The 115,343-nt window shown below is 38.3% G+C and carries 120 protein-coding genes and 1 tRNA gene (2 of these 121 only partly in view); 116 read left to right on the plus strand and 5 right to left on the minus strand.

Features of this window, described 5'->3' with window-relative positions:
- From T375_RS01495 to T375_RS01515, 5 genes are all read left to right on the plus strand, one after another.
- A protein-coding gene (locus tag T375_RS01495; RefSeq protein WP_044934069.1) for a sulfite exporter TauE/SafE family protein crosses the window boundary here: on the plus strand, positions 1-705 show its 3' portion. Its footprint begins 21 nt before the window's first position; only the last 705 of its 726 coding nucleotides appear in the window; its start codon lies off the left edge, out of view; the stop codon is at positions 703-705.
- 43 nt (positions 706-748) lie between these two features.
- Positions 749-931, plus strand: a complete 183-nt coding sequence (locus T375_RS01500; RefSeq protein WP_044934071.1) for a hypothetical protein — start codon at positions 749-751, stop codon at positions 929-931.
- Between the two features lie 431 nt (positions 932-1,362).
- The gene (locus T375_RS01505) at positions 1,363-1,959 is read left to right on the plus strand and encodes a recombinase family protein (protein ID WP_044934074.1); all 597 of its coding nucleotides are present in this window, start codon (positions 1,363-1,365) and stop codon (positions 1,957-1,959) included.
- Positions 1,960-2,166: 207 nt separating this feature from the next.
- Positions 2,167-3,459, plus strand: coding sequence for a glycosyltransferase family protein (locus tag T375_RS01510; RefSeq protein ID WP_044934077.1), 1,293 nt, complete (start codon positions 2,167-2,169; stop codon positions 3,457-3,459).
- 43 nt (positions 3,460-3,502) lie between these two features.
- Positions 3,503-4,384: an SGNH/GDSL hydrolase family protein gene (locus T375_RS01515; RefSeq protein ID WP_044934078.1), complete on the plus strand. Its 882-nt coding sequence runs from the start codon at positions 3,503-3,505 to the stop codon at positions 4,382-4,384.
- 312 nt (positions 4,385-4,696) lie between these two features.
- Here T375_RS01515 and T375_RS01520 read toward each other — a convergent pair whose 3' ends face one another.
- Positions 4,697-5,176, minus strand: a complete 480-nt coding sequence (locus tag T375_RS01520) for a chemotaxis protein CheW (RefSeq protein ID WP_044934081.1) — start codon at positions 5,174-5,176, stop codon at positions 4,697-4,699.
- A gap of 29 nt (positions 5,177-5,205) precedes the next feature.
- Positions 5,206-7,203 (minus strand): methyl-accepting chemotaxis protein, encoded by a 1,998-nt coding sequence (locus tag T375_RS01525; protein ID WP_044934083.1) that lies wholly within the window; start codon positions 7,201-7,203, stop codon positions 5,206-5,208.
- A gap of 295 nt (positions 7,204-7,498) precedes the next feature.
- Between T375_RS01525 and galT the strand changes: the two genes are divergently transcribed.
- Entirely contained in the window at positions 7,499-8,992 is a 1,494-nt protein-coding gene (gene galT, locus T375_RS01530) for a UDP-glucose--hexose-1-phosphate uridylyltransferase (RefSeq protein ID WP_044934086.1), read from the plus strand.
- Positions 8,993-9,037: 45 nt separating this feature from the next.
- On the opposite strand, the gene T375_RS13040 is transcribed toward galT, so the two are convergent.
- On the minus strand, positions 9,038-10,069 hold the full coding sequence (locus T375_RS13040) for a GGDEF domain-containing protein (RefSeq protein ID WP_177194932.1): 1,032 nt from the start codon (positions 10,067-10,069) through the stop codon (positions 9,038-9,040).
- Positions 10,070-10,253: 184 nt separating this feature from the next.
- Between T375_RS13040 and gltX the strand changes: the two genes are divergently transcribed.
- Positions 10,254-11,705: a glutamate--tRNA ligase gene (gene gltX, locus T375_RS01540; RefSeq protein ID WP_044934088.1), complete on the plus strand. Its 1,452-nt coding sequence runs from the start codon at positions 10,254-10,256 to the stop codon at positions 11,703-11,705.
- A gap of 60 nt (positions 11,706-11,765) precedes the next feature.
- Positions 11,766-13,592: an ATP-dependent helicase gene (locus tag T375_RS01545; RefSeq protein ID WP_044934090.1), complete on the plus strand. Its 1,827-nt coding sequence runs from the start codon at positions 11,766-11,768 to the stop codon at positions 13,590-13,592.
- On the opposite strand, the gene T375_RS01550 is transcribed toward T375_RS01545, so the two are convergent.
- Positions 13,565-13,876, minus strand: coding sequence for a DUF1292 domain-containing protein (locus T375_RS01550; RefSeq protein ID WP_044934092.1), 312 nt, complete (start codon positions 13,874-13,876; stop codon positions 13,565-13,567). The genes T375_RS01545 and T375_RS01550 overlap by 28 nt on opposite strands.
- A gap of 130 nt (positions 13,877-14,006) precedes the next feature.
- On the opposite strand from T375_RS01550, the gene T375_RS01555 reads away from it, so the two are divergent.
- The 67 genes from T375_RS01555 (at position 14,007) to T375_RS01885 (ending at position 80,169) form a co-directional block, all read left to right on the plus strand.
- Positions 14,007-15,854 carry an alpha-amylase family glycosyl hydrolase gene (locus T375_RS01555; protein WP_044934094.1) on the plus strand — a complete coding sequence of 616 codons (1,848 nt, stop codon included), beginning with the start codon at positions 14,007-14,009 and terminating at the stop codon, positions 15,852-15,854.
- Positions 15,855-15,857: 3 nt separating this feature from the next.
- Entirely contained in the window at positions 15,858-16,394 is a 537-nt protein-coding gene (locus T375_RS01560; protein WP_044934095.1) for a DUF5662 family protein, read from the plus strand.
- A 15-nt stretch (positions 16,395-16,409) separates the two neighbouring features.
- Complete coding sequence (gene trpS, locus T375_RS01565) at positions 16,410-17,417, plus strand: tryptophan--tRNA ligase (RefSeq protein ID WP_044934097.1); 1,008 nt, start codon at positions 16,410-16,412, stop codon at positions 17,415-17,417.
- Positions 17,418-17,501: 84 nt separating this feature from the next.
- Entirely contained in the window at positions 17,502-19,037 is a 1,536-nt protein-coding gene (locus tag T375_RS01570) for a YifB family Mg chelatase-like AAA ATPase (protein ID WP_044934099.1), read from the plus strand.
- Positions 19,037-20,134 (plus strand): DNA-processing protein DprA, encoded by a 1,098-nt coding sequence (gene dprA, locus T375_RS01575; protein ID WP_044934101.1) that lies wholly within the window; start codon positions 19,037-19,039, stop codon positions 20,132-20,134. The genes T375_RS01570 and dprA overlap by 1 nt, the downstream gene beginning before the upstream one ends.
- 124 nt (positions 20,135-20,258) lie before the next feature.
- Positions 20,259-22,331, plus strand: a complete 2,073-nt coding sequence (gene topA / locus T375_RS01580) for a type I DNA topoisomerase (protein ID WP_044934103.1) — start codon at positions 20,259-20,261, stop codon at positions 22,329-22,331.
- A gap of 137 nt (positions 22,332-22,468) precedes the next feature.
- Entirely contained in the window at positions 22,469-23,245 is a 777-nt protein-coding gene (gene codY, locus T375_RS01585) for a GTP-sensing pleiotropic transcriptional regulator CodY (RefSeq protein ID WP_044934105.1), read from the plus strand.
- Between the two features lie 289 nt (positions 23,246-23,534).
- Positions 23,535-23,930, plus strand: a complete 396-nt coding sequence (flgB, locus tag T375_RS01590; protein ID WP_033153966.1) for a flagellar basal body rod protein FlgB — start codon at positions 23,535-23,537, stop codon at positions 23,928-23,930.
- A 31-nt stretch (positions 23,931-23,961) separates the two neighbouring features.
- Positions 23,962-24,417, plus strand: coding sequence for a flagellar basal body rod protein FlgC (flgC, locus tag T375_RS01595; RefSeq protein ID WP_033153967.1), 456 nt, complete (start codon positions 23,962-23,964; stop codon positions 24,415-24,417).
- A gap of 17 nt (positions 24,418-24,434) precedes the next feature.
- Positions 24,435-24,737 carry a flagellar hook-basal body complex protein FliE gene (gene fliE / locus T375_RS01600; RefSeq protein WP_033153968.1) on the plus strand — a complete coding sequence of 101 codons (303 nt, stop codon included), beginning with the start codon at positions 24,435-24,437 and terminating at the stop codon, positions 24,735-24,737.
- Between the two features lie 26 nt (positions 24,738-24,763).
- Positions 24,764-26,374 (plus strand): flagellar M-ring protein FliF C-terminal domain-containing protein, encoded by a 1,611-nt coding sequence (locus tag T375_RS01605; protein ID WP_044934108.1) that lies wholly within the window; start codon positions 24,764-24,766, stop codon positions 26,372-26,374.
- Between the two features lie 3 nt (positions 26,375-26,377).
- Entirely contained in the window at positions 26,378-27,385 is a 1,008-nt protein-coding gene (fliG, locus tag T375_RS01610; RefSeq protein ID WP_044934111.1) for a flagellar motor switch protein FliG, read from the plus strand.
- Entirely contained in the window at positions 27,378-28,265 is an 888-nt protein-coding gene (locus tag T375_RS13045; RefSeq protein WP_049960236.1) for a FliH/SctL family protein, read from the plus strand. The genes fliG and T375_RS13045 overlap by 8 nt, the downstream gene beginning before the upstream one ends.
- A 10-nt stretch (positions 28,266-28,275) precedes the next feature.
- Positions 28,276-29,586, plus strand: a complete 1,311-nt coding sequence (gene fliI, locus T375_RS01620; protein WP_305809632.1) for a flagellar protein export ATPase FliI — start codon at positions 28,276-28,278, stop codon at positions 29,584-29,586.
- Positions 29,587-29,599: 13 nt separating this feature from the next.
- A complete protein-coding gene (gene fliJ / locus T375_RS01625; protein WP_044934116.1) occupies positions 29,600-30,055 on the plus strand; it encodes a flagellar export protein FliJ in 456 nt (151 codons plus the stop codon).
- 3 nt (positions 30,056-30,058) lie between these two features.
- The gene (locus tag T375_RS01630; protein ID WP_044934118.1) at positions 30,059-30,919 is read left to right on the plus strand and encodes a MotE family protein; all 861 of its coding nucleotides are present in this window, start codon (positions 30,059-30,061) and stop codon (positions 30,917-30,919) included.
- Between the two features lie 48 nt (positions 30,920-30,967).
- On the plus strand, positions 30,968-32,413 hold the full coding sequence (locus tag T375_RS13050) for a flagellar hook-length control protein FliK (RefSeq protein ID WP_049960237.1): 1,446 nt from the start codon (positions 30,968-30,970) through the stop codon (positions 32,411-32,413).
- Positions 32,414-32,429: 16 nt separating this feature from the next.
- A complete protein-coding gene (locus T375_RS01640; RefSeq protein ID WP_049960238.1) occupies positions 32,430-33,143 on the plus strand; it encodes a flagellar hook assembly protein FlgD in 714 nt (237 codons plus the stop codon).
- A 14-nt stretch (positions 33,144-33,157) separates the two neighbouring features.
- On the plus strand, positions 33,158-33,559 hold the full coding sequence (locus T375_RS01645; RefSeq protein ID WP_044934120.1) for a TIGR02530 family flagellar biosynthesis protein: 402 nt from the start codon (positions 33,158-33,160) through the stop codon (positions 33,557-33,559).
- 89 nt (positions 33,560-33,648) lie between these two features.
- A complete protein-coding gene (locus T375_RS01650; protein WP_044934122.1) occupies positions 33,649-35,286 on the plus strand; it encodes a flagellar hook protein FlgE in 1,638 nt (545 codons plus the stop codon).
- Positions 35,287-35,522: 236 nt separating this feature from the next.
- The gene (locus tag T375_RS01655; protein WP_442960134.1) at positions 35,523-36,329 is read left to right on the plus strand and encodes a motility protein A; all 807 of its coding nucleotides are present in this window, start codon (positions 35,523-35,525) and stop codon (positions 36,327-36,329) included.
- Positions 36,329-37,231, plus strand: coding sequence for an OmpA/MotB family protein (locus T375_RS01660; RefSeq protein WP_044934126.1), 903 nt, complete (start codon positions 36,329-36,331; stop codon positions 37,229-37,231). Before T375_RS01655 ends, T375_RS01660 begins: the two co-directional genes overlap by 1 nt.
- An 11-nt stretch (positions 37,232-37,242) precedes the next feature.
- Entirely contained in the window at positions 37,243-37,755 is a 513-nt protein-coding gene (locus tag T375_RS01665; RefSeq protein WP_044934128.1) for an SPFH domain-containing protein, read from the plus strand.
- 42 nt (positions 37,756-37,797) lie between these two features.
- A complete protein-coding gene (gene fliM, locus T375_RS01670) occupies positions 37,798-38,778 on the plus strand; it encodes a flagellar motor switch protein FliM (protein ID WP_033153980.1) in 981 nt (326 codons plus the stop codon).
- A 1-nt stretch (position 38,779) separates the two neighbouring features.
- Entirely contained in the window at positions 38,780-39,949 is a 1,170-nt protein-coding gene (fliY, locus tag T375_RS01675; RefSeq protein WP_044934131.1) for a flagellar motor switch phosphatase FliY, read from the plus strand.
- A gap of 22 nt (positions 39,950-39,971) precedes the next feature.
- The gene (locus T375_RS01680) at positions 39,972-40,334 is read left to right on the plus strand and encodes a response regulator (protein ID WP_044934133.1); all 363 of its coding nucleotides are present in this window, start codon (positions 39,972-39,974) and stop codon (positions 40,332-40,334) included.
- A 2-nt stretch (positions 40,335-40,336) separates the two neighbouring features.
- Positions 40,337-40,702 carry a flagellar biosynthetic protein FliO gene (locus tag T375_RS01685; RefSeq protein ID WP_044934134.1) on the plus strand — a complete coding sequence of 122 codons (366 nt, stop codon included), beginning with the start codon at positions 40,337-40,339 and terminating at the stop codon, positions 40,700-40,702.
- An 18-nt stretch (positions 40,703-40,720) separates the two neighbouring features.
- Complete coding sequence (fliP, locus tag T375_RS01690; protein ID WP_044934139.1) at positions 40,721-41,575, plus strand: flagellar type III secretion system pore protein FliP; 855 nt, start codon at positions 40,721-40,723, stop codon at positions 41,573-41,575.
- Positions 41,576-41,598: 23 nt separating this feature from the next.
- Positions 41,599-41,868, plus strand: a complete 270-nt coding sequence (gene fliQ, locus T375_RS01695; protein WP_044934142.1) for a flagellar biosynthesis protein FliQ — start codon at positions 41,599-41,601, stop codon at positions 41,866-41,868.
- Between the two features lie 4 nt (positions 41,869-41,872).
- The gene (locus tag T375_RS01700) at positions 41,873-42,652 is read left to right on the plus strand and encodes a flagellar biosynthetic protein FliR (protein WP_044934144.1); all 780 of its coding nucleotides are present in this window, start codon (positions 41,873-41,875) and stop codon (positions 42,650-42,652) included.
- The gene (flhB, locus tag T375_RS01705; protein WP_044934146.1) at positions 42,652-43,785 is read left to right on the plus strand and encodes a flagellar biosynthesis protein FlhB; all 1,134 of its coding nucleotides are present in this window, start codon (positions 42,652-42,654) and stop codon (positions 43,783-43,785) included. The genes T375_RS01700 and flhB overlap by 1 nt, the downstream gene beginning before the upstream one ends.
- A 28-nt stretch (positions 43,786-43,813) precedes the next feature.
- A complete protein-coding gene (gene flhA / locus T375_RS01710) occupies positions 43,814-45,865 on the plus strand; it encodes a flagellar biosynthesis protein FlhA (RefSeq protein WP_044934148.1) in 2,052 nt (683 codons plus the stop codon).
- A 5-nt stretch (positions 45,866-45,870) separates the two neighbouring features.
- Entirely contained in the window at positions 45,871-47,259 is a 1,389-nt protein-coding gene (flhF, locus tag T375_RS01715) for a flagellar biosynthesis protein FlhF (RefSeq protein WP_044934151.1), read from the plus strand.
- A complete protein-coding gene (locus T375_RS01720; RefSeq protein WP_044934154.1) occupies positions 47,260-48,135 on the plus strand; it encodes a MinD/ParA family protein in 876 nt (291 codons plus the stop codon).
- Positions 48,136-48,138: 3 nt separating this feature from the next.
- Entirely contained in the window at positions 48,139-48,882 is a 744-nt protein-coding gene (locus tag T375_RS01725) for a flagellar brake protein (protein WP_044934157.1), read from the plus strand.
- 3 nt (positions 48,883-48,885) lie between these two features.
- Positions 48,886-50,094 carry a chemotaxis-specific protein-glutamate methyltransferase CheB gene (gene cheB, locus T375_RS01730; RefSeq protein ID WP_044934160.1) on the plus strand — a complete coding sequence of 403 codons (1,209 nt, stop codon included), beginning with the start codon at positions 48,886-48,888 and terminating at the stop codon, positions 50,092-50,094.
- Between the two features lies 1 nt (position 50,095).
- The gene (locus T375_RS01735; protein WP_044934163.1) at positions 50,096-52,195 is read left to right on the plus strand and encodes a chemotaxis protein CheA; all 2,100 of its coding nucleotides are present in this window, start codon (positions 50,096-50,098) and stop codon (positions 52,193-52,195) included.
- Positions 52,196-52,209: 14 nt separating this feature from the next.
- Entirely contained in the window at positions 52,210-52,677 is a 468-nt protein-coding gene (locus T375_RS01740) for a chemotaxis protein CheW (RefSeq protein ID WP_044934166.1), read from the plus strand.
- Positions 52,678-52,689: 12 nt separating this feature from the next.
- Positions 52,690-53,304 (plus strand): chemotaxis protein CheC, encoded by a 615-nt coding sequence (locus T375_RS01745; RefSeq protein ID WP_044934169.1) that lies wholly within the window; start codon positions 52,690-52,692, stop codon positions 53,302-53,304.
- A 13-nt stretch (positions 53,305-53,317) separates the two neighbouring features.
- Positions 53,318-53,806, plus strand: a complete 489-nt coding sequence (locus T375_RS01750; RefSeq protein WP_044934172.1) for a chemotaxis protein CheD — start codon at positions 53,318-53,320, stop codon at positions 53,804-53,806.
- Positions 53,807-53,834: 28 nt separating this feature from the next.
- Positions 53,835-54,137, plus strand: a complete 303-nt coding sequence (locus T375_RS01755; protein WP_044934175.1) for a hypothetical protein — start codon at positions 53,835-53,837, stop codon at positions 54,135-54,137.
- Positions 54,138-54,172: 35 nt separating this feature from the next.
- The gene (locus tag T375_RS01760; RefSeq protein WP_044934177.1) at positions 54,173-54,937 is read left to right on the plus strand and encodes a FliA/WhiG family RNA polymerase sigma factor; all 765 of its coding nucleotides are present in this window, start codon (positions 54,173-54,175) and stop codon (positions 54,935-54,937) included.
- A 44-nt stretch (positions 54,938-54,981) separates the two neighbouring features.
- Entirely contained in the window at positions 54,982-55,308 is a 327-nt protein-coding gene (locus T375_RS01765) for a hypothetical protein (protein WP_044934180.1), read from the plus strand.
- A 76-nt stretch (positions 55,309-55,384) separates the two neighbouring features.
- Positions 55,385-56,047: a DUF6115 domain-containing protein gene (locus tag T375_RS13055; RefSeq protein WP_143064493.1), complete on the plus strand. Its 663-nt coding sequence runs from the start codon at positions 55,385-55,387 to the stop codon at positions 56,045-56,047.
- The gene (locus tag T375_RS01775; protein ID WP_044934183.1) at positions 56,047-56,607 is read left to right on the plus strand and encodes an endolytic transglycosylase MltG; all 561 of its coding nucleotides are present in this window, start codon (positions 56,047-56,049) and stop codon (positions 56,605-56,607) included. The genes T375_RS13055 and T375_RS01775 overlap by 1 nt, the downstream gene beginning before the upstream one ends.
- A 158-nt stretch (positions 56,608-56,765) precedes the next feature.
- Positions 56,766-57,497 (plus strand): 30S ribosomal protein S2, encoded by a 732-nt coding sequence (gene rpsB, locus T375_RS01780; RefSeq protein ID WP_033154000.1) that lies wholly within the window; start codon positions 56,766-56,768, stop codon positions 57,495-57,497.
- Between the two features lie 2 nt (positions 57,498-57,499).
- Entirely contained in the window at positions 57,500-58,423 is a 924-nt protein-coding gene (gene tsf, locus T375_RS01785) for a translation elongation factor Ts (RefSeq protein WP_044934186.1), read from the plus strand.
- A 120-nt stretch (positions 58,424-58,543) separates the two neighbouring features.
- On the plus strand, positions 58,544-59,458 hold the full coding sequence (locus T375_RS01790) for a polysaccharide deacetylase family protein (protein WP_044934189.1): 915 nt from the start codon (positions 58,544-58,546) through the stop codon (positions 59,456-59,458).
- 20 nt (positions 59,459-59,478) lie between these two features.
- Positions 59,479-60,255 carry a polymer-forming cytoskeletal protein gene (locus T375_RS01795; RefSeq protein WP_044934191.1) on the plus strand — a complete coding sequence of 259 codons (777 nt, stop codon included), beginning with the start codon at positions 59,479-59,481 and terminating at the stop codon, positions 60,253-60,255.
- 20 nt (positions 60,256-60,275) lie between these two features.
- Complete coding sequence (pyrH, locus tag T375_RS01800; protein WP_044934193.1) at positions 60,276-60,980, plus strand: UMP kinase; 705 nt, start codon at positions 60,276-60,278, stop codon at positions 60,978-60,980.
- Positions 60,980-61,534, plus strand: a complete 555-nt coding sequence (gene frr, locus T375_RS01805; protein ID WP_044934197.1) for a ribosome recycling factor — start codon at positions 60,980-60,982, stop codon at positions 61,532-61,534. The genes pyrH and frr overlap by 1 nt, the downstream gene beginning before the upstream one ends.
- A 64-nt stretch (positions 61,535-61,598) precedes the next feature.
- Complete coding sequence (locus T375_RS01810; protein WP_044934200.1) at positions 61,599-62,297, plus strand: isoprenyl transferase; 699 nt, start codon at positions 61,599-61,601, stop codon at positions 62,295-62,297.
- A 12-nt stretch (positions 62,298-62,309) separates the two neighbouring features.
- Positions 62,310-63,113 (plus strand): phosphatidate cytidylyltransferase, encoded by an 804-nt coding sequence (locus T375_RS01815; RefSeq protein ID WP_044934204.1) that lies wholly within the window; start codon positions 62,310-62,312, stop codon positions 63,111-63,113.
- A gap of 12 nt (positions 63,114-63,125) precedes the next feature.
- Complete coding sequence (locus tag T375_RS01820; RefSeq protein WP_044934206.1) at positions 63,126-64,274, plus strand: 1-deoxy-D-xylulose-5-phosphate reductoisomerase; 1,149 nt, start codon at positions 63,126-63,128, stop codon at positions 64,272-64,274.
- Between the two features lie 2 nt (positions 64,275-64,276).
- A complete protein-coding gene (gene rseP / locus T375_RS01825) occupies positions 64,277-65,311 on the plus strand; it encodes an RIP metalloprotease RseP (RefSeq protein ID WP_044934208.1) in 1,035 nt (344 codons plus the stop codon).
- Positions 65,312-65,321: 10 nt separating this feature from the next.
- Complete coding sequence (gene ispG, locus T375_RS01830) at positions 65,322-66,374, plus strand: flavodoxin-dependent (E)-4-hydroxy-3-methylbut-2-enyl-diphosphate synthase (protein ID WP_044934210.1); 1,053 nt, start codon at positions 65,322-65,324, stop codon at positions 66,372-66,374.
- A 4-nt stretch (positions 66,375-66,378) separates the two neighbouring features.
- A complete protein-coding gene (locus T375_RS01835; RefSeq protein WP_044934213.1) occupies positions 66,379-70,824 on the plus strand; it encodes a PolC-type DNA polymerase III in 4,446 nt (1,481 codons plus the stop codon).
- A gap of 19 nt (positions 70,825-70,843) precedes the next feature.
- On the plus strand, positions 70,844-71,857 hold the full coding sequence (locus T375_RS01840) for a DUF5050 domain-containing protein (RefSeq protein WP_044934216.1): 1,014 nt from the start codon (positions 70,844-70,846) through the stop codon (positions 71,855-71,857).
- 15 nt (positions 71,858-71,872) lie between these two features.
- Complete coding sequence (pheA, locus tag T375_RS01845) at positions 71,873-73,009, plus strand: prephenate dehydratase (RefSeq protein WP_044934219.1); 1,137 nt, start codon at positions 71,873-71,875, stop codon at positions 73,007-73,009.
- Between the two features lie 18 nt (positions 73,010-73,027).
- A complete protein-coding gene (locus tag T375_RS01850; protein ID WP_044934222.1) occupies positions 73,028-74,542 on the plus strand; it encodes a Ppx/GppA phosphatase family protein in 1,515 nt (504 codons plus the stop codon).
- Between the two features lie 16 nt (positions 74,543-74,558).
- Positions 74,559-76,715, plus strand: a complete 2,157-nt coding sequence (locus T375_RS01855) for an RNA degradosome polyphosphate kinase (RefSeq protein WP_044934224.1) — start codon at positions 74,559-74,561, stop codon at positions 76,713-76,715.
- A gap of 1 nt (position 76,716) precedes the next feature.
- Positions 76,717-77,538, plus strand: a complete 822-nt coding sequence (locus T375_RS01860) for a Cof-type HAD-IIB family hydrolase (RefSeq protein WP_044934227.1) — start codon at positions 76,717-76,719, stop codon at positions 77,536-77,538.
- A 203-nt stretch (positions 77,539-77,741) separates the two neighbouring features.
- Positions 77,742-78,239 carry a translation initiation factor IF-3 gene (gene infC / locus T375_RS01865; RefSeq protein WP_033154017.1) on the plus strand — a complete coding sequence of 166 codons (498 nt, stop codon included), beginning with the start codon at positions 77,742-77,744 and terminating at the stop codon, positions 78,237-78,239.
- 18 nt (positions 78,240-78,257) lie between these two features.
- Positions 78,258-78,455, plus strand: coding sequence for a 50S ribosomal protein L35 (gene rpmI / locus T375_RS01870; RefSeq protein ID WP_028236330.1), 198 nt, complete (start codon positions 78,258-78,260; stop codon positions 78,453-78,455).
- A gap of 44 nt (positions 78,456-78,499) precedes the next feature.
- The gene (gene rplT / locus T375_RS01875) at positions 78,500-78,856 is read left to right on the plus strand and encodes a 50S ribosomal protein L20 (protein WP_033154018.1); all 357 of its coding nucleotides are present in this window, start codon (positions 78,500-78,502) and stop codon (positions 78,854-78,856) included.
- Positions 78,857-79,011: 155 nt separating this feature from the next.
- A complete protein-coding gene (galE, locus tag T375_RS01880) occupies positions 79,012-80,028 on the plus strand; it encodes a UDP-glucose 4-epimerase GalE (protein WP_044934231.1) in 1,017 nt (338 codons plus the stop codon).
- Between the two features lie 69 nt (positions 80,029-80,097).
- A tRNA-Glu gene (locus T375_RS01885) sits at positions 80,098-80,169 on the plus strand.
- Between the two features lie 40 nt (positions 80,170-80,209).
- Here T375_RS01885 and T375_RS01890 read toward each other — a convergent pair.
- Positions 80,210-81,379: a tRNA(Met) cytidine acetate ligase gene (locus T375_RS01890; protein ID WP_049960240.1), complete on the minus strand. Its 1,170-nt coding sequence runs from the start codon at positions 81,377-81,379 to the stop codon at positions 80,210-80,212.
- A gap of 144 nt (positions 81,380-81,523) precedes the next feature.
- Between T375_RS01890 and T375_RS01895 the strand changes: the two genes are divergently transcribed.
- The 41 genes from T375_RS01895 to plsY all read left to right on the plus strand — a co-directional run.
- Complete coding sequence (locus T375_RS01895; protein ID WP_044934233.1) at positions 81,524-82,720, plus strand: acetate/propionate family kinase; 1,197 nt, start codon at positions 81,524-81,526, stop codon at positions 82,718-82,720.
- A gap of 103 nt (positions 82,721-82,823) precedes the next feature.
- Positions 82,824-83,354, plus strand: a complete 531-nt coding sequence (locus T375_RS01900; RefSeq protein WP_049960241.1) for a YceD family protein — start codon at positions 82,824-82,826, stop codon at positions 83,352-83,354.
- Position 83,355: 1 nt separating this feature from the next.
- Positions 83,356-83,535, plus strand: a complete 180-nt coding sequence (rpmF, locus tag T375_RS01905) for a 50S ribosomal protein L32 (protein WP_033154022.1) — start codon at positions 83,356-83,358, stop codon at positions 83,533-83,535.
- A 98-nt stretch (positions 83,536-83,633) separates the two neighbouring features.
- Positions 83,634-84,656, plus strand: a complete 1,023-nt coding sequence (gene plsX / locus T375_RS01910) for a phosphate acyltransferase PlsX (RefSeq protein ID WP_044934235.1) — start codon at positions 83,634-83,636, stop codon at positions 84,654-84,656.
- A 2-nt stretch (positions 84,657-84,658) separates the two neighbouring features.
- Complete coding sequence (gene acpP / locus T375_RS01915) at positions 84,659-84,895, plus strand: acyl carrier protein (protein WP_033154024.1); 237 nt, start codon at positions 84,659-84,661, stop codon at positions 84,893-84,895.
- Positions 84,896-84,991: 96 nt separating this feature from the next.
- Positions 84,992-85,693 (plus strand): ribonuclease III, encoded by a 702-nt coding sequence (rnc, locus tag T375_RS01920; RefSeq protein WP_044934237.1) that lies wholly within the window; start codon positions 84,992-84,994, stop codon positions 85,691-85,693.
- Between the two features lie 18 nt (positions 85,694-85,711).
- Positions 85,712-89,272, plus strand: coding sequence for a chromosome segregation protein SMC (gene smc, locus T375_RS01925; protein WP_044934240.1), 3,561 nt, complete (start codon positions 85,712-85,714; stop codon positions 89,270-89,272).
- Positions 89,273-89,290: 18 nt separating this feature from the next.
- Positions 89,291-90,220, plus strand: coding sequence for a signal recognition particle-docking protein FtsY (gene ftsY, locus T375_RS01930; protein WP_033154027.1), 930 nt, complete (start codon positions 89,291-89,293; stop codon positions 90,218-90,220).
- A 26-nt stretch (positions 90,221-90,246) separates the two neighbouring features.
- The gene (ilvA, locus tag T375_RS01935) at positions 90,247-91,458 is read left to right on the plus strand and encodes a threonine ammonia-lyase (RefSeq protein WP_044934243.1); all 1,212 of its coding nucleotides are present in this window, start codon (positions 90,247-90,249) and stop codon (positions 91,456-91,458) included.
- An 82-nt stretch (positions 91,459-91,540) separates the two neighbouring features.
- The gene (ylxM, locus tag T375_RS01940; RefSeq protein WP_033154029.1) at positions 91,541-91,876 is read left to right on the plus strand and encodes a YlxM family DNA-binding protein; all 336 of its coding nucleotides are present in this window, start codon (positions 91,541-91,543) and stop codon (positions 91,874-91,876) included.
- A 3-nt stretch (positions 91,877-91,879) separates the two neighbouring features.
- The gene (gene ffh, locus T375_RS01945; RefSeq protein WP_033154030.1) at positions 91,880-93,220 is read left to right on the plus strand and encodes a signal recognition particle protein; all 1,341 of its coding nucleotides are present in this window, start codon (positions 91,880-91,882) and stop codon (positions 93,218-93,220) included.
- A 39-nt stretch (positions 93,221-93,259) separates the two neighbouring features.
- Positions 93,260-93,502, plus strand: coding sequence for a 30S ribosomal protein S16 (gene rpsP, locus T375_RS01950; RefSeq protein ID WP_033154031.1), 243 nt, complete (start codon positions 93,260-93,262; stop codon positions 93,500-93,502).
- Positions 93,503-93,525: 23 nt separating this feature from the next.
- A complete protein-coding gene (locus T375_RS01955) occupies positions 93,526-93,762 on the plus strand; it encodes a KH domain-containing protein (RefSeq protein WP_033154032.1) in 237 nt (78 codons plus the stop codon).
- Between the two features lie 172 nt (positions 93,763-93,934).
- A complete protein-coding gene (locus T375_RS01960) occupies positions 93,935-94,564 on the plus strand; it encodes a hypothetical protein (RefSeq protein WP_044934246.1) in 630 nt (209 codons plus the stop codon).
- A 30-nt stretch (positions 94,565-94,594) separates the two neighbouring features.
- Positions 94,595-94,885 carry a zinc-ribbon domain-containing protein gene (locus T375_RS01965; protein ID WP_044934250.1) on the plus strand — a complete coding sequence of 97 codons (291 nt, stop codon included), beginning with the start codon at positions 94,595-94,597 and terminating at the stop codon, positions 94,883-94,885.
- A gap of 3 nt (positions 94,886-94,888) precedes the next feature.
- Complete coding sequence (locus tag T375_RS01970; protein WP_044934253.1) at positions 94,889-95,326, plus strand: hypothetical protein; 438 nt, start codon at positions 94,889-94,891, stop codon at positions 95,324-95,326.
- A 75-nt stretch (positions 95,327-95,401) separates the two neighbouring features.
- Positions 95,402-95,914 carry an SMI1/KNR4 family protein gene (locus T375_RS13060; RefSeq protein WP_155952394.1) on the plus strand — a complete coding sequence of 171 codons (513 nt, stop codon included), beginning with the start codon at positions 95,402-95,404 and terminating at the stop codon, positions 95,912-95,914.
- Between the two features lie 49 nt (positions 95,915-95,963).
- A complete protein-coding gene (locus T375_RS01980; RefSeq protein ID WP_044934256.1) occupies positions 95,964-96,398 on the plus strand; it encodes a hypothetical protein in 435 nt (144 codons plus the stop codon).
- 143 nt (positions 96,399-96,541) lie between these two features.
- Positions 96,542-97,216 carry a hypothetical protein gene (locus tag T375_RS01985; protein ID WP_044934259.1) on the plus strand — a complete coding sequence of 225 codons (675 nt, stop codon included), beginning with the start codon at positions 96,542-96,544 and terminating at the stop codon, positions 97,214-97,216.
- Between the two features lie 158 nt (positions 97,217-97,374).
- Complete coding sequence (locus T375_RS01990; protein WP_044934262.1) at positions 97,375-97,938, plus strand: hypothetical protein; 564 nt, start codon at positions 97,375-97,377, stop codon at positions 97,936-97,938.
- Between the two features lie 222 nt (positions 97,939-98,160).
- The gene (locus T375_RS01995) at positions 98,161-98,715 is read left to right on the plus strand and encodes a hypothetical protein (RefSeq protein WP_044934264.1); all 555 of its coding nucleotides are present in this window, start codon (positions 98,161-98,163) and stop codon (positions 98,713-98,715) included.
- Between the two features lie 82 nt (positions 98,716-98,797).
- Positions 98,798-99,028 (plus strand): hypothetical protein, encoded by a 231-nt coding sequence (locus T375_RS02000; RefSeq protein ID WP_044934267.1) that lies wholly within the window; start codon positions 98,798-98,800, stop codon positions 99,026-99,028.
- Positions 99,029-99,101: 73 nt separating this feature from the next.
- A complete protein-coding gene (locus tag T375_RS13065; RefSeq protein ID WP_049960243.1) occupies positions 99,102-99,824 on the plus strand; it encodes a DUF4272 domain-containing protein in 723 nt (240 codons plus the stop codon).
- Positions 99,825-99,967: 143 nt separating this feature from the next.
- Positions 99,968-100,354, plus strand: a complete 387-nt coding sequence (locus tag T375_RS02015) for an Imm44 family immunity protein (RefSeq protein WP_044934270.1) — start codon at positions 99,968-99,970, stop codon at positions 100,352-100,354.
- Positions 100,355-100,481: 127 nt separating this feature from the next.
- A complete protein-coding gene (locus T375_RS02020; RefSeq protein WP_044934273.1) occupies positions 100,482-100,916 on the plus strand; it encodes a hypothetical protein in 435 nt (144 codons plus the stop codon).
- 332 nt (positions 100,917-101,248) lie between these two features.
- The gene (locus T375_RS13865) at positions 101,249-101,794 is read left to right on the plus strand and encodes an acylphosphatase (protein WP_330371723.1); all 546 of its coding nucleotides are present in this window, start codon (positions 101,249-101,251) and stop codon (positions 101,792-101,794) included.
- Positions 101,795-101,974: 180 nt separating this feature from the next.
- Positions 101,975-102,682: an ABC transporter ATP-binding protein gene (locus T375_RS02030; protein WP_044934276.1), complete on the plus strand. Its 708-nt coding sequence runs from the start codon at positions 101,975-101,977 to the stop codon at positions 102,680-102,682.
- A gap of 1 nt (position 102,683) precedes the next feature.
- A complete protein-coding gene (locus T375_RS02035; protein ID WP_044934278.1) occupies positions 102,684-105,110 on the plus strand; it encodes an FtsX-like permease family protein in 2,427 nt (808 codons plus the stop codon).
- A 78-nt stretch (positions 105,111-105,188) separates the two neighbouring features.
- Positions 105,189-105,707, plus strand: a complete 519-nt coding sequence (gene rimM / locus T375_RS02040; RefSeq protein ID WP_044934282.1) for a ribosome maturation factor RimM — start codon at positions 105,189-105,191, stop codon at positions 105,705-105,707.
- A 1-nt stretch (position 105,708) separates the two neighbouring features.
- The gene (gene trmD / locus T375_RS02045) at positions 105,709-106,407 is read left to right on the plus strand and encodes a tRNA (guanosine(37)-N1)-methyltransferase TrmD (protein ID WP_033154037.1); all 699 of its coding nucleotides are present in this window, start codon (positions 105,709-105,711) and stop codon (positions 106,405-106,407) included.
- A 105-nt stretch (positions 106,408-106,512) separates the two neighbouring features.
- Positions 106,513-106,863, plus strand: a complete 351-nt coding sequence (gene rplS, locus T375_RS02050; RefSeq protein WP_033154038.1) for a 50S ribosomal protein L19 — start codon at positions 106,513-106,515, stop codon at positions 106,861-106,863.
- 98 nt (positions 106,864-106,961) lie between these two features.
- Positions 106,962-107,558 carry a signal peptidase I gene (gene lepB / locus T375_RS02055; protein WP_044934285.1) on the plus strand — a complete coding sequence of 199 codons (597 nt, stop codon included), beginning with the start codon at positions 106,962-106,964 and terminating at the stop codon, positions 107,556-107,558.
- Positions 107,559-107,570: 12 nt separating this feature from the next.
- Positions 107,571-108,410: a ribosome biogenesis GTPase YlqF gene (ylqF, locus tag T375_RS02060; protein ID WP_044934288.1), complete on the plus strand. Its 840-nt coding sequence runs from the start codon at positions 107,571-107,573 to the stop codon at positions 108,408-108,410.
- A gap of 185 nt (positions 108,411-108,595) precedes the next feature.
- The gene (lepB, locus tag T375_RS02065) at positions 108,596-109,114 is read left to right on the plus strand and encodes a signal peptidase I (protein WP_044934971.1); all 519 of its coding nucleotides are present in this window, start codon (positions 108,596-108,598) and stop codon (positions 109,112-109,114) included.
- A 2-nt stretch (positions 109,115-109,116) separates the two neighbouring features.
- Positions 109,117-109,881 (plus strand): ribonuclease HII, encoded by a 765-nt coding sequence (locus tag T375_RS02070; RefSeq protein WP_044934291.1) that lies wholly within the window; start codon positions 109,117-109,119, stop codon positions 109,879-109,881.
- 11 nt (positions 109,882-109,892) lie between these two features.
- A complete protein-coding gene (locus T375_RS02075; RefSeq protein ID WP_044934293.1) occupies positions 109,893-111,740 on the plus strand; it encodes a flagellar hook-length control protein FliK in 1,848 nt (615 codons plus the stop codon).
- A gap of 2 nt (positions 111,741-111,742) precedes the next feature.
- Positions 111,743-112,030, plus strand: coding sequence for an EscU/YscU/HrcU family type III secretion system export apparatus switch protein (locus T375_RS02080; RefSeq protein WP_033154042.1), 288 nt, complete (start codon positions 111,743-111,745; stop codon positions 112,028-112,030).
- Positions 112,031-112,043: 13 nt separating this feature from the next.
- The gene (locus T375_RS02085) at positions 112,044-112,403 is read left to right on the plus strand and encodes a YraN family protein (protein ID WP_033154043.1); all 360 of its coding nucleotides are present in this window, start codon (positions 112,044-112,046) and stop codon (positions 112,401-112,403) included.
- Positions 112,397-113,716: a radical SAM protein gene (locus T375_RS02090; protein ID WP_044934296.1), complete on the plus strand. Its 1,320-nt coding sequence runs from the start codon at positions 112,397-112,399 to the stop codon at positions 113,714-113,716. Before T375_RS02085 ends, T375_RS02090 begins: the two co-directional genes overlap by 7 nt.
- Positions 113,717-113,729: 13 nt before the next feature.
- Positions 113,730-115,055 carry a ribosome biogenesis GTPase Der gene (gene der / locus T375_RS02095; protein WP_044934299.1) on the plus strand — a complete coding sequence of 442 codons (1,326 nt, stop codon included), beginning with the start codon at positions 113,730-113,732 and terminating at the stop codon, positions 115,053-115,055.
- Positions 115,055-115,343, plus strand: the 5' end (the start) of a protein-coding gene (gene plsY / locus T375_RS02100) for a glycerol-3-phosphate 1-O-acyltransferase PlsY (RefSeq protein ID WP_049960244.1). The gene runs 371 nt beyond the window's last position; the window shows 289 of its 660 coding nt (coding positions 1-289); its start codon is at positions 115,055-115,057; its stop codon lies beyond the right edge, outside the window. Before der ends, plsY begins: the two co-directional genes overlap by 1 nt.

The raw sequence follows: 115,343 nt of genomic DNA on the forward strand, positions 1-115,343 counted from the left end.
GCGCTTTGCGCTTTTTTTGTTAAGGGACTATGTGGTTTCGCAAATACGTTAGTGTTTGATACAATACTGGGATTTGGAGTAAATAATGTAAATATTTCTCCAGTGGAGCTGGTACTGGGGTATCCAACAAATGTAATATTGACTTTCAAAAACAGGGAAAAAATAGATAAAAATATCGTTATTCCTTTGATTATTGTGGTTATAGTAGGAAGTCTTCCCGGGGCATTTGTACTTCGATACGTAAATGCGAATATAGTTAAAATGATTTTTGGTGTTATGGTTACTCTTGTTGGCATAGATATGATGTATCGAGAGTATAAGCCCTCCGCTGGAAAGAGTCATAAATTATTTGACATAGTAATTGGAATACTTGCAGGCGCTATGTGTGGAATGTTCGGTGTAGGTGTGCTTTTGGCAGCATTTGTGAGCAAAGTTACAAAGACTAGCACAGAGTTTAAAGCTAATCTAAGCCTCGTATTCATAGCTGAAAACACCTTTAGGCTTGTTACATATATCGTACTTGGGGTAATGACATTTGAAAGTATTAAGAAGGCGTTGTACCTTGCGCCAGTAATGCTTTTCAGCCTTTGGCTTGGCATGAAGTGTGGGGATATCTTGGATGAAAAATTAGTAAAGAAGCTGGTTATACTATTCCTGATTATCTCTGGTGTTACTATGATAGTAAATAATATGAACATAATATAAGGTAGAGTTTGTCCATAGACCATCGGACGATAGCATCTTTATAATGGAAGATGAGTACTTAGAAAATATTCTGTATGCGTCAATAGAAAAGGAACCTTGGGCTCCAGATTCAGAAGTATTTTCATTCACCAAGAATTATTCAGGTGATAAATATTTAGTAATAAATCTTAATGAGGATAAGCCACAGCTTTATTACAAAGTTTATAATGCTAAAGTGCTTCATTAAATAAATTATGAAGCGAATGAATCATTACAATTAAATGAAGCTTTAAATAAAAAGTCAGCATCAAAAAAAGTTATATTGATGCTGACTATAAGTTAAATTCGGAATAAATGCAACACCATCTCCTACGAATACTATACTTCTAGATATGAAGGATCTTCCGTTTTATGAGGTGGTAATGGAAAAAAGAGGCGATAATTCGTATCTAGTAACTGGTAAAAAGAAGCACTTTCCATCAGAACCTTTTATTCTCACACCACGAGAGCTCTTGGAAATAATTCAATAATATGAAAACGTAAGGATTCAGTGGCTATCCAAGGATAGCAGCTGAATCTTTTTTATTCCTGTAAGTGAAGACCGGCAGTCAAAAGACTACCGGTTTTATTATGCTTATTTTGATAGAAATTTAAGAGAAAAGTAGGAGGTAATCGAATATGAGTAAAGAAAGGATTTATGGTTATGCAAGGGTGTCCACAAGGGAACAGAATGAGGATAGGCAGATTATTGCGCTTATGAAAATGGGTGTGCCCAAACAGAATATTTATTTAGACAAATTGTCAGGTAAGAATTTTGAGCGTCCGCAATACAAGAAGCTTCTTGGGAGATTGGATTGTAATTCTGTCTTGTATATCAAATCTATTGATAGATTGGGCCGTAGTTACAGAGATTTAAGCGAACAATGGCGAATTATCACGAAGGAAATAGGAGCTGATGTTGTGGTTATTGATATGCCTATTTTAGATACTAGGAGAGATAAAAATCTTTTAGGAACATTTATAAGTGACTTAATACTTGCACTTTTATCTTATGTTGCTGAAACAGAGTACCTTACAATTCATCAACGTCAAGCTGAAGGAATAGCCATTGCTAAAGCAAATGGGTGTAAATTTGGAAGACCGCCCAAGCAATTGCCAGAAAACTTTTATGAAGTGTATCAGGAATGGAAAAGCAAGAAAATATCTTTGTCTCAGGCTGCTAAAGAATGTGGAATGCCAAGATCAACTTTTTATTATAAAGCAAAATGCTTGTAAAAATGCCAATTATAAAGATGTTTGATGAAATCCAAGAAGGTGTACTTTTTGGGATTTATTTTTACTTGGGAATAAACCAGTAAGATTATAACACAAATATTAGTATAATTACGACTTTTCAAAAAAAATCCTTAAGTTAAAGTCGCTATTTCATACTGTTTTAAAAAGTACACATTATAAAACAAGTAGGAGATTTTTCAGAAGGATATGAAAAGTGAGAGACTTTCAGCCTTTCAGATAGGAATGGTAGCAACGGTATTTTTGATTTGCCTTGTTGGAGCAAGATACATAACCACGCAATATACACCTGATGAAATAGCAAGAAGGCTATTGTCAGATTGGATATATGTTCATGGAAAGCTTCCTGTAGGAGATGAACAGGAAATTATTATTCCTAAGTGGGGTTTTTCATACGCCTATCGGCCATATCTTTCTTCGATTTTAGCGGCTTTTTTTCAAAAGATGTTTTCTCTTTTTACTGAATCTAATGAATTACTTCTCATGGGCTCACGAATGGGGAGCGTTTTTTCTGTTACAGCCTGTTGTTATTTTTGTTTGAAGGTAGGAAATTTGATATTTAAGAAAACTTATCTATCTATTTTATTTACTTCTATTGTCTGTTTCACTCCTCAAATGCTGTTTCTAGGGATGTATCAGAACTGTGATTCACTTGGGGCAGCAGGAGTGTCTGTTCTTATCTATTGTTTGATAAAGGGATGGAAAACGGGACTTAGTTTTAGGGGCTGTGTTGGATTTGGTATAGCTATTTCTTTTTGTCTTTTGAGCTATTATTCCATTTATGGTTGGCTGCTTGCAGGAACTGTGGTGTTTCTGTTTGCTTTGTTTATTGATAAGGAAATTAAGACGTCAGAGGCCTTTGCTAAGCTTGGAGTTATTGCATTAACGGTATTGGTGCTAGCTGGGTGGTTCTTTTTTAGAAATATTGTGCTACATAATGGTGACATCTTTGGTATGGCATCAGAAGAAATTAGTCGGCACCAACAGGCAGCACTTGGCGCATATCTTACTGAATACAACAATCCATATGAAAAGGGACAGAAATTTTTTGAGACATTCTTTAATAGGGAATATAACTGGGTTTGGTATACCTATAAGTCGATGATAGGAGCCTTTGGCTATCTTTCAATCTGGCTAGATACCTGGCTTTACGTAGTATATGTATTGATTATTATAACGATCATTTTGGGATATTTAATTTTTGTATTGTTCACCAAGAAGGACAGAATAAGAAGAGAGATTTCTGTATTTATCTTTTCATCTGCTGTAATTACTGTTGGACTCTCGATTATTCAATCTTTTTTCAGAGATTTCCAGGCTCAGGGAAGGTACATTATCACAGTAATGTTTGCAATTGCATACATGGCAGCATGTACGTTGGAAAGATTTTCATCAAAGAAGGGAGCTGTTGTATTGACATTTATATGGATTGTTCTAGCAATCTTCGTATTTACGGTATATATGACAAGGATGTTTTATTAGCCATTAGATTTCAAGTTATCAAAACAGGAAGGAAACAGAGAGCATGAGAAAAAGCATACTAACATCTATTATTTCACTTATTTCAGTAATGATTATGTCACTGACAAGTACATTAACAGCAAATGCACAGGAGGTTTTGGCACCATTTGAGCCATCGGGATTTGATGCCCAGTATTATGCTCAGTCTAATCCTGACGTTTACGCAATATATGGTAATGATAACGACAAACTTTTAAACCACTATGTTACATGTGGCAAGTTTGAAGGAAGAAAACCTTATGAAAATGCTCCTGAATATACCAATACAAAAACAGCAGATTACAATGTTTTATTCATTGGTAATTCCATTACACTTCATCCACAATGCAATTATTGGTGGGGAGCTTATGGCATGGCGGCTTCATCACCAGAAAAAGATTATGTTCATAAGGTAATCGCGGGGCTTTATGAAAGGTATGAAACAGTAGATTATGATATCGTATCCTTTTCAGCTTGGGAACGTAAGGGGGTTGGTAAAAAATTGCTTCCAAGTCTGGATCCGCTTCTCGGAAATAACTATGACTTGATAGTTATTCAGCTTGGTGAGAATGCACATGATTTAAAATCCTTCGAATCTGAATACGACACACTTGTTAATTATGTTTCTAGGTCAGTTCCAGCAGCGAGAATAGAACTTGTTGGAGACTTCTGGGCTGAAGGGAATCGTGATGAAATGAAACTTAACGTAGTTAACAAATACAATACAGACTATGTTGATTTATCAAATGTCAGAAGCAATAAAAAATACCGTTCTTATATAGGTGCTAAAGTAGTTGGTAGTGATGGACAGATGCATGCAGTTGATTTCGGTCCAGTATCTTCACATCCAAATGATTTAACAATGGCAGAGATTGCAAAAGGGATTCTAAAGAACCTTGAAAACTAATTCAAAACAAAATGCTAAAGAAGATGATTACCTTGGAGAAGAGAAGGCTTTATTACTTACACCTATGAAAAAGAAGAATTTGTATATCGAGTTTTTGAGGTTTGGTATGGTTCATACCTCCTATTCTTCACTTCTTTATGATAAAGGAATGTGGCGGTGTGTATGAGGTGCAATTTACATTGGGATATCAAGATATGAATTATCATGAAACATCCAACGATTTATGATAATTAAAAAAATTAAAAGGCTCAGTAAATATATATTTCATTATAAATTACGCCTAGAGCATTTGCTCTAGGCGTTTTCCTTATATTATGCTACACATTCCTCAATAGCCTTTTCATCAACAAGTGAGTTGATATCAAGAATAGATATAAGCATATCTGTCTTTTTACCTACACCTGAGATGAATGATTCATCAGACTTAATAAAAGGAGATGGGTAATCGATTTCTTCACCAGAAATAACCATTACTTCCTTAACGGAATCAACTACGATGCCAACCTGCTCGTTTTCGTTGATGTTGAATACGATAACACGTGTATCCTTTGTGATGATTTCTTCGCCGTAATTCATACGCTTATGCAAATCAATTACAGGAATTACGTGTCCACGTAAGCTAATCATTCCCTTAATATAATCAGGAGCGAGAGGTACATCAGTAATCTCTGGCATCATAATAATAGTGTTGATATTGATGATGTCGATACCGTAAAACTCGTTATTTAAAGTGAAAATAATATATTGCTTTTCGTCAACATTATTATCTGTTTTAGTAATTAAATTAGACATTTCTAATCCTCCAAATGACTATAATTACCTTACTTGAAGAACTTCATCTCTTCATTTAACTGCTCAGCGATGTCTCTAAGATTAGTTGCAGATTCTGCAAGGTTTGTAACTGTAGCTGAAAGCTCTTCAACTGAAGCACCTGTTGTTTCTGATGATGCTGCGTTTTCCTCTGAAATAGCAGAGAGTGATGACATAGCGTTTGCTACTACTGTGTTTGAGTTTACACAATTATTTGCTTCACCAGAAATCTTTGAAACGCTAGCTACAGTTTCTTCGATATCCTGAAGCATTCCCTCTACAGCGAAAAGTGTCTCGCCAAGGGCCTTCTGTTGTTCTTCATTTCCGTTCATAACAAGAGCAGCAGCTGTAACAGCCTGCTCAGCCTCAGCTAAAAGCTGATCCATAAGAATTCTAATTTCTGATGCAAGGTTTTCTGAATCATCAGCAAGCTTTCTGATTTCCTCAGCAACTACTGCGAAGCCCTTACCAGCCTCACCAGCTCTAGCAGCCTCGATAGAAGCGTTAAGTGAAAGAAGGTTAGTCTGAGCAGCGATGCCAGAAATACCCTCAACACGCTCGTTGATGTTTGCAACAGCGTTCTGTGTTGAAGAAATCTTAGAAGAAATCTCTTCAATCTTAGATGTCATTTCAGAGCTTGTAGCCTGAAGTGTAGCAAGAGAGTTGCTTGATGCTTCTGATGCTGACTTCATACGATCTGCAAGGTTAGACATATCGTTTGTAGAAGACTGTACGTTGTCTACAGCTGTTGTAATCTGGTTTGTGCTATCTGCAGCTGACTGGATTTCCTCAGCCTGCTCTACAGCGCCACTTGCAATCTGCTGAACTGCAACAGCAACTGATTCTGTTGTAGCTGCAATCTGGTTTGCCATCTCTGATAACTCGTCTGATGACTCACCTACAGTGTTTGTAGAATCCTTAATATGACCTACGATAGCTGAAAGCTTATCAATAAGAGAGTTTGCGTTGTTGATCATCTGACCAAATTCGTCTGTACGCTTTGTAAATTTATCTGTTTTCTTAAACTCACCGTTAGCTAATGCTGATAATAACTTGTTTACCTCGAGCATTGGCTTTGTAAAGTTGTTTGCAATAATGATAGAAAGAACTAATACAGCTATAACCATAGCGATACCAGTCATAATAATTATCATTGCACCCTGTCTAGCTTCAGCGACAATGTCCTTCTGAGCTTCAGCTGCGCAGATTACGTATCCTGATGAAGCATTTCTTACATAGCTTACATATACAGGGTAACCCTTAGATGTACTGATATAAAAGCCTGTTTCGTCTTCTGATGTCATATATGGTGAAGAAGAGAAGTTCTGAGCCTCGTCTGTTGCTGCGATTTCGAAATCTGAGTGAGCAACCATATCTGCGTTTTTATCTACAACGAATGCTTCATCAGCTTCTTCTGCTAATAATGTATGAATATCATCTGGGTTTAATGTTTTATGTACAACACCGAGAACTGTAGTACCGTTTGTATCATAGATAGGTACGGCTACACAAATGTTTCTTGAGTTTGTAACTGAGCTTACGAATACATTTGATACGTAAGTTTCACCCTTGATTGCAGCCTGGAAGTAATCTCTTTCGCCGATGTTCTTTAATTCGCCATCATCACTACGAAGTACCATATCACCGTTTGCATTTGACATAACGATAGTATTGTCATCGTTGAATGACTCATTAATCTGTACCATCTGAGCCTTTACTACTGATGAATCTTCAAGCTCGCCCTTTAAGAAAGCGATTGTCTCTGGAGAAGAAGCGAAGCTTCCTAGTGAAGTCTCAGCTTTGATTAACATCTTGTCTACTTCAGACTCAATGTATTTTGCCTGCCAGTTCAAATTCTGCTTTGCTGTTTCCTCTGCACTGTTAGTTGAGCTGTTATAGCTGATTGCTACGGCAACTAACAAAGGAACAATTGATACTAAGAGCATAACAGAGATAAGTTTTGTTCTTACGCTCTGTTGTTTTGTTTTCTGTGTTGTTGTTTTTTTCATTTTATTCCTCCGTGAATAATGAACATGTTATTGCTATCAGTGTTTTAAGTTATACTTGAAACACGAGTCGCAATATTAACATGGTTTTATAACTATGTATAGTGTTTTTGCACAATTTTTTATCTCCAATTTGTTTATGTTGCTCAACTGCGAGTTGATGAGTGGATTTTTTGAATGGTCGTTTTTGCAATTTTTCCCTGCAAGAATACTTGAAGTAGAAAACCGAAAAGGTGTAAAATAGTTTCCAGATGGACAATCTTCATAGTTATTATTTCATTAGATTCGGAGGGGAAATATGTTGCAGGAAAGTATAAAGAAATTAGTTCAGTATGGAATTGATACAGGACTTACACCAGAGAGTGAAAGAATCTACACAACAAATCTTTTGCTAGAGTGCATGAAGGAAGATGAGTACACGGATCCTGATTGTGATTTATCTAATATAGTATTAGAAGATGTTTTAAAGGATTTGCTTGATGAGGCAGTTAATAGGGGAATCATCGAAGATTCTATTACATACAGAGATTTATTTGATACAAAGCTTATGAATCAGCTTTGCCCAAGGCCATCACAGGTTATTGATAAATTCAATGATATATATAAGAACGAAGGGCCAGAGGCTGCTACAGATTTCTTCTATAATATGAGTCGTAATTCTGACTATATTCGTACATATAGAGTAAAGAAGGATTTAAAGTGGACCACAGAGACAGACTACGGAACACTTGATATCACTATCAACCTTTCAAAGCCAGAAAAGGATCCAAAGGCTATTGCGGCTGCAAAGAATGCAAAACAATCAGCATATCCTAAGTGTCAGCTTTGCATGGAAAATGAGGGATATGCAGGACGTACAAATCATCCTGCTAGAGAAAATCATCGTATTATTCCTATCACTATTAATGACAGCAAGTGGGGATTCCAGTACAGCCCTTATGTTTACTACAATGAGCACTGCATCGTATTCAACGGTGAACACACACCAATGAAAATCGAACGTGCTACATTTGTAAAGCTTTTTGATTTTGTAAAGCTTTTCCCACATTATTTCCTTGGAAGTAATGCAGACCTTCCTATCGTAGGTGGTTCGATCCTTAGCCATGATCATTTCCAGGGTGGTCATTATACATTTGCAATGGAGAAAGCTCCTATTATTAAGGAGTTCTCTGTAAAGGGATATGAGGATGTGAAAGCAGGCATCGTTAAGTGGCCTCTTTCAGTTATTCGTCTTCAGTGCAAGGATGAAAAGAGAATCATTGATTTTGCTGAACATATCTTAAATGCATGGAGAGGATATACAGACGAATCAGCATTTATATTTGCAGAAACAGATGGAGAAAAGCACAATACAATTACTCCTATTGCTAGAAAAAGAGGAGATTTGTTTGAGCTTGATTTAGCTCTTAGAAACAATATTACAACAGAGGAACATCCTCTTGGAGTTTATCATCCACATGCTCACTTACATCATATTAAGAAGGAAAACATTGGTCTAATCGAGGTAATGGGACTTGCAGTTCTTCCTAGCCGTCTTAAAGGTGAAATGGAGCAGCTTGCTGATTATATTGTTAATGGCAAGGATTTAAGAGCTGATGAAGCACTTGAAAAACATGCTGATTGGGTTGAAAGCTTTTCAAAGAATTACGATAAGATTGATGAAAGCAATGTAAATGAAATCCTTCAGCAGGAGATTGGTAAGGTCTTCTGTGAAGTTCTTGAATGTGCTGGTGTTTACAAATGCACAGAAGAGGGAATGGAAGCATTTATGAGATTTGTAAATACTTTATAATGATAATAATAAAGCCATCTAGTTAGTAGCTAGATGGCTTTAGTTTTATAAGTCATTATAGTTAATAATTTGATTACGACCGTGATTCTTTGCGTAGTATAAAGCCTTGTCGGCTTTGTCCACACATTGATGATATGTTTCGTTTTTATTGTATTTGCAAAGGCCCATAGAGATTGTTACAGGGCAAATACCGTTATCTGATTGTTCAACATCAGAACGAAGTTTTTCAGCTAGCTCTAGGGCTTTATCCGTTGAGTAATCTACAAGGATTATTATGAATTCTTCGCCTCCCCAACGAATAATATAATCATCTTTTGAAAGTTGATTTTTAATTTTTGCTGATACATATTTTAATATTTCATCGCCAGCTTCATGACCGTAGGTATCGTTGACATTTTTGAAGAAATCTATATCAAACATAAGAATTACGATGTCTTTGTTGAGTATAATTCTGTCTGTTTTATTATCGATTATTTCATTGATAATGTAACGGTTATTTACACCTGTGAGCTCATCTGATACAGAGCTTATTTCCAATTGCTTTTTAACAAGGTATTGATCAGCGTAGGAGTTTTCTAAAATCCAAAGCATAATAACAACACCTATATAAAGCGGAATCGCAAGCGCTAACATGATAGTGTAATACTCATAATGATTCCACATATTTGAGACGATGATGTTGGCCATCAAAAGAGCGTGCAAAACTATATGGTACTTCAGAGGTGTAGCAAAACCGATGGCCAGGAAAGCAAAGTGCATAATGATGAAGCCTTCACGAGCATAGTCTCGGTTTTCAAGATGATAAATGGCCCATATTGTACACCACATAGCTGCATGTGGCATCAAATAATATAGGAGAGTTCCCCATTTGTAATCAACTATCCTTGGATACAAAATCAGAAATAGGATAAGAGGGATTACAATTGAAAATCGAGGGATGACGGTTTCTGTTGCAAACCTTCCATATAAAATGCAATCGGAGATGAAATAGGTCATCTCTAAAAGACCAATTAAGATAGCGGAATAGCCACTGACAACCCTGAAATAATCAAATTTGGATTGGTAGAAATTATTCAATTCATCTTTTCTAATTTTACGAGTCACCATAAATCTGATTATACGACAGGATATTATTATACACAACGTTACATTATATAACGTAACGGTATATACTTGAAAATTTACAAAATTAGTATAGAATAGTTTAGGACTGCAATTTTATGTAAGTCTTAAATTAATTTGATTTTATGCGAGGTATAAAATGAGTAAGGTTAGAACACGTTTCGCACCATCGCCTACAGGAAGAATGCATGTAGGTAATCTTCGTACAGCTCTTTATGCTTACTTAGTAGCAAAGCACGAGGGAGGAGATTTTCTTCTTAGAATCGAAGATACAGACCAGGAGCGTCTTGTTGAAGGTGCTGTAGATATTATTTATAGAACACTTGCTGCTACAGGTCTTATCCATGATGAGGGACCAGATAAGGATAAAGGCTTTGGTCCTTACGTTCAGTCTGAGCGTCAGGCACAGGGCATCTATCTTGAATATGCAAAGCAGCTTGTTGAAAAAGGGGAGGCATATTATTGCTTCTGTGATGATAAGCGCCTTGAAGAGTGCAAGCAGGTTATTGGTGGTAAGGAAATCCACATTTATGACAAGCATTGCTTAAACCTTTCAAAGGAAGAGGTAGAAGCAAATCTTGCTGCTGGAAAGCCTTATGTTATTCGTCAGAACAATCCTCGTACAGGTACAACTACATTTGTAGATGAGTTGTACGGAGATATTACAGTAGATAATGCAGAGCTTGATGATATGATTCTTATCAAGTCTGATGGATATCCTACTTACAATTTTGCAAACGTTGTTGATGATCACCTTATGGGTATTACACACGTTGTTCGTGGTAATGAATATATTTCTTCTTCACCAAAGTATAATCGTCTTTACGAAGCATTTGGTTGGGAAGTTCCAAAGTATATTCACTGCCCACTTATCACAAATGAGGAGCACCAGAAGCTTTCAAAGCGTTCAGGCCACTCATCTTATGAAGATTTGATTGAGCAGGGATTCTTGACAGAAGCAGTTGTCAACTTTGTTGCTCTACTTGGTTGGTCTCCAGAAAATGATAACGAAATCTTCTCATTAGAAGAGCTTGTTAAGGAGTTTGATTATCATCGTATTTCAAAGTCACCAGCAGTCTTTGATATTACAAAGCTTAAGTGGATGAATGGCGAATACATGAAGGCTATGGACTTTGATAAGTTCTATGAGATGGCTGAGCCTTATCTCAAGGAATACATCAAGGGTGATTATGATTTAAAGAAGATTGCAAAGATGGTTCAGACTAGAATCGAAATCTTCCCTGATATCAAGGATCATGTTGATTTCTTCGATGCAGTACCTGAGTATGATAGCTCAATGTATACTCATAAAAAGATGAAGACAAACGAAGAGTCTTCACTTGCAGTTTTGAAAGAGCTTCTTCCTGTACTTGAGGCACAGGATGATTACTCAAATGATGCTTTATATGCACTTCTTTCTGGATTTGCTACACAGCATGAATACAAGAATGGATATGTGCTTTGGCCAGTACGTACAGCTGTTTCAGGTAAGCAGATGACTCCTGGTGGTGCAACTGAGCTCATGGAGATTCTTGGAAAAGAAGAGTCAATTAAACGAATTAAAGCAGCTATCGAGAAGCTGTCTAAATAATTAAATACTTGCAGATAGAGTTGGGAAACCTCTATATAGAAACACGGTTATAAATAAATTATGAATCTTAATGATAGCCAGCAAAAAGCAGTTTTACACAGGGATGGACCTTGTCTTGTATTGGCAGGTCCAGGTAGTGGCAAGACTGCTGTGCTTACAAAGCGCGTTTGTGCTCTTATAGAATCTGGTGTACCGGCTCGAGAAATCCTGGTGATTACATTTACCAAGGCTGCAGCTTTAGAAATGAAGGAACGTTTCGAAAGGTTATCAGATGATATTCATCCTGTGACTTTTGGAACGTTCCATTCTTTATTTTGGGGAATTCTACAAAAAGAAATTGGCTTTAAATCTACAGATATTATCCTTGGAAATACCAGAACGAAAATTATCAGAGAGGCAATGGCAAAGGTTAACTTGGACCATGATGATAGTTTGCTTGTAAAAAGCTTTTCGTCGGAACTATCGGTGATAAATAATCGAGTGGGAGGAATGGATAGTTATCTGCCAAAGGCTGTTGATAAGAAAGAACTTAGAGATTTTGTTTTAGCCTATGAAAATCTCAAGGCTAAATATCATGTCATAGATTTTGATGACATGCTAAAGAAGGCTTACGAGCTTTTTATGGAAAAGCCAGAAATTCTTAAAAAATGGCAGAATCGGTTTTCATATTTTCTTGTAGATGAAATGCAGGATATGAATGATTTGCAGTTTCAATTAATTGAGATGCTATCTGCTAGGACTAATAATATTTTTTGTGTTGGAGATGATGACCAGTCTATATATGGCTTCAGAGGAGCAAATCCTAAATTAATGGAGGATTTTAGAAATCATTATCCGGATTCTAAGGTTGTGGTTCTTGATTACAACTACAGAAATCCTACCAATATTGTGGAAAAGGCTGGCAATTTAATATCAAAAAATACAATGCGATTTCCAAAGGAAATTATGGCTACTGCTGATGAGGGGAATTTGTGTATTAAAGAACTTAAATCCGAGGGTGATGAAGCAGAATACATTATTTCAAAGATTAATGAGCTTTCTGCTGATGGAACATCCTTTGATGAAATATCAATTCTGTATCGTAATCATTCTGACGCAAGGTATATAGTTGATAAACTACTGGAGTCAAAAATACCATTTTATCTAAAAGAGAAAATGCCTAATATTTATTCTCATTTCATCATTTCAGACTTGGAAGCATATTTTCAAATTGCTATTGGAAATGAAACGAGAGCCAGGCTTTTATCTATCCTTAATCGCCCAAATCGCTTCCTGCACAGAAGAAGTGTAGAGTACAGAGGAAATTTACAGGGGATGAAATCCTTCTATAAAGATAATCCAGGCTGCCTAAGGGCTACAGAAGCGTTGATCGCGGACGTAAATTTGATAAGTAAAATGTCTCCATGCGCGGCTATTAATTACATAAAGAATGTGATGGGCTATGACAGCTTCTTAAGAGAAGAAGCAGTAAAACAGAATGCTGATGTTAACGAATACTATGATGTTTTGGATTTTTTCATTGAAATGACAAAGGATTGTAAGACTATTAAGCAGGCGATTGATAAGCTAAATATTATGAGGCTTAAAGTGGATTATGAAAACAAGACAAAGGTGATAGATAAAAAGAATAAAATCGGACTTTATACGTTGCATTCTAGCAAGGGATTGGAATTCGAAAATGTCTTTATAATAGGCGTAAATGATGGAATAATCCCTAGTAATAAAGCTGATTCTAAGGAGGAGATGGAGGCAGAGCGTCGATTGTTCTATGTTGGAATTACAAGGACAAAAAGGAATCTGTATTTGACTTATACAAATAAAAAGAATCGGGATAAATCCCGATTCTTAGATGAGCTGAATTATTCTTCTTCTAATGATTCGCCGTAAAGCTCATCGAACTTTTTAGCTACAGCATCGTATTCTTCATCAGACTCGATGTTGTCAAGAGAAGGAGCGCCTGTTTCATCCTCAAAATAACGATAGATGTAAACCTGTCCCTCAGAATTTTCCTCGCCGTTTTCATCGAGAGGAAGAAGTACAATATAGTCCTGATCGCCTATGTCGAAGATTGTGAGAATTTCACATGTTACTTCTGAGCCATCATCCAAACTTAAAGTGACAACAACATCATCATCTTCATTGTCAACTGGAAATACCTGATTTTCGTCCATTCTATACTCCTTTTGTTTATTTTATTTGTTTAAGGCATGTCCTTATGATATAATTCATCAGGAATATTGTCTAGTAAAATTAATTATTTATTGAGTTTAATATACAGCTTTTTGGAATCGAGGCATAGTTATGAAGGTATTGAGGGGCGATTTTAGGGAATATGGTCCAAGGATAAGTTCAAAGGATGGTGTTATTTTCACAGTAGCTATCAAATCTACTACGGAAAAAGCATCCATTCTTTTATTTGATATTAAGACTAAAAAACAGCTACATGAAATAGAGCTTTTACCAGAGTTTGCTGTGGGAAGAGTATATTCTGTTGAGGTTACTGGTATAGAGATTGACAAGATTTGTTATCTCATAAAAGAAGATGATAAAACTGCACTTGATCCATATTGCACAGCAGTTGTAGGCCGTGATAAGTGGGGAGATGTAAAAGAACGTCAGATAAAAGAGTTTGCGGTATATTCTGGAATCTCTCATGTGGAGAAGAAGTGGAAGGATACAAAGGTGGAGGTTGCACCATCGGATATGATTCTTTATAAGCTTCATATGCGCGGATTTACTGCTGGATTTAATATGGCAGCATCCAAGGTAGGCAATTTCAATGGGCTCCTTTCGAAAAAATCCTATCTGAAAAGTATGGGCGTAACCAGTATTGAGCTTATGCCTCTTTACGATTTCGAAGAGCTATTTTTAGATAATAAAATGCTGATATCCTCAAAGGGGATGATTACCGAGACAAAAGAATTCTCTGGTAAGAAGAACTATTGGGGATTCGGAATTGCTAATTATTTTGCACCAAAGGCATCTTATTTTGGTGGGGCTTCCAATGCATGCGAAGGCCTGCGCAACATGGTGAGCAATCTTCATAACAGTGGTTTTGAAGTCATTATGGAGATGGCTTTTGCTGCTGAAACATCAGATGATCTTATCTTAGAATGTTTAAAATATTATGTTAAGTATTTCCACATAGATGGATTTCATATAGTAGGATGTAATGCTCCAATAGGTCGTATTGCATCTGAGCCTTATTTAGCAGATACAAAGATATTCTACGAATTTATTCCAGAAGAAATTCTTTGTAATGAAAAAGGCAAAAAGCATTTGTTTGTATACAACGATTCATTTATGAATGTGACTCGTCAGATAGAAAACCATATGAACGGAAGTATGGTTCAGTTTGCAAATCATATGCGCAGACAAAACAGTGCCTATGGATTTGTTAATTACATGGCGAATGTTAACGGATTCTCATTGTGGGATTCATATTCATACGGTGAAAAACACAACTGGGATAATGGCGAAGATAACAGAGATGGTACTAACAACAATTATTCTTTCAACTATGGAGTTGAAGGAAAGACTACAAACAAGACCATCAATGCTAATAGATTCAGAGAGATGCGAAATGCTTTTGCAGCGTTGATGCTTTCTCAAAGTGTTCCATTGTTTGTGGCAGCAGATGAAGCTGCAGCTACACATCTTGGAAATAACAATCCATATTGCCAGGATAATAAGGTTGGATACACTTGTTTTACAAAGACAAAGAGCAAGGATTCACTTACAAGCTTTGTCAAAAACTTAATTGAGTTTAGAAAGAACCATAAATGTCTTAGAGTTGAAAGTCCATTTTTAATGAACGACTACAGACATTTAGGTCTTCCAGATATGTCATTTCATGGTACTGAGCCATGGATGATGTCTATCGGCGAGGAGCAAAAGGCTTTAGGCGTCCTTTATAATGGCGCTTATGTTGATGAAGAAGAGGAAGTATTTGTTTGCTATAACTTCCACTATGATGCTGTAGATATGGCACTTCCGCTTTTGGCTCCAGGAAAACGATGGCGTTTGTGCTTTAACACGGCTAAATATACTGATGATTTTGAACCAAAGCCTATACATGACCAACAGTCAATCAATGTTCCAGGCAATTCCATCAGCGTGCTTGTTGGGGTAAAGCCAGGAAAGAGGTAATTAATGAAGGCTTGGGAGCATTTTAAAACAATCACTCATCATCGTCGTTTAGTTAGAAAAGGATGCTTTGCTGTAGGTTTATATATGCAAGGGCTTCTACATGATTTATCTAAGTATTCATGGGTTGAATTCAGAGTGGGAGCTAAGTACTATCAGGGGACACAAAGCCCTAATAATGCTGAAAGATTAGAGACAGGAGTTTCTATGGCATGGCTCCATCACAAGGGACGAAACAAACATCATTTTGAATATTGGATAGATTATAGCTTGGATGAGCATCATCACATGACTGGCATGGAAATGCCTGTTAAATACGTGGTTGAAATGTATTGTGATAGAGTGGCAGCCTGCAAAACTTATCAAAAGGAAAAGTATAATGATGCCAGTGCCCTGGAATACTACAATAGGGGCAAGGGCCGATACATGATGCATCCTAAAACAGCGGCTTTATTGGAAGATATGCTTACATATCTTGCTGAACACGGTGAGAGTGCGACAAACGAATACATTCGTAAAAATATACTAAAGAATAAAAAGTAATTTGGAGATAACATTATGGAAAAAGAGAAGAAAGTATTATATTCAGGTATGCAGGCAACAGGAAAGCTTACCATTGGCAATTATATAGGAGCATTAAAGAACTGGGTAAATCTTCATGAGGATTATGATTGCTTCTTTGGTGTTATGGATTTACATTCCCTTACAGTTAGACAGAATCCTACAGAATTTAGACAAAATGCAAGAAGAATCTATACACAGTATGTGGCTGCAGGACTTGATCCTCAGAAAAACTGCATTTATTTTCAGTCACATGTGCCAGCACATGCTCAGTTAGGTTGGATTCTTGACTGCTACACATACATGGGCGAGCTCAACCGTATGACTCAGTTCAAGGATAAGTCTGCAAAGCATGCAGATAATATCAACGCTGGTCTATTTACATATCCTGCATTAATGGCTGCGGATATTCTTTTATATCAGGCTGATTTAGTTCCAATCGGGGCAGATCAGAAGCAGCATTTGGAAATCTGTAGAGACGTGGCAGAGCGCTTCAACAACATCTATGGTGATGTATTTACTATTCCTGAGGGATACTTCCCTAAGGCAGGTGCAAGAATCATGTCTCTTGCTGAGCCAACAAAGAAAATGTCTAAGTCAGACGAGAATGTTAATGCTACAATCTATCTTATTGATGACAAGGATACTATTATCCGTAAGTTTAAGAAAGCAGTTACAGATTCAGATGCTGAAGTAAGATATGATGTTGAAAATAAGCCAGGCGTATCAAATCTTATGGAAATCTACGGCGTTGTTACTGGCAAGTCTATGGACGAAGTTGCCAAGGAGTTTGAGGGCAAAGGATATGGTGATTTCAAGCTTGCTGTTGGTGAAGCAGTAGCAGATATGCTTGAACCATTCCATGTTCGTTGTGCAGAGCTTGAGAAGGATAAGGCATATATCGACGGTTGCATAAAGGAGAACGCTGAAAAGGCATCTTATTTTGCAAATAAAACTCTTCGCAAGGTTCACAAGAAGCTTGGTTTGACAGAGATGATTAGATAATAATGATATTGTTTTTAAGACAGGAGTGTGCTATGATAGCTCCTGTCTTTTTCTATTTTCAATTTTAATTCCAGAGGAGTTTAATTGTATAGTATTGTAAATACCGCTACTATTTTCGGTATTGATTCTAAACTTATATCTGTGGAAGCAGATATATCTGAAGGTATGCCCATTTTTGAGATGGTGGGTTATCTTTCATCAGAAGTGAAGGAAGCGAAGGAAAGGGTGAGAGCCGCATTAAAGAATGCAGGCTATGCACTTCCTATAAAGCGAATCACGGTCAATTTATCACCAGCAAGTATTAGAAAAACAGGAGCAGGCTTTGATTTGCCTATTGCTGTGGCTATTTTATCTGCTATTGGAATAATTAATTGCGAGAAGCTTCCATCTATATGTCTGTGTGGTGAAATAGGCTTAGATGGCAAAATTCAGCCTGTAAATGGCGTATTATCCATGGCTATGGAGGCTAGAAGGAATAATTTGCAGATAATGATTGTTCCTAAAGATAACTTAGTGGAAGCTAGGCTGGTAAACGATTTGACAACAATTGGCGTAAGCCAGATTTCAGAGGTAATCGAGCTACTAAATGAAGGTGTCTTCGAAGCTAAAGAAGAAGCACTTGAAATAGAAGAAACATCTCAGGAAGACATGGAGTACGATTTTTCCATGATTAATGGACAGCAGGCCTTAAGAAGAGCCTGCGAGGTAGCTATTTCAGGCATGCATAATATGCTTATGGTTGGACCACCAGGAGCAGGGAAGTCCATGATAGCGAAATGTATTCCTTCTATATTACCTGCTATGGATTCAGATGAGCAGTTAGAATTATCAAAGATTTATTCGGTTTGTGGAATGTTTGATGAACGAGGTGGTCTTATGAAGAAAAGACCTTTTAGAAGCCCGCATCATACAGTGTCCCCTCAAGGATTAGTTGGTGGAGGACAGAATCCAAAACCAGGGGAAATATCCTTGGCTCATGGAGGCGTCCTGTTCTTAGACGAGCTTACTGAGTTTACAAAGTCCACCATAGAAATGCTTAGACAGCCTCTTGAGGATAAAAAGGTCAATATTTCTAGGGCATCAGGAAGCTTTACCTTCCCGGCAGATTTTGTAATGGTGGCTGCAATGAATCCTTGTTCTTGCGGATATTATCCGGATTTGAACAGATGTCATTGTAGCAGGATGTCAATTCAAAGATATTTGGCCAAGATATCTCAACCGCTACTTGATAGAATAGATATTTGTGTAGAAGCGCCTACTTTGAATTTTGCACAGATTGCCTTACGTCAGAAAAACGAATCATCTGCTGATATAAGACTCAGAGTTGAGCGTGTTCACGAAATTCAACGTAAGCGATACAAGAATTATGACTTTAAGTTTAACAGTCAGATTCCTAGTAGCCATATAGATATGTTTTGTCCACTGAAGGCTGAAGAAGCTAAATATATGGAAGAGATGTATGAAAAGTACTCCCTTACAGCCAGAACCTATCACAAGGTACTGAGAGTGGCTAGAACTATAGCGGATATGGATGGCTGCGAGGACATTAGTCTTTTACATCTTCAAGAGGCTATCTGTTATCGAGGGCTAGATAAGCATTACTGGGAGGAGGGAATCTGATGGATAAACACCTTTACCAGTATTGGTTTATGCGAAACGAAGATATAACGTATTCAAAGAAGCATAAACTTATTGATTATTTCTACGATAGTTATAATATCTATTTTGCAACGAAAAAGGATTTGGTGGATTCAGGACTCGTGGATAATAAAACAGCCGATGTTTTTATAAACAATCGAGCAAAGTTTGACTTATCTAAGGAGTATGAGGAATTTTCACATTCACCTTTTTCTTTTGTAACGATGGAGGATGTGACATATCCAGATAAGCTAAGAAACATATATGACAAGCCTTATGGCCTTTATTATGTTGGAAAAATGCCTTCTTTTGAAAGAGCGATTTCCATTGTAGGGGCTAGGCAATGTAGCGCTTACGGCAAAAGACTTGCTCTCCAAATTGGAGAGAAGCTTGGACAAAATGGATACACTGTTATCAGTGGAATGGCCAGAGGAATTGATGCTTATGGCCATAAAGGATGCATAGATGCAGGGGGTAAAACTATAGCAGTTTTAGGAAGTGGCTGTGATGTGATTTATCCTACTGCTAATAGATTATTATATGAAGAGATTGTTTCATCTGGTGGAGCAATTATTTCTGAATATCAGATGGGAACAAGTCCGGTAGCAATGAATTTTCCTAGACGAAATAGGATAGTTTCAGCTCTTTCAGATATTGTTGTTGTAATTGAAGCAAGAGAGAAATCTGGTTCTTTAATTACGGCAGATTTTGCATTAGAGCAAGGCAAAGATATTTTTGTTACTCCTGGAAGAATAGGGGATTCATTAAGCGCTGGAACCAACAAACTTATTGCCCAAGGGGCAGGAATCATATACGACACAGATCAGTTTATAGCTGATATAACAAATTTTTATGGACTAAATCCGAAGAAAATTAACACCGAAAAGAAGCCTAAAATTATTCTATCGGAGGAGCAGAAAAGGGTATATAAATTGTTTGATGATTATCCTAAAAGCATTTCCACAGTTATAGAGGAAAGTGGCATGGATTATCTGAATTTACTGTCTGTTGTGCTTTCGTTAGAGCGGCTTGAATTGCTTTCTGAAGTGTTCAAAAATAATTACGTAAAAACAGCGTGATTTGTTGATGGATTTTATATGAAAATTATTAAATTGTTTTGTCAATAGGTAAAATTTTCCTTGAAAAGAAAAAAATAATGTTGTATAGTGATTTTCGATTTCTTTGTGAATAGGAGCAAAAAACATGGCAAAAAATCTAGTCATTGTGGAGTCACCAGCAAAGGTGCATACAATCAAAAAGTTTTTAGGTAGCAATTACGAGGTAATGGCATCCCAGGGCCACGTTCGTGATATGCCTAAAAGCCAGCTTGGCTTTGACCCTGAGAATGATTTTGAACCTAAATATATAACAATTCGTGGAAAGGGCGAGCTTCTTGCTGCACTTCGTAAAGAAGTGAAGAAAGCAGATAAGATTTATCTCGCAACTGATCCCGACCGTGAGGGAGAGGCTATTTCATGGCATCTTACTCACGCACTCAACTTACAAGATAAAAAGGTATATCGAATTACCTTTAATGAGATTACAAAGACTGCTGTTAAGAATTCACTTAAGAATCCTAGAGAAATTGATATGGATTTAGTTGATGCACAGCAGGCGAGACGTATGCTTGATAGAATGGTTGGATACAAGATTTCACCACTTCTTTGGGCAAAGGTTAAACGTGGCCTTTCAGCAGGTCGTGTACAGTCTGTTGCTCTTCGCATTATTTGCGACAGAGAAAAGGAAATTGAACAATTTATTCCACAGGAATATTACACTCTTGATGTATTGCTTGATGCAAAGGATGCAAAAAAGCCTATCGTTGCTAAGTATTATGGTGATACATCGGGCAAGAAGGATATTTCTGACAAGGAAAGTCTTGATAAAATCATGTCTGATTTAAAGGGCGCTGATTTTAATATTGCTTCAATCAAGCGTGGAACAAGGGAAAAGAAAGCTCCATTACCTTTTACTACATCTACAATGCAGCAAGAGGCATCAAAAGCTTTGAATTTCTCAATTCAAAAGACTATGAGCGTTGCTCAGCAGCTTTATGAAGGTGTTAGCGTTAAGGGACATGGAACAATCGGTCTTATCACTTATCTTCGTACTGATTCAACAAGAGTATCAGATGAAGCAAGAGCAGCAGCAGAACAGTTTATTACTGGCAATTACGGTCAGGAATATTTATCAGCCCCTGTAAATACAGGTAAGAAAAATAATGGCAAGGTTCAGGATGCTCATGAAGCAATCCGTCCTGCTAATATCGAATTGATTCCATCTGAGATTAAAGAAAGTCTTACTAGAGATCAGTTTAGATTGTATCAGCTTGTATGGAAGAGATTTGTGGCAAGCCAGATGGCTAATGCTGTTTATGATACAGTTTCATTAAATGTTCAAGCAAAGAATCATGTATTTACAGCATCTGATTCTTCAATTAAGTTTGATGGATTTATGATGATTTATGTTTCAGCAGATGATGAGGCAGAGTCAAAGACACATCCATTATCAAAGCTTACAGAAGATACAAAGCTTGGATTTAATTCTTTTGAGGAAAAGCAGCATTTTACACAGCCAGCGCCTCATTTTACAGAAGCATCTCTTGTAAAGACATTGGAAGAGCTTGGAATTGGTAGACCATCTACCTATTCACCTACCATTACAACTCTTTTAAAGCGTCATTATATTACCAAAGAGGCTAAAAACCTTTTTGTTACAGAGCTTGGCGAAGTAGTCAATTCAATTATGGAGGCTTCATTCCCTATAATTGTTGATGATAAATTTACTGCAAACTTGGAATTACTGCTTGACGGTGTTGAAGAGGGAACAGTTGAATGGAAATCAGTTGTAAGAAACTTCTACCCAGACCTTGAAAAGGCAGTTGAAGTGGCAGAAGAGGAACTTGCAAAAGTTGAGATTCATGATGAAGTTACTGATGTTATCTGCGAAGAGTGCGGAAGAAACATGGTAATTAAGTTTGGGCCTCATGGAAAATTCTTAGCTTGTCCAGGATTTCCAGAATGTAGAAATACAAAACCATTCCTTGAAAAGATAGGAGTGCCATGCCCTAAGTGCGGCGGCGATGTAGTTATTAGAAAGTCTCAAAAGGGAAGAAAATTCTTCGGATGTGCAAATCATCCTGAGTGTGACTTTATTAGCTGGTCAAAGCCAACCACTGAGAAGTGTCCAAAGTGTGGAACTTATATGGTGGAAAAGGGTAATAAACTTGTTTGTGCAAATGATGATTGCAGATTTGTAGAAAATCAGAATAAATAGTAGTAAATTTTCTGAAATTTATTGCGATTTGTTCTAATCGGTGCTATAATTGGTACAAATTTCACATTAGTTCGGGGACGTCAGTTAGATTGATTTGGCACAATACAGTGTTTAGATTCAGGAGGAATACATTTTAAATGAGCGTACAGTTATTAGACAAGACAAGAAAGATTGGAAAACTTCTTCACAATAACAATTCATCAAAGGTTGTTTTCAACGACATTTGCTCTGTACTTACAGAGATTTTGGATTCTTCAGTACTTGTTATTTCTAAGAAGGGTAAGGTCCTTGGACTTTCACACTTACCAAACACAACAGAAATCGGTGAGTTAATCGTTGACGAGGTTGGCGGATTTATTGATCCACTTTTAAACGAGAGATTACTTTCAATTCTTTCAACAAAGGAAAATGTTAACTTAAAGACATTAGGTTTTGAAAAGTCTGATATTGATATGTACTCAGCAATCATCGCACCAATTGATATAGCTGGTGAAAGACTTGGAACACTTTTTGTATACAGATTCGATAAGCAGTACGATATCGATGACATCATCCTTACAGAGTACGGTACAACAGTAGTAGGACTTGAGATGATGCGTTCAGTAAACGAAGAGTCTGCAGAAGAGAACAGAAAGCTCCAGGTTGTTAAGAGTGCTATTTCTACACTTTCATACTCAGAGCTTGAAGCTATCATCCATATCTTTGATGAGCTTGATGGAAACGAAGGCGTTCTCGTTGCTTCAAAGATTGCTGACAGAGTTGGTATAACAAGATCAGTTATCGTAAATGCTCTTCGTAAGTTTGAGTCAGCTGGTGTAATTGAATCTCGTTCATCTGGTATGAAGGGTACATACATCAAGGTTCTCAACGATGTAGTATTTGACGAGCTTAACGAAATCAAGAAAAATAAATAATTAGGATTTTATTTTTAAAGGGACTTACATTTGTAGGTCCCTTTTTTGTTATAATTCATAACTTAAACACAAAATTATTTTATGATGAAAGTGATTATAAGATGGAGATTTGTATTCTATATTTCCACAATATTCGCGAAATACAACACTATTAATGGCAATTGAGTAAATGAATGAAGGACACTATTTCTTGTGTTTAGATTTTATAAAATATACTACATGATGTAAAAAAGCCTTGTGTTTTTTTACATATAATTTATAATTAAATTAGTCTAGGAGGATTGTATATATGATTAGTTCAGATGCATTTGGATATATCAACTTACTTGATAATACAGCAGATGTGAGCTGGCAGCGCCAGACACTTATTATGAATAACATTGCAAACGCTACAACTCCTGGTTATAAGAGACAGGATATAGAGTTTGAGAGTGTTCTTAGAAAAGAACTTATCAATACTCATGAGCGTTCCTTGGAAAGAGCGGTTAATGTCTTAGACGATGATGGAAATCATGTTGATGGCATTGAATATACAGATTACGAGAATTATTCTTACAGACTTGATGGCAACAATGTTGACATGGACACAGAAAACGTAGAGCTTGCTTCTGAACAAATCAGATATCAAACTCTTACAACTAGTGTCAACAACGAAGTTGGACGTTTCAAGTCAGTTATTTCATAAGCATGATTGTTAAATAAACGGAGGAAAGGCTATGGGATTATTTCAACCTTTTGACATTGCTGCATCAGGTATGACAGCACAGCGTTTCAGAATGGATGTTATCGCTGAAAATATTGCAAATGTCAACACCACTCGTACAGAGAATGGTGGCCCTTACACACGTAAAATAGTTACATTTCAGGAAAAACAGTTAAAGGCAGGCACTCCTTCTTTTAGAAATATTCTCAAAGAGAGTACAGCTGCATACAATGGAAATGGTGTAAAGGTTTCGAAGGTATCTGAGGATACAGAGACAGACTACATCATGGAGTACGATCCATCTCATCCAGATGCTGACGAAAATGGATACGTTCGCTATCCAAATGTAAACACTGTTACAGAGATGACTAACCTTATCGATGCCAGCCGTGCATACGAAGCAAATACCACTGCATTCCAGGCTATTAAGTCAATGGCGACAAGCGGTATTTCAATTGGACAGGGATGATATTAAAGGAGAATTAAATGGACGTTAGTTCTATTCAGAGTTTATATGGCGCAACGCCAGTTACATCAAGCGAAACAAAAGTAAACGCAGATACAGGATTTCAAAGCATGCTTAATTCTGTTATGAGCTTATTAGAGGATACAAACTCACAGATTCAACAGGCTCATAAAGAAGAAGTTGCGTTTCAGCTTGGTGAGACAGACAACACTCATGATTTGATGATTGCAGAGCAGAAGGCAAACATTGCATTACAGTATACTGTAGCAGTTCGTGATAGAGTGCTTGAGGCTTATCAGCAGATTATGCAGATGCAGGTCTAATTAGGTATTATTAAAGGGAGAACAATATGCCAGAACAAATTCAAGCTATCATTAATCGAATACTTGAATGGTGGAGAAAGTTTACTAGAAGACAGCAGGTGTTGATAGTATCAATTACTGCTGTTGTTATTGTGTCATTTATAATATTAGGAGTGATTATTTCTCGTCCTACTATGGTTCAGTTAATCCAGTGTGAGGACGGAGTGCAGGCAGCATCGGTTAAGCAACTCCTTGACGACGAAGGAATCGCATACGAGACAAGTGAGGATGGCTTTACTTTCTATATTGAGGACAAGGATAAAGCTAATGCCAATGTTTTACTTGGATCTAATGACATTCCTAGTTCAGGATACTCTATCAACGATGTTGTAGACGGAAGCTTTTCTACAACCGAGGCTGACAAACAAAAGAAATATAAGCTTTATCTTGAAAATCAGTTTGAGGAAATGTTGGAGTCTCAGACTGCTGTTAATTCTGCAACAGTTATTCTTACTATTCCTGAGCAGGATGGAACAATTCTTGCTAGAGAAGCAGATTCATACGCCAATGTTACACTTGATTTAAATTCACAGATTTCAGGAGATACAGCTGCTGGCTTAGCTAGAGCGCTTGCTGTCAATCTTGGAAATGATGATACAGAGAATATCTTTATCATGGATACAAATGGTAATGTTTTATTCTCCGGTGGTGACGCAGTTTCAGCTGCAGGAAATGCTAGCGCAAATCAGGATGTTCGAGAGAGAGCTAGCAATGAAATCGTAGATAGAGTGCACACTGTTTTGGAAGGTACAAACCTTTATGATGATATTTCTGTAGGCGTTAATCTTTCAATGAATTTCGATGAAAACAGTTATGTTACTTACGATTATTCTGTAGATGAAGGTCGTACAGAAGGCTATTTAGATAGTGAGTCAGGTTCAAACTCAACTAACACATCAGGTGCTGGTGGCGTGCCTGGTACAGATTCAAATGACGACGATACTACTTATGTAATCGAGGATGGTACTGAGTCTGAAAGCACAACAGAAGAATTTTACAAGGATTATCTTCCAGATGAAACCATCACAAATCACACAGATGAAATGGGTAAGAGAGAGCTTGATAATTCTTCAATTTCTGTTACCTGTAAAACATATGCAATCTACAATCAGGACAAGATGGAAGACGACGGTACTCTCGAGGAATTGGGACAGACATTTGACGAATTTGTAAAAGAAAATTCTGATCCAGTTCAGCTTGAGGTTACAGATGATATTGTGGAAGTAGTTGCACAGGCTACAGGATTCCCTACATCAAGCGTTAAAATCGTAGCTTACGAGATTCCAATGTTCCAGTATTCTGAGGGTTCAGGAATTGGTCTTACAGATATCCTTCAGATTGTACTTGCAGCACTTATCTTCTTAATGCTTGGCTTCGTTGTATTCAGAAGCATTCGTACAGAAGAAGAGGAGCCTGTGGAGCAGGAGCTTACAATTGATGATTTGATTGCTTCTACACAGGAAGAGGAAGAAGAGCTTGAGGATATCGGTTATACAGAGAAGTCCGAAGCTCGAATATTAATAGAAAAATTCGTAGACGAAAAACCAGAGGCTGTAGCACAGCTTTTGAGAAATTGGCTAAACGAGGATTGGGGATAAGCTATGGCTACTGAAGATTTAAATGGCGTACAAAAAGCGGCTATACTTCTCATCGCTCTTGGTCCGGAGAAGTCTGCTCAGATATTTAAACATCTCAAGGAAGAGGAAATCGAAGAATTAACACTTGAGATTGCTAATACCAGGAGCATTTCTCCTGCCTTGAAGGAAGAAGTTATAGAAGAGTTCTATCAGGTTTGTCTTGCACAGCAATATATCGCAGAAGGTGGTATTGGCTACGCAAAAGAGCTTTTGGAAAAGGCTCTTGGCGACGACAGGGCTCAGGACGTTATCACAAAGCTTACTGCATCTTTGCAGGTTCGACCATTCGAGTTCATTCGAAAGACCGAGCCTTCTCAGGTGTTGAACTTCATACAGGACGAACATCCACAGACAATTGCTATGATTTTGTCATATCTGTCTGCTGGTCAGGCATCCCTTATTATCGGTGCTTTGCCTCCAGAAAAGCAGGCTGATGTTGCAAAGCGTATTGCTATGATGGATAGAACTAGTCCTGAAGTTATTAAAGAGGTTGAGCGAGTGCTTGAAAGAAAGCTTTCTTCACTTATCAATCAGGATTACACTATCGCCGGCGGTGTAGATGCGGTAGTAAACATTTTGAATACAGTAGACCGTGGTACAGAAAAGCGTATCATGGAGTCTCTGGAAATCGAAGAGCCAGAGCTTGCTGAAGAAATCAGAAAGAAGATGTTCGTATTCGAGGATATCTTGCTTCTTGATGATAGAGCTATTCAGCGTGTTCTTAGAGATGTTGATAACTCTGATCTTGGTGTGGCTCTTAAGGGAGCAAATGATGAGGTTCAGGCGGCTATATTCAAGAACCTTTCTTCTCGTCTTGCTGCAATGATTAGGGAAGATATGGAATTCATGGGTCCTGTACGTATGAAAGATGTAGAGGAAGCGCAGCAGAAGATTGTAGGTATAATCAGAAAGCTGGAGGATTCCGCAGAAATTGTAATTTCAAGAGGTGGAGGAGACGAGCTTGTTGTCTAGTAACAATGTCATTTACGGCTTCCAGGTTGCGCCTAATCTTCCAGATGAGGAAGGCGAAACTGATCAGCTTGTTATTGACTCAAATGAATTGGCTAAGCAGCTGATTCTTAAACAAGAAAGAGAATACAAAGCGAAGCTTCTCGAAGAAGAGCGAGAGCGTCGTTTAGCAGCTATGCGTGAAGCTGGCGAGGAAATTCCTGATGGAATGGATGCTGATGAGTTCTTAGGTTTAGCTGATACTATCATGCAAAAGGATGAGCCGGATGTATCTGCTCAGGTAGAAGAGCTTTTAGAAGACGCCAGAAATCAAGCGCAGGCTATTATTGATGATGCTAACGCCCAGGCACAGGAGATTCTCAATGCAGCTCAGCTTAATGCTGATGCTATGAAAAATCTTGCTCGTCAGGATGGCGAGAAAGAAGGATACAACGAAGGTACTCAAAGAGCAGCGTTGGAGCTTCAGGATGCTCAGCAACAAATGAGAGCAGAGGTTGAACGTGTACAAAATGAATATATGGAGCGTCAGCTTCAAATGGAGCGCGAAATCGTTGAAATGTGCCTTCCAGTATTTGAGCATGTGTTTGCTGCAGAGTTATCAGGTCGAAAGGATGTAATATATCATCTTTTAGATCATTGTATTATGAAAATTGAGCGTACTGGCCAGATGCAAATCAAGGTCAGTGATGCAAATGCAGAATATATAAAGAGCAAAAAAGATGAGATTCAAGGAAAGGTAGGAGCTGAGGTAGGACTTGATATTATCGCAGATCCCCTTTTGAATGATGACCAGTGTATTATCGAGACTGATGGTGGAATATTTGACTGCAGTATCGATACCGAACTGGAAAATCTTATTAGAGAGATAAAAGCCTTGAACTAAGGAGAATGATTTGGACCAAAATTCACTAATGCAGCTTGTTGAAAAGGATTATTTTAAATCTCTCGGCAAGGTGGTTAAAGTAGTTGGACTTACAATTGAATCAGTTGGACCTGAGGCCAAGCTACGTGATTTATGTGAAATCATTGTAGAAGGCTCTGAGGAAAGAATAAAAGCAGAGGTTGTCGGTTTTAAAGATAAACGTCTGCTTTTGATGCCTTATGAGAATGTAGAGGGAATCGGTGTAGGATGTATGGTTGAAAATACCGGGCATCCTCTGGAGGTTGCTGTTGGAAATGAGTTATTAGGCCATTTGGTTGATGGACTTGGAGTGCCATCGGATGTGGATGATTTAACTCAGTTTGACAACATGGTTAATTATCCTGCAGAAGCTGATCCACCAGATCCAATGTCTCGTGTAATTATAAAGGAGCCTTTGTCTTTAGGGGTCAAGGCTGTTGATGGCCTGATTACTGTAGGTAAGGGACAGAGAATTGGCATTTTTGCTGGCTCAGGTGTTGGTAAATCTACACTTATGGGTATGTTCGCTAGAAATACAAAGGCTGAAATAAATGTTATCGCTCTTATTGGAGAGCGTGGACGAGAGGTTAGAGAATTCGTAGAAAATGATTTGGGCCCAGAAGGCATGGCTCGTTCCGTAGTAGTTTGTGCTACCTCTGATAAGCCAGCCCTAATCAGAAAGAAGGCTGCATTGACAGCTACAGCAATTGCTGAATACTTTAGAGACCAGGGAAAAGACGTCCTTCTTATGATGGATTCACTGACTCGTTTTTCTATGGCGCAAAGAGAAATCGGCCTTGCATCAGGTGAGCCTCCTGTTACACGAGGATATCCACCTTCAGTATATTCGGAAATGCCTCGTCTTTTGGAGAGAGCAGGCAATTCTGCTGTTGGTTCAATTACAGGTCTTTATACCGTACTTGTTGATGGTGATGATTTCAACGAACCTATCACTGATACAGCCCGTTCAATTTTGGATGGACATATTATGCTTAACAGAAAGTTGGCTCAAAAGAATCATTACCCAGCTATTGATGTGCTGCAGTCTATTTCCAGAGTTATGTCTGCTGTAGCTACACCAGAGCATAAGGCTGTGGCAGGTAAGCTTAAAAATGTTCTTGCTACCTATCAGGAAGCAGAAGATTTGATAAATATTGGCGCTTACAAAAATGGTTCAAACAAATCTATTGATTATGCTATTAAAAAGATTGATGCTGTTAACGAATTCTTGTTACAGCAGACACACGATAGATTTGAGTATGATGATATTATTGAGCAAATGACAGCTATATTCCAGGATTAATAAGGAGTGAATTATGGCGAAGTTTGTTTACAGAATGCAAAACATTCTAGAGCTAAAACAGAAAATCGAAGAACAAGAGAAAGCTAATTTTGGAATGGCTACTGCCAGGTTCAACGAAGAGCAGCAAAAGCTGCGAGAGTTGATGATTAAGCAGGCAGGCTATGAAAGACAGCTAAAAGAGCTTTCTATTGGTGATATTGATATTAGTAAAATCAAAACCTGCAAAAATGCAATTTCTTCGATGAAGGTTGCCCTTCGTGATCAAATGATAGAGCTTTCAAAGGCCCAAAAAGCAATGGAAGTTGCTAGAAAAAAGCTTAATGAAGTTATGATGGAGCGAAAGATGCATGAAAAGCTTAGAGAGCATGCGTTTGAGGAGTTCCTGGATGAGCTTGATTATGAAGAGAGCAAGATTACAGATGAGTTGGTTAGTTATTCATATTTTAATGCAGAGAAAGAGGAAGAGTAAGTTATGGCAGATGTAACAGAAGAAGTAGGAAGCACTACTGAAGAAGATCCAAAGGCTGCAAAGAAAGCTGAAAAAGAAGCAAAAAAGGCTGAGAAACAGGCTAAAAAAGATGCTAAGAATAACGGCGAAGAGGGAGCTGATGATGAGGAAAGCTTAGGTATTGGCGGAAAACTTATCATGGGCTTTGTTGTGCTGTTGATTATTCTAATTTGGCTTGTTATTTTTGCGTTCCTTGTAAAGATGGACGTTGGTGGATTTGGTTCGACAGTGCTATTTCCTGTTTTAAAGGACGTACCATATGTTAATCGAATCTTGCCTGGTATCGAGGAATACATTCCAGCAGAAGAAGATGAATATGCAGCTTATACTACAGTTGAAGAGGCTGTAGATCGAATCAAAGAGCTTGAGGTGGAAATCGAAGAACTCAAAGAAACAGGCACACAAAATAGTGATTATATTGCAGAATTAGAGGCGGCTTCAGCAGAACTTGCTGAATACAAGGCTAACGAGGCAGCATTCGAAGAAACTAAAGAAAAATTTTATGAAGAGGTTGTTTTTTCGGATAATGCACCCGATATAAATGAATATAAGACTTACTATGAGTCTATAGAGCCTGAGAATGCTGAAGCTATCTATAAACAGGTGGTTTCTCAAATCCAAACGGATGAAGAAATCGAAGATTATGTTAAGGCATATTCAAGCATGAAAGCCAAAGATGCAGCTGCCATATTTGATACTATGACAGATGATTTTGACCTTGTATGCGAGATTCTCTCAGCTATGGACGCTAGTACAAGGGCAGATATTTTAGCTGCTATGTCCGAAGAAAATGCAGCTATTATAACCAAGATGATGGAGCCTTAGTCTTATATTTGCAATTTGAAAAGAGAATATAAGAAAGGAGGACAACACATGACAAGTAGCAATGTTTCTAACTTGCTGGTTCAAGTGGGAAATGTCAATGTGGATCTTGTGGATGCTAAAGCAGAGCTTCCAAAATCAGGATTTGGATTTGACAAAACATTGCAGAATGCCATCAAGCCTAGTGATGTACCTGCACCTGCGGATAATTCTAGTCAAGCAGATGTAAGCAACAAATCCTTCAGTGTATCAAAGGAACCAAAGGTTATCAAAGCCGAAGAAAAGCCTGATACAGTAAATGAAGAAGTTGTTGAGAAGGTAAATGAAGCGGTAGACAAAGTTAAGGCGGTCATTGAGGAAGAACTGGATGTTACTGAAGAAGACATTGAAAAAGCAATGGAAACTTTAGGACTTACAGTTATCGATTTATTAAATCCTCAGGATTTAGCTCAGCTTGTGGCTACACTTACAGGCGAGAATGATTCTATCGCTTTAGTAATGAGTGATGAATTTAAAGGTATTCTTGATGTAGTTAATGAACTCACAAATCAGCTATTTGAAGAAACAGGTATTTCCTTTGTTGAGGTAAAAGATATTGTTATTTCTTATGCATCACAGGAAATGATTGATGTGGATGTGCCTAAGGACGAAAGCCTTACCCCGGTTAATCCTGAAGAAGTTCTTGAGGTTGCTGAAGAGATGCCAGAGGAACCAGTGGCAGTCCAGGTTGAAACAACTATTGTTAAGCCTGAGGATAGCTCTGAAAGTACAGATTTTGTATCAGAAGATACAGAACCAAGTCAGCAAATCACATTAAAAGAAAATGTTGATGCAAAGCAGTCTGATTCAGAAGATTCATCTTTTGAACAGCCTAATGCTAAAACTCAAGAAAACGTAGTTTTAAAACAGACTACAAAGCCTTCAGAACCAATTATTCGAAATGATGGAATGATTTTTGGAGAGCCAAGAATCGATATTCAATTCTCACCAGAAGAACAGTTGGTATCACTTCCTACAGGTCAGACAGTTTCATCTGAGGAAATTGTTAACCAGTTAGTTGAACAGGCTAGAATTCTTAATGAGGCAGAATCTACAACAATGGAAATGACTCTTAACCCAGAGGGATTAGGAAAGATTTTCATGGAGGTCACTCAAAAGGGTGATGAAATAACTGCAAGAATTTTCACTGAGAACGATGCAGTTAAACAGGCGCTAGAGTCTCAAATGGCAAATCTTCGTGTAGAGATGACTCAGAATAGTTCCGCTAAGGTTACTTCCATTGAGGTTTCGGTTGGAACACATGAGTTTGAAAAGAATCTTGAAGAAGATGCTAGAAATGAGCAAAGACGTGATGAACAGGCAAATCAGTCAGAAAAACGAAGCAGCAGAATTAATCTTAACAGCATGGATGATTTGACAGGGCTCATGTCAGAAGAAGACATTCTTATAGCTCAGATGATGAAAGATAATGGTAATACATTAGATTTCCAAGCATAACGGGAGGAGGAAATAAATGGCGGAAGATTTATTAGTTGGTGCGCTTACTAATGGGCAGTACAAAAAGACAACTGCTTCAACAGAAGCAACTAAAAGCGAAACTACAAATTCTACTTCAAAAACAGCATCTAAAAACAACGGTACTGAATATAATCAGGAAATGTTTTTAAAGCTTTTGACAGCAGAAATGCAGTATCAGGATCCATTGGAGCCAACAGACAACAGTCAGTACGTTACACAGCTTGCATCATTTACACAGATTGAAACACTCCAGACAGTTAAATCTAGTATGGAAAGCCTTCAGGCCAACAGTATGGTTGGAAAGGTTGTTTCACTTACATCTGATGGTAAAACTGTTGAAGGCAAGGTTGATTTCGTCACAAAAGATGACGATGATGTCATGAAGGTTTCTGTTAATGGAAATTTGTATGACATGTCTAAAATCGATTCTGTTGTTGATGAGGAGTACTACACTGCTAAGTATCTTTCAAGTCTTTTGACAGATGCTATCAATGCGCTTCCAAAGGTAGAGGAAGTTACTCTTAAGGACGAAGAGAAGATTGCTACAGCAACTGGTTACGTCAACGCAATGGATGCATATAGCCTTTCATTTGTTAACGAAGACTTAATCAAAAAATACAACGAAGTAGTTTCACAGTTTGAAAAACTAAAATCTGCAAAAGAAGCTGCCGATAAAGAAAGTGAAGAGGCGGCAGTAGAAGAAGCTTAATTAGGAGGGATAAAATGAGCAATTTAAATATTAATCCAAATTTCACCTCCATTGAGCAGGTAGCTGGAACATATCTTAATCCAGCTCAAGAGTCCAGACCACTGGGCAACCTTAACGGTGCATCCTTTGAGGATATTTTTAAGCAGAAGCTTGAAAGCGCTTCAGAGCTTAAGTTTTCAAAGCATGCCACTCAGAGACTTGATGATAGAAATATTAAGCTTTCTGAGGAACAATCCCTTAGACTTGAAGAAGGCGTACAGAAAGCCTCAGAAAAGGGAATTACTGATTCTTTAGTATTAGTTGATACATTGGCATTTATCGTTAATGTACCTAATCAAACCGTAGTTACAGCTATGGATCAGACTGAATCAGACGAAAACATTTTTACAAATATTGACGGTGCTGTTATAGTTTAGCTGGACCTTATGGAAGCTAATTGTTCCCGACTGACAGAAGGAACAAACAGTCACCTCAATAGCATTATGCTTTGAGGAGGTCATTCATTATGATGAGATCACTTTTCTCTGGTGTTGCAGGTCTTAAGACACACCAGACAAAGATGGATGTTATTGGTAATAACATCTCCAACGTAAACACAGTTGCGTTCAAATCATCTTCAACCACTTTTTCTGATATTATGTATCAGACAACTTCACAGGCATCAGGCGCCACAGAAAACCGTGGTGGTACAAATGCTAAGCAGATAGGTCTTGGTGTTACTAATGGAGCTACAAAGATTTCCATTACTTCATCAGGTGCTGCTCAGTCTACTGGTGATGCTCTTGATATCAGACTTTCTGATACAAACTCAACAAATTTCTTTATCGTTAATAACGGTTCTGAAAACGTATTTACAAGAGCTGGCTCATTCTATATCGATGGTAATGGTAACCTTGCTATGACAACAACAGGTTATCTTGTAATGGGATGGCAGACAGATACTTCTAGTGGAACTCCTGTTGTTATTCAGGATACAGTTTCTCCACTTAGGGTTATGGCTGCTGAGAATCTTACAAGTGCACCAGAAGCAACAACACAGGCTAACTTCAGCGGTGTAATCGATAAGAATGATACACAGTTTAGCTCTACAAATGGTTATGTTCGTTCATTTACTATCTATGATAACCTTGGTTATTCTTACACAGCTAAGTTCTCATTTAAGCTTGTAAATGGAACAACAGGCGAATACACTGTAGAGCTTACTAACTTATACGATCAGGATAATAACGATTTGCTTGCAAAATATGTAGCTGGTGGCGGAAACAAGTCAGATATTTTTGGTACTACAAACCCTGTAGATCATACATATTCAGCTGCAGATGGTAGTAATTACACATTCGGTAATACAACTACTGGTGATTTAGCTCTTTATGTAAATGGAGATACAACTGTTCCATATCTTTACGATGCAGCTTCTCAGACATTTAGCAATGGAACAACATCAATTCCTTTGGCATCTGCAGTAGCAGGTTTGTCAGCTGATGACACTGTTACAGGAGTTGCTTATGCAAGTGATTCTACACTTACTATTACAACAACTACTATAAGCTATGACCTTAAGTTTGATACAAGCAAAGGTAATCTTACATTTGCAGGAGAAGATGGACAGACACAGCTTGTGATGAATACTTCATTATTGGGCCCTAATACAGATGATGCTGCATTGTCTAACATCACAATTGATTTTTCGTTACTTACAATGTATGACAATGGCGGAACATCCACAGCGGTAGGTAATAGAGGCACAACAACAGATGCTTCTAATGGAGCAGGTAAGAAGCTTGGTACAATGACAGGTCTTTCTGTTTCAAGCAATGGTGAAATTTATGGTTCATATAGCAATGGTAATACAGTTCTTTTAGGACAGATTCCAGTAGCACAGTTTGCTAATGCATCTGGTCTTGAGGAAATGGGAGATAACTGCTATAAGACAACACTTAACTCAGGCGAGTTCGATGGTATTGGACTTGTAGTTTCAGCTGATGGTTCTGCAATGAACACAGGACAGCTTGAAATGTCTAACGTTGATTTGTCTGCAGAGTTTACTGATATGATTACTACACAGCGTGGTTTCCAGGCAAACTCACGTATTATCACAGTATCAGACACAATGCTTGAGGAACTTATTAATCTTAAGCGTTAATAATTTATAGTCTCTAAAAGCCAAGTCGTTAAGGCTTGGCTTTTTTTGCTGAAAATCTAAAAATTCTGTGAAGAAACTATATTTTGTGGTTTGGACATGGAAAAAACACAATAATATGAGACGATTTTACTGATAAAAGTAGACAATAATTTATAAATCTAGTAAAATAATCACAAAAGTGTATACCGTGTATTTCTATACATTTTACTAGTTTTTACTCAATTTTTTATAGGATGGTGATTGCTTTGGATATAGCTTCTTTAGCTGGTTTAGTACTCGGTGTCGTAATGGTTATCTTCGGTATCGTGTCTTCTGGTGGTGTCGCAGCCATGGCAAACTTCATAGATGTTCCATCAGTTATTATTACTATCGGTGGTTCTTTGTCCTCTTGTATGGCATGTAACAAAATGCCAGACTTTATCGGAGGACTTAAAGGTATCACACTAGCTATCAACGAACCAAAGGTTGGTAGCCCAGCTGATAGCATATCTCAGATTATAAATCTTGCGAATATTTCCAGAAAAGAAGGTATATTGGCACTTGAAGAAGCTGCCAATGGAATAGAAGATGAATTCCTTAAAAAGGGAATTAATCTGGTTGTAGATGGTACTGATCCTGAATTGGTTCGTGCTATTCTTGAAACTGATTTGGACTGTATGGAGGATAGACATAAAGTAACTATTAACTTCTGGTCTAAATGGGGTGAAATGGGACCTGCCTGGGGAATGATTGGTACACTGGTTGGTCTGGTAAACATGTTAAAGAACCTTGAGGATGCATCAACAATCGGTCCTAACATGGCGGTTGCGTTGCTTACAACTTTGTACGGTTCGCTGATTGCAAACTGGCTTACAGGCCCAGTTGGTACAAAGCTTGGTGTTAATCATTCTCTCGAGGTTATGACAAAGAGTATTACTGTGGAAGGCTTACTTTCAATTCAAGCCGGTGAAAACCCACGTGTAATAGAAGAAAAGCTTAAATCCTTCTTGCCACCTGCATCTCGTGGTGCTATCGGCGAAGGCGAAGGAGGAGGTGAGGGCTAATGGCAAAGAAGCAAAAGCAAGAGGAAGCTCCTGCTGGTTCTCCTGCCTGGATGGCCACCTTCTCAGACTTGATGAACTTGCTACTATGTTTCTTCGTATTACTTTTCTCTATGTCTAGTACAGATACAGAAAAGTTTCAGGAAGTTATTGCAAGTATTCAGTCTAGCTTTAGTATTTTTTCTCAGGGCGGCACCTCAATTGGTGAGGGCCAGATGATATCATCAGGTATCAGTCAGCTTGAGATGTTTGACGACTATTTCAATAGTGTTCATGATGGTGATGATGAACAGTATGAAAAAGAAGGCGCAAGTGAAAATGAAAACGAGGGAGAACAATCAGAGGACGGCTCCGCTACAAATGAAGGGGATGTTAGTTCTAATGGAGTTTCTGTAGAGGAAGCTCAGGAAGCCCTTGAACAAGCTGGTGCAGGCGAAAGCGAATCGATCGCAGAAGAAATCGAGTCTCAGCTTAGTGAATATGGTCTTCAAGACCAGGTAGAAGTAGATTTTAATGCAAACTATGTAATGATTACCATCAATGGTGCGTTACTGTTTGATTCAGGTAAGGCAGTTCTTACAGATGATGCCCTTACTATTGTAGATAATCTTTCAAAGATACTCGCTCAGTATGATAACAATATCATCGAGGTAGAAGGTCATACAGATAATGTTCCAATGTCATCTGGAACTTATGAAAACAATGATGTGCTTTCAATGTATCGTGCACTTTATGTTGCAGATAGAATCAGAGAAGTCACAGATTTGAATCCAGCATACATCAAATCAGCTGGACGAGGAGAGTATGTACCTATTGCTGACAACAGTACAGCAGAAGGACGCGCTAGAAATAGACGCGTTGAAATCAAAATATATAATTCATACTCGTCAGATATAGCCGAGTAGAAAGGCAAATCATGAAAAAGAATTTGATTACAGTAATTATACTGGCACTTGTTGTTGTGAATCTTGTTCTTACAGCGGTTCTTACAATTACTATTATTCCTGAGACACAAAAGGCCAATGAGCTGATCACAAAGGTGTGCTCTGCAATCGATTTGGATTTGCAAGCAGGAGATACAGCTGGATCTCTTAGTATTGATGTGGCTGATATGGTAGATTATCCTGTTAATGGTGGTGAGACACTTACAATCAACCTTGTTGATGGATATGCAGTGCTTGGTATATCATTATCACTTGACAGCACAAACGAAGATTACGCTACTTATGCAGCTGATGGAACTTTAACAGCCCAGGATAATATCATTAGTGATAAAATAAATTCAGTTATCAAAAAGCATACAGTTCAGGAAATGATAGATAATGAAGATGAAATCAAAGAAGAGATTCTTGAAGAGCTTCAGACTCTATTTAAATCTTCATTTATCGTTAGAGTGAACTTCTCTAGTGCTACTTATCAGAAACAGTAATCTGTAAGTAGAAATTATTGGGACGAATGGTGGTGAGAAAGCTTGGGAGACGTTCTTTCACAAAACGAAATAGATAATCTGCTTAATGCGTTGACCAGCGGTGAGCTTGACGCCGAGGAGATTAAAAATAATAAAGAAAAACCGGTAAAGAACTACGATTTTGCTAGACCTTCTAAGTTTTCTAAGGAACACCTTAGAACAATGGAAATTATTTTTGAGCATTATGGCAGATTGTTATCTACAAACTTGCCTATATTCCTCAGAAAGAATATACAGGTAGAGGTTATGAACTCGGAAGCTGTTACATACATGGAGTTTTCAAATTCTCTATCAAATCCAGTTCTTTTAGGTATTGTAGATTTTTCTCCCCTTGAGGGAAATATTATCGTAGAAATGGCTTCTAATCTTGGCTTTGCCATGGTAGACAGAATGCTTGGCGGAGAGGGCGAACCTCTTGATAAGATTAGAGACTTTTCAGAAATAGAGCTTCTCATTATTGAGAGAGTAATGACATCATGCGTAGACTTGCTTAGGGAACCATGGGAAAACGTTTTGGATGTACATCCAAGACTTGAGCGAATTGAAACAAACTCACAGTTTGCTCAGATTATATCCCCTTCAGAGATGATTGCTATTGTTACAGTCAATATTAAAATTGGCGATGTAGAAGGTCTTATGAATATTTGTTTACCTTTTATTACATTAGAGCCAGTTATGGACAAATTGAACACAAAGTTCTGGTATAGTAGTCAGAAGGAGAAAACAGGTGAAAGCTATTCAGATGCTGTGGAAGCTTTAATTAATCACGCTAAGATACCTGTAAAGGCAGTTCTTGGCAACAGCACAATTACCGTTGCGGATTTTTCACAGCTTCAGGTTGGAGATATAGTCAGACTTGATACAAAAGTCGACGATGAGTTGGATGTTTTCGTGGGAGATATTAAGAAGTTCCAAGCCCTTCCGGGAGCATCAGGCAAAGATTATGCGGTTAGAGTGACACAAATTATAAGGGAGGAACAGTAGAATGGGCGATGGTGTATTATCACAGGATGAGATAAATGCACTACTTAGTGGCGGAATCCCCGATGCCCCTGCTGGCGAGCCATCATCTGGTGGCGGAGAGCTTTCAGAGCAGGAAATTGATACAATCGGTGAAGTTGCCAACATAAGCATGGGAAGTGCGGCCACAACTTTATTTTCTCTTGTTAATCAAAAGGTTGAGATTTCAACACCAGTTGTTAGCGAAACAAACTGGCAGGAATTAGCATCTGGTTACGACAACTCTTGTGTAGTTGTTCGTATTGGATATACAAAGGGTATTGATGGTAGCAACGTTCTTGTATTAAAAGAAAATGATGTTAAAGTCATTACCGACCTGATGATGGGCGGAGATGGAACCAATACAGATGGTGAAATTTCTGATCTTCATTTATCAGCTATTTCAGAGGCGATGAATCAGATGATGGGAGCTAGTGCAACCTCACTTTCATCAATGCTGAACAAAATGGTAGATATTTCACCACCAACAGCGCAGCTTACAGATTTAGCTACGATAGACGGTGGAGAGATAGACGAATTCTTGAAACACAATTTCGTAAGAATTGCGTTCAAGATGGAAATTGGAACATTGGTAGACAGTGAGATGATGCAGTTGTATCCAATCTCACTTGCCAAGGAAATGTGTGGTTCTGTTCTGAACAATATGGAATCTGATTCCAATTCGACAGTTGATGACGGTGTTGCAGAAGCTGCACCAGCACCTGCTCCAGAACCAGCACCTGCTCCACAGGCTGCACCTCAAATGCAGGCACCACCTCAGATGGACCCAAATATGATGCAGGGACAGCCAATGCAGGGACAACCTATGATGCCATATATGTACGCTCCTGGACCTCAGGTAAATGTACAACCGGCACAGTTTACTCCGTTTGGACCAGGCTTTGCAGCTCAGTTCGCACAGGAGAATATCGACTTGATTCTTGACGTTCCTTTGGAAGTTACAGTAGAATTAGGTCGTACAAACAAAACAATCCAAGATATTTTGGATTTTGCACCAGGTACCATCATCGAGCTTAATAAAATAGCCGGTGAACCAATAGATGTACTTGTTAATGGCAAGTATGTGGCAAAAGGCGAGGTAGTAGTTATCGAAGAGTCTTTTGGCGTACGAATAACAGAAATTATCAAAGAATAAATATATTTAAGGAGATGAAGACATGGCAAAAAACATTTTAATCTGTGATGACGCTGCTTTCATGAGAATGATGATTAAGGACATTCTCACAAAGAATGGCTACAACGTAGTCGGAGAGGCTGAGAACGGAAAGATTGCTGTTGAAAAGTATTCAGAGCTTTCTCCAGATCTCGTTCTTCTTGACATCACAATGCCAGAAATGGATGGCATCGGGGCTCTTAAGGCTATCAAGGAAAAGGATCCTAATGCATGCGTTATCATGTGCTCTGCAATGGGACAGCAGGCAATGGTTATCGAGGCTATTCAGTCTGGTGCCAAGGATTTCATCGTTAAGCCATTCCAGGCTGAGCGTGTTCTTGAGGCTGTTAAGAAGGTTATCGGTTAATCATGCTATTTCTTTCAGCGGTTGGAGAGAGCATCTTTCAATTGATTTTTGCTTTAGTGGTATTCGTAGGAGTGCTTGCACTTACTGCGTTTGTCACTAAGTGGATTGCAGGTTATCAAAAGTCCCAGGGGCTCAATAGAAATCTTGAGATTGTAGAGGGCATCAGACTTGCAACCAATAAATATGTTCAGATTATTAGGGCAGGTGAGGATAGATATTTCGTAGTTGCAGTTGGCAAAGACGAAGTTACCCTTTTAGGGGAATTATCCTCATCTGAACTTAAAGAACTGGATACTACTGATACATCTGTACAGATGCCGGTAGATTTTAAATCGATTTTAGATAATCTTTCAAGAAAGAAAAATTAACTGATTGGGCAGAATGTTATGAGTAAATTCAAGAAGGCGTACGTAATCTTTAGCTTGGTCATCACAGCTATGGTTGGTTGTTACGCCCTTTTTATGAGTAGTACAACTGTACATGCAACTGAATATAGTGCAGAATATGGGGCAGACAATGAGGATTACGGTGCAACAGATAATGCACCAAATGCTTCAGACGAGGTTGTTGGAGGCGGAGGATTTACGCTTAGCTTTGATGGCGAAGATGGAAACTTTACGGCTACTCTTAGAATGCTGTTAGTTCTTACAATCATTACGTTATCCCCTTCGATTCTGATAATGCTAACATCCTTTACCAGATGCGTAATTGTTTTACATTTTGTCCGCGCTGCTATTGGAACCAATACAGCGCCTCCAAATCAGATATTGATTGGGTTGGCGTTGTTTTTAACTTTGTTCATTATGTCGCCAGTGCTTACACAGATTAAGACAGAAGCGATTGATCCATTTGATGCAGGCGAAATCACTCAGGACGAAGCAATAGACAATGCAATTGCACCTGTTAGGGAGTTCATGTATGGTCAGACACAGACAAAGGATTTGGATTTGTTCTGTGATATTGCTGGCATTTCGTATGAAGTAGATGACTACGATTCTGTACCATTTACTGTCGTTGTTCCAGCTTTTATTTTATCTGAGCTTAGAACAGCTTTTATTATTGGATTTCTAATTTATGTTCCATTCATTGTTATAGATATGGTTGTTGCATCTGTACTTATGTCAATGGGTATGATGATGCTTCCACCTACCACAATATCGCTACCTTTCAAGATATTGTTGTTTATATTGGTAGATGGATGGAATCTTGTTATTGGCGGGTTAGTCAAGACATTCTATTAGAATTATTAAGGAGAGAATAGGTTATGACTGAAGGACAGGTCTTGGACATTATCAGGAATGCTATATACATTCTTCTGATTACATCATTACCACTTTTACTAGTGTCTCTAGTAATCGGTCTTATAATCAGTATTTTTCAAACGGTCACATCTATTCAAGAGCAGACTCTCACCTTTATTCCGAAGATAGTAGGAGTATTTGCTGCGCTTATGTTTTTCGGCCCATGGATGCTTACAGTTTTGACGGAGTATATCACACAATTATGGGCTAATTTTAGTATTTACTTAGGCTAGATGGATGTTTAGTATTGATTTTACATTACAAAATTTTGAATACTTTTTATTGCTCCTTACCCGCATATCCATGTTTGTAGTAGTGGCGCCTTTTTTCAACACAAGTAATACGCCGGCCAGAGTAAAAATTGGTTTTTCGGCACTTGTTTCACTGCTTCTTTATTTCGTAGTTGATTTTAGCGCCTTGGATTATTCTACTGTTACAGGATATGCTTTTTTAGTTGTTCAAGAAGCAATAACAGGGCTATTAATTGGATTCAGTACATATTGCTGCAATTTCATTATCCTGTTGGCTGGTAACATGATAGACATGAATATAGGTCTATCTATGGCTCAGGAGTATGATCCAACACTTCAGACAGAGGTTTCTGTTACAGGTACCTTATACAACAATTTCATTATGATTTTTCTTGTATTGTCTGGAATGCATAGATATATCTTTAAGACATTTTGTGATGCGTACACACTGATTCCAATTGGTGGAACAATTTTTAGATGGGATTCCCTTCTTAGTTCTACCATTATGTTTATTACAGAAATATTTGTAATAGCATTTAGAATTATTCTTCCAGTATTTGCTGTAATTATGATACTTAATGCAATACTTGGAATTATGGTTAAGGTTGCTCCACAGATTCATATGTTTTCTGTTGGTGCACAGCTTAAAATTATCGTTGGTTTTGTAGTATTATTCTTAACAATTTTCCTATTACCAGACGTTGCTGCATTTATTTTCAAAGAAATGAAAAAGATGCAAACTCTATTTATTCAGGGGCTTTATTGATGAGGGATAATTATCAGGTTTTAATTCCATATAATCTTCAATTCTTTGCTCCAGATGGTGAAGGCGGAGAGAAGACTGAACAACCTACCAGTAAAAAGCTTTCTGATGCTAGAAAAGAAGGCAAGGTTGCAAAAAGTAAGGAAATTGTTAATGGTATTGCGTTGCTGGGATTCTTTTTAGGACTAAGGTTGTTCCTTGGATTTGCTGGAACACGTATAGAAGATATATTTGCTTGGATATATGCTATAATACCAGATATAGTAGCTATGAATGGTGATGGTATGACTATTGGCACAATAAGTGGAATATTTAGAATCCTTGTAGCGAAGACTTTTATTGTTCTTTTACCATTTTTAGCTATAGGTTTTGTGACAGGATTTGTTGCTAATCTTGTGCAGGTAGGATGGAAGCCTACTATGAAACCATTGGAACCAAAGCTTAATAAATTTAATCCAGTCAGTGGATTTAAACGTATTTTTTCAAAGCAATCAATTGTTAACCTTTTGATGGCATTGGCAAAGATATTTTTGATAGTTTACATTGCTTATACCAGTATTAAGGATCAGGCTAATAACTTATTTATTTTATATGATGTTGCTTTAAAACAAGCCCTTAGCCTTATTTTCCAGATTATCGTGGATACTGGTATGAAGATTAGTATAGTGTATATAGTTCTTGGCTTTGCTGATTATGCATATCAACGCTGGAAATTCAATGATGATATGAAAATGACCAAGCAAGAAGTCAAAGATGAGTATAAGAATTCCGAGGGAGATCCTCAGATTAAAGGACAGCAGAGACGTAGGATGATGGAAAGCTCGCAAAGGCGTATGATGCAAAATGTGCCTCAGGCTGATGTAGTTATTACAAACCCTACACACTTGGCTGTTGCAATTTTATATGACAATGAAAAGGATGAAGCTCCGAAAGTTGTTGCTAAAGGTGAAGATTATTTAGCAAAACGAATCAAAGAGGTGGCAGCAGAAAATGATGTCCCAATCATGGAAAATAAGCCGCTTGCCAGAGCGCTATATGCAACGGTAGATGTGGATGAGGTTATTCCTCCAGAGCTATATCAGGCTGTTGCTGAAATCCTTGCAATTGTATATACACAGCGAAATAAAGCTGTTTAGAAATAATTATTGAGAAAGGGGGATGCTTATGGATTTAACTGCTTCAGTTAAAAAGGCTGACGTTGGTATTGCATTGTATTTGCTAGCTGCAGTTACATTCTTTGTAATTCCTATCCCCAATTTTATCCTTGATATAATGATTGCTTTCAACATTTCAATAGCACTCATTATATTGATGAATGTATTGTTTGTGCAGGAAGTTTTGGATATGTCATTCTTCCCTACACTTTTGCTTTTTACTACTATTTTTAGAATTTCACTTAACGTTTCATCAACCAGATTGATTCTTTCAACAGGTGATCCAGGAAACGTTGTATCAACATTCGGTAGTTTCGTTGGTGGTAATAACCTTGTCATTGGTGCCATCATTTTCCTTATTTTGATTATCATCCAGTTTATGGTTATCAATAAAGGTTCTGAGCGTGTAGCTGAAGTATCAGCACGATTCACTTTGGACGCTATGCCTGGTAAGCAGATGGCTATCGATGCGGATTTGAACACCGGAGCCATTGATGATGCAGAGGCCAAAAGACGAAGAGACAAGATTCAAGAGGAATCAGCATTCTTCGGAGCTATGGACGGTGCTACAAAGTACGTAAAGGGAGATGCTACAGCAGGTCTTATTATTACAGTTATCAACCTTGCCGGAGGTACAGTACTTGGAATTATGAACCAGGGCCTTCCATTTGCTGAGGCGATTCAGCAATTTGGTATTCTTACAATCGGTGATGGCCTTGTATCGCAGATCCCTTCACTTTTGATATCTCTTTCAACAGGTATTCTTGTTACAAAGGGCTCAAAGGCAGCAGATTTCTCTGGCACTTTGGTAAAGCAGTTATTTGGAATACCAAAGGTTTTATATATTGTCGGTGGAGCTATGGTATTCCTTGGAATAGCTACACCACTTAACTGGGTATTGTTCCTTGCCTTTGGTGCAGCATTTATTATCACAGGATATTCTATTTCAAAGACTCTTGGCGAGGAGGAGATAGAGCAGGAGGTTGCTGCAGAAGAAACAGAGGCAGAGGAAATTCGAAAGCCGGAAAATGTTGTTTCATTGCTTCAGGTTGATCCGATTGAGCTAGAGTTTGGTTACGGTATTATCCCACTTGCGGATGTTAATCAAGGCGGCGATTTGTTGGACCGAGTTGTTATGATTAGGCGACAGATTGCACTTGAATTAGGTACTGTAGTTCCAATTATTCGATTGCGAGATAATATTCAGCTTAATCCAAATCAATACATTATTAAGATTAAGGGTATACAGGTAACAGAAGGAGAAATCCTTTTTGATCATTACATGGCCATGAATCCAGGTTACGTTGAAGAGGAAATCACAGGTATTCCTACTTTTGAGCCTTCATTCCATCTTCCAGCTATTTGGATTACAGAAAGTCAGCGTGAAAGGGCAGAATCACTTGGATACACAGTAGTAGATCCACCATCAATTATTGCTACACACCTGACCGAAGTTATTAGAAGTCATATAGCAGAATTGCTTACTCGCCAGGATGTCCAAAATCTTATTGATAATCTTAAAGAGAGCAATCCAGTTATTGTTGAAGAGCTTATTCCTAAGCTGCTTGGACTTGGTGATGTTCAGAAGGTATTGCAGAATCTTCTTTCAGAAGGAGTTTCAATCAGAGATTTGCTTTCTATTTTCGAAGTATTGGCAGATCATGCAACAACTACTCATGACACAGACGTACTTACTGAGTATGTTCGTCAGGGATTGAAGCGAGCAATATCAGGCAGATATTTTGCACCTAATGAGGTCACTCAAGTAATTACTGTTGATCCTAAGGTTGAGCAGGATATTATGGCATCAATTAAACAGACGGAACAAGGAGCATATCTTACACTTGATCCAGAACGTATTAAAGCAATTATTGCTTCCCTTGAGGAAGAAATCAAAAAACTTGAGGATATGGGAAAAACACCTATTGTTGTTACATCTCCAATAGTTCGAATGTATTTCAAAGGTTTAACACAAGATTATGTAAAGGATCTTATCGTTGTTTCCTACAATGAAATTGATTCAAATGTTGAACTTTCATCTGTAGGCATGGTAACAGGGTAGAATAAATGACTATTAATAAGTATACGGGAAAAACTGAAGAAGAAGCTATGGAAAAGGTCCGCAAGGAGCTTGGAAGTGCGGCTGTCATAATGAATGTAAAAGTGGTAAAGCCTAAAGGACTTGGTGGTCTTTTTAAGGGAAACACATATGAGGTTACAGCGGCTGTAGAAGACGATGGATTCTCTAATGATGCAAAAGCTTTTGCAGTTCCTACTCAGCAAGAACCACAGGTGGAGGCTGCTGCGGAGCCTAAGACAAGCACGTTTGAGGCTGTTGCAGATGATGCAATCAAACTTAAGGACGCTTTTTCTGCTGTAAATGAAGTACTTGAGAAACAGGAAGCTGCAAGTAAAGATTTTGAGCCACTTTTTGATACTGCACCTAGAGCTCAGGTTTTTGAACCTACTTACTCAAAGCCAGTAGGAGCTCGCCCAGTGCAGCCACAGCCAAAGCCAGCAGCACCTACATACAGTGAGCCGGTTCCAAAGCCTACCGTAAAAAGAGAAATGCCACAGAGAACTGCGGTTAATGACTTTGATGATAGCATTCAGGTAAAGCATGGAAATTCAAAGCCATCTATTGACGGCGATAATCATGTATTTGTTAAGATGCTTTACAACGTTCTTCTTGAAAATGAAGTTCAAGAAAAATACATCAATCAAGTCCTTGAGGATATGGATAAGGTACTTCAAACAAGCCATTCTTTAGATAATTTGCTTTCAAATGTATATCAAAAAATGGTTCTGAAGCTTGGCACTCCAACAAAGATTGAGCCAGGAGAGAGAAGACCAAAGGTTGTATTCTTTATTGGACCAACAGGCGTTGGCAAGACTACAACAATCGCTAAAATAGCCTCAAAGTTTAAAGTTGAAGAAGGCAAAAAAGTTGGACTTATCACAGCTGATACATATCGTATGGCTGCGGCAAATCAACTTCAAACTTATGCAAATATTCTCGGTGTTCCTTTAAATGTTATTTACTCTGCTGATGAGCTTCTTGATACAGTAAAAAAGCAGAGCAGAGAATACGAGGACTTGGACGTTATTCTTGTTGATACCATTGGTTTTTCACATAAAAACGAAGAGCAGCGACAGGATACAAAGAAGCTTATAAATGCACTTGATGGTTTCTATGATACAGAAGTATATCTTGTGCTTTCAGCTACAACAAAGCATAGAGATTTAATTGATATTGCCGATTCCTACATGGAATTTGCTGATTTTAACTTGATTTTTACTAAGCTTGACGAAACAAAGTGCCTTGGCAATATTTTCAACATGAAACAATATACAAAGGCTCAGTTATCTTATATTACTGTAGGACAAAATGTACCAGACGACATTGAAATCCTTAACACCCAGAAGCTGGTAAAACAGTTATTGGGAGGAAATTAAATGGATCAAGCTGAAAATTTACGAAATGTTATAAAAGCTCAAAACATACGAAGTGTTGAGAGAACTAAGGTTATTACCATCACATCTGGAAAAGGTGGCGTTGGCAAGTCCAATATGGCAGTTAATCTGGCAGTTCACTTTACACGTATGGGCAAGAGAGTAATCATTCTTGATGCAGACTTTGGCCTTGCAAATGTGGAGGTTATGTTTGGAACCTTGCCTAATTACAATCTGTCAGATGTAATTTTCAAGGGAATGAGCATCCGAGACATTATAACTACAGGCCCAATGGGGATTGGCTTTGTATCAGGAGGTTCAGGAGTTGTGGGTCTAAACAACCTAAATCGTGAACAAATTGCGTTTTTAGTCCACAACCTATCACTTTTAAATGATTTATGTGATATTCTTATAATAGATACAGGTGCGGGGGTTTCAGATCAAGTTCTAGAATTTGTTCTTGCATCCCCAGAAGTGGTTTTAGTATCTACACCAGAACCAAGCTCACTTACAGATTCTTATTCTTTGATGAAGGCGCTATACAAGAGCCCTAAATATTCAAAGGAAGGCACCAATGTTCATTTGGTTGCCAATAAGGTTGAGAGTGAAGCCGAGGCAAATGCGGTCTATACCAAATTGCGTTCAGTGGTTCAAAAGTTCCTGGGGGGAGATTTGGATTATCTAGGATATGTGCCTTACGATAATCAGCTGGAGAAGGCTGTAAGAAATCAAAAGGTAGTATCTCTTGAATATCCATCTTCAAGAGCTGCGAAGAATTTTGAATCATTGGCTGCGAAGCTATTGAAAAAGGATGATAACACCCACTTTAGATGGGGTGTTTCTCATATATTTAACTCATTGTTGAAGGATAGGGCATAGCTTATGGAAATTATAGATCTAAGACCTGGCACACCTATTGAATTTTCAATTGCCAGCACAAATTCTGACATTGAAAACAATATCGAAGAGGATCGAAGTATTTATATCTCTAGTGTTTTTGGCGTAACTAAAAAAGGAGAAATAATATTTCACATTCCTACTCGAAAGGGACACACTGTAACAATACCAATGAATGTCCCATTTAATGCAGTTTTCAATACAAAAAAAGGATTATTTCAGCTTTCCGGTGAAATTACAAAACGTGGAAGGCTTGAAAACTTTCCAGTATATGTTTTTGTTCCTAGCACTAAGCTTTCAAAGGTTCAAAGGCGTGACTACTTTAGATTTCAGTGTCTAATTCCTGTAAAGGTTTTACCAATACCACAGGATGTGGCAATTCTTCCAAACATGGATTTAGTAGAAGATGATTTGGAAAAATATGGTAATACATATGGAGCTCCAGTATCAGGAAATATTCTTGATTTAAGCGGCGGTGGAGCGAAAATCAGTGCAAAGACCGATATAAATACTGATAGATATATGTATGTGTCTTTTAAACTTAAAACTCGCACGATAGACCAAACAATTAATGTTATAGCAAGACGCATCAAAACCGAAATAAAAAGCGATTCTGGTATGTACGAACATCGTATAGAATTTTTGTTCAAAGAGCCGGAAGATAGGGAGACTATAATAAAGTACATTTTTGACGAGGACCGACGTTTAAGAAAAAAAGATCAGGGGTAAAGAATGTATAAGATTTTAGTTGTTGATGACTCTGCACTCATGAGAAGGATTATCTGTGATATTATAAACGCGGATAATGATTTTCGTGTAATCGACGTTAGTGCAGACGGCGAGGACGCTTACAACAAAATAAAGAACAATTCTTACGATTTGGTTGTGTTGGATATGGTATTGCCAAAGCTTCCGGGTGTTGCACTCCTTGAGAAGCTCTACAATGAAAAAGTAGCATGCAATGCTGTACTTATCAGCTCATCCTTGAAAGAGGATGCTGACAGCACGATGAAAGCTATGGAATATGGTGCTTTAGATTTTGTAGTTAAGCCTATTCGTTCTAGTGGTGAAACAAGAGAAATCTTTGGCAAACAATTAGTAGACTCTCTACATAATGTTATTAAATCTAGAGCTTTCAGACCATCAGCTTCAAAGACCGGGTTTGCATCAGCTACCCAGGCAGTTGGAGAATCAAGAAGGAATACTGTTGAAAGGCTTGCAGGAGTTCGTAGTAGACTAGCAGAGGCAAAAGGAGTTGGTAGTGCGCAAACCAATCCACCAGAGCCTAAAGCTCAGCCTATAGCAAAGCCATTAGTATCTAATGATAGACCAACAGTACCAAAGGGCACCGGAGTTAGAACCAAAAAGATTATAGCTTTGGCTTGCTCAACAGGAGGTCCACAGGCACTACATACTTTTGTGCCAATGCTTCCTGCAAACCTATCTGTGCCGCTTGTTCTGGTTCAGCATATGCCAGAAGGCTTTACAGCTTCACTAGCTGCGAGACTTGACCAAATCTCCGGCATCAAAGTGAAAGAAGCGGAAGATGGAGAATTCTTTAAACCAGGTGTTGTTTATATCACTCCTGGAGGTAAGCACATGAAAATCTGCGAAGACGGAAGTCGCGCAGCCTATTGTCAGCTTGATGACAGTCCACCTGTAAATAGCTTGAAGCCATGTGCAGATGTAATGTATCAGTCATTGGCTAAATCAAGCTTTGATGAGATTATTTGTGTTGTGCTTACGGGTATGGGCGCAGATGGTTCAGAGGGTATTAGATATTTGAACCAGTACAAAAAGACTTACGTTATTTCGCAAGAAGCTTCCACATGTGTTGTGTATGGAATGCCGAAGGCGGTGGAACAGGGCGGATTATCAAATGAAGTTGTTCCACTTAAATCAGTAGCAAATTCAATAGTAAAGAAACTTGGAGGTTTGTAAGATGGATGTAAGTCAGTATTTAGATATCTTTATCGACGAGACAAGTGGTCATATTCAGAGCCTTTCCGACAATATTATGGAGTTGGAAAAGGAGCCAGATAACAAGGATGTTGTTAATGAAATCTTCCGTGCAGCTCACTCTTTAAAGGGTATGGCTGGTACAATGGGATTCAAGAGAATGCAGCATCTTACCCACGATATGGAAAACGTTTTCCAGGAAGTAAGAAACGATAATGTAAAGGTTAATTCTTCACTTATCGATATTCTTTTCAAGTGCTTGGATGCTATCGAAGCATACTTGGATACTGTTAAAGCGACATCTAATGAGGGTACAGAAGAAAATGAAGCCCTTATTAAGCTTTTAAATGATTACCTTACACAGGCTGAAGGTGGTGAAGCACCAGCAGATGCAGCTCCTGCAGAATCAGCAGAGCCAGCAGCTGAAGCATCATCAGACGCAGCAGATGGCCCATTATTCAAGCAAATTAAGCTTGATCCTGAGGCTATTGAAAAGTTAAAGGGTGAAAAGCAGTTATATGGATTCACAATCCATATCAACAAAGAATGTTTGCTTAAGGCAGCTAGAGCTTTCCTTGTATTCAAAGCAGTTGAAGACTTTGGTACAATTATGGCCTTTGATCCTAGCTCTTCAGATATTGAAGATGAGAAATTCGAATTTGATTTCTCATTTATCTTATCTACAGAAGCAGAATTAGATCCAATTCTCGAAGCAGTTAAGGCTGTTTCTGAAATTGAATCTGTAGAGGCAGAAAAAGTAACACCTGAAATGTACGAAAAGAAGGAAGAGGAATCAGCACCAGCAGAAGCGGCTCCAGCAGAGGCAGCAGCACCTGCAGCTCCAGCAGCACCTGCACCAGCACCAGCTGCTAAGCCAGCAGCACCTGCAGCTAAGGCAGGTGGCAAGAATCAGCCTGCTAACAAGCCAGTTACTTCTCGTACAATTCGTGTAGATATTGAAAAGCTTGACGCTTTGATGAACCAGGTATCTGAGCTTATTATTGCAAAGAACTCACTTGCTTCTCAAAGCAATGCATCTGGCGAGATTGATGGCCAGACATTACATGAAAATATCGAATACCTCGAGAGAATTACAACAAACCTTCACGAGTCAGTTATGAAGGTTCGAATGGTTCCAATCGAATCTGTAGTTGCTAAATTCCCTCGTATGATTCGTGACCTTGATAGAAAGCTCAATAAGCCAATGGAGCTTGTTATGACTGGTGAGGACACAGAGCTTGATAGAACTGTTGTTGATCAGCTTGGTGATCCACTTCAGCATTTACTTCGTAACTCTGCTGACCATGGTATTGAGTCTCCAGAGGATAGACGCGCAGCTGGCAAGCCAGAAAAAGGAACAATTTTCCTTAACGCTTTCCAGGAAGGCAACAACGTTATCATCGAAGTTGGTGATGATGGTGGCGGAATTAACACAGATAAGGTTCGTGATAAGGCTGTTGAGCGTGGATTAGTTACACCAGAAGAAGCAGAGAACCTTTCACAGAAAGAGATTATCGACTTCCTGTTTATGCCTTCATTCTCTATGGCAAAGCAGATTACAGATATCTCTGGTCGAGGCGTTGGTCTTGACGTTGTTAAGAGTAATATAGAAGCACTTGGCGGTGATGTAACTGTTAAATCAGTTATGGGTGAGGGATCTACATTTACAGTTAGACTTCCACTTACACTTGCTATTATTCAGGCTCTTATGGTTGAAATCAGAGATGAAAAATATGCAATCGCACTTGCTTCAATTATGAACATTGAAAATATACCTAAGTCTGAAATCAAGTACGTTGAATCTAAGGAGGTTATCCACCTTAGAGGACAGGTTATTCCTCTTATTCACTTGGATAATATTCTTGATTTGGAGCCAAAGGAAAGCGACGAAGATACAATGACAGTTGTTATTTGTAAGAAGGGTGATACTCTTGGTGGTATTATCGTTGACAACCTTATTGGCCAGTTAGAAATCGTTATTAAGTCACTTGGTAAGCTTGACAACAACAAACTCATCAGCGGTGCTACAATCCTTGGTGATGGTGAAATCGCTATGATTCTTGATGTCAATGCAGTTATTTAATAGGAGGTGAGACCATGTCAGATTTAGCTATGTATGATGTAGTTGAAAAAGAAAAAAAGCAATACATTGTAGTAAAAATAGGCGGCGAGCATTATGGTATCGACATTTCCTATATTGATAACATTGTTCGTATGAGTAAAATCACAAGAGTTCCAAAGGCTCCTTCTTACTACAGAGGAGTTATCAATCTTCGAGGCGAAGTTGTTCCAGTTATGAGTCTTCGTAGAAGAATGAATCTTGATGATGATGAGTTTACAGATGCATCTAGAATTATTATTCTTAAGCTTGATGGCGGCGGATTAATGGGTGTTATCGTAGACGAGGTTAAGGAAGTTCTTTCATTATCAGAAGATGATATTGAGGCTCCTTCATCTACACTTAAGAGCAAGAATTCATTCATTAACGGTGTAGGAAAGAATGGAGATGAGCTTATTTCTATTTTCGAAATTAGCTCAATTATTGGGGAGAACGATGCTTCTTAAAGGGAGGTAAGTATGCTCACATTAGATGAGGTTAATTCAAAATATTTTGACGTTCTCAAGGAAATAGGTAATATTGGCGCTGGCAATGCAACAACTGCCATCGCCAATATGCTTGGCCTAAGAATCGATATGAGCGTTCCAGAGGTGGCTTTTTTGCCAGTTGAGGATTTAGGCTCAGCGATTGGAGCAGAGGACGAAATTATAGTAGGCATTATGCTTGGTGTTGAACAGGACATCGATGGTTCCATGATGTTCCTTATGGATATGGCATCAGCTCATCATATTGTTAACAAGCTTATGATGAGAGATGATAGCTATGCTGAGCCATTCGACGAGATGGATTTATCAGCAATTAAGGAAATCGGAAACATTATTGCAGGATCTTATTTGTCCGCACTTTCAGGACTTACAAATCTTACAATAGTTCCTTCAGTACCTTTTGTAGCAGTTGATATGGCAGCAGCTATTCTTTCTGTGCCTGCAGTACAATTCGGTATATTCGGAGATAATGCACTGATGATCAATACAGAATTCTCTGATGATTTGGGAATCAAGGGGCATTTTATTTTGATGCCAGAAGAAGATTCTTATGCGAAAATATTAACGGCACTTGGTGTACCAATCTAAGGAGAGTGAGAGTATGGGGCAGATGATTAAAGTCGGCATGGCCGATCTAAAAATATGTAAAGCTCCGGATGCACTGACTACAATTGGTCTCGGTTCGTGTATTGGAATTGCATTATATGATCCATCTACAAAAATTACTGGCTTGGCACATATAATGTTGCCTGATAGCACAGCTATTCGCAATAATTCAAATATTGCGAAGTTTGCAGATACAGGCATACAGAAGCTTTATGATGATATGCTTAAAGCTGGGGCAAATAAAATGAAGCTAGTAGCAAAAATAGCAGGGGGCGCTAAGATGTTTGAAATGCCTGGCGCGTCCGCTGCTGGCATTAATGTCGGGGAGAGAAATGCAGAGGCTTCAAAAGCGAAGCTAAAGGAGCTTGGAGTTAGGCTTATTGCTGAAGATTGCGGCTTGAATTATGGTCGTACAGTTGAGATTTATAGCGAAACTGGAGAGTACTATATAAAAGCAGTTGGCAAAGAGCTTAAGATTATTTAAAATATATAATAAGTGGTTGGAGGAACAAATGAATACTAAGCCTATTCCTATAATAATTACGCTAGCAGCAGCGCTTATATCTTGTGTTGTTTCAATTGTACAAAGGGCTGGCTTTTCAGTTTTCCTCAGCCGTCTAGTTATTGTAGTTGCCATTTTTTTAGTAATGGGAACTATCATTAAAATGGTGCTTGATTATTCCTTCCGTACATTAGAACCACCAGCTTCCATTGATGATCAATTGGACGGCGTAGTTCCGGATGCAGGGGATATTGAGCAAACAGAAGAAATCGACACCACAGAGGACAACTCGTTAGAATCAGAGGAAGGCTAAATATTTCTGATTAAACGTTACTAAAGGGGGCATAAATGAAGGCAACTGACAAGGAAAAGCTTTGGGACAAATATAAGGTTAGCCCATCCCCAGAGCTTAGAGAGCAGTTAATACTTGAATATGCATCGCTTGTTAAAATTGTTGCAGGACGTCTTTGTATGTACTTGGGTAACACCGTTGAATACGAGGATTTATGCAGCTATGGTATCTTTGGCCTCATTGATGCGATTGATAAGTTTGACTTGGCAAAGGATGTTAAATTCGAAACATATGCAAGTCTTCGTATCAGAGGATCCATTTTAGATCAGATTCGTAAAATGGATTGGATTCCACGTACAATCAGACAGCGTCAGCGTATGATTGATGATGCAATCAAGACAATTGAAGCTCGCACTGGACACAGTGCTTCGGACGAGGAAGTCGCAGCAGAATTAAATATATCTTCTGATGAATTTTTGAAATGGCAATCACAGCTTAATGTTACTAATGTTGTTTCATTGAATGAATTTGTTGAAGCTGGAAATGAACCGGTTATGGAAGCAGAACACAATTCTCATTTCATTCAGCCAGAAGACAACATTTCTAAGCAGGAGCTTACTCAAAAGTTACAAGAGGCATTAGATAAACTTACAGAAAAAGAAAAACAAGTCATTCTTTTGTATTATTACGAAGATATGACTTTAAAAGAAATAAGTGCAGCTCTTGAGGTTTCAGAATCAAGAGTATCACAACTCCATACCAAGGCCCTTCAAAAGATGAGAGGATCACTTGGAGAATACATGGGGATACTAATAAAATAGTGTTGGCAGTTTAATTGTGTGGTATTCCATAGGGAGGGAATGTTATGTCAATTAGTCCTATTAATTTTAACGGAATGATCCAAAACACCAACGAGATTAGCCATACAAAGGCTACTGAGGATCAAAAGCCAATGCTTCAGCAGGAAGTTTTGACGCAGACCGTCGAAAAGAAGCAGGAGCAGCAAGCCAAACAGGTCAATGATCTTTACAACGCAAAGCGTACTGAAGACAAATATGACCGTGAAGGCAATGGCAAAGGTTATGAAGGAAATAAAAAACGTAAACCCTCTAAGATTAAACAAGAAGAAAAGCTAGAAGGTGATGGAAAGGTATCTGAGAAGCCTACACCTTCATTTGATATGAGAGTTTAATAGGGGGACTGAAATGACCGTTCTTGAAATTACACTCCTAATCATAGGCTTAGCCTTTTGTATTGGGAGTTTTTTTGTGTCTGAAAAGTTATCAAGCAAAGACAAAGAAAATCTTCAAAAGCTTACAAAAGAGCAAATAGAAGAAATTATAAAAGACAAAATGGCTGATGCAAAGGTAGAAATGGAAGATAAGCTTTCTGCTACAATTGATGAGGCCATTGAAGAAATGGATCGAAAAACAGATAAAGAAACAAACGAGAAGATTATGCAAATCTCTCAGTATTCAGATACAGTTTTGGAATCTGTTGACAAGTCCCATAAAGAAGTTACATTCATGTATTCAATGCTTAATGAAAAGCAGCAGGATACAGTTGATATGACTAAAAAGCTTTCAGATTTAGAAGATACACTTGTTGCTTTGGATTCATCTATTGCTAAGAAGCTTGATTTACTTCGCGATAGAGAAATCGAAATATCCGAAGAAAAGCAAAAGCTAGAGCAGGCCAAAATCGAATTTGAGGCTCAATCTACTGAAAGCAAGGCAGCTGAGCCAGTATCATTTACTGAGGCTTTGGCTGAAAAATTTGCAGATGAAACAGTTCGACCAAAGCAAAATGATAATCTTGAAATCCTAACACTTCACGATGAAGGTCTTAGCGAAGTTGAGATAGCTAAGAAGCTTGGTAGAGGTTTAGGCGAAGTTAAATTTGTTCTCGGATTATATCAGGAGGGCAAATAATGAGACTTAAATATTACATGAGAGGTATAGGCATAGGTGTTATTTTTGCAACACTTGTGCTTTCCATTAGTTTTTATTTCGGTAGAACTGATTTTTCTTCAAAGGAAATGACTAATGAAGAAATAATTGAAAAAGCAACAGAGCTTGGAATGGTTATGCCGGAAGACGAGGCATCTGAAGAGGAAACTCAGGATGAAACATCTGAAGACGATGCAGCCGCTTCTGAGGAACAACCAACAGAAGAAGCAGCGCCTGAAGAGACAGAAGAGACTGAAACTGAAAATGAAAATGAACCTGTTGTAGAAAGCTCTGAGTCTACAGTTAAATACATTCCGTTTACAGTGAACAGCGGAGAGTCATCAGATACAGTTGCAGCTAATCTTTATAAGGCAGGTTTGGTTGATTCTGCATCGGAATTCAACGACTACATGAATACGCTAGGGGTTGATAACAGAATTCAGTCCGGCACATTCTATGTAAGAGCAGATAGTACATACGATGATATTATTGTTTTACTTGTTAACAAAGATCATAGAACAACAACACCACCCACTGAGTAACACCTAATAATAGGTGTTGCATGGTGGGTTTTTTTATGGTAAACTTTTAGAGCTGTTGAAAATACACGCATAAGGACTGACATTGGTTCCCAACCTACAGTAGGCGGGGTGGTTGTCAGGAGGAATTATGCGGAAGAAACAAACCAGGAGGTATTAAAATGAGTGTTATTTCAATGAAGCAGTTACTCGAGGCAGGTGTTCACTTTGGACATCAGACACGTAGATGGAACCCTAAGATGGCTCCATACATCTACACAGAGCGTAATGGTATCCACATTATCGACCTTCAGAAGTCTGTAGGTATGGTAGACGATGCTTACGATGTTATCTTCGACATCGCACAGCAGGGTGGTACAATCCTTTTCGTAGGTACAAAGAAGCAGGCTCAGGATGCTATCGCTACAGAGGCAGAGCGTTGCGGTATGTTCTATGTAAACGAGAGATGGCTCGGTGGTATGCTTACAAACTTTAAGACAGTTCAGACAAGAATCGCTCGTCTTAAGGAAATCGAGAAGATGGAAGCAGACGGAACATTTGACCTTCTTCCAAAGAAGGAAGTTACTCAGCTCAAGAAGGAGCAGGAGAAGCTTACAAAGGTTCTCGGCGGTATCAAGGAAATGAACCGTATTCCAGATGCTATTTTTGTTATTGATCCTAAGAAGGAGCACATTTGTATCCAGGAAGCACACGCACTTGGTATTCCACTTGTAGGTGTTTGTGATACTAACTGTGATCCAGATGAGCTTGATTACGTTATCCCAGGTAACGATGATGCTATCCGTGCAGTTAAGCTTATCGTTGCTAAGATGGCAGACGCTGTTATCGAAGCAAAGCAGGGTGAAATGAATGAGGTTGCTGAGGAGTCAGCAGAAGCAGAAGAGGAGGCATAATTATGGCAGCTATTACAGCAGCAATGGTAAAAGACCTTCGCGAGCAGTCTGGCGCAGGTATGATGGATTGTAAGAAAGCACTCGCTGAGTGTGATGGTGATATGGATGCAGCTTTCGAGCTCCTTCGTAAGAACGGTGCTGCAAAGGCTGAAAAGAAAGCATCTCGTATCGCTGCAGAGGGTATTTGCAAAGTTGTAGTTGAAGGCAATACAGCTGTTGTTCTTGAGGTTAACTCAGAGACAGATTTCGTTGCTAAGAACGAGAAGTTCCAGGCATATGTTGAGAAGGTTGCAAACCAGATCCTTAAGTCTGATGTTACTACAATCGATGAGTTACTTGCTCAGCCATGGGCAGAGGATTCATCAAAGACAGTTAATGACGTACACGTTGAGATGGTAGCTACAATCGGCGAGAAGCTTTCACTTCGTCGTTTCGAGAAGGTAGTATCTGACGGATTCGTTGTTTCTTACACACACGGTGGTGGACGTATCGGCGTTATCGTTGATATGGCTGGCGCTGAGAGTGATGCAGCTAAGGAAGCAGCTACAAATCTTGCTATGCAGATTGCAGCTCTTAATCCTAAGTATGTTAGCCGTGATGAAGTATCAGCTGATTATATTGCTCACGAGAAGGAAATCCTTCTTGCTCAGATTATGAACGATCCTAAGGAGTCACAGAAGCCTGAGAAGGTTATCAATGGCATGATCGAAGGTCGTGTATCTAAGGAGCTTAAGGAAATCTGCTTACTTGATCAGGTTTATGTTAAGGCAGAGGATGGAAAGCAGACAGTTGCTAAGTACTTAGAGCAGGTTTCTAAGGAGACAGGTTCTGAGCTCAACGTCAAGAGATTCGTTCGTTTTGAGACAGGCGAAGGTCTTGAGAAGAAGGTTGAGGATTTCGCAGCAGAGGTTGCAGCTCAGCTTTAATTTCAAATTTGTTTTCTTTAAAGAGTCCACATTTAGTGGGCTCTTTATTTTTTACCCCCTTTATATTGAGAAATCGTTGTGATAAAATAAAAGAGAAATTTTTATGGGGAGGATTTTGTTTTGGAGAGTTCATTTGAGGGGCTTGAGAGACAAAGGGCAAAGCGCAGACGCGTTGCCAGAATGAAAAAATTTATTGTCACTACTGTTTTAGTATTTATGCTTCTTACAATTTCTGTAATGAGCTTCCTTTTGTTTGAGGTTTTCTCTTTGCAGAGGCAGTTGGATAACCTTGCTAAGCAGGTTTATGTTACTACTGATGTAGAGAATGAAGATGAAATGGTGGATGACAGTATATTGGATGATGTCTACCAAGTTGATAACGTTGATAATATTGCTGAAGAGGGTGATATACCTATGGTATATCTCACATTCGATGATGGACCTAGCAGCAACACAGATGAAATATTAGATATTTTAGACGATTATAATGTAAAGGCTACATTCTTTGTTTGTGGCAAGGATTTAGAGCTTTACGGTGAACAATACAAACGCATCGTGGACGAAGGTCATACTATTGGTATGCACTCATATAGCCATAATTTTGGCGAGATATATGCGTCAGAGGATGCTTTTGCACAAGATTATAACAAAATTCATAATTTAATATTAGAAACTACTGGTGTTGACACTAAATATTATCGTTTTCCAGGAGGAAGTAGTAATAAGGTCAGCACTACAAGCATGTCTACATTCATTAATTACTTAAATAATCAGGGCGTTGTATACTACGATTGGAATGTTGCTTCGGGAGATGCTACATCTTCTGCGTTTACAACAGAACAGCTTATTGATAATGTAATGAAGGATGTGGTAAAATACAAAACGTCTGTAGTATTGTTGCATGACGCTTCAAATAAAAATGCGACAGTTGAGGCTTTACCTGGATTGATTGAATCTTTACAAGAGCAGGGGGCCATGATTTTACCAATCACAGATGAAACAACCGTTATACAGCACGTAAACGTTGTACAATAAAATGTTATGGAGGAATTGTAATGGGCTTTTTTAAGGATTTCAAAGAGGATTTTAATGACGCTTTAGACGAAATGGCTGGCGCAGAAGAGACATCTACAGAAGAAGTTATGGTTAATACCTTAGATGGCGATATTGACGTTGAGTCAGAGCTTAACAAGCTTGATGGTCTTTTAGAGCAGGTCACTAAAAAGGTTGAAACACCAGCTGAAAAGCAGGCAGAGGCTCCTGTTACTACAGAGCCAGTTGAGGAGAAAAAGTCTTTCTTCTCAGAGACAAAGAAAGAAACTAAGATGGAGGCACCAAGAACAATGGATGTTATGGGAAATGCTGCTGATACTAACAGAGCAGTTGCAGATGAGAATGCAGTTATTACAGCAGGAATGAAGGTTACAGGTAATGTAGAATCAATCGGTTCTATCGAAGTACAGGGAGAAATTGTAGGAGATGTTGCATGTAATGGCAAGCTTGTTGTTACAGGTAAGGTTAATGGTAACTCATCATCTTCAGAGTTCTTCGCTGACGCTGCAAAGATCGAAGGCGAAGTAGTTACAACAGGTACAGCAAAGGTTGGCGTTGGTTCAGTTATCATCGGTAACATTACAGCTACATCAGCAGTTATCGCAGGTGCTGTAAAGGGTGATATCGATGTTAATGGTCCAGTAGTTGTTGATACATCAGCAGTTGTTATGGGCAACATTAAGTCTCGTTCAGTACAGATTAACAATGGTGCTGTTATCGAAGGCTTCTGCTCACAGAGCTACTCAGATGTTGATGTAAACAGCGTATTCGCAATCTAATAGATAAAGGATTATTACAAATGAAGAGAGTATTACTTAAGCTTAGTGGAGAAGCACTTTCAGGTGATAAGGGGTTTGGATTTGACGAAGCTACATGTATGATGGTAGCAAAGCAGGTTAAGAAGCTTGTAGATGATGGTGTTCAGGTTGGTGTCGTTATCGGCGGCGGCAATTTCTGGAGAGGCCGTTCATCAGAAAACATTGATCGTACAAAGGCAGACCAGATTGGAATGCTTGCTACAGTTATGAACTGTATCTATGTATCTGAAATCTTCAGAACAGCAGGCATGCGTACAGCAGTACTTACACCTTTTGAGTGTGGCAATTGCTCAAAGCTTTATTCTAAGGATAGAGCAAACAAGTATTTCGAAAGAGGAATGGTTGTATTCTTTGCAGGTGGTACAGGTCATCCATATTTTTCAACAGATACAGCTACAGTACTTCGTGCAGTAGAAATCGAAGCAGATGTTATTCTTCTTGCTAAGTCAATTGATGGTGTATATGACAGTGACCCAGCTAAGAATCCTGATGCAAAGCGTTATGATAAGGTTAGCATACAGGAAGTTATCGATAAAAAGCTTCAGGTTGTTGATATGACTGCTTCTGTTATTGCAATGGAGCAGCAGATGCCAATGTACGTATTCTCTCTTAATGAAGAGGATTCTATAGTAAAAGCAATTTCAGGCAAATTTAATGGCACAGTTGTGTGTGTTAAGGAGGATTAATGGATAATATACTTTCAACTTACGAGGAGAAAATGACAAAGAGCTACAATAATCTCGAAAGCGAGTTTACAACTATTCGAGCAGGTAGAGCTAATCCACATATTCTTGACAAGATTACTGTTGATTATTATGGAGCACCAACTCCACTTCAGCAGGTTGCTAATATTTCTGTTCCTGAGCCAAGACTTATTCAGATTCAGCCTTGGGAGCCATCATTGGTAAAGGAGATTGAAAAGGCAATTAATATGTCTGATATTGGTATCAATCCTACAAACGATGGTAAGCTTATTCGTTTGGTTTTCCCAGAGCTTACAGAAGAGCGTCGTAAGGAAATTGCCAAAGATGTTAAAAAGCATGGCGAAGATGCAAAGGTTGCTATTCGTAACATCCGTAGAGATGCTATCGATCAGTTAAAGAAGCATTCAAAGGATGAAGGCGTTTCTGAGGATGAGATAAAGGACCTTGAGGATAAGTGCCAAAAGATGACTGACAAGTTCATCGCTGAGGTAGATAAAGCTGTTGAGGCTAAGACAAAAGAGATTATGACAGTTTAAACTAGTCTATTTATGGGGCACAGTTATTGTGCCCTTTTTCATTATATTTTATTTTGGAGGTGCTATGAACGTACCAGAGCATATAGCTATAATACTTGATGGAAATGGCAGATGGGCCAAATCAAAAGGAATGCCTCGTACATACGGACACACTGTAGGGGCAAAAAATGTCGAAACCATTTGTAGAGCAGCACATGATTTAGGAGTAAAATATGTTACTATGTACGCTTTCTCTACCGAAAACTGGTCTAGACCTGACGATGAAGTTAAAGCTCTTATGAAGCTTTTAGGGGAATATATAAAGACTTGTATGAAGACCGCCAAAAAGGATAACTTACGGGTTAGATTTATTGGTGATTTGACAAAGCTGGATGACAAACTTAGAGCAGCTATTGCTGAGCTTACAGAGTATTCATCACAGTTTACAGGTCTTACACTTACTATTGCTATAAATTATGGTAGTAGAGACGAAATGACTAGAGCAATTCGAAAGGTTGCTGAGGATGTTAAAGCTGGCAATATCAATTCAGAAGATATTACAGAGGATGTTTTTTCAAGCTACTTAGACACTAGGGATATCCCTGATCCAGATTTTATGATTAGAACATCTGGCGAGCAGCGTCTTTCAAACTATCTATTGTGGCAATTAGCATATTCCGAGTTCTACTTTACACCTGTTCCATGGCCAGAGTTCACACCAGAGGAGCTTAAAAAGGCAGTAGAGGAATATGATAAGAGAAACCGTAGATTCGGTGGTATATAGGAAGGATTATATATGTTTATTACTAGATTAATTAGTGGAATTATTCTTGTAGCTCTTGCACTTTTATTTATTTGCACAGGTGGAGATGTTCTTTTAGCAGTAATGCTAGTTTTGTCTCTCATCGGCATGTTCGAGCTATACAGAATCTTTAAAGTTGAAAAGAGTCTACCTGGAATACTAGGATATCTCGCTTGTATTACATACTATTTAGATTTAAGATTTCAATTTTGCCAGGATGTTATGGTGATTGTCCTTGCATTTTTGATTCTGCTTTTAGCTGTATTCGTGTTTAGCTATCCAAAGTTCCATAGTCATCAGATTATGGCAGCATTCTTTGGCTTATTCTACGTAGGAGTGATGCTTTCATTCCTCTACCAGACACGAATGCTTACAAATGGACAGTTTATTGTATGGCTTATTTTCCTTTGTTCTTGGGGATGCGATACATCTGCATACTGTGTAGGCGTATTGTTTGGAAAGCACAAGATGTCTCCAATTCTTTCTCCTAAGAAATCTATCGAAGGAGCAGTTGGTGGAGTAGTTGGTGCAATGTTATTTACAGCGATTTACTGCTACGTTATTTCAGCAGTATTCAAGATGGATGACTTTGCAATCCTTCCACTTGTAATTATTTCAGGAGTTGGCGCTTTAATTTCCATGGTAGGTGATTTAGCTGCTTCAGCCATTAAGCGCAATTTCGAAATAAAAGATTATGGAAAATTGATTCCAGGACATGGTGGAGTGCTGGATAGATTTGATAGCGTAATTATCACAGCACCTATTATTTTCTTCTTAGCTTATTATTTTTACGTATAAAGAGGTAGTAAAATGTCACAGAAGTTAGCTTTACTTGGTTCAACAGGTTCTATTGGAACCCAGACATTGGACATAGTTTCACAAAATCCAGAGGATTTGCAGGTAGTTGCAATGTCCTGCGGAAAGAATCTAGATTTGTTTGAAAAGCAAATCAGAAAGTATCATCCTACACTTGTTTCTGTGGGAACAGAGGAGCTTGCAAAGGATTTAAAGACAAGACTTTCTGATATGGATATAGATATTCATTTTGGAATGGAAGGACTTATTGCTGTTGCCACTTGTGAAGAGGCTGACACTGTAGTTACTGCCGTAGTTGGAATGATTGGAGTTCAGCCTACTATTGCGGCTATCAATGCCAAAAAGACAATTGCTTTAGCAAACAAAGAGACACTTGTTACTGCAGGTCATATCATTATGCCTCTTGCAAAGGAAAAGGGTGTTTCTATTCTACCGGTTGATAGCGAACACAGTGCTATTTTCCAATCATTAAATGGAGAAAGACACAATAAAATTTCAAAGATTCTTCTTACTGCTTCAGGCGGTCCTTTTAGAGGAAAGACTCTTGAGCAGTTAGAGAATGTTAGAGTAGAAGATGCATTGAAGCATCCAAACTGGTCTATGGGCGCAAAAATCACTATCGATTCTGCCACAATGATCAACAAGGGTTTGGAAGTTATGGAAGCTAAGTGGCTATTCGATGTAAATCTTAGCCAGGTTGAGGTTGTGGTGCATCCACAGAGCGTGCTTCATTCTGCTGTTGAATTTATGGATGGAGCGGTAATTGGCCAGATGGGCACACCAGATATGAGATTGCCAATCCTTTATGCTCTATTTTATCCAAACCGTAAGACTCTTTACGCAGAGCCTTTAGATTTATTCAAAGTAGGTTCACTTACATTTGAAAAGCCGGATATGGAAACTTTCTATGGCCTTTCTTTGGCTTATGATGCAATGGATGCAGGTGGAAATGTTCCTACTGTTTTCAATGCTGCCAATGAAAGAGCAGTTGCAAAGTTTTTAAATAATAAAATCAAGTTTTTGGAGATACCAGAAATCGTATCAGAAGCAATGATTAATGTAGATTTCATTGAGAATCCTACAATCGAACAGGTTCTTGAAACTGAAAAGATGACTTACGATTTCATTGAGAGCAGGTGGTAAAAATGAAGATTATTCTAGCTATACTAATTTTTAGTTTCATTATTATTTTTCATGAGCTAGGACATTTTCTTTTTGCAAAGAAGTGCGGGGTTAAGGTTAATGAATTTACTTTGGGTCTTGGCCCAACTCTGATTTCTTGGGGAAAAGGCGAAACAAAATATTGTTTAAAGCTTCTTCCATTCGGTGGTTCTTGCGTTATGGAAGGAGAGGATGAAGAAAGCGATAGTGATAGAGCATTTAATAAAAAATCCCTATGGGAGAGATTCCAAATCGTTTTCGCTGGTCCTTTATTTAACTTTATTTTGGCTTATATACTTTCTGTTGTTTACATAGCAGCTTTAGGTGTAAATGACGCTACCATATCTGATGTTATGGAAGGCTATGCAGCTGAAGAAGCAGGCATGGAGGCTGGAGATACAATCATTAGTATTAATGGCTATAATGTTCATTTTTACAATGAAATAAGCATCTACACATTCCTTCATGCTGATGCGGATAGTTACGATATTGTTTATTCACGTGATGGTGAAAAGTATGAGACTGAGTTAGTGCCTACTTATTCTGAAGAAACCGGCAGAAAAATGATTGGCATTATCAAGAATGCGGATTACAAAAAGGTATCACCAATTGGTGTTTTAAAATACGCAGCTTACGAAATCAAATATCAGATTTACGTTACATTATCTAGCTTAAAGATGTTATTTACAGGTCAGATTTCTGTAAATGAAGTATCAGGTCCTGTAGGAGTTGTTACTACCATTTCTGATGTTTATGATCAATCAATAAGCAGTGGCTTGTTTTACGTATTTATCAATCTATTATCAATCGCAATACTTCTTACTGCCAACCTTGGCGTTATGAACTTATTGCCATTCCCAGCCCTTGATGGGGGAAGAATTCTTTTGTTTATTATCGAAGGAATTAGAGGCAAGAAGATGAAGCCAGAGATTGAAAACGGTATCAATCTGGTGGGATTTACATTATTGATGGTTTTAATGATTGTTGTTATGTACAACGATATTCTTAAGCTTATGTAGAGGTAATATTATGAAGACTACTGAAGTTAAAATTGGAAATAGAGTTATAGGTGGAGGAAATCCAATTCTTATCCAGTCTATGACAAATACAAAAACACAGGATGTAGAGGCAACAGTTGCACAGATTCTTCAGCTCGAAAAGGCTGGCTGTGATATTATTCGTTGCGCTGTACCTGACATGGAAGCAGCAAAGGCTCTTGGCAAAATCAAAGAGCAGATTCACATCCCTCTTGTTGCCGATATTCATTTTGATTACAGACTTGCTATAGCAGCAATTGAAAATGGAGCTGACAAGATTCGTATTAATCCTGGAAATATTGGAAGCGAAGATCGTATTAAGGCTGTTGTTGATGCTGCAAAAGCAAAGAATATTCCTATTCGAGTAGGAGTTAATTCAGGATCTCTCGAAAAGAATCTTGTTGAAAAATATGGTGGAGTTACAGCTGAAGGCCTTGTAGAGTCAGCCTTAGATAAGGTTGCTATTATCGAGCGCCTTGGATACGACAATCTTGTAATCAGCATCAAATCATCTGATGTTATGATGTGTGTTAAGGCTCACGAATTGATTGCAGACAAGACAACACATCCACTTCATGTTGGTATTACAGAAGCAGGCACAATCAAAGCCGGAAATATCAAGAGTGCATGTGGCTTATCAATGATTCTTTCACAGGGAATTGGCGATACTATCCGTGTTTCACTTACAGGTGACCCTATCGAAGAAATTAAGACAGCAAAGCTTATTCTTCGTACACTTGGTCTTAGAAAGGGCGGAATCGAAGTTGTATCATGCCCAACATGTGGACGTACACAGATAGATTTAATTGGACTTGCAAATAAAGTAGAGAATCTTGTTGAAGAGTTCTCAGATTTAGATATAAAAGTAGCTGTTATGGGCTGCGTAGTTAATGGACCAGGAGAGGCTAAGGAAGCTGATTTAGGTGTTGCTGGAGGCATTGGAGAAGGCCTTCTTATAAAGCATGGCGAAGTCGTTCGCAAGATGCCTGAGAGTGAGCTTCTAAATGCATTACGTGAGGAGCTTACAAACTGGCCACGGAGATAATGATATGGATCAAATGAGTTTTTATGAAGTTTTCCCTAATATGGAAGCGGGGAATGATTTGGATACAGCCCTTAGTGACGCTACTGTCACTAAGGTAAGTACCGGTCGTTCGAAGGATGATATTCGTATATACGTTACTTTCAATACCCTTATTCCTAAGCGCCGTATCTGGCATTTGGAAAAATCTATTAAAAAACAATTCTTCCCTAATAATGGTGTTACAATTCGAATCCTTGAAGAATTCGATTTATCAAGTCAGTACACACCTGAAAATCTTTTAAATTCATATAATGATAGTATTTTAGAGGAGCTAGAGGATAGAAGTGCTCTTCTTTTTAACATATATAAAAAAGCAGATTTAGACTTTACTGAAGACGGTCATCTTAAAGTAACTATCGAAGATACGATAATTGCCCGCGAGAAAGAGCATGAGCTGTTTGATATTCTTCATTCCATTCTTTGTCGCAGATGTCATCAGAATATTGTTATTGATTTCGATTATAAAGAGCCTGTTAAAAGCAAGTATCTTGAGAACGCAATTCTCGAAATCGAAAACAAAATCGCTGCAATCAATGCGCAAAGCGTTAGTCATGAGTCATCTGACGACGATAATTCTGGTTCTGATAATTCCGACAAGAAAAAGGATGCAGATAACAAGAAGCCACAGGAGGCTGAGACAAAAGTTATTAAGCCACTTACAAAATCTGACGATCCTGATTGTATTTACGGCAATGAAATCTTCGATAATGCAACTCCAATGGAGGACATTAACGGCGAGCTTCTTGGACCAATCATTATCCGTGGACAGCTTACAGCTCTTGAGTTTAGAGAGACAAAGAAGGGCGGATATTTTGGAACTGGTGCTATGACCGACTTTACCGACTCTATTTCTATCAAGCTTTTCTTCAGTGATGCAGATCAGGGACGTGAGTTAGAGAAGGCTCTTAAAGTTGGAGAGTTCTATAAGATAGCAGGTAAGCTTGATGAAGATATTTATTCAAAGGAGCTTACAGTCGGTCGAATCAATTCTATCAACAGAATTCGAGATTTCAGAGTTACCAGACAGGATACTGCAGTAGATAAGCGTGTTGAGCTCCACTGCCATACAAAGATGTCTGATTTCGATGGTGTATCCGAAATCACCACAATTATCAGTAGGGCAAAGGAGTGGGGACACAAGGCGCTTGCTATTACAGACCATGGTGTTGTGCAGGCTTTCTGTGATGCGGATCATATGAAGGGTCTTGGAGATTTCAAGGTTATCTACGGATGCGAAATATATCTTGTAGATGATACAAAGCTTATTGTTACCAACGATAAGGGCCAGACTTTACGAGATGAGTTTGTCGTTTTTGATATAGAGACTACAGGTTTCAATCCTAAGACATGCAAGATAATTGAAATTGGTGCTGTTAAGTTTGTAAATGGAGAAATTGTTGATAGATTTTCTGAGTTCGTAAACCCACAGGTGCCAATCCCATTCAACATAACAGAGCTCACTTCGATTAAGGACGAAATGGTAGAGGATGCCCCTACAATCGATGTGATCCTTCCAAAGTTTATGGAGTTCTGTAAAGGTTCTGTTTTAGTTGCACACAACGCTGGATTTGATACCAGCTTCATTAGATACAACTGTAAGCAACTGGGACTTGAATATGACTACACCCATGTAGACACAGTTGAGGTTGCAAGATACTTACATCCAAATATGGCTAGGTTCAACCTTGATGCTGTATGTAAGGCAGAAAATATTGTAAACGAGCATCATCATAGAGCAGTTGATGACGCAGAGGCTACAGCAAAGGTATTTGAAAAGTTCATTACAAAGCTTGAAAATGAAAAGATTTTCACTTTATCAGAGCTTAATGACCATAGTAAACCAGGCCCAGAGCAGATAAAGAAAATGCGTGCAAATCACTGTATTGTTCTTGCAAAGAACGATTTAGGTCGTATTAATCTTTATAGATTGGTTTCAGAATCACACCTTTATTACTTCAGCAGATATCCTAGAGTGCCAAAGAGCTTGCTGATGGAGTGCAGAGAGGGACTGATTATTGGTTCTGCCTGCGAGGCTGGTGAATTATACGATGCCATCGTTGATGGAAGAGATGAATCAGAGATTATGCGTATAGCTAATTTCTACGATTATCTTGAGATTCAGCCTGTTGGCAACAACGAATTCATGATTCGTTCTGATAAACGTAAATACGAAAATATCAATTCTGTAAAGGATTTACAGGAAATTAATAAGCAGATTGTTGCCTTAGGAGATGAGCTTAAAAAGCCTGTTGTTGCTACCTGCGATGTGCATTTCCTTGATCCTGAGGACGAAGTATATCGTCGTATTATCATGGCCAACAAGGGCTTTGATGATGCGGACCAGCAGGCACCTCTATATCTTCATACTACAGATGAGATGCTTGAGGAATTTGCTTACCTGGGACTGGCTAAGGCACATGAAGTAGTTGTAGAAAATACTAATATGATTGCTGAGATGGTGGAGCGAATCCATCCGGTTCGTCCTGATAAATGTCCACCTGTAATCGAGCATTCAGAGGAAGATTTGCGTCGTATTTGCGAAACAAGAGCACATGAGGTGTATGGACCAGAGCTTCCTGAAATAGTATCAGCCAGACTTGAGAGAGAGCTTAACTCTATCATCGGTAATGGATACTCCGTTATGTACATTATCGCCCAGAAGCTTGTTTGGAAGTCGAACGAGGATGGATATCTGGTAGGTTCACGTGGTTCCGTAGGTTCATCCTTTGCAGCAACAATGGCTGGTATTACAGAGGTTAACCCACTTCCTCCACATTACAGATGTCCAGAATGCTTCTATGTAGATTTTGACGGTCCAGAAGTAAAGGAAACAATCGATAAAGGTCTTTCAGGTGTCGATATGCCGGACAAGATTTGCCCTAATTGTGGCAAGCCTTTAGCAAAGGATGGATTTGATATCCCATTCGAAACTTTCCTTGGATTCAAGGGAGATAAGGAGCCTGATATCGATCTTAACTTCTCCAATGAGTATCAGTCAAAGGCACATAAGTATACTGAAGTTATTTTCGGTGACGGACAGACATTCAAGGCCGGAACTGTGTCTACACTTGCTGATAAAAACGCCGTAGGTTATGTTCTTAAGTACTTTGATAAGCGAGATATTAGAAAGCGACGTGCTGAAAACGAACGTATTGCAAAGGGTGTTGAAGGTGTTAAGTCTACTACAGGTCAGCATCCAGGTGGTGTAGTAGTTCTTCCTAATGGTGAGGATATTTATTCCTTCACACCAGTTCAGCATCCAGCTAATAAAGATACAGATATTGTTACAACACACTTTGATTACCATAAAATCGATGCCAACCTTCTGAAGCTTGATATCTTAGGACATTTGGATCCTACCATGATCAAGCGACTTGAGGATTTGACTGGAATTGATGCAACAAAGATTCCTCTTGATGACAAGGATGTTATGTCTTTGTTCCAAAGCACTAAGGCTCTTGGCATTACACCAGATGACATTATGGGAACACCACTTGGAACTCTTGGAATTCCAGAGTTCGGTACTGATTTCGCTATGCAGATGCTTGTTGAGGCAAAGCCTCAATACTTCACTGACTTAGTTCGAATCGCCGGACTGGCCCATGGTACTGACGTATGGCTAGGAAATGCTCAGGACCTTATCTTAAATGGTGTTGCCACTATCACTGAGGCTATTTGTACTCGTGATGATATCATGGTATATCTGATTCATATGGGCCTTGACCCTGCTGAATCATTTACCATCATGGAGCGAGTTCGTAAGGGTATTGTCGCTAAAGGTAAATGCGATGAGTGGCCTACATACAAACAGCATATGCAAGAGCATGGTGTTCCAGATTGGTACATCGGTTCCTGTGAAAAAATTAAATACATGTTCCCTAAAGCCCATGCTGCCGCATACGTTATGATGGCTTGGCGTGTTGCTTACTGTAAAATAAATTATCCTTTAGCATACTATGCAGCATTCTTCTCAATCAGAGCCGGTGGTTTTGATTATGAAAAGTGTTGTCAGGGTAAGGCTAGATGTGAGCAGGAGATTAAGTACTACAAATCTCAGCCAGATTTATCAGCTACCGATAAGGATATTTTGATTGCACTTAGATTGTGTCAGGAGATGTATGCCCGTGGATTTGAATTTTTACCTATGGACCTATACCAATCTGACTCAAGATACTTTAAAATAGTAGATGGGAAGCTTCTTCCACCATTCAATGTTATTTCCGGAATGGGTGATAAGGCTGCTGAGCAGTTACAGATTGCTGCCAGCCAAGGAAAGTTCTTATCACAAGACGAGATTCGCGATAGAGGAAAGGTATCACAGACTATTCTTGATAAAATGGTTGAGCTTGGAATCGTAAAAGATCTTCCAAAATCAAATCAGCTTTCACTATCAGACTTTTTTAATTTTTAATTTTGGGGAGGGCAGTTGAATGAAGGTATTAAAAAGAATCATAGCAATAGTTGTTGCTATTGGTATTGTGGCTGGTCTTGGTTTTTATAAGTACATAAATACTGTGACCTATTATAATGAACCAGGCACAAATGGAAACACTATTGGCAATCTATACGGAAATGGATTGTTCTGTGAATCAGATGGAGTAGTTTATTTTTCTAATCCAAATGATAAGGGCAGAATTTATAAAATGAATCCAGATGAATCTGATATAGAAATTGTCGCAACTGATAGCGTTTATTTTATTAATGCCGATTCACATTACCTTTATTACAGTCGTAATCACAATGATAACGCAGATTTTGTGCTTGATGTAAACACAGAAAGCTTGTGTAGAATGTCAAAGAAGAATAAAAAAGTCATTATTCTTGATCAGGCAAACTGTAATGCGGCTGCTCTCGCTGGAAATAGAGTTGTATATTTTCACTATGATTCCGAAGATGCCACATCTCTTTATATGGTTGGTATCGACGGTGAGGAAAGAGTTCAGCTTTCAAAAGCTCCAATTGATCCACGATGCATGGTAGGCGAAAAGCTTTACTATTCAGGTGTGGAACGTGATCACAATCTCCATAGTATGAATCTTGACACAAAAGATTCTACCTATGTTTCATCAGAGAATTTGTGGCTTCCAATCATCGATGGTAACACTTTGTACTACATGAATCTGGATGAAAACAATCGAGTTTACAGAAGTACTCTTTCTGGCGACAACAAAACAGGTATAACCACATACGGTACATCAGGATACAATATCTCTGGCAATTACCTGTACTATCAATCTATCAAGGGAAATCCTGATGGTATGTACAGAGTGGATTTGACTACAGGTGCCGAGGTTCTTCTTGCTGAAGGTGAATTTAACAACATCAATGTAACTAGCAAATATGTATATTTTGCTGATTACTATTCAGGTACAACGTTCCATGTGGCAAATGGTAGCACAGAAGTTGGGCTATTCAATCCACCAATTTTAGCATTAGACAAGTAACAGAATAGGAGTAACATGAGAGACTTAGGAGACATCAGGGTAGAAATCGATCAGGTAGACAAGGAGATTCTCAATCTTTTCAACAAGAGAATGGAGCTTGCCTGCCAGGTAGCTGAGTACAAAATTGCTACAGGTAAAAAGGTTTACGACAAAGAGCGTGAGGATGCAAAACTTGAAAAGCTTTCATCCTATGTTGATGATGATTTTAGCGAGCAGGCTGTCAAAGAGCTATACACACAGATAATGTCCATCAGCCGCAAAAAGCAATTTGCTATTTTGCAAGAGCGAGGAGTATCTTTTGACACAGGCTTTACTCAGGTAGATAATTTCGATTTTTCTGATGCAATCGTTTGCTTTCAGGGAGTTCAAGGGGCTTATTCCCAGCTGGCAATGCTGGCGTTTTTTGACGACGAAATGAAAGACAGCTTTCATGTTGATTTATGGCGTGATGCCATGGATGCAATCAGCACAGGCAAGGCGGACTATGCTGTTCTTCCAATAGAAAACAGCTTGGCTGGTTCTATTGAGGAGAACTTTGATTTACTTTCTGAATACAATGTTGCCATTATTGGCGAGCAGATTCTCAAGGTTGATCATGCTTTACTTGGTGTAAAAGGTGCCACAATAAATGATATTAAAACAGTATATTCTCATCCTAAGGCGATAGCCCAGTGTGAAAACTATATTCGTAAATATCACATTGATTGGGATGTTAAAAACCTACGAAATACGGCTATGAGTGCTCAGAAAATCCAGGATGACGGAGACAAGACTCAGGCTGCTATTGGTAGCAAATATAATGCAGTTTTGTATAATCTTGATATTCTAGAAGAATCTATTCAGGATGATAAAAACAATGAGACACGTTTCATCATTGTTTCAAAGGATAAAAAATATAAAAAATCTGCAGATAAAATTAGTCTTTGCTTAGAGATTTCTCACGAACCAGGAAGTCTTTACAGGATTCTTTCAAACCTCATTTTCAATGGTATCAATATGAACCGAATCGAATCTAGACCAATTAAAGGCGTTAATTGGCAGTACAGATTCTTTATTGATATTGATGGCAATCTTAATGATGAGGCAGTTAGAAATGCACTTACTGGTCTAAAAGAGGAATGCGTAAGCATTAGAGTTTTAGGAAACTATTAATTTCGTATTGGGGGGAACATGAAATTATTTGCAAGCATTTACATTGGCTCTTATGAGACTACAATGAAAGTTTTTGAAGTTAGTAAGCAGAAGGGGATTAAGACTGTCGATACTCTTAAAATCCCTTCTGATATTATCAGAGATGTGCTTGAGCATGGCCGTATCTTACCTCAGACTACGGACAAGCTTTGTCATGTTTTAAATGATATGCGCCGCACTATGGAAGGCTACAAAGTGGACAGCTTTTCTGTAGTGGCAGGCCCTAATATAAGGCAGGCAGAAAATGCAATCATTTTTCTAGAGCAAATAAAAATGCATACCGGATTTACGGTAAATGTTCTTTCAAATTCTGAGCAGCGATTCTTAGGATACGAAGCAGTTGCATCCACAGAAGGCTTCGAAGAGCTCATTAATGAATCGGCTGTTCTTGTTGATGTGGGAGGAGTCTCACTTCAAATCACTCTTTTCTCAAAAGGGAAAATCGTTACAACTCAACATTTGTCTATGGGTACAGTTTCCATAAGTGAGAATCTTAGGAAACTAGGCACTATATCAAACAATTCTTTTGAGCAAACCTACGAGATGATGTATAAGGAACTGGAAGTTTTCAAGACTATGTTCTTGAGAGACATGGTTCCAAAGTACATGATTCTTTTAGGGGTGCAGGTTAGTACCATTGCAGAGCGAATATCTAATTTTTCCTCAAAACAGATTAAAACAAAGGACTACCTTGAATTCTTAAACAAGATTAATAAAAACTATATTAAAGCATTCGAGCTGAAGCATGATGTTTATCTGGACAATGAAAATCTTATCGAGCCAATGGTAATGCTTTATAAAGTATTGGCTGAAACACTGGCTCCTGAAATCGTGTATGCTCCGGGAGTGTCTGTAAGTGAGGGCGTTGCATATAATTATAGCTATTCTAAAAAATGGCTTACATCATCCCACGATTTTGATAATGATATTATTTCAGCAGCTTGGGCTATTGCCAAACGATATGATAGCTATCAGCCACATTTAAAGGCTTTGTTCAAGCTTTCCAGTGAAATATTTGATGCAATGAAAAAGTATCACGGGCTAGGCAAAAGGCAAAGGGTTCTTATGCAGTGTATAGCAATTCTTCATGATTGTGGAAAGTATATTTCTCTATCAGAAGCTTCAAGCTGTTCATATACCATTATTATGTCTTCTGAAATCCTTGGACTTAGTCACAAAGAGAGGGAGATAATTGCTACTACTGTTGAGTTTAACAGAAAGCCTGTTGAACCATATGAGAACCTTTCGGACAAGTTTACCCAGGAAGAGTACGTAACTATCCTGAAGCTACTTGCAATTTTAAAGGTTGCCAATGCTCTTGATAGATCGCATAAGCAGAAAATCAAAAATGTTTCAATGAGAGTAAAAGATAGAGAGCTTGTTATTTCTATAGAGGCTAACAGCTCACTTGCCCTTGAAAAGGGATTATTCAAAAAGAATGCAGATTATTTCGAGGAAATCTTTTCTATAAAACCAGTTCTTAGAGAAAACTAGATTTTTAGGAGGCGTTATGGGAAGCAAAATCAATATTTCAGATGCAAAATACTATGATAATAGAGAACTTAGCTGGTTAAAGTTCGAGCTAAGAGTATTGAATGAAGCTATGGTTAAAGAGCTTCCTATTTTGGAGCGCATTAAATTCGTAAGTATAACTTCGTCCAATTTGGATGAATTCTTCATGGTTCGTGTAGCTTCTCTTAAAGATATGGAGCATGCAGGCTATACAAAGCCTGACATTGCAGGAATGACACCTACAGAGCAGCTCATTGCCATCAATGAAAAGACAAGAGAGCTGGTAGAGCTTCAGTACAACATATGGGGCAAGCATCTCAATCCTGCATTAAAAGAAAACGGAATCATTCTCTATGATAAATACGAGGATTTAAATGAAGAACAGTTGAAATTCGTGGATTCATTTTTTATGAGCCAGGTTTATCCCGTTCTTACTCCAATGGCCTTTGATGCATCAAGACCATTTCCACTTATAAGAAACAAATCTCTAAATATTGCAGCGTTGATTGAAAAGAAAAAGGGGTCTACAGTAGCAGGTAACGACAGTGATGATGTTGAGTTTGCCACTGTTCAGGTTCCTTCAGTTTTACCTCGATTTGTATCCCTTCCATCGGACGAAAAACATCACGATTGCTTTATTCTTTTGGAGCAGATTATCGAGCGCAACATGGATAAGCTTTTCTTAAACTACAATGTGGTTGCAGCCTCTCCATATCGAATCATGAGAAATGCCGATTTTTCAATTGATGAAGAGGGCGCAGAAGATTTGCTTTTAGAAATCGAGAAACAGATTAAATCACGACAATGGGGCGAAGTGATTCGTCTCGAGGTGGAATCTACAATTAACAAAAAGCTTCTTTCAATTTTAAAGAAAAATTTAGGTGTAAATGAGATAGATATTTATAAAATCAAGGGACCTATTGATTTAACCTATCTTATGAAGCTTTATGGAATTGAAGGACATGGCGAGCTTAGAGCTCCAAGCTTTAAGCCTCAGAACAATCCACGCCTTAAACCAGGTGAAAAGCTGTTTGATGAGATTAAAAAGGGAGACATTTTCCTCCATCATCCATATGAAAGCTTTGACCCTGTTGTTGATTTTATTGCACAAGCAGCATTTGATCCACAGGTGCTTGCCATCAAGCAGACTTTATATAGAGTCAGCGGTAATTCGCCTATCATAGCAAGCCTTGCCCATGCTGCGGAGAATGGTAAGCAGGTTACAGTACTTGTTGAATTAAAGGCTCGTTTTGACGAGGAGAATAATATCATCTGGGCAAAGAAGCTTGAGAAAGCTGGATGTCATGTAATTTATGGTTTAGTAGGATTAAAGACTCACTGTAAGATTGCTCTTGTTGTTAGAAGAGAAGATGATGGTATTCGCCGCTATGTTCATCTCGGTACCGGCAATTACAACGACTCTACTGCTAAGCTATATACCGATTGCGGTATGTTTACCTGTAATGAAAAATATGGCGAAGATGCTACCGCTGTATTTAATATGCTTTCCGGATACTCAGAGCCAGCAAGCTGGAATAAGCTTGTTGTAGCCCCACTTTGGCTAAGGGATACCTTCGTTACTTTGATTAATAGAGAGATTCGTCATGCCAAAGAGGGAAAGGAAGCTCGCATTATTGCAAAGATGAACTCCCTTTGTGACAAAGAAATAATTGAAAAGCTTTACGAGGCAAGCAATGCCGGCGTTAAGATAAATCTTATTGTTCGAGGAATATGCTGCCTTAGAACTGGTATCCCTGGTGTAAGCGAGAATATCCATGTGTCATCAATTGTTGGCACATACCTTGAGCATGCACGTATTTTCTACTTCTACAACAATGGATTAGAAGATATATACATGGGTTCAGCGGACTGGATGCCTCGTAATTTGGATAGACGTGTTGAAATTATTTTCCCTGTTGAGGATGTTATTTTAAAGAATAAAGTTAAGCATATTTTGGATGTACAGCTGGGAGATACCCTAAAGGCTTATGAGATGACAGAGGATGGAAACTATGTTAGAATAAAGCCTGTTCGCGGCAAAAAGCCTGTGGGTGCACAGGACACCTTCTGCCGAGAGGCAAAGAAAAATAACGAGCCAGAGATTGATTATTTCAAAAAGCGTACCTTTACGCCTATCTTTGGCAATGAGGTTTAAAATGAACAGAAAAATACTTGCAGTTGATTTGGACGACACAACTTTCGATGACAATAAGGACATCTGTAAGGCTAATCTTGATGCTTTAAATGCAATGCTTGATGCAGGGCATGTGCTTGCTGTAGATACAGGCCGTCCCACACACGTCATGAAAAAGCTTTTAAAGCGATTTGAAGTTTTTGATAGAGAAAATGTTTATCTTTTAGGTTACCAGGGAACTGTTGGCACTAGAGCCACCGATGATGAAGTATTATTTGGACATTTCCTTGATAATGAAGCAGCAATAAAGCTTATGACCTATTCAAAAAATGCCGGGTTAACCACCATTATTTTTGAATTTGGTCAGATTTATTCTTTTTCGTTAAACGAAGATACAGACAGATATTCTGAGATTTCAAAGGAGCCAATTACTGTAATTGAATCACCTGAGGATCTCAGGGGCCATAATCTTACAAAGATGATGGTAGTTAATTTCGAAGACCATGAGAAGCTGTTCCAGTTTGAGGAAGCTCATAAGGCCGAAATGGAAGATTCATTTGTCAGCATGTTTTCAAATGTTGCTTTTCTTGAGTATGTTGGAAAGGATTCTAGCAAAGGCGCCGGGCTTGCAGAGCTTGCATCTATCCTTGATATAGATATGCAAGATACAGTAGCATGTGGCGATGAAAGAAACGATATCAGTATGGTTCAGGCTGCCGGTGTAGGAGTTGCTGTGGCAAATGCCAGAGATGAGCTTAAAGCAGTTGCAGACTATATTACAGTTTTAGATAATAATAACGGAGCAGTAGCAGAGGCAATCAACAAATTTATTCTTAATTCGTAGAAAATTGTTGACTCTGCGGGGTTTACGTGATATATTATTCGTGTTGTGAAAACAAAGTAGAGTATCCACTCTCACCTTAGCACGTATATTTACAGTGACTTGGGTCTTATATTTCACACAAACCTTGTTTGTGATGATTTATGGTGGATATTCTGTATCCACTATTTTTTTTATTATTTGGAGGTAGTACCATTAGCGAATTAATGATTAATGAGCAGATTCGCGACAAAGAAGTTCGTGTAATTGGCTCTGATGGGGAACAGCTTGGCATTATGTCAGCACGAGAGGCACAGAAGCTTGCCGATGATGAAGGATTAGATCTTGTAAAGATTTCACCAAAGGCTAATCCACCAGTGTGCAAGATTGTTGATTACGGTAAATACCGTTATGAGCAGGCACGCCGTGAAAAGGAAGCTAAGAAAAAGCAGCATGTTGTTGAGGTAAAAGAGATTCGTATGTCTCCAAACATTGATGCTAATGATATGAACACAAAGGTAAATGCAGCTAAGAAGTTCATTTCAAAGGGCGATAAGGTTAAGGTAACACTTCGTTTCCGTGGCCGTGAAATGGCTCACATGCAGTCATCAAAGCATATTCTTGATGATTTTGCTGAGGCACTTGCTGATGTTGCAGTAGTGGAAAAGGCACCAAAGATTGAGGGTCGTAGTATGAGCCTGGTGCTTACAGAAAAGAAATCGTAATACAGGAGGAAATTTATCATGCCAAAGATGAAGACAAGAAGAGCAGCTGCAAAGCGCTTTAAGGTAACAGGAACAGGAAAGCTTAAGAGAAACAAGGCATACAAGAGCCACATCTTAACCAAGAAGACTACAAAGAGAAAGAGAAATCTTCGTCAGTCAGCAATCGTTGATTCAACAAACGTAAAGAACATGAAGAAAGTACTTCCATATCTCTAAAATAGATTTGGAAATGTTATTTATTTGGTTAGGAGGAATTTAAAATGGCAAGAGTTAAAGGCGGATTAAACGCTAAGAAAAGACATAATAGAACATTAAAGTTAGCAAAGGGTTACAGAGGCGCTAGAAGCAAGCAGTATCGTGTTGCAAAGCAGTCAGTTATGCGTGCCCTTACATCATCATACGCTGGTAGAAAGCAGAAGAAGAGACAGTTCAGACAGCTTTGGATCGCTCGTATCAACGCTGCTGCACGTATCAATGGACTTTCATATTCTAAGTTCATGTACGGTCTTAAGCTCGCTGGTGTTGAGATGAACAGAAAGATGCTCGCTGAGCTCGCTGTTAACGATGCAGAAGGTTTTGCTAAGCTTGTTGAAGTTGCAAAGTCTAAGGTAGCTTAATTTCAAAACAAACGATTAAAAGTCCTAGGATTTTCCTAGGACTTTTTTGTTATGAAATTAAGCTAAAATGCAAGAAATATAATAGAAAACTACTTTAACATTTTCTAGTATTCTGTTAATCTATTATGTGGTAACGAACTTTAAGGAGGTGCTTTATGGCAATATTAGTTACGGGTGGTGCTGGTTTTATTGGTAGCCACACATGTGTAGAGCTTCAGCAGGCAGGCTATGATGTAGTTGTATATGACAATCTTAGCAATGCATCTGAAAAGTCACTTGAGAGAGTAGAAGCTATTACAGGAAAGCCAGTCAAGTTTTACAAAGGCGATATCTTAGATAGAGATAGATTAAATGAAGTATTTGCAAATGAAAAGATTGATTCTTGTATTCATTTTGCAGGTCTTAAGGCTGTTGGTGAGTCAGTTCAGAAGCCTTGGGAATACTATGAGAACAATATTGCAGGTACACTTACACTTGTTGATGTAATGAGACAGCACAACTGCAAGAACATTATTTTCTCATCTTCAGCAACTGTTTACGGTGATCCAGCAGAGATACCTATCACAGAAAACTGCCCAAAGGGACAGTGCACAAACCCATACGGCTGGACAAAGTCAATGCTTGAGCAGATTCTTTCAGATATGCAGAAGGCAGATAATGAATGGAACGTAGTTCTTCTTCGTTACTTCAATCCAATTGGTGCTCATCAGTCTGGTACAATGGGAGAGAATCCAAACGGTATTCCAAACAACCTTATGCCATACATTACACAGGTTGCAGTTGGAAAACTTCCAGAGCTTGGTGTATTTGGTGATGATTACGATACTCCAGATGGTACTGGTGTACGCGATTACATCCATGTTGTTGATCTTGCAAAGGGACATGTTAAGGCTCTCAAGAAAATCGAGGAGAATGCAGGTCTCAAGATTTACAACCTTGGTACAGGAGTGGGATACTCAGTTCTTGATATTGTAAAGAACTTTGAGGAAGCTACTGGAGTAAAGATTCCATATTCTATTAAGCCACGTCGTGCTGGTGACATTGCTACATGCTACTCAGATGCTACAAAAGCTAAGGAAGAACTTGGCTGGACAGCAGAGTTTGGCATCAAGGAAATGTGCGCAGATTCATGGAGATGGCAGAAGAATAATCCGAATGGATACGAAGATTAAAAAAAGTGTTGACATAAGTCAATTCACATAGTATTATATGTCTTGTCGCTGATAGCGACAGGGCAATATGGTTCCTTGGTCAAGCGGTTAAGACGTCGCCCTCTCACGGCGAAAACAGCGGTTCGATTCCGCTAGGAACTGCTAAAAAGACACCTGATTTCAGGTGTCTTTTTTGTTATTCTTATATATTTGCTAAGTCAAATTTACGAGTATATTCCGTAGGATATGCATTGCCTGTTTTTGATGTCAGGATAGTGCGGTAAATATCACTGGAAATAATATCGTATTTATTAATTGTTTCATTTGGTGCTGTAAGTAAAGGAGCAGATGATGCTTCTTTTATTTTACTAAGGAGAACACTTCCGTTTTTGCTGAATCCTAACATTCGTATATACGATATATATCCGGCTTCCTTTGCAGTTTTAAAATCTTTTTCTGTAATACCTAATAAGATATGACATAGCACACGGCTGATTCTGGAATATTCAAAGTTTTTGGTTTTTAAAACTTCGCAGAATTGACTAAAGGAAACAAATTCCGGCAACTTATTTTTGATTCTATCTGAAAGGTCGTTGTTACAATCTAAATATTGCTCGAAGCTTTCTGTGGTAATAAGCTTGTAATGAAGCAATTCTGAAATATCATCGGAAGTCACAAATGGACTGCTGTTATATAAATTTATTACTTCTTCAGGTACTGCTTCAAAGGATTTTGACAGCTTGTAATGCTGGCGTATTGAACTGGCAGAGCTAAGACTTCCACTAAGACTTAAATCGTTGTATTCGTTTCCTTGACGCTTCATAACAGCTATATCCATATCAAGATGATTTGCTTGGATATAACGACAGTACTCGATTCCTAGTATATTATTAGGAGAGGAGATAATATCTTCAGCTAAAAATGCTTTTAAAGCCTTTGCTCTGGCAGTGGCATAGCTAATTCCCTGAGATACGAGTGCATTAATTTCGTTGTTAATCTCGCCAGAATTTTCAAGCTCCACTAGTTTTTTGCTTTCTTCAATAAACAGGTCTCTGCGGTCGCATTCTGCTGAAAATAGAATAGTATCAACAACACCAGTGGCATTAAGCAAAGCAACTCCAGCTGACGCATATTCTCTTGCAGAGCTGGTGGCGAAAATGGTAGGGATTTCAAGAACTACATCGGCACCACAAAGAAGAGCGGCCTTGGCTCTTGTGTATTTGTCGAAGCATGCGATTTCACCACGCTGAGTAAAACTGCCTGACATAGCTATAATTATCTGATCAGCGCCTAATACATTTCTTGCATATTCAATCTGAAGTTTGTGGCCATTGTGAAAGGGATTATATTCCGCAACTATACCAATTACCATTTTGTTCCTCCGAAAATACTTTTACATGGGTATTATACATTAAAATTTGGTTGAGAAGACAAATTTTAGTGATATAATTAAAATGTTGTTTAAGAATACAATTATTAAAGAAAGAAAACATATAAAGAAAGGAACTTTGTTATTATGAAGATCTTAGTTATCAACTGTGGTAGTTCATCTCTTAAGTATCAGGTTATTGATTCAGAGAGCGAGCAGGTACTTTGCAAGGGACTTTGCGAGAGAATCGGCATCGATGGACGTATCGTTTATCAGAAGGCTGGTCTTGATAAAGAAATCACAGAAATCCCTATGCCTACACACAAGGAGGCTGTTGCAGCTGTAATCAACGCTATTACTAATGAAGCTACAGGTGCTCTTAAGTCTCTTGACGAAATCGATGCAGTAGGTCACAGAGTCGTTCACGGTGGTGAGAAGTTCGCAGCTTCTGCACTTATCACAGACGAGATGATCAAGGTTGTAGAAGAGTGCAACGATCTTGCTCCACTTCACAACCCAGCAAACATCATCGGTATCAATGCATGCCGCGAGCTTATGCCAGGTAAGCCACAGGTTGGTGTTTTTGATACAGCATTCCATCAGACAATGCCTAAGGAAGCATACATGTATGCAGTTCCTTACAAATATTATGAGCAGTACGGCGTACGTCGTTACGGTTTCCACGGTACATCACACAGCTATGTATCAAAGCGTGTAGCTGAGATGGACGGATGCGACCTTAAGAACTCAAAGATTATCGTTTGCCACATTGGTAACGGCGCATCTTGCTGTGCAGTTCTCAACGGTGAGTCAGTAGACACATCAATGGGTCTTTCTCCACTTGAAGGACTTGTTATGGGTACTCGTTCAGGAGATATCGATCCTTCAGCTGTTGAATTCATGGCAAAGAAGGAAGGCCTTGATTTTGCAGGCGTTATGAACGTACTTAACAAGGAATCTGGTGCACTTGGTGTTTCTGGTATTTCTTCAGATTTCCGTGATCTTATTGCTGCTTCAGCAGAAGGCAACGAGAGAGCAAAGCTTGCTATGGATATGATTGCATACCGCATCGCTAAGTATGTTGGTGCATATGCAGCTGCTATGAATGGCGCAGATATCATCTGCTTCACAGCTGGTCTTGGAGAGAACAATGCAGGCCTTAGAAAGGCTGTATGTAGCCATCTTGGTTTCATGGGCGTTGAAATCGATGACGCTAGAAACGATGTAGCTGGCGAGGAGAGACTTGTTTCTTCTGACTCTTCAAAGGTTAAGGTATACGTTGTACCTACAAACGAGGAAGTTATGATTGCAAGAGATACAGCAGCTATCGTATCTGGCAAATAATTTCATCAAATTTTTGTAAAATTAATGCACTTTTTTCTTAAAAGTGTTTGACAAGCATATTAAAGCTTAGTATAATTGGCAAAGTGTGGATAGGAGATTTTATATGAAGATTTCTATTAAGGATATCACTTCATTACCTGATCAAAATAAGAAGTTTACTGGAACTTGCGACATACATGATTTTTCTTATCTTGGCAGTAAGTTTACTATCAATCGCACAGAGCCATTTGATGTAGTTTTGTCTATGATTGGTTCTGGAAAGCTTCATATCACTTTTACTACTAGTGCTAATATCACTGGTTCATGTGACAGATGCTTGACAGATGTTTCATTTGATGTACCTGTGGCTGTTGATGAAACTGTTGAGGTTTCAGAAGGACAGGTAGTTCCAGATGAAGAAATAGGTCCTTACTCATTTGTTGATGGTGAGGAAATAGTTGTAGATGAACTCATATTAAACGAGATCTTAGTGAATTTCCCGGCAAAGATATTGTGCCAGGACGACTGCAAGGGTATTTGCCCAGTCTGTGGCAAGAATCGTAATATCGAGTCTTGTGGATGTGACGACACAGTCTTAGATCCTAGAATGGCACAATTTTTAGATGTCTTTAATAGCTTTAAGGAGGTGAAATAGCATGTCTATTTGTCCAAAGAACAAATCTTCTAAGGGAAGAAGAGATAAAAGAAGAGCAAACTGGAAAATGAGCAAACCAACACTCGTTAAGTGCAGCAAGTGTGGAGAGCTTATGGTACCACATAGAGTTTGCAAGAACTGTGGATCATACAACAAAAAAGAAATCATCGCAGTTGATTAATTTTAAAAACCTTTCGGAGTTTCCGAAAGGTTTTTTTATTTGAAATAATGCCTAATTTAAAGTATAATTTCTAAAGTATGTTATGAAAGGATATTATCATGAGTGATTATACTATAGTTGCACTTGATGCAATGGGCGGAGATAATGCACCATCAGCAATGGTACAGGGCGCTGTTGATGCTGTTAATGCAAACAAAGCTATTAAAGTTATTCTTGTTGGTAAGGAAGATGTTATCAAAACAGAGCTTTCATCTTACACATACCCACAGGACCAGATTGAAATAAAAAATGCTACAGAGGTTATCGAGACAGCTGAGCATCCAGTAGCCGCTATCAAAAAGAAAAAGGATTCTTCGATGGTAGTAGGCCTTCACCTTGTAAAGGATGGTGAGGCAGATGCATTTGTTTCAGCAGGCAATTCAGGAGCGCTTCTTACAGGTGGTCTTGGTATTGTTGGTCGTATCCGTGGTATTGAGCGTGCACCATTTGGTACACTTTTCCCAGTAAAGACTGGCGTTGCTCTTTTAGCAGACAGTGGAGCAAATGTTGATTGTCGTCCTAGCCACTTGGTACAGTTTGCCAAGATGGGTAGCATCTACATGGAAAAGGTAGTAGGAGTTAAAAATCCTCGTGTTGCTATTGTCAATGTTGGTGCCGAAGAAGAAAAGGGCAATGCGCTTGTAAAAGAGACTATGCCACTTTTAAAGGAATGCGAAGATATTAATTTCATCGGTAGCATTGAGGCTAGAAATATTCCAAACGGAGATGCAGATGTTATTATCTGTGACGGCTTCGTTGGTAATGTTATTCTTAAATTATACGAAGGTTTGGCAGGTACACTTATCACTGTTATTAAGGGCGGCTTGATGAGTACCCTCAGATCAAAAATTGGCGCTGCACTTGCGCTTCCAGCTTTAAAGAAGACTCTCAAGAAGTTCGATGCCAGTGAATACGGCGGAGCTCCACTCCTTGGATTAAAGGGCCTTGTTGTTAAGACTCACGGTAGTGCAAAGGCTGGAGAGGTTAGAAACACTATTTTCCAGTGTGTAACCTTCAAAGAGCAGCAGATTAACGAGTTTATTAGAGACAATATAGTTATAGAAAAGAAAAAGGAGGACTAGAGATGGAATTCGATTTACTCAAAGAGATTATTGCAGAGGTATTAAATGTTGATGCAGCTGAAATCACTACAGAGACTACATTTGTTGATGATCTTGGTGCAGATTCACTTGATGTATTCCAGATTATCATGGGTGTTGAGGAAAAGCTTAACATCGAGGTTGATACAGAGGCAGCTGAGAAGCTTTCTACTGTAGGTGATGCAGTTGAGCTTATCAAGAAGACAGTTGCAAACAAGTAATTTTATGTGTAAATGCGGCCTATTTTAAGGCCGCAGCAATTACACGTTTAGTGTCCACTTTCAGTGGACACTATTTTAAACTCAGGAGGTAGTATTTTGAATAGTTTAAAGGAATTTCAAAAGATTATCGGTTATGAGTTTAGAGACGAAAGCTTACTACAACAGGCTTTGACACATAGTTCATATGCAAATGAAAATCATATGCCAAAGCTTAGCGACAACGAGAGACTTGAGTTCCTTGGGGATGCAGTGCTTGAAATCGTTTCGAGTGAGTTTTTGTATCTAAATTATACCGAATTAAATGAAGGTAAATTATCTAGACTTAGAGCTAGCATAGTTTGTGAGCCTACCCTGGCTTACATTTGCAAGGAAATAAACCTTGGTGACTATGTTCGTCTATCTAAAGGTGAGGACATGACAGGCGGTCGAAATAGAAAGTCTATTCTTTCTGACGCCTTCGAGGCTACAATCGGCGCTATCTTTTTGGATGGTGGAATGGAGCCCGCTTCTGAATATATCCATAGGTTTGTTTTAAATGACATAGAACACAAGCAGCTATTTTACGATAGCAAGACCAGATTACAGGAAGTTGTTCAGGCTAATTTCAAGGAGCCACTTACATATCAGCTTATCTCAGAGACTGGTCCGGACCACGCTAAGGAATTTAAGGTTGAAGCCTTAGTTGGGGATAGAGTTCTTGGTTCAGGTGTTGGTAGCACCAAAAAGGCTGCTGAGCAGGAAGCTGCTTATGAAGGCTTGATGCGCCTCCACAAAGAAGACTCTATCAAGATTATATAATTAATTAGGGAGAATTTAATGTATCTTAAAAGTATTGAATTATACGGATTTAAATCTTTTGCACACAAGATGAAATTCGAATTCCATAATGGTATCACAGGTATCGTTGGTCCTAACGGTTCCGGTAAAAGTAACGTTGCTGATGCTGTTCGCTGGGTTCTCGGTGAGCAGTCTGCAAAGCAGCTTCGTGGTGCCAGCATGCAGGATGTTATCTTTGCAGGAACAGAGGCTAGAAAGCCTCTTTCATATGCATATGTAGCACTTACAATGGACAACTCTGACCATGTGCTTCCAGTAGATTACGAAGAGGTTACAATTGCTCGTCGTGTTTATCGTTCAGGTGAAAGCGAATATCTTTTAAATGGTACACCATGCCGTTTGAAGGATGTGTCAGAGCTTTTCTATGATACTGGTGTCGGTAAGGAAGGTTATTCTATCATCGGACAGGGCCAAATCGAAAAGATTTTGTCTGGTAAGCCAGAGGATAGACGTGAGCTTTTCGATGAAGCTGTTGGTATCGTAAAATACAAAAAGCGTAAGGCAGCATCTGTAAAGAAGCTTGAAAGCGAGAGGGAGAATCTTGTTCGTGTAAATGATATTCTTTCCGAGCAGGAGCGTCGTATCGGACCTTTGGAAAAGCAGTCTGAGGATGCAAAGCAATACTTAAAATACAAAGAAGAGCTTAAGCGTATCGATGTAAACTCTTTCATGCTTGAGGTTGATAGACTTCAGGCTAATTTAGATGAGGTTGAAAAGAATGCAAATCTTGCCAGAGAACACATGGAAGAAAGCAAGACAGCTCAGGAGGAAATCCGTACAAAATACGACTCTTTGGAGCAGCAGATCAACGACCTTGATGTTGAAATCGAAACCTTAAAGAAGAATCAGTCGGATTCTACTCTTATGAAGGGCAAGCTGGAAAACGAAATCGCTCTTTTAGAGGAGCAGATTCGTTCTGCAAATGCCACAGATGAAAATATGGCAAGCCGTATCGCTGAAATTGAGGCAGATAAGGCAGATAAAGAAAGCCAGTTAGCAGATTTTAAGGCTGAAAAGGAAAATCTTGATAAGACACTTGAGGAAGCTGTAGAACGTCTCAATTCCGTTAAGTCTAATTACAGCGAGCTCCAGGTTGCAATCATTTCAAATAACGAAAAAATCGAGCAGGACAACAAAGCAATCATGGAACTGCTCAACAATCGTGCTTCAATCAAGTCTAAGGAGCAACGTCTTGAGACTATGCTTGAGCAGACAAACATCCGCAAGGCAAAGCTTAATCAGCGTCTCCTTGAAAGAAAGACTCGTGAAGAGGATTTGGATGTTGCGGTTGCTCTTGCAGAGGACGAGTTTAAGAATGCACAGTCACTTCTTCTTGAGCTTCAGGAAAAGGACAAGGAATATACAGAAAAGGCTGCTGAATGGAAAAAGAAGAGCCGTGAGAATTCTACTGCATTACAGGCAAAGAAGGACGAGTTCGCTCGTGTTCAGACTAGATTAGAGTCAATCAAGAACATTGCAGAGCGCTATGAGGGATACGGTAATTCGACTCGTAAAATCATGGAGCAGAAGGGCAGAATCGATGGTATCGAGGGCGTTATTTCTGACCTTATCCATGTTGAAAAGAAATATGAAATGGCTATCGAGACAGCTCTCGGTGGTAACATTCAAAATATCGTTACAGCTGACGAGGCTTGCGCAAAGAAGCTTATCAGCTACTTAAAGGAAAACAAGCTTGGTCGTGCCACATTCCTTCCACTGACATCTGTTGATGGAAGAGGCAATTTCAAAAAGACAGAAGTTCTTAACGATAAGGGAGTTCTTGGTCTTGCATCAGAGCTTGTTACATGTGATAGCAAGTTTGATGGAGTTGTAGCTTATCTTCTTGGTAGAGTTGTAGTTGCTGACAATATTGATTCAGCTATCGCTCTTGCAAAGAAAAACAACTACAGCATCCATATCGTTACACTTGATGGTGAATACCTTGCACCAGGTGGTTCAATGGCCGGTGGTCACTTCAAGAACAAATCAAATCTTCTCGGTAGAAATCGTGAGATTGAGGAGCTTGAAGGCAAGCTTGATGTTATCTCTAAGGAGATGGATGAGCTCAAGAACCGTGAGGGCGAAATCGAGACAGCTGTTGCACTTCTTGAAAGTGACAGAGATGACAACACTACAAAGCTTAATGAAGCTGCAATTGCATTAAATACTGCAAAGCTTGGCTTAGATAGAGCAAATGAGCAGAAGAAGGAAAGCTTAACTGCTTACGAAGGTCTTTCTAAGGAAAGCGAAGAGCTTGAAACACAGCTCACAGAAATCGCTGCAGGCAAGAAGGAAATCGAGTTCGAAAAGCAGGAATCAGAAGACAAAGAAGCAGAGCTCAAGGCTGAAATCCAAAAGCTTTCAGACGAAGTTGATGAGAAGACTTACATGGAGACTTCTGTCAACAGAACAATGTCTGAGGTTCAGATTGAGGAGGCTAATGCTAGACAGAAGGTTGATTTCGTTCAGCAGAACTTAGACCGTATCACATCCGAAATCGAAAAGTGTGTTGCTGATATTGCGGTTATCAAAGAAAATGCTCAGTCTACTAAGGAAGAGACAGAGGCAAAGAAAGCGCGAATCGACGAGATTAAGGCTACAATATCTGCATCTGACGAGTCCTTTGGAAAGCTTGAGGAAGAAATCAAAGAAGCTGTTGCAAGAAAAGAAGAGCTTAATAATTCACATAAGAACTTCTTTGAACAGCGCCAGGAAATTACAGATAGAATTGCTGAATTAGACAAGGAAATCTATCGTCTTGATTCTCAGAGAGAGAAAATCAGCGATGCTATTTCATATCAAAACAACTACATGTGGAATGAATATGAGCTCACATATCATTCAGCAGAGGAATTAAAGGATCCAGAGTACAACGATTTGGATCATATGAAGAAGGATGCTTCTAAAATCAAGAACGCTATCCGAGCTATGGGAAATGTTAATGTAAACGCTATCGAGGAGTTCAAGGAGCTTTCTGAACGTTACAACTTCCTTAAGGGACAGCACGATGATTTGGTTGAGGCAGAGGCTTCTCTTGTTCGTATTATCGATGAGCTTGATGAGGGAATGAGAAAGCAGTTTGCTGAAGGATTCAAGGACATCCAGGTGCAGTTCGACAAGGCATTCAAGGAATTGTTCGGTGGTGGACATGGTACACTTGAGCTTGTTGACAGTGAGGACTTACTTGAGACAGGTATTATCATTAACGCACAGCCACCAGGAAAGAAGCTTATCAATATGATGCAGATGTCCGGTGGTGAGAAATCGCTTACTGCAATCGCATTATTGTTTGCTATTCAGAACCTTAAGCCATCTCCATTCTGTCTCTTGGACGAGATTGAGGCGGCTCTTGATGATGCAAACGTAGATAGATTTGCTGGATACTTACACAAGCTTACAAAGAATACACAGTTCATCGTTATCACTCACCGTCGTGGTACTATGAACGCAGCAGACAGATTATTCGGTATCACAATGCAGGAGAAGGGTGTTTCCGCTCTTGTTTCTGTAAATCTTATCGAAGCACAGTTGGATGATTAATCCTTAGCTGGAGGTTATATGGCAGAAAAAATCAGCTTCTGGCAGCGCCTTATAAAGGGCCTGACCAAAACAAGAGACAATTTTATAAAGTCGATGGATTACATTTTCAACGGCTTTTCAAATATCGATGAGGACTTCTACGAGGAGCTTGAAGAAGTCCTTATCATGGGTGATATTGGTGTGCGCACTACAGAGACTATCCTCGACGATTTAAGAGAGGCAGTAAAAAAGGAACACATCAAGGAGCCTGCCGAGTGCAAGCAGTTTCTTATCAACGAAATTAAAGAGCAGATGGCTCTCGATGAGACATCATTTGATTTTGAAAAGAAGACATCTGTTGTTTTAGTAATTGGTGTAAATGGTGTTGGAAAGACAACTACAATCGGAAAGCTTGCAGGAAAGCTTCAGGCTGCTGGCAAAAAGGTTATGGTAGCTGGTGCTGATACATTCCGCGCAGCTGCTTCTGATCAGCTTAAGGAATGGGCAGATAGAGCATCAGTAGATTTTATCGGTGGTCCAGAGGGCTCAGATCCAGCGGCAGTTGTTTATGATGCTGTTCACGCAGCAAAGGCTAGAAATGTAGATGTTCTTCTTGTGGACACTGCAGGTAGATTGCACAACAAAAAGAATCTTATGAACGAACTTTCTAAGATTAACAGCACTATCTCAAAAGAATTCCCAGAGGCATATCGCGAGACACTTATTGTGTTAGACGGTACAACAGGCCAGAATGCCCTTGTTCAGGCTAGAGAATTCTCTGAGGTTACAGATATATCTGGTATTGTTATTACAAAATTAGATGGAACTGCAAAAGGCGGTATTGCAATTGCTATCCAATCTGAGTTAAAATTGCCAGTAAAATATATTGGTGTTGGAGAAACAATTGACGACTTAGAAAAGTTCAACGCAGATGAATTTGTTGATGCATTATTCTACGCTGAACAATAGTAAGCCACACAAGAGGGAGACTAATTATGCTTACATTGGACAAATTTGAAGAAGCCTCAAAGATTGTCACTGAGGTAACACACGAGACAAAGCTGGTTTACAGCGACTATTTTAGTGAGAAGTGCGGAAATATGGTTTACCTTAAGCCAGAGAATATGCAGCTTACTGGTGCATATAAGCTTAGAGGTGCATATTACAAAATCAGCACTCTTACAGACGAGGAGAGAGCAAAGGGACTTATTACAGCATCAGCTGGTAATCACGCCCAGGGTGTTGCATATGCAGCCAGCAAATATGGCGTAAAGGCAACAATCGTTATGCCTACAACAACTCCTCTTATTAAGGTCAACCGTACAAAGAGCTACGGTGCCGATGTTGTTTTATATGGTGATGTATATGATGAGGCATGTGAGTATGCTTACAAGCTTGCTGATGAGCATGGCTATACATTCATTCATCCTTTCGACGATTTAGCAGTTGCAACTGGTCAGGGTACTATTGCAATGGAAATCTTCAAGGAGTTGCCTCTTGTTGAGTATATTCTTGTTCCAATCGGTGGCGGCGGACTTGCAACAGGTGTATCTACACTTGCAAAGCTTCTTAATCCAAAGATTAAAGTAATCGGTGTTGAGCCTAGTGGAGCTGCTTCACTTCAGGCATCATTTGCAAAGGGAGAGGTTACAACACTTCCTTCTGTAAATACTATTGCTGATGGTACTGCAGTAAAGACTCCAGGTTCAAACATTTTCCCTTATCTTCAGGAAAATATCGATGAGATTATCACAGTAGACGATGATGAGCTTATCGTTGCATTCCTTGATATGGTAGAGAATCACAAGATGGTAGTCGAAAACTCAGGACTTCTTACAGTTGCTGCATTGAATCATCTTGGTTTCAAAGATAAGAGAGTTGTATCTGTACTTTCTGGTGGAAATATGGACGTTATCACAATGTCTTCAGTGGTACAGCAGGGACTTATCTTCAGAGATAGAATCTTCACAGTATCTGTACTTCTTCCTGATAAGCCAGGTATGCTTGCAAAGGTTTCACAGCTTATTGCAGATCAGCAGGGCAATGTTATCAAGCTTGAGCACAATCAGTTTGTTACAACAAATCGTTCTGTAGCTGTTGAGCTTCGTATCACTCTTGAGGCATTCGGTACAGAACACAAGGAGCAGATTCTTAAGGCTTTGGATGAAGGCGGTTACAGACCAAAGATAGTTAGAACTTCACTTTAATAATATTAGAGGTGTAAAGTATTTATACTTGACACCTCTATTTTATTATAGTATATTATTTAAGGTCGCTAAAAGGAGAAATATGGAAGACAAGATTAAATCTGGTTATTTATATGATTTTTATGGTGAGCTTTTAACAGAGCATCAGCGTAGCGTATATGAGATGAGCATTAATGATGACTTATCCCTTGCAGAAATAGCAGATTCACTTTCCATTTCCCGTCAGGCGGTGCACGACATTTTAAAGAGATGCGACAAGCTTTTACAGGATTATGAATCTAGGCTCCATCTCGTAGAAAAGTTTATGAACATTAGAGGAGATGTCATTCGTATAAATGAATTGACAGAAGGAAATCCTAGCGAAGCTACTTTATCAGAGATTTCCCGATTATCTCAGTTGATTTTAGAGGAACTATAATTTATGGCTTTTGATTCACTTTCAGAAAAGCTTCAAGGCGTATTTAAGAATCTAAGAAGCAAGGGCAGACTTACAGAAGCTGATGTAAAGGCTGCTTTAAAGGAAGTTAAGATGGCACTTCTTGAGGCCGATGTTAACTTCAAGGTTGTAAAGCAATTTACAAACACTGTCACAGAGCGGGCAATTGGTTCAGATGTTATGAACGGCTTGAATCCTGGGCAGATGGTTATAAAGATTGTAAACGAAGAGCTTGTTAATTTAATGGGCTCAGAAGTTACAGATATCACTTTTGGCACAGGCGGCGCCATCACCACAATCATGATGGTAGGTCTTCAAGGTGCCGGTAAAACAACTACCACAGCAAAGCTTGCTGGCAAGGTAAAACAAAAGGGCAAAAAGCCTTTGTTGGTAGCTTGTGATATTTATCGTCCTGCTGCTATAGAGCAGTTGCAGATCAATGGTAAAAAGCAGGATGTTGAGGTTTTCTCTTTAGGAGATAAAGAAAAGCCTGTAAAGATTGCCAAAGAGGCAATGGCTTATGCTAAAAAGAACGGCTTCGATGTTGTTATCTTCGATACAGCCGGTCGTCTTCACATAGACGAGGATATGATGAATGAGCTCGCAGCTATAAAGAGCAATATTGATATCCTCAATACCATTTTGGTTGTTGATGCCATGACAGGTCAGGATGCAGTTAATGTTTCAGCTACATTCGATGAAAAGATTGGCATTGACGGAGTTATCATCACAAAGCTTGATGGTGATACTCGAGGCGGTGCAGCCCTTTCTATTAAGGCTGTCACAGGAAAGCCTATTCTTTACGCTGGTATGGGCGAAAAGCTTTCAGATTTGGAGCAGTTCCATCCAGATAGAATGGCTAGCCGAATCCTTGGCATGGGTGATGTACTTTCACTCATCGAAAAGGCAGAGGCCGAAATCGATAAGGATGCAGCAATGCAGCTTTCAAAGAAAGTAAAGAAAGCATCATTCGATTTCAACGATTATCTCACTTCTATGGAGCAGATGAAAAAGCTTGGTGGCCTTTCATCCATCCTTGGAATGATGCCTGGTATCAATTCTAGCCAGTTGGCTCAGATTGAAGGGGCTGTGGATGATAAAAAGCTTGCACACATCGAAGCAATCATCCTTTCCATGACTCCTGCAGAGCGTGAGAATCCAAAATTACTAAATCCTAGCAGAAAGCACAGAATTGCTGCTGGAGCTGGTTTAGATATAGCAGAGGTTAATCGCTTCGTTAAACAATTCGAACAATCAAAGAAGATGATGAAGCAGATGCCAAATATGATGGGCAAGGGTCGTCGCGGTATGCGCTTCCCATTTTAGCCAAGACCATTTAGTTTTATTATTTAGGAGGAATTAAAAATGGCAGTAAAGATTAGATTAAAGAGAATGGGTCAGAAGAAGAGACCAATCTACAGAATCGTAGTAGCAGATGCAAGAGCACCTCGTGACGGTAGAAACATCGATGAGATCGGTACATACGATCCTAACCAGGAGCCAGCAGCAGTTACAGTTGATGCTGAGGCAGCTAAGAAGTGGATCTCAAACGGCGCAAAGCCAACAGAGACAGTTGCTAGACTTTTCAAGCAGGCAGGCGTTCAGTAAACACTCGAAAGGAATGAATAGTGATGAAAGAATTAGTTGAAGTAATTGCTAAGTCACTTGTAGACAATCCTGAGGAGGTTGTAGTTTCAGAGAAGGAAGACGCTAAATCAATCGTTGTTGAGCTTCGCGTTGCACCATCTGATATGGGTAAGGTTATTGGAAAGCAAGGCAGAATTGCCAAGGCTATCCGCGCTGTAGTAAAGGCTGCAGCCTCAAAGATTGACAAGAAAGTTATCGTTGATATTGTTGACGTTGACTAATGTTGTAGGAACCTGAGTTTTCAGGTTCCTTTTTTTATTGGACTAATAATGCTTTTAAATTACAAATTTAAAAATTTTTTTAAATGCTTTACTAAAAAAATTGAATTTGTTAAAATTTTATATGGTGTGGCAATCCACATCATTAAATATAATTTTTTAGGAGAGATGTAATATGAAAAAGAAATTAGCGTTAATGCTAGCAACAGTAACAGCAGTTGCAACAATTTTTACTGGATGCGGTGGAAAGGACATTTCTGGAAATTATGTTTCGGAAATCAAACTTGCTCAGTTTTCAAGTCAAGAGGATATGCAGGCATTAGCTGATGTAGGAATTAATGCTGGAGATATCACTATGGATGTGACATTAGAGTTATCAGATGACAACACATTCACAATGGCTTTTGATACTACAAGTTTCAAAGATCAGTTTTCTACACTTGTAGATGATAACATGGATACAATTATAGATAAGTCTTTAGAGTCAGAAGGTTATTCAAGATCAGATATTACTGATGAAGTTGCACAGTATGCTGGTTATGAAAGTGCCGATGCTTTGTTCGCAGATTTGGAGAACGAGATTAAAGGATCTTTAGATGATATATATTCTGGAATTGATGAGGAACTACAGGAATATTCGGTTTCAGGCGATTATAAAGTTAAGAAAGATTCAGTTGTCTTTGTAGTTAATGGTGAAGACGAATTGCTCTTAGATAAGGGCACTCTCAATGAAGATGGTTCTATCACAGTTAATTCAGAAAGCGATGGTACTGTAGTTAGCCTTGAATTTGAGTTACAGCAGTAGTATTTCTTACATATCGAAGGGAGAATGAAAATGTTTATCTTATTGGGAACAAAAGAAAAAACAAAAGTTATGACAGAAATGGAATCAACTGAGCTTTGCATGAACTGCAATAATGAAGTGAAGCATGCTGTAATCAGAAACAGATTGTATTTTACACTGTTTTTCATTCCAGTGCTTCCATTACACACACGTTATTCAGTTGTTTGTCCTGCTTGTACTTTTGAAAGAAAGATTAAGAAATCTGAGGCTAAGGCTTTCTGTAATCATATTGCAATGTCAGACAGCAGCTTTACATATGTTGAAAGCAAAAAGGAGGCCTAAATCATGATGGACAAAAAATACAGAAAGAAAAATGGCAAGGCTTACCGTGTGATTTGGTGTAATACTTTCAAGTTGGTTGCTGCAGTAATTTGCTTACTTATTACATTAGTTTGCTTAATTGGTGCTGCAATTATTCCAGCAGTTTTATTCTTAGCTTTAACCGTTCTTGAGTTTTATAGATATAACGAAATCAATAATGTGGCTGACAATATCCGAGAGTATGGAGTTTTGATGGTAAATCATCCAGAATACACTGTTTATGATTTTTCAAAGGCACTAAAAAGAGATACAGAAACAGTAAATAAAGACATCGAAAAAATGTTGAAAAAGAAAGTTTTGTTTGGTACTACAGATCAAACTAAGTTCACTCTTGATGATGATTTCAACCTTAGAATCTTATTACAGCAGAATGGTTGGGCTAGTGCAGTATTTGTAAATTAAAAATTAAAGTGGAATCTCTATGATTCCACTTTTTCTATAGATGGAGGGATATTGGTGCCTGGCGCCATTACACTGATGATTGAAAAATTAAAAGGATTACTAAGTCTAAAAGAAAGAATTACTAATAATAATTGGGAAAAAATAGAGAAGGAGCTAAATGTTATATTTCCATCCGATTATAAATTTTTTATTGATAATTATGGGGCTGGAGCAATTAACGATTTTTTATGGATTTTTTCACCATTTGAAGATAATAAAAATATCAATTCGTTAGATAGACTTTCAGAATTAGTTTATTATGACAATATTACTGATAATAAGAAGGCAGATAGCACAAAAAAAATAAACTACTATGATGGTAAAAGTGGTTTATTTCCTATAGGTGTATCAGATAATGGTGATGAAATTTTTATGGATTTCCAAGGAGATGATGTAAGTATAGAAGTATATGAAACCAGAGAACTTTCACCAATAGTATTTAATGTTTCGTTCTTGGAATTTTTGGTTGAAATATTAACAAATGATAGTTATAAAGATTTATTTGCTGAGGATTTTTTGCAAAGTAATAATTATTATAATTGGCAATAAAATCTAAGAAATAAGCGCCTGAAACCATTACATTGAGGTAATACGTAAAATGAATTTGATAGCACCAAAACACGTGTTAGATTATTGTATCATTGATGAACACGATGAGGTTTTTAAAGAATTAAAGCATTCATTAGAAGATGATTTTTCGTATGTATACAAAGTACGATGTAATTGCGGGAATACAAAATTTCTAGTTTATAGCGATGCTCATCCAAGTGTATATGCGAAATGCTCTTTATGTCACAAGATGATTGCGTTATATGATTTATCATATTATCCTTCTGCAGTAAAATTGGATAAAAAATATAGTCTTGAGAAAGTGCAAAAAGATGCTGTTCAAGTATACGTCAATTATGAGTATGATGACGAATATTTAACAGAGGATGATGTGGATTTTGATGTAAATGATATAACTTGGGCTAAAGTGTTCATTAATGAGAATGGTAACATTAAAAAAATATTGGATGACGAAACGGCTTAATTGAACGAAGGTTACAATATAGGGTGCCTGACACCAATGTGGAGTAAATGCATTCGAATGGAAGAAAAATAATGCTTTAAGGTTTTGGAATGAATGGAATTAAATGTCCATTCACAGTCGATCTAGACTTTGGGGGGCTTATAATGATTTTTAAAGAAATACAAATGGATATTCCATTTATAAACAATAAGTCTGGAAATAATAACATTGAAGAATATGAAAGAACATGGAAATGGAAAAGACGTCAGTTTCAATTAATGACACGTTGTATGACTTCAATGATTGAAAGACTTATACCAAGTATAAAAACAAAAGATTATTGGAAACTATTAATTGAATGTGTAAAGGATAATCCTGATACTGGTTATAAAAATATGCTTGGAGTGTGTGTAATTCAAATTCAGTTCGATATCGAAGGATTTTTCGAAATGGATGATATTGAAAAAAAGCAGTATGTCATTGAAAAAATCTTGCATACAATAGATTTGCTTTTAGAATATGGTTTTTTAGAACTAGAAGTAATTAAAGAGGCATGTAGAAGCATAATTAATAATCAATATGTAAATGAATGGTATTGGAAAAAACCGATAAAGAAAAAAAGCAACTCTGTTCAGGTAAAACTCGTCCATGATATTTATGAGATTAGTATTTTTATGGTTTTTAATCCTGATTCTGATTCTAAAGAAGAAAAACTTTTGCTTAAAGCACTTCCAGATGAATGGGATTATGGTAAATATTTGGGAAAACTGGAATGGATTACGGATAATAGAGCGCAGCTTGTAGGTAAAGATGGTGAAGTTTATAGTTGTGATTTATGATGTTATTATTTGACCACATTGGTGTCAGGCACCAATGTGGTCAACTTCGCGATAACTCAAGTAACTAGGTGCCTGACACTATTACAGAAATGTTACGATGTAATAAAGTTGTAAAGGCGACAGGCACTCTGTCTTAGGAGTGAGGTGATATTTTAAAAATGGATTATTTCAAGAACCTTGAAGAATATATTCGAAGTAAAAAATGGATATATACAAAAAAAGAGGAATATTTCCAAGAAAAAGTAGAATCATTAAAAGGAATTGCTTTGAATGATGAAGTAAAAGAAGTATATGAAAAGTATTCTACATACATAATTGATTGGAAAGATGCTAGTGGAAAAAATATCGGATATATTAATTTTATCTCTTCAACCAGATTTGATTATGAACATAAAGAATTGGTTGAAATGATGGAAGATATATATGATTTTGATGAAGATGAAGAGTCAATAGCAGAAGATATTATTTCTTGGTACCCAGTAGTTAAGTTTTTGAATGGGGATATGTTTTGTCTAGATGAGAGAGATGGGAAAATAAAATTTTTTGAGCATGATGTAGTTGATTCAGGTGTAAATCTTCATGGAATAACAATAGCGGATTCAATAAATGATTTATTCTATAAATGGAGCATGATACATTTTGCGGATGTATATTATTGGGAAAAATGTTGTGATGACCATGGAATAGATTTGACTTCTGAATACGTAAATCAATTTAAATGATTATTTTTAAAAGGGTTAGGCCTTCCTCTAGGCCTTTTCCTTTCATCCGGTTAATGACATCTTATCTGCTATGAAAGTAATTCAGGCACTCTGATCTTAAGTATTATTTCGCCAGGATAATACACTAATATTTTTGAAGTAGATGATTTTGATGGGCGTCATGACAGAGCATGTCACATTTCGCCCATTTAAATAGCTAAGTGGGAGGACTTAAGGTAATAATTGAGTAATATATTAAATGAAAGATGGATAACTAGATATAATAAGTTGTCAGAGAAAGTAAAAAACAGAATAGATTATTTTGACGACGAAGGTTATAAATCATATTCGTTAATCAAGGGTAAAGGGTCTAGAAAATATCCTGAAGTAGGTGACATGTTTGAAATTCATCCATCTGAGGATATAGATTTGTACGGCGTTGTTATCAATAATCATATTTCAAATATAAATGGCGATGATTTAATTTTGGTAGCTGTCTTAAAACCTGAAAGTGATATTGAAAAGATTGCTAAAATAGGAATCATAGCTGATGATTTATTATTACCACCACAGATGCTTGGGAAAGAGTATTGGACAAAAGGTTATTTTGTTAATGTGGGAAAGTGTTCTTCTAAAATTGATAAATATTGTTTTTATAGCGTAGGCAAGGACAAGATATTTAATGAATATGGTGAGAATGCAGAATTAGAGGCAATAGTTGGAATATTTGGTGTATCTACTATAATGGGATTTGGAATCAAAATTGCTAGAGAATTAATTCTAGATGAAAAAATGTAGAACTAGAAGATTTTAGTGCTTAACTCCATCACTAAATTTATCTTTTCTAGTAAGGGGGCAGGTACTACTTTGAGGTTTTATTATGACGGTAGATGAATTACTAATTATTTTGGACAATTTAGGGATACCTGAGAGAAGTTATTCCATAAATGCAAATTTGAAATCAGACATTCATGTTCTACGAAAGATTTCAGACGTTTGGGAATATTTTTATGTGGATGAACGTGGTGGACAGGATAATGACCATCGATTTTTTAAAACTGAGGATGAGGCAAGCAGATATCTATTAAAAGTACTCATAGAAGAACGTTAAAGAATATATGGGGCTGACGTTATTACATAATTGAGTAAACTTGCAATCGAACCAATGTGAATAGAGATTTTGTATGAAAAATAAAGAAGATATTATTAGAAGAGCAATTGTTTTGCTTGCATTATCAGACAGATGTGCTATGGAACGAAGAGTTATAGAAGGTATATCTCATCCTCTAGAAGAACGCGAAGTACAAAGATTAGCAATTAAGAATTGGCTGGATAAAAATGATTATTACAAGAATACTACAGCTGAAGAAAAAATGATTTTTGAGACTCAAGTTTTTGAGGAAACAAATGAAGAAATATTATTTAAGCAAAATGATTACGAATGTCTAGAACCTTTACTATGGAGTCTTGGACTAATAAGCAACCTTTCTGATTATGATGGATTTGTAGTGCAAGACTTTCATCAAGTGCTAGGTTTTGGAAGGAATCATTCATTGAAAGCGCTTATTGATAGTTGTGATCTGAAATCAAGAAGAGAGATTTTTGTACGAAGAGAAATATCAATGCTCTGGTATTGGCGATGTCTGGAATTGAGAAAAGACACAAAGGGGATTTCAAATGCTTTGGAATCAATTAGGCGAATATTTGGAGATGTTTATGCTGAAATGCTTACGAATGAAAAAGCATTTGATTTTTCAAAGAATGATTTCGTGATTAATGGAAAACAAGTGAGTGAATTAAATATTTATGAAGTTGAGCAATTATCTATAATAGCGGAAAAACGATTCTATGCTTTTGAATGGATTTGCACTGATTTTCAGTGGGATGATGTTGATTTAGTTTGTTAAGTTTTTTGAAGAGGTATTTTAGATTTTATTTCCTGCATTAATTATACATATTTACTTTTTGAAATTATTGGAATATAGGCGCCTGACGCCATAACAGAAATATTATTCTTGAAGAATAAAAGTACAGGAGCGAGGATGATAATATGATATTAAATATTAATTCGCCAGCATATTACACTAATGTTTTTGGAGTAGATGATGCAGTAAATGATTATTTTAATAAGCTTGCAGATTTTTTCAGGGATAAAAATTATGGTCAAACAGTTAATACTATTGGCATTGTACCTATAATTGCTCCTAAGAATGAAATTGAAAAAGGATTATGGAAAGAATACTGCAAGGTAGATGTAAAATATGATTATGCATCTATTAGCTTGCAAATTGACTATGATAAGTATATTGGCTCCAATGAAAAAGGCAAAATAAAATTACTAAGGGATAATATTGATAAATCCATAAATAAAATTTCTAGAAAGGCTAACATAAATTATATAGCTTTTATGGAAGATTTATTGTCAATTGAAATCTAGTGTGCTGTGTAACAAAAGATTCCTCTAATTTAAAGGCTGTTTGGCCGTGGGAACATGCTTAAATAGATTCGTTTAGGTTTAATACAGGATCTGTACCGCATTGATATTTTCAAAAGAAAGGCAATAAATGAGTAATATAGGTGAAGACAAAGTATATAATAAAATCTATGATCGTAATGATGTGTTATTGTGGGATGTAATTGAATTTCAAGATGATATTACTTTAAAAGTTAATATTATATCTACCAATTCGAAATATAAGCAAGGAATCAGGTTTGCTGTTGATTTTGGAAATGGTGTAATAGATATTAATGGATTTACTGGTAAAGAGTTCTACCTGATGGAAGATACCTGTCCGAAAGATGCGATAGTAAAAGTAAGTTCAGAAAAAGGGAAACTTAGTGTTTACAATGTGTATGAGAGGGCTGATGGAAATCTTCGTTCGTTAGGTGATTACAGTGGAATGCTTGTAAAACAAAATGGTAAGTGTAGAGAGTATAGATGTACCACCTCGAGTATCGACGATTTTAATACACTAGTTTTTTCTATAGAGACTATGTAGTTAGAAATGTAGGTGCCTGAACCAATGTGGTCATGTACTCCTTTTTAAGTATTAATTCGCCAGCATATTACATTAATAATTTTTGAAGTATATGATTATAATGGGCGTCACGACACGTATTTACTGAGATAGTGGAACTTTTACGTCCAAAGAAATATGTAAAATGGCTGTAATTTGGGCGGAGGTAACGTAAGCATAAGGGGATGCAGAGAAATGCGCCCAAATCGAAGGTTTTTAAACAAAGAATTGGGCGTAGCTGACGAATATATGGGGAGTATGTCATATTTGCGCCCATTTAAATAGCTAAGTGGGAAGACTGTAAGGGGGGAATAATGAGTCAAAATAAAACTAAAAGAGAATTTAATCCTTTTATACTGCTGATAATCATTCCGTTTCAGCTACTCTTTGATTATCTTGTTTTACATTTTACGCTTGAATTGGAATTGCATGGTAATCCAGATGCCCATGGGCATCCTACAGGTTTGATGACGGCAACAATGTTTATTTTTATGTCAGTGATAACGCTTGTTGTCATTATTCTAACGCTGTTTAGCATTATTATAATTTACATGGTCAGAAATAAGAGGATGAAAGCGATGGTGAATCAGTTGGTTAGATATAGAATGGTATTTACCGGTAGAGTGCAGGGAGTTGGTTTTAGATATACCGCTAATAATGCGGCCAACCAGCATCACCTTACTGGGTATGTGAAAAATGAATATGATGGCTCGGTTACTGTAGAGGTTCAGGGAGCTGAGGAAGCTATATACTTGTTTATTAAGTCGCTGGCTAATGATAGGTACATAGGAATTGACGATATGCAAAAGCAGCAGATTCCTATTGAAGCTGATGAAAGAGGCTTTATTGTACAGTATTAAATCAGGATGATGAATTGAACTTGCTATCATAGATTGTTAATGACAGGCATCTAGTCCATAAGGGCTAGGTGTTTTTTTATATTTAAGATAGAATTCACAAATTGTAGTTAGAATTACCTAACCATATGTGCTATTATTTTATTTAGATTGAAAAGGCTAGATAAGACAAGGAGGAGACAGGTGAATAAAGTATCTTTAAGAAATGTATCAAAGGTTTATAACGTGGGAGAAAAAGAGTTTCGAGCTTTGGACCATGTTGATTTAGACATTGAGGAAGGAAAATTTGTAGTAATACTTGGTCCGTCAGGAGCAGGAAAATCTACATTACTTAATCTTATTGGAGGAATGGATACTCCTTCTGAAGGAGAAGTAATTGTAAATGGGGAAAATATTACCGGATATTCGGAGAATAAGCTCAGCGATTTTAGAGCTAAATCGGTAGGCTTTATTTTCCAGTTTTACAATATTCTTCCTTCACTTACTGTAAAAGAAAATGTGGAGTTGATTAATGAAATTGTAAAAGATCATCTCGATGCGTCAGAAGCACTTCAGGATGTGGGATTATCAGAACACATGAATAAATTTCCAAATCAATTATCTGGTGGCGAACAGCAGCGTGTTTCTATCGCACGTGCTATTGCAAAGAATCCAGCACTTCTTTTATGCGATGAACCTACAGGCGCCCTTGATTCTCAAACAGGCGTAATGATTCTCAAGATTTTGAAAAAGCAAACTACAAAGGAAAGAGGTAATAATACAGTTATTATCGTTACCCATAATGCACTTATTGCAGATATCGCCGACGTTGTTATACGTGTAAAAAACGGCAAAATAAAGAGTGTAGAAGAGAATGCAAATCCAGCAAACATAGATGAGGTTCAATGGTAAAATGTTGAGAAAAAAATTATTAAGAGATATAAAGGAAAACTTGGGACAGTTCTTTACCATTTTTGCCATGATATTTTTGGCGATTATGGCATTTTCAGGTATCAATGCTTTTTCAGATGGATTGAAGTATTCTTCAGTAGAATTCTATGAAAAAAATAATATGCAGGATTTATGGTTGTATGGTGAAAACTTTTCCGAGGAAGATTTAGATAAAATCAAGGCGTTAGACAATGTAGCAGACGTGGAAAGATATCTCTCTATGCAGGGGTCGGTTGATGTAAAGAATAGTGAGAACTCTGAAATTGAGAATATTCAAGTCGAGTTGAATTTCCTGGATGCAGAGGATGATGAAAAGAATATTTCAACCATGTATTTAAGAGATGGTGAGGAATACAGCCCGGATAAAGATGGTGTTTGGGTTGGATATTATTTCGCTAAGGCCAGGGATATTCAAGTTGGAGATGAACTGACATTTTATGTAGAGGGCTATGAATTTACAGAGGTGGTTCGAGGAATTGTATCATCTCCAGATCACGTATATACGGTATCTGATCCTACTGTTATTTTCCAGGATGCTGCCGATTTTGGATGGGTCTATTTGTCCATGAATGAGTGTCCTATAGATTTTGGAATGGATGATTTCTACATCTATCCAAATGCTATAGTTGATGTGACAGGTGTAGCTCCTAATCCATATATTAATTCTAATGAGCTTGATGAATTTGAGAACAAGCTAAAGTCAGTAAAGAATGAGCTGTATGAGCTTGATGACATTTCTATAAGTGCAATCACTGGTAGAGATGTATGGCCATCTTATGAGACTTTAAAGGCAGAATCGGAGGAGGGTGATACCTACTCTGGCATGTTTACTGTATTGTTTGTTTTCATAGCAGGTCTTTCTGTTGTTACAACTATGAGTCGATTTGTAAAGAAACAGCGAGTGCAGATTGGAACATTGAAGGCTTTAGGATTTAGAAATAGAAAAGTTACAATGCATTATATTGCATATGGCTTTTGGGTAAGTTTAATTGCTGCAATTCTTGGAATTGTAATTGGTGGTCCTGTACTTGGTCAACCTTTCCTTAACATGGAGCTCTCTAGGTTTGATTTGCCAGACGCTCACAGATGTATTCTAAGTAAGAATTATATAGTTGCTTCTTTAATTGTTATCGTAATTACGATAATTACTTATTATTCAATAAAGAGTATTTTGAAGGAATCTGCAGCTCAAACGCTTAGACTTGAAGTTCCGCATATTAAGATTAAGGCAAAGGAAGGCGGCAAAGGGCTAAGCGCAAAATTGCCATTTTCCGTAAAATGGAATCTGAGGGATATTCTCAGAAGTAGATCAAGAAGTATCATGGCTATAGTTGGTGTTATGGGTTCTACACTTTTAATAGTGATGGCATTTGGCATGCAGGATTCACTTCAGCACTATCTTGTCTGGGAGTTTGATAAGATACAAGCATATAATTACAAGCTCAATCTTTCGGAAAATGTTTCAGATGAAAGATTGGATGAATTGTTTGATACATACGGAGATGCAACTAGTCAGACAGTTGCCATCGAATACAAGGATTCAGAGGGTAATATAGTAACTTCTTCTATTACTGTAAATGATTCAGATGGATATTTACGAGTATCTGACCATGATACGAACACTTATGATATTAATGATGGAATACCAGGAAACACAGATGGAGACGTAAATGAAGCTGGGGCGCTTTTTGCAACAGAAAAACTTCTTAAAGATAACGATTTTTCATTAGGAGATACAGTTAAATGGAGAATCATGGGGGAGGATGATTGGTATGAAACTAAGATTGTAGCCGCCTACAGAGATCCGCAGAGTCAACAGTTTTCTATGACAAGAGTAGCCTTTGAAGGCCTGGGCGAGGATTATGTTTGCGATACCATTTATACGAATGATGATCTTAGTGATTTAACCGACTCAGATATAGATGGAGTATCTACAATATCATCAATTGAATCATTGAAAGAGCAGATGAATGTTATGCTTGAGATGATAAGCAGTATGATAGTTTTATTAATCGCAATATCAGCTATCCTTGGGTTTATTATCATTTACAATATGGGAATCCTTGCACTTAGCGAGAAGATGTACCAGTTTGCAACGCTTAAGGTATTAGGCTTTAAGTTTAATAAACTGGCGCTTATTTACACCCAGCAAAATCTATGGCTTACCTTAGTAGGGATAATCCTTGGTTTACCACTGGGTTATGAATTTACTGATTGTATGTTTAAATATGCTATAGGTGACAATTACGATTTCTTTGCGAACATAGATATATCGGCCTATCTTATTGCAATAATAGGTACACTTTTAATCATGTTTGTTACAAGCATTGCTTTGTCTCGTAATCTTAAAAAGATAGATATGGTTGCAAGCCTCAAGGCCAATGAGTAAAATAATTGATAGCCCTATCATTTGCAAAGAACTATTTGTATATGATAGTCTAAAAGAAAAAATTAGGAGTTAATTAGTTTGGAAGATTTATATCAGGTTGGTTCAATTACACAGACTCATGGAATTAGAGGCGAGGTAAAGGTTTTTCCTCTTACAGACGATATTTCCAGATTTAAGAATATGAAGAATTTGCTTTTGGATGCAGGCAAGGAGGGCTATATCAGCCTTGAGGTTGAAAATGCTCGTCCACAGAAGAATCTTGTTATCCTTAAGTTCAAAGGCATTGATAATATCAATGATATTGAAAAATATAAGGGCCACGGCCTTTATGTGACAAAGGACAATCGCGTAGACCTTAAGGAGGATGAGTATTTCATCGCTGATCTTATTGGCTGTGAAGTTTATCTTGATTCTGATAAGGACAACAGATTTGGCACTATTTCTGATGTTATGGAAACAGGTGCTAATGATGTTTATGAGATTACCCTTGAAAGCGGCAAAACTGTTCTTGTCCCAGCTATCAAGGATTGCATCTTGGATGTAGATATCGAAGGACGCAGAATGGAAATTCATTTGATGGAAGGATTGATGGATTAATATGAAGTTTTATATTTTAACCCTTTTTCCAGAAATGATTGAGGATGCGTTAAATACCAGTATCCTTGGCCGTGCTAGCAAGGCTGGTTCTATTTCATTCGAAGCTATCAATATTCGTGATTACACCCTTGATAAGCATAAAAAGGTGGATGATTATCCATATGGCGGTGGTGCCGGCATGGTTATGCAGGCTCAGCCAATATACGACGCATATCAGGCAGTCTGCGAAAAGGCTGGTCACAAGGTTCATTGCATCTATTTGACACCACAGGGTAAGCTTTTTAAGCAGCCAGATGCAAAGACACTTGCTTTAAAAGAAGATATTTGTTTACTTTGCGGACATTACGAGGGCATCGATGAAAGAGTACTTGAGGAAATCGTTGATGAGTACTATTCAATCGGTGACTATGTACTTACTGGCGGTGAGCTTCCATCACTTGTTATGATTGATGCTATTTCACGTATGGTTCCAGGAGTACTTACAAACTCAGAATCAGGAGAGGATGAATCTTTAGAAAACAATCTTTTGGAGTATCCTCAGTATTCTAGGCCAGAGGTTTGGAACGATAGACGAGTTCCAGCTATTCTTTTATCAGGTGATCATGCAAAGGTTGATGCGTGGAGACATGAGCAATCAATTGAGCGCACAAAAGAGCGTAGGCCTGATTTATATGCTAAATATTTGGAAAATGATTGTTGATTATTATAAACAACCATGTTATTATAAATGAGTTGCAAAAAAGAGATGTTCCGCTGTTATTCAATAGGGAATATTAAGAATGTCGCTAAATTTGGAGGAATTAAAATGAACGCAAACGAGATTATCAGAAACATTGAAGCTGCCGAGCTTAAGGCAGAAGTACCTGAGTTTCAGGTAGGTGACACAGTAAAGGTTTACGGCCGTATCGTTGAAGGTAACCGTACTCGTACACAGGTATTCGAGGGTACAGTTATTAAGAGACAGGGTGGAAGCAACCGTGAGACATTCACAGTTCGTAAGTCATCAAACGGCGTAGGCGTTGAAAAGACTTGGCCACTTCACAGCCCTAACGTTGAGAAGATCGAAGTAGTTAGAAAAGGTAAAGTTCGTAGAGCTAAGCTATTCTACCTCAGAGAGCTCACAGGTAAGAAGGCAAAGGTTAAGGAGAGAATCTAATCTCGGAATCCACTGGAACAGTCACTTTATTGTGACTGTTCTTTATTTTTAGACTAAAGTGCGGTATATTTATACTAAAGATTTAAAGGGATTTTTGTATGCTTTTATCAATTAAACGATTATTTAATAAAACCTTTCATCGTAGAAACGATGGACTTAATTTTAGAAGACGCCGCAAGAAAATAAATTTCGATAAAGTAAGATACGTTTTGATATTTTTGCTGGAATTAGTACTTGTAATTGGCTTGGCTTTTGGTGTTGTTACAGCATTCGGCAAACAGGTAGAATGTTCCAATGCATCTATGGAGCCAACCTATCAAACATCCGATATATTACTTGTAAACACTATTGCTTACAAGTTTTCTGAGCCTGAGGCAGGGGATGTTATCGCATTCAAGCCAAAGTCTAATGTTAATGCTAGCTACAGCGTAAAGCGTGTTATCGCAGTGCCAGGGGATACTATCTATATCAGCAATGGCCGTATCTACATCAATGATGAATTATACAAAGAAAATCTTGATGTGGAGCGCATAGAAAATCCAGGTATTGCAGCGACTCCAATTACACTTTTGGATGATCAGTATTTTGTACTGGGAGATAATCGTAATTCTTCTGAGGATTCACGTTATGAAAGTGTTGGCTTTGTTACCAACGAAGATATTTTAGGCAAGGTTTGGGCTAAATACCCATTCTAACGAGAGGTGAATATGGAATTTCAATGGTATCCAGGGCATATGACCAAAGCAAAGCGTCAGATGCAGGAGGATATAAAACTTATAGATTTGGTTATCGAGGTTATCGATGCTAGATGTCCTATATCTAGCCGAAATCCTGATATAAATGGGCTTGCTAATGGCAAGCTTCGTCTTGTGCTTTTAAACAAATCTGATCTTGCAGATAAATCTGTTAATCAGAAATGGATTTCTTATTTCAAGGATCAGGGCTTTTATTGTGTTGAGCTTGATTCTCGTGATAGAAAGAACATGAAGGGAGTTCAGGCCACACTTGATGAGGTCTGTGCTGCAAAGTTTGAAAAGGACAGAAAGCGTGGTATTAAGAATCGTCCTGTTAGAGCGATGGTTGTAGGTATTCCTAATGTTGGAAAATCCACATTTATCAATTCATTCGCAGGTAAGGCCGTTGCTAAAACTGGCAACAAGCCAGGTGTTACAAAGGGTAAGCAATGGATTAAGCTTAATAAATCAGTGGAGCTTCTTGATACACCAGGTATCCTTTGGCCAAAGTTTGAGGATAATACTGTTGGCTTACATTTAGCATTTATCGGCTCTATCAATGATGCAATCATCGAAACCAGAGAGCTTGCGATGGAGCTTGCAGATTTTATCAAAGAGACATATCCAGGAGCATTAGCTGCTCGTTATGAAATAAATGAAGATTTAGTTAATCACGAAATTATTACTGAAATCGCCCTCAAGAGAAACTTCTTGAAAAAGGGCTCAGAGCCAGATTTCGACAAGGCTGCTTCAGTTTTAATAGATGAATTTAGAAATGGTAGTCTAGGAAAAATTTCACTTGAAAGGCCATAAGCATGAAGGTTATCGACTTTAACGAGGAAGAGCAAGAAATCAAAAGAGACATCGAAAGGGCTAGACAGAATATCAAAGAAGTAGAAGACTTGTCGGACTTCGATTCAAAGCCTAAAAAAGAAAAAAAGAAAAAGAAGGATGATGAGGAAGAACCTCTTACCAAAGCATCAGTAGCTAAGGAAGTCATTAGCGTTATCATAAATGTACTGGTGTGCTTTGGCGTCGTTTTTCTAATTACTCATTTTGTAGGACAGCGTACGGTAGTTAGTGGGTCATCCATGGAAGATACTTTGTCAGATGGTGACAATCTTATCGTTGACAAAATCAGCTATCGCTTCAATGATCCTGAGCGTTTTGATGTAGTTGTTTTCCCACCTAAATACGAGGAGGACACATATTATATTAAGCGTATCATCGGCTTACCAGGTGAGGTAGTTAGCATAGATAGCGAAGGCACTATTTACATCAATGGCCAGGTTCTTGATGAGCAATACGGCACAGATGTTATTATGAATGCTGGTCTTGCTAGCAGCGAAATTCTTCTTGGACCTGATGAATACTTTGTTCTAGGAGATAATCGAAACAACAGTACTGACTCACGTTTTGATGCTGTTGGAAATGTTAAAGGTGAAGACATCGTGGGCAGAGCTTGGCTTAGAGTTTACCCATTTAACTCATTTGGACTTGTAGAGAATATAGAATAGACATGAGCGAAAAGAAGATTTCAGAAATTCAAAAAGAATATAAAGAGACTAGCGAGCTTTTACTTCCAGATTTCATTGAGGAATACATTAATGATGGCCGTCCAGGTGTTTCGAAAATTATTGGCATGGCCCAGAAGCGTATGGAAAAGCTTCGCATAGAGCGTGAACGTATCGAGCACCTCAAGGAATTTGAGAATCAATATTGGCCAGAGTTTGATTATATCGGCGGTATTGACGAAGTCGGCAGAGGTCCACTTGCAGGACCTGTCGTCACAGCTTGCGTTGTTTTACCAAAGGATTGCAGTATCCTTTATATCAACGATTCCAAAAAGCTTTCAGCCTCAAAAAGAGATGAATTATACGAAATCATTATGAAAGAGGCTGTCTCTGTAGGAATTGGTGTATGCTCAGAGCAGCGCATAGATGAAATCAACATTCTTCAAGCTACATACGAAGCAATGCGTCAGGCTATTTCGGAATGCTCTGTAGAGCCACAGGTATTGTTAAATGATGCAGTGACCATACCTGAGGTAAAGATAAAACAAGTTCCAATTATCAAGGGTGATGCTAAATCAATATCTATCGGCGCAGCCAGCATTATTGCAAAGGTTACCAGGGATAGAATGATGGTTGAATACGACAGCATTTATCCGGAATATCATTTTGCATCTAACAAGGGATACGGTAGCGCAGAGCATATCGAGGCTCTCAAGAAATACGGCCCTTGTCCAATTCATAGAAGATCCTTCATAGGAAACTTTGTATAATTAGGTGAATTATGAACATTAACACTGGACTGAATCCTTACAACTCAAATTATGTTAACGGAGCTGACATGACAAAGCTTAGTCAGAGTCAGTCCCTTACGGGCTCAGTAACTGACAACCTCAAGGAAGGCGAGGTTTTTGAGGGCTCTGTTAATTCGATTGACAATGGCAAGGTTACAATTGGGCTTGCCAACGGTCAGACTATGACAGCTCGTTTGGATGCAGGAGTGAGCCTTACTCCTGGTCAGTCAGTGTTTTTTGAAGTAAAAAGCAACGATGGGAATCTTATACAAATTCGTCCAGTTTCTCTCACTAGTCTAGATGCTAATCCTACACTTCTAAAAGCTTTGGATATGGCCAATTTGGCTGCTACAGAGCGTACAATCAACATGGTTAACTCAATGATGCAGAATTCTATGTCTGTCAGCCCTGAGAATTTGACAGCTATGAATCGTGCTATGATTAATAATCCAGGGGTGGATATTCAGACTCTTGTAACCATGTCTAAATCAAATCTTCCGATTACACCTGAAAACGTCAGCATGTTCCAAAACTATGCTAATGACAAGGCTGTGCTATCGGATAATTTTGATGTGATTTCAGATATGCTTCACGAGATAATGACTAGCAGCGAGGTATCTACTGGAGATGTAATTGGCATTAATAATGCTATTAGAGATATATTTGTTAACACTAATGAGGTTATTGCTGCAGAAGCTACTGCTGAGGTAGAAAGTGCTCCTGTAGTTGCTGATAACAACACAGCTGCTGTTACAGACAACACTACTAATGTCACAAATAATCCAGCTGCTGCCACAGAAAATGCCACTGTTATAGAAGCTGGCCAGCAACCTCAGATAAATGGGCAGGCTATCGCTGAACAGGCGTTGAATCCTAATCAGGTTCAGTCTGGCATGGTGGAGACTGAAGCTATTATTTCTAATCAGACGGAAAGCACCGCTGTTAATCAGGCTCAAGTTATGGAAAATGAGCTTGGTACACAGGTTTTAAATACATTTGCATCTGAAAAACAGATTGATTCATTTAATACTATATTGAATACTCTGCCAGATTTTCCAAAGGATAATCATGAGATTTTTGCTGAAAACGGCACTCTCAAGGCAGATGCAGATATGAATCAGGTTTTCAGGGAAATCACTGATTATCTTAATAATCATCCTGATATTCCTAAGCAGACACTCAATGATATTATGGGAGCGCCTTTATATAAAGGACTTCTTAAAAATATAATTACAAATAGTTTTGCTATGGAGCCAAAAGAGGTTACAAAGCCGGGCGAGATTTCAAAGCTATATGAAAGAGTTTTGAAGCAGACGGAGGCCTTAGAACGTCTTGTGGCAAACTTTAATAATAAGGCTGCAGACACAATCAAAACTCAGACATCTCAGATTAAGCAGAATGTTAACTTTATGAATTCTGCAAATGAAATGTACAATTTCATCCAGATTCCGCTGAAGATGTACAATCAGAACACTGATAGTATGCTTTATGTTCGCCAGAACAAAAAGGCATCTTATGAGCAGGGCGAGGAAATCACTGCATTTCTTCACTTTGATATGGAGTATTTAGGTTCTACAGATGTTTTTATTAGTTTGAAAGAGTCCAAGGTTGGTTGCAAATGGAATCTAGCTAGCGAAGATTCTATGAAGCTTATTGAGGACAATTTAGATATTCTTACTGAACGACTTGCCAAGAAAGGTTTCTCAGTCACATCTGAAGTAACCTGTGGTGAGCCGAAGAAAAACTTTGTAGAGGATTTTCTTGGGGCTGCGCCAGTATCTACTGAAAACACAGCAGAGGGCATGGTTCACAGATATAGCTTTGATATGAGGGCATAATTATGGCAGAAGAAAAGACATTTGATAAAAACAAAACTGCTGTTGCCCTTTCTTACGAGGCTGGAGATACAGCACCAAAGATTTTGGCTTCAGGAAAGGGCTATGTGGCTGAGCAAATCATCGAAGAGGCAAAGAAGGCGGATGTGCCTTTTTACCAGGATAATGAATTGGCTCAGACACTTAGCAAACTAAATATTGGTGATGCAATCCCACCAGAGTTATACGAGGTTGTTGCGGAGATTTTGGTCTTTGTAAATGATATGGAAAAGATTAAATCAAAGCTAGGTTAGAATTGAGGTTTTATTGAATTACAGAACGCAAGGAAATGATTTTGAAAAGCTGGCAGCTGACTATCTGAAGCGTCAAGGAATGTCTATTCTCAAAATGAATTTTTATTGTAAAATGGGAGAGGTAGATATTATTGCAAAGGATGGCAGCTACTTAGTTTTTGTAGAAGTAAAATATAGAAAATCTGCTGCAAGAGGCACCGGCTTTGAGGCAGTTAACTTTAATAAAATGCGTAAGATTTCTAGAGTCGCAGATTTTTATATGTATAGTCGTCACATGGATGGCGGCACAAGTGTTAGGTTTGATGTTATTGCAATTGAGGAAGGACATTTAAAGCATATTAAAAATGCTTTTGAGTATATACCAGTATGTTAAATTCAAGTCATAAAATTGCTCAGGTAAGTGAAGGCAGCCCGGCAGATAGGGCGGGACTTATTCCTGGGGATATAATCACAAAAATTAATAATGCAGAGCTCGTTGATATTTTTGATTATCATTATTATTCAGATGATGCTGATATCACTGTTGAGCTCCTCCATGAGGATGGGACTACCTCTTCAGTTTTTGTTGAGAAGGAAGAGGGAGAAGACCTTGGCGTAATTTTCTGTAATGGTCTTATGGATGATTACAAATCATGCTCAAATAAATGTGCATTTTGCTTCATCGATCAAATGCCACCAGGCATGCGAGAGACTCTTTACTTTAAGGATGACGATACACGTCTTTCATTTTTACAGGGTAACTATGTTACTTTGACAAATATGAAGATGGCTGATTTAGATCGTATCATTGCTTATAAGCTTGGTCCAATCAATATATCTGTTCACGCAACTAATCCTGAGCTTAGAGTGAAGCTTCTTCACAACCGATTTGCAGGAGATATTCTTGATAAGATTCGCAAGCTTTATGAAGCAGAAATACCTATGAATGCACAGGTTGTTTCCTGCCCAGGTCTTAATGATGGACCAGAATTGGATAGAACAATTTCTGATTTGATGGAGTTTGCGCCTGTCATGAGCTCTATGTCAGTAGTGCCTGTTGGTGTCACAAAGTTCAGAGATGGACTTTTCCCACTTCGCACCTACACACCTGAGGAAGCTGGCAAGGTAATCGACCAAATTGAGCATTGGCAGCAGATAGCAATGGAACGCTTTGGAAATCATTTTGTGCAAGCATCTGATGAGTGGTATATTCTTGCAGGCAGACCACTTCCAGAGGCTGATAGATACGATGGTTTTATTCAGCTCGAAAATGGTGTTGGAATGCTTAGGCTTCTTCATGAAGAGGTTTTAGATGCCCTTGAGGATATTAAAAAGCCTTTATTTATGAAAAAGCGCCATGTGACAATCGCAACAGGAAAGCTTGCAGCTCCATTTATGCGTCAGCTTGCAGATTTGATTACAGAAAAGTTCAATCGTGTTACTGTTGATGTTGTGGCAATTACAAACGAATTTTTCGGAGAAGAAATTACTGTTTCTGGATTAATTACAGGACAGGATTTAATAAAACAGCTTTCAAATAGAGAGCTTGGAGATAGTTTATTATTGTCTTGTACAATGCTTAGAAGTGGCGAGGAAGTATTCCTTGATGACATCACTTTATCTGAGCTTGAGTCGGCTTTACAAGTCAAAACTCGTATAGTACAATCAGACGGGCGTGATTTAGTTTACGCCATAATCGGACATTAGAAAGAGGTATAATATGGCAAGACCAGTAGTGGCCATCGTAGGTCGCCCTAACGTTGGTAAATCCACATTATTTAATGCGCTCGCTGGAGAGCGAATTTCAATTGTAAAAGACACCCCTGGTGTTACAAGAGATAGAATATATGCAGATATTTCATGGTTAAATTACGATTTTACTATGATTGATACAGGCGGTATAGAGCCAGATTCAAAGGATATCATCTTATCACAGATGCGTGAGCAGGCTCAGATTGCTATTGATACAGCAGATGTTATCGTATTCCTTGTTGATGTAAAGCAAGGTCTTCAGGATAGCGATTCAAAGGTTGCAGATATGCTTAGACGTAGCCACAAGCCAGTTGTTCTTGTTGTTAACAAGGTAGACAGCTTTGAGCGTGATATGGCTGATGTTTACGAGTTCTACAATCTTGGTATTGGTGATCCAATCGCTATTTCAGCATCTTCGCGTCTTGGTTTTGGTGATATGCTTGATGTTGTTTGCAGCTATTTCCCAGAGCCTACAGAAAACGAAGAAGAGGATGATACACCACGTATAGCAGTTATCGGAAAGCCAAATGTTGGTAAATCATCACTTATTAATAAGCTTTGCGGTGAAGAGCGTGTTATCGTTTCTGATATTGCAGGTACCACACGTGATGCTGTAGATACAAAGGTTCGTTACAATCACAAGGATTACATCTTTATCGATACAGCAGGACTTCGTCGTAAGAGCAAAATCAAAGAGGACCTTGAACGCTATTCAATAGTTCGTGCTGTTGCTTCTGTTGAAAAGGCAGATGTTGTTATCATCATGATTGATGCTACAGAAGGTGTTACTGAGCAGGATGCTAAAATCGCTGGTATCGCTCATGAGCGTGGAAAGGGTATCATCATCTGCGTCAACAAATGGGATGCTATCGAAAAGAACGATAAAACAATGAAGGAGCATGAGACAAAGATTCGTCAGATTCTTTCATTTATGCCATATGCATCAATTCTCTTTATTTCTGTTAAGAGCGGTCAGCGCCTTGGCAAAATCTACGAGACAATCGATGCAGTTATTGAAAACAACTCAATGCGTATAGCTACAGGTGTTCTTAACGAAATCGTATCTGAGGCAGTTGCACTTCAGCAGCCACCTACAGACAAGGGCAAGCGCCTTAAGATATACTACACTACTCAGGTTGCAGTTAAGCCACCTACATTCGTTATCTTTGTAAACGAGAAATACCTGATGCATTTCTCTTACGTTAGATACTTGGAAAACAGAATCAGAGATGCCTTTGGTTTTGAAGGTACATCTTTAAAATTTATCATTAGAGAGAGAAAGGAAAACGAATAATGGTTGTTTTGGGGAGAATTTTAGCTTTACTTATTGGCTATTGTTTTGGAATGATTTTGATGGGATACCTCATCGGTAAATCTAAGAATATTGATTTAACAAAGGTTGGTAGTGGTAATGTTGGTTCTACTAACACCATGAGAACTCTTGGAGTTCCTGCAGGTCTTGCTACACTTGCTTGGGACTGCCTTAAGTGCGTAGTAGCGGTATTTTTTGTTTGGCTGATTTTTGGACGTTTTGTAGAAAACGTTAACATTTACATGGTATATGCAGGCCTTGGCTGTGTGC

The sequence above is a fragment of the Pseudobutyrivibrio sp. LB2011 genome (assembly GCF_000701765.1).
Lineage (GTDB): Bacteria > Bacillota > Clostridia > Lachnospirales > Lachnospiraceae > Pseudobutyrivibrio > Pseudobutyrivibrio ruminis.

Coding starts and splice junctions, on each gene's coding strand:
- T375_RS01685 (WP_044934134.1), top strand. CDS start 40,337: ATGCTATTTCTTTCAGCGGTTGGAGAGAGCATCTTTCAATTGATTTTT.
- rpmI (WP_028236330.1), top strand. CDS start 78,258: ATGCCAAAGATGAAGACAAGAAGAGCAGCTGCAAAGCGCTTTAAGGTA.
- fliQ (WP_044934142.1), top strand. CDS start 41,599: ATGACTGAAGGACAGGTCTTGGACATTATCAGGAATGCTATATACATT.
- tsf (WP_044934186.1), top strand. CDS start 57,500: ATGGCAGCTATTACAGCAGCAATGGTAAAAGACCTTCGCGAGCAGTCT.
- T375_RS01810 (WP_044934200.1), top strand. CDS start 61,599: ATGAACGTACCAGAGCATATAGCTATAATACTTGATGGAAATGGCAGA.
- T375_RS01895 (WP_044934233.1), top strand. CDS start 81,524: ATGAAGATCTTAGTTATCAACTGTGGTAGTTCATCTCTTAAGTATCAG.
- T375_RS02015 (WP_044934270.1), top strand. CDS start 99,968: ATGATATTAAATATTAATTCGCCAGCATATTACACTAATGTTTTTGGA.
- ilvA (WP_044934243.1), top strand. CDS start 90,247: ATGCTTACATTGGACAAATTTGAAGAAGCCTCAAAGATTGTCACTGAG.
- codY (WP_044934105.1), top strand. CDS start 22,469: ATGAGCGTACAGTTATTAGACAAGACAAGAAAGATTGGAAAACTTCTT.
- T375_RS01505 (WP_044934074.1), top strand. CDS start 1,363: ATGAGTAAAGAAAGGATTTATGGTTATGCAAGGGTGTCCACAAGGGAA.
- rpmF (WP_033154022.1), top strand. CDS start 83,356: ATGTCTATTTGTCCAAAGAACAAATCTTCTAAGGGAAGAAGAGATAAA.
- T375_RS01855 (WP_044934224.1), top strand. CDS start 74,559: ATGGGAAGCAAAATCAATATTTCAGATGCAAAATACTATGATAATAGA.
- T375_RS01815 (WP_044934204.1), top strand. CDS start 62,310: ATGTTTATTACTAGATTAATTAGTGGAATTATTCTTGTAGCTCTTGCA.
- T375_RS01765 (WP_044934180.1), top strand. CDS start 54,982: ATGTCAATTAGTCCTATTAATTTTAACGGAATGATCCAAAACACCAAC.
- T375_RS01990 (WP_044934262.1), top strand. CDS start 97,375: ATGGATTATTTCAAGAACCTTGAAGAATATATTCGAAGTAAAAAATGG.
- T375_RS01840 (WP_044934216.1), top strand. CDS start 70,844: ATGAAGGTATTAAAAAGAATCATAGCAATAGTTGTTGCTATTGGTATT.
- T375_RS01760 (WP_044934177.1), top strand. CDS start 54,173: ATGAAGGCAACTGACAAGGAAAAGCTTTGGGACAAATATAAGGTTAGC.
- T375_RS01860 (WP_044934227.1), top strand. CDS start 76,717: ATGAACAGAAAAATACTTGCAGTTGATTTGGACGACACAACTTTCGAT.
- T375_RS02090 (WP_044934296.1), top strand. CDS start 112,397: ATGTTAAATTCAAGTCATAAAATTGCTCAGGTAAGTGAAGGCAGCCCG.
- ffh (WP_033154030.1), top strand. CDS start 91,880: ATGGCTTTTGATTCACTTTCAGAAAAGCTTCAAGGCGTATTTAAGAAT.
- T375_RS02075 (WP_044934293.1), top strand. CDS start 109,893: ATGAACATTAACACTGGACTGAATCCTTACAACTCAAATTATGTTAAC.
- T375_RS13865 (WP_330371723.1), top strand. CDS start 101,249: ATGAGTCAAAATAAAACTAAAAGAGAATTTAATCCTTTTATACTGCTG.
- T375_RS01900 (WP_049960241.1), top strand. CDS start 82,824: ATGAAGATTTCTATTAAGGATATCACTTCATTACCTGATCAAAATAAG.
- T375_RS01650 (WP_044934122.1), top strand. CDS start 33,649: ATGATGAGATCACTTTTCTCTGGTGTTGCAGGTCTTAAGACACACCAG.
- rpsB (WP_033154000.1), top strand. CDS start 56,766: ATGAGTGTTATTTCAATGAAGCAGTTACTCGAGGCAGGTGTTCACTTT.
- cheB (WP_044934160.1), top strand. CDS start 48,886: ATGTATAAGATTTTAGTTGTTGATGACTCTGCACTCATGAGAAGGATT.
- T375_RS01555 (WP_044934094.1), top strand. CDS start 14,007: ATGAAGGTATTGAGGGGCGATTTTAGGGAATATGGTCCAAGGATAAGT.
- galE (WP_044934231.1), top strand. CDS start 79,012: ATGGCAATATTAGTTACGGGTGGTGCTGGTTTTATTGGTAGCCACACA.
- T375_RS01835 (WP_044934213.1), top strand. CDS start 66,379: ATGGATCAAATGAGTTTTTATGAAGTTTTCCCTAATATGGAAGCGGGG.
- T375_RS01955 (WP_033154032.1), top strand. CDS start 93,526: ATGAAAGAATTAGTTGAAGTAATTGCTAAGTCACTTGTAGACAATCCT.
- flgB (WP_033153966.1), top strand. CDS start 23,535: ATGATTAGTTCAGATGCATTTGGATATATCAACTTACTTGATAATACA.
- flgC (WP_033153967.1), top strand. CDS start 23,962: ATGGGATTATTTCAACCTTTTGACATTGCTGCATCAGGTATGACAGCA.
- T375_RS01850 (WP_044934222.1), top strand. CDS start 73,028: ATGAAATTATTTGCAAGCATTTACATTGGCTCTTATGAGACTACAATG.
- flhA (WP_044934148.1), top strand. CDS start 43,814: ATGGATTTAACTGCTTCAGTTAAAAAGGCTGACGTTGGTATTGCATTG.
- T375_RS01560 (WP_044934095.1), top strand. CDS start 15,858: ATGAAGGCTTGGGAGCATTTTAAAACAATCACTCATCATCGTCGTTTA.
- infC (WP_033154017.1), top strand. CDS start 77,742: ATGATTAATGAGCAGATTCGCGACAAAGAAGTTCGTGTAATTGGCTCT.
- fliE (WP_033153968.1), top strand. CDS start 24,435: ATGGACGTTAGTTCTATTCAGAGTTTATATGGCGCAACGCCAGTTACA.
- T375_RS01515 (WP_044934078.1), top strand. CDS start 3,503: ATGAGAAAAAGCATACTAACATCTATTATTTCACTTATTTCAGTAATG.
- T375_RS01820 (WP_044934206.1), top strand. CDS start 63,126: ATGTCACAGAAGTTAGCTTTACTTGGTTCAACAGGTTCTATTGGAACC.
- T375_RS01520 (WP_044934081.1), bottom strand. CDS start 5,176: ATGTCTAATTTAATTACTAAAACAGATAATAATGTTGACGAAAAGCAA.
- T375_RS01525 (WP_044934083.1), bottom strand. CDS start 7,203: ATGAAAAAAACAACAACACAGAAAACAAAACAACAGAGCGTAAGAACA.
- ispG (WP_044934210.1), top strand. CDS start 65,322: ATGAAGACTACTGAAGTTAAAATTGGAAATAGAGTTATAGGTGGAGGA.
- fliJ (WP_044934116.1), top strand. CDS start 29,600: ATGGCGAAGTTTGTTTACAGAATGCAAAACATTCTAGAGCTAAAACAG.
- rplS (WP_033154038.1), top strand. CDS start 106,513: ATGAACGCAAACGAGATTATCAGAAACATTGAAGCTGCCGAGCTTAAG.
- fliP (WP_044934139.1), top strand. CDS start 40,721: ATGAGTAAATTCAAGAAGGCGTACGTAATCTTTAGCTTGGTCATCACA.
- trmD (WP_033154037.1), top strand. CDS start 105,709: ATGAAGTTTTATATTTTAACCCTTTTTCCAGAAATGATTGAGGATGCG.
- ylqF (WP_044934288.1), top strand. CDS start 107,571: ATGGAATTTCAATGGTATCCAGGGCATATGACCAAAGCAAAGCGTCAG.
- T375_RS01720 (WP_044934154.1), top strand. CDS start 47,260: ATGGATCAAGCTGAAAATTTACGAAATGTTATAAAAGCTCAAAACATA.
- plsX (WP_044934235.1), top strand. CDS start 83,634: ATGAGTGATTATACTATAGTTGCACTTGATGCAATGGGCGGAGATAAT.
- T375_RS01605 (WP_044934108.1), top strand. CDS start 24,764: ATGCCAGAACAAATTCAAGCTATCATTAATCGAATACTTGAATGGTGG.
- T375_RS13050 (WP_049960237.1), top strand. CDS start 30,968: ATGACAAGTAGCAATGTTTCTAACTTGCTGGTTCAAGTGGGAAATGTC.
- acpP (WP_033154024.1), top strand. CDS start 84,659: ATGGAATTCGATTTACTCAAAGAGATTATTGCAGAGGTATTAAATGTT.
- T375_RS01795 (WP_044934191.1), top strand. CDS start 59,479: ATGGGCTTTTTTAAGGATTTCAAAGAGGATTTTAATGACGCTTTAGAC.
- T375_RS01980 (WP_044934256.1), top strand. CDS start 95,964: ATGAATTTGATAGCACCAAAACACGTGTTAGATTATTGTATCATTGAT.
- T375_RS01750 (WP_044934172.1), top strand. CDS start 53,318: ATGGGGCAGATGATTAAAGTCGGCATGGCCGATCTAAAAATATGTAAA.
- rpsP (WP_033154031.1), top strand. CDS start 93,260: ATGGCAGTAAAGATTAGATTAAAGAGAATGGGTCAGAAGAAGAGACCA.
- T375_RS01745 (WP_044934169.1), top strand. CDS start 52,690: ATGCTCACATTAGATGAGGTTAATTCAAAATATTTTGACGTTCTCAAG.
- T375_RS01680 (WP_044934133.1), top strand. CDS start 39,972: ATGGCAAAAAACATTTTAATCTGTGATGACGCTGCTTTCATGAGAATG.
- T375_RS13065 (WP_049960243.1), top strand. CDS start 99,102: ATGAAAAATAAAGAAGATATTATTAGAAGAGCAATTGTTTTGCTTGCA.
- pyrH (WP_044934193.1), top strand. CDS start 60,276: ATGAAGAGAGTATTACTTAAGCTTAGTGGAGAAGCACTTTCAGGTGAT.
- fliY (WP_044934131.1), top strand. CDS start 38,780: ATGGGCGATGGTGTATTATCACAGGATGAGATAAATGCACTACTTAGT.
- T375_RS01985 (WP_044934259.1), top strand. CDS start 96,542: ATGATTTTTAAAGAAATACAAATGGATATTCCATTTATAAACAATAAG.
- T375_RS01755 (WP_044934175.1), top strand. CDS start 53,835: ATGAATACTAAGCCTATTCCTATAATAATTACGCTAGCAGCAGCGCTT.
- fliG (WP_044934111.1), top strand. CDS start 26,378: ATGGCTACTGAAGATTTAAATGGCGTACAAAAAGCGGCTATACTTCTC.
- lepB (WP_044934285.1), top strand. CDS start 106,962: ATGCTTTTATCAATTAAACGATTATTTAATAAAACCTTTCATCGTAGA.
- T375_RS02000 (WP_044934267.1), top strand. CDS start 98,798: ATGACGGTAGATGAATTACTAATTATTTTGGACAATTTAGGGATACCT.
- flhF (WP_044934151.1), top strand. CDS start 45,871: ATGACTATTAATAAGTATACGGGAAAAACTGAAGAAGAAGCTATGGAA.
- ftsY (WP_033154027.1), top strand. CDS start 89,291: ATGGCAGAAAAAATCAGCTTCTGGCAGCGCCTTATAAAGGGCCTGACC.
- topA (WP_044934103.1), top strand. CDS start 20,259: ATGGCAAAAAATCTAGTCATTGTGGAGTCACCAGCAAAGGTGCATACA.
- rseP (WP_044934208.1), top strand. CDS start 64,277: ATGAAGATTATTCTAGCTATACTAATTTTTAGTTTCATTATTATTTTT.
- T375_RS01630 (WP_044934118.1), top strand. CDS start 30,059: ATGGCAGATGTAACAGAAGAAGTAGGAAGCACTACTGAAGAAGATCCA.
- T375_RS01545 (WP_044934090.1), top strand. CDS start 11,766: ATGAATCTTAATGATAGCCAGCAAAAAGCAGTTTTACACAGGGATGGA.
- T375_RS01500 (WP_044934071.1), top strand. CDS start 749: ATGGAAGATGAGTACTTAGAAAATATTCTGTATGCGTCAATAGAAAAG.
- T375_RS01510 (WP_044934077.1), top strand. CDS start 2,167: ATGAAAAGTGAGAGACTTTCAGCCTTTCAGATAGGAATGGTAGCAACG.
- T375_RS01740 (WP_044934166.1), top strand. CDS start 52,210: ATGTCAGATTTAGCTATGTATGATGTAGTTGAAAAAGAAAAAAAGCAA.
- T375_RS01665 (WP_044934128.1), top strand. CDS start 37,243: ATGAAAAAGAATTTGATTACAGTAATTATACTGGCACTTGTTGTTGTG.
- T375_RS01645 (WP_044934120.1), top strand. CDS start 33,158: ATGAGCAATTTAAATATTAATCCAAATTTCACCTCCATTGAGCAGGTA.
- frr (WP_044934197.1), top strand. CDS start 60,980: ATGGATAATATACTTTCAACTTACGAGGAGAAAATGACAAAGAGCTAC.
- der (WP_044934299.1), top strand. CDS start 113,730: ATGGCAAGACCAGTAGTGGCCATCGTAGGTCGCCCTAACGTTGGTAAA.
- T375_RS01775 (WP_044934183.1), top strand. CDS start 56,047: ATGAGACTTAAATATTACATGAGAGGTATAGGCATAGGTGTTATTTTT.
- smc (WP_044934240.1), top strand. CDS start 85,712: ATGTATCTTAAAAGTATTGAATTATACGGATTTAAATCTTTTGCACAC.
- T375_RS01725 (WP_044934157.1), top strand. CDS start 48,139: ATGGAAATTATAGATCTAAGACCTGGCACACCTATTGAATTTTCAATT.
- T375_RS01550 (WP_044934092.1), bottom strand. CDS start 13,876: ATGGACGAAAATCAGGTATTTCCAGTTGACAATGAAGATGATGATGTT.
- pheA (WP_044934219.1), top strand. CDS start 71,873: ATGAGAGACTTAGGAGACATCAGGGTAGAAATCGATCAGGTAGACAAG.
- T375_RS01970 (WP_044934253.1), top strand. CDS start 94,889: ATGATGGACAAAAAATACAGAAAGAAAAATGGCAAGGCTTACCGTGTG.
- T375_RS02080 (WP_033154042.1), top strand. CDS start 111,743: ATGGCAGAAGAAAAGACATTTGATAAAAACAAAACTGCTGTTGCCCTT.
- T375_RS01640 (WP_049960238.1), top strand. CDS start 32,430: ATGGCGGAAGATTTATTAGTTGGTGCGCTTACTAATGGGCAGTACAAA.
- T375_RS02070 (WP_044934291.1), top strand. CDS start 109,117: ATGAGCGAAAAGAAGATTTCAGAAATTCAAAAAGAATATAAAGAGACT.
- T375_RS01965 (WP_044934250.1), top strand. CDS start 94,595: ATGTTTATCTTATTGGGAACAAAAGAAAAAACAAAAGTTATGACAGAA.
- galT (WP_044934086.1), top strand. CDS start 7,499: ATGTTGCAGGAAAGTATAAAGAAATTAGTTCAGTATGGAATTGATACA.
- T375_RS01960 (WP_044934246.1), top strand. CDS start 93,935: ATGAAAAAGAAATTAGCGTTAATGCTAGCAACAGTAACAGCAGTTGCA.
- T375_RS01700 (WP_044934144.1), top strand. CDS start 41,873: ATGTTTAGTATTGATTTTACATTACAAAATTTTGAATACTTTTTATTG.
- gltX (WP_044934088.1), top strand. CDS start 10,254: ATGAGTAAGGTTAGAACACGTTTCGCACCATCGCCTACAGGAAGAATG.
- flhB (WP_044934146.1), top strand. CDS start 42,652: ATGAGGGATAATTATCAGGTTTTAATTCCATATAATCTTCAATTCTTT.
- T375_RS01890 (WP_049960240.1), bottom strand. CDS start 81,379: ATGGTAATTGGTATAGTTGCGGAATATAATCCCTTTCACAATGGCCAC.
- T375_RS02035 (WP_044934278.1), top strand. CDS start 102,684: ATGTTGAGAAAAAAATTATTAAGAGATATAAAGGAAAACTTGGGACAG.
- ylxM (WP_033154029.1), top strand. CDS start 91,541: ATGGAAGACAAGATTAAATCTGGTTATTTATATGATTTTTATGGTGAG.
- dprA (WP_044934101.1), top strand. CDS start 19,037: ATGGATAAACACCTTTACCAGTATTGGTTTATGCGAAACGAAGATATA.
- rplT (WP_033154018.1), top strand. CDS start 78,500: ATGGCAAGAGTTAAAGGCGGATTAAACGCTAAGAAAAGACATAATAGA.
- T375_RS01735 (WP_044934163.1), top strand. CDS start 50,096: ATGGATGTAAGTCAGTATTTAGATATCTTTATCGACGAGACAAGTGGT.
- T375_RS02020 (WP_044934273.1), top strand. CDS start 100,482: ATGAGTAATATAGGTGAAGACAAAGTATATAATAAAATCTATGATCGT.
- T375_RS13060 (WP_155952394.1), top strand. CDS start 95,402: ATGATTGAAAAATTAAAAGGATTACTAAGTCTAAAAGAAAGAATTACT.
- T375_RS01660 (WP_044934126.1), top strand. CDS start 36,329: ATGGCAAAGAAGCAAAAGCAAGAGGAAGCTCCTGCTGGTTCTCCTGCC.
- trpS (WP_044934097.1), top strand. CDS start 16,410: ATGGAAAAAGAGAAGAAAGTATTATATTCAGGTATGCAGGCAACAGGA.